We start from the raw sequence: 94,246 nt of genomic DNA on the forward strand, positions 1-94,246 counted from the left end.
GAATGGACGTCATCGGCAAAGCACCGGTTTCGAGCGAGGGCGAGTACTTCCGCAACTCGGTCTGGTGGTGGCATCCGCTCGCGGAGTACATCACTCACTCCCATTCCGATCTCGCCGCGGCCTGCACCCTGTGGCACACCAACGATGGGGACGGGCTCGACGCTGACGACGCGGCAGCTCTGGCCGACGCGCTGGCCGAGGATCTCGACAACGGCGCCGTGGCTCTCTATGAGGCGGAGCGCAGCGTCCAGATCGCCTCCTTGCCGCGCGAGACGTGCAGGCTGTGCGTCGGAACAGGAACCCGCTCCGACGCCATCGGCATCGAGATGGGCTTCACCGCTCGCGGATGGTGCAACGGGTGCGACGGCATCGGCGACCGCGAACCGTGGGAGGCGTCCTACGTCTTCGAGGTCGCGAACGTGGCCGAGTTCGCGAAGTTCGCTCGCGCCTCGGGCGGATTCGAGATCTGCTGATCCCCCGGGGGGACGCGGGCATCGCATCTCCTCTTCCCGATGTCGGCGACTGCGGCTATACTGTAACTGTCAGGGATACGAATAAGGAGTTGAGATGGCCACCACGATGCAGGACACGATGAGCCAGCACTACGCCGAGCAGTACGGCATCAGCTTCGAGTCGGACTCCCGCGATCCGCTCGCCGACCTCTTCGACGGCTCCTTCGGCCGCGACTGGGCAGACCTGCGCCGTTGACTCGCTGGATGCGGGGTGCCCACTCCCCCGCACCCAGCATCCAACCCACCACTCCCGAGAGGACATCCAGATGAGCACCCTCTTCATCGATACCGACCTCGAGTCCCGCGCCGCATGGTCCACCATCACGGAGCCCGCCGACGCGATCGCCATCGCTTTCACCGCCGCCCTGGGACACTCGGCAGCCCTCACTGAACTGGAGCACCCGAAGAACGCCATCCAGTCGCTGATCGACGTCGACGCCGCGGCCGACCACACCGAAGCGGCCGCGGCGATCCAACGCTGGACCCCGAGGCTCCAGTCCTCCGCAGTGAGTCACGCCCTTGCCGCCGCGGCCCGAGACGGCATCCAGCTGATCGACCCATCACAGGTCCCCGGTCTCACGGACCTCGGCACCCGGGCGCCGCACCTGATCTGGCTTCGGGGCGACGCCGAGGCACTTACCCGGCCGATCCGCAGCAACGTCGCCATGATCGGTGCCCGGGCGAGCTCCTCCTACGGCGACGGGGTCGCACGTGAGCTCAGCGAGCAGCTGGTTAGCAGCGGTGTGACGATCGTCAGTGGAGCCGCATATGGAATCGACGGGGCATCGCACCGTGCCGCCATGGAATCCGGCGGGACCACCGTCGCCTGGCTTGCGGGTGGCGTCGACCGCCCCTACCCAGCGGGCCACCGCGACCTCATAGACAGAATCGTCGAGCACGGGGGTGCGGTCGCGAGCGAGGTTCCTCCTGGGGCTACCCCGACCCGCTGGCGGTTCCTCGGTCGCAACCGCCTCATCGCGGCAGCGTCTGCCGCGACCATCGTGGTCGAGGCTGGATATCGTTCTGGCGCGCTGACCACCGCGACTACAGCGGTGATGCTGGGTAGGGCGCTCGGGGCCGTCCCGGGGCGCGTCGACAGCCCGACATCCGTGATGCATTCTCTCCACCGCTGTTGCCCGAGCTATCGGGTTTCTCAGGAGTTGAGGCGTGGAGTAGATGGCGGTCCGATCTCGCGATCCCAGTGGGCACGCCGTTCCTCATAGCGCCAGACCTGAGTTACGACGTGAAGTTGAACGCGTTCTTCTATTCGGCAGACATGCTGTCGTCGCGAATGTCAACGCGTTTGGGGTACGCGAGAGATCTCAAAGGATTCCTCGACTTTCTCGAACACGCCCGGGTAGGAACCAGCTGGTGGAACGCCGATCAAGAGGACCACCGCGCCTACTTGGTGTGGCGTCGTGAGGACCTGACCGGGCCGCGCGTGAGTCCAGCGACGTGGGATCGGGAAGTGAGCGCCGTGGATCGCTTCTACCGGTGGCAGCTACTGAACGGTCACGTAGCGGCGCATCCGATCCCGCAGCGAGCGAAACGTTCCGGCCGCAAGGGCACTCCGCCGGTGGCATCAGGACAGACCGCGGCAACGTACTCCCATTCGGCAAGACGCGGACTGATTGCCTGGCTCCCGGCTCGGTCCTACCGCATCTGGAGAGATGTCGGTCTCCGCGGGTACGGTTCGGACGGGCTACGCGATCCGCTCTTCCGGGGTCGGTGGGCTGACCGCAACGCCGTCTTCGCTGACATGATGGTCCGCACCGGCCTACGCCTTTCCGAGCAGTCAGCGTTGAGCGTGATAGAGCTGCCAGAGGTTCGAGCCAGCAGCGGGTACCACCGGTTCTGGTTGCCGCCCGCGATCGCGAAGGGAGGCTCCGCTCGGTGGGTGTACGTGCCGACGCGCATCCTTCGCATGCTTCACTCGTACGTCGACATCGACCGGCGGCTCAGCATCACTCAAGCGCAACGACGAGGAGCATACGATCGCCCCGACGCCGGGTTCTTGTACCTCGACGCTCACTTCCGCGCACACGCGACCGCGGAGGGCGCGTCCACGAGAGACAGCTCCGTTCGGTTATCGCAGTTGACTGCCGACGAGCGGCGCCGACTGCTGATGCAGGGGCCGGAGGGCTGGGAACCGGCGTCACTCTGGTTGACCGAGGAGGGGATGCCGGTCTCGACTTCCACATGGAAGGACATCTTCCGGCAGGCGAATCAACGGTGCGCCAACCATGAGATCGGCGTGGCGGCGCATGCACACATGCTGCGCCATACGTTCGCTGTTCTCACGCTGGAGCAGTTGCAGCGGGGGCATATCGCTTCGCTCGCCCACCTGAATCCGGCGCAGCGCACCCACTACACGCGCGTGTTCGGCGACCCGCTCGACTGGGTGCGGCAACGGCTCGGACACAAGAGCGTCACGACCACGCGGGTGTACCTGCATGCTCTGGAGGAACTGGAGATGGAGACGCGGATGAAGCTGGTGTCGGACCCATGGGAGGACTCGCGCGACACCGCGCTGGTCATCACTCACGAGCCCGGATCCGAGCTATGAGCCCACGCGGAACGACGCGCACTGGACGGGCTGCGGCAATGCCGAACCGCCCGTACGCCGCTCGTCCTCTCACGGTCGGGACACTGGTCGAGTTCCATGGCGAGGACGGCCGCACGTACACATTCGATGTCGGGACCTTGCCGCTGCCCGAGTGGCATGAGGCGCTGGCCGCAAGCTGGGCGGCGAGGATCGGACCAGCGGGCACGCTACGCACTCGCGCCTCGGCGCTGAGCGCGTGGGGCGGTCTGGGACGAATGATCCGCTGCTACGCCCAGATGCTGCAACCGCCCAGGACGCCTGATCAACTCACCATCGACCACGTCGATGCCTACCTGCGTCTCCGCACAGCCGCCGTCGGGGTCTCGCCGGCGGGCGAGGAGTCTCGCATCGCTGCGGCGACGTTCGAGACGCAGCCGCTGGCGAGTCTGGTCGCCCCCGAGGTGCGAGACCGGATGCGCCCGAGGTCTCGGCGCCGCAGGAACCCGCTCCCGGGCTACTCCGACGGCGAGCTCCGACGGATCGTTGCCGCTGCGCGCGCTGACGTGATCGCGCTCCGCGACCGGCTCACGGCGACGACACCTGCTGACCTGACCGGATCAGCCCGGGACCGCCTCGACGCCGCACGGGAAACAGGAAAGGTGTCCGTGGCCGGACTCCCTCTACGCGAGCAGCCTCAGACACGCGCCCGGATAGCACGGCAGCTGTTCGTCACGAACGAGGATCTGACGCCGATGCTCGTCCTGCTGGTGGCGACGACGGGCTGGAATGTGGAAGTCATCAAGGACCTGCCATCCCACCATCGGCGGATCGAGGATCTCGCCGTCGAGCTCGAGGTGACGAAGCGGCGCCGCGGAGCCGGCCGATGGCATCAGACAGTGACCTGGGAGATCGGCCCGTCGAACAAGGAGCTCATGACCCCGGGTGGCGTGTACCTCCTCTTGCACGCGCTGATGGCTCCCGCCCGTGACCTCCTCGCTGACGCCCCCTTCTGGGCGACCTGGCACCGGGCCGGCCAGAGGAAGCAAGGATGTCGGAATCCGTTCGGTCACGAACTGGGCGCGAACGTCTACATTCAGCGGTGGGTACGCGCGCACCAGCTCCTCGCCGACCCCGTGAGCACCGGCGATGACGCCGAACCGCTGGTGCTGAACTTCAACCGGCTCAAGACCAGCATCGATGTTCGCCGCACCCGGCAGATGGGCGGCCATCTGCCCTCCGCAGTGCGCAGCAACAGCACGACCGTCCTGTTCCGCAACTACCTTTCCGGTGATCCGTCCACGATCGACTGGGCTCGCGAGGTGGTCGCAGACGCGCTCACCGACGTGGAACGGACCGCATGGGAGACCCACCAAAAGGCGCTGGCCGGACACGGGCGCCGCGCCTTACGGATCCAGCCGCGCGCCGCGGACACGGACGAGCACATCCCGGGGACGGAGACCGCGTGGGCCAGTTGCGCCGATCACGATCATCACCCGGGAACGGGGCGACGATGCACGGCGAGTTTCCTCGACTGCTTCCATTGCGGGAACTGCGTGATCACCGACGATCATCTCCCTCGACTGCTCAGCCTTCTGGACGCCCTGGAACAGCGCCGTCAGCACATGACCGACGACGCCTGGTGGGAGCGCTATGGGGCAACCTGGGCGGCCATACGCCGCGAGGTGCTGCCTACGTTCAGCGAAGCGGAAGTCGATCAGGCAGCCCAGCACAAACCCGACGACAGCCTCCTCGACCTTGTCGAGCCGACGTGGGAGCAGCCATGACAGTCCAGCTCGCCCGCACCCCGACCGGTGGACCCCTTGCCGACGTGTACGTGCTGCACGGGCGCCCGCTGCGCCCGGGGGTCGAGCTCACTCAGACGGCGCGGTTCGGGGATGACGAATGGCCGATCGGTCCCGCGGCGCTGCAGACCCAACAGCGCAGCCTCACCCTCCGGTTCGACACCGCGACCAAGGAGTACCGGCATGTCCTGAAGCAGTTCACCTACGCGGCCCTGTCCGGCCCGCTCCCGCCCAACGAAGCGCGCCTCACCATCAGCAGCGTCTACTCCGTCTTCTACAACCTCGCCGTGTTCTTGCGTTGGCTCGATGTGAACCACGGCGGCCGCGCACTCTCGCTGATCACCGCCGACACGCTCCTGGGATATCATCACCACCTCGCCGTCACCTACCGCAGCGCGACGCGACGACACACCCTGCGAGCTGCGGTCGCGTTCCTGTGGCGATACCGCCACGCGCTTGGCCACGACGCACTACGCCTGGATCCCCGAACGATCCCAGAATGGCGAGAGCGGAACACCTCCCGGACGGAGAACACCACCGCCCGTATCCCAGAAGAAGTCCACAGCCGGCTACTGGTGTGGGCGATGCGGTTCGTGAACGACTTCGCCGAGGACATCCTGACCGCCGTTGTCAAATGGGAGAAGCTGCGACGCCCGCGTCTCCCACAACGCCGCACAAGGGAGTTCAACGACGCCAGCGTCTCCCAGTATCTGGCGGAAGCCCGAGCGGCCGGGCACCCTCTGCCAGGTTTCAACGGACAGGTCAACCACGCCGCGATCGCCCGCACCATCGGCTGCAACCGTCGGGCCGTCGACGACCACGCGGACGACTTCGCCGAAGCAGCCAAGATCCTCGGCGTGTCAGACTTCATCTACCTCGACATCGACGTCACCGGACACATCGACGGGGACAGCTGGATCGAAGGCGTCACGCTCGACCCCGCCCGCGACGACTCTCTCGCCGTTCTCACCCAGATGCTGCAAGCGGCCTGCTACATCATCATCGCGTTCCTGTCCGGGATGCGCGACAGCGAGGTCAAACACCTGCGGCGAGGGTGCTCCACCGCTCACCTTGACGGCAACGGCCAGCCCTACCGCTGGACAGTCTCGAGCCTCGCGTTCAAAGGGGAGGACGACCCCACCGGGGTTCCAGCGACATGGGTGATCGGCGCGCCCGCCGCGAGGGCCATCGCTGTCCTCGAACAGGCACAAGACCGGGCGCACAACCGCACGGACTGGCTCTTCGCGCCGATCAAGACCGGACCCGGGACCGGATCGGCCGGGCGACTCGGAAACAAGACGATGACCAACGCCGGCAGCAACCGGCAGCTGAACAGGTTCGTCACCTGGGTCAACGACTACTGCTGCACCCGTGGCCGCAACGACGGCATCCCTGACGTCGACGGCCGCCCCTGGCGGATCAGCACCAGCCAGTTCCGCCGCACCCTGGCCTGGTACATCGCCCGCCGGCCCGGTGGCTCCATCGCGGGGGCGATCGCCTACCGCCACCACAGCATCCAGATGTTCGAGGGGTACGCCGGCACTAGTGATTCGGGATTCCGCGCAGAGGTCGAAGCCGAACAAGCTCTCACGCGCGGCGAGGACCTCCTCGCCGTCATCGACCAGCACGATCACACGCGCCTCGCCGGTCCCGCCTCTGATGAAGCGCGGCGCCGGCTCGACCTCATGGGTCAGACCCCGGGATTCGCAGGCACCGTCACCACAGACCGTCGACGCTTCCTGCGCCTGATCAGCGCCCACGATCCCGCAGTGTATCCCGGCAGGTACGTCACGTGCGTGTACTCCCACGACAAGGCGCTCTGCCGCGCGGGCTCGTCAGAATCAGACAGCTCTCCAGACCAGTCGAACTGCAAACCGCTCACCTGCCGCAACGTCGCCCTCACCGAAGACAACATCCAGTCTTGGCGGGAGGAGCTCAACGGGCTCGACGCGCAGCTCGCTTCCCGACCGTCGCTCCCGCCCGCGCTCGAGACGCGGATAAGAGAACGTCGTGATCAGATCACCCAGTTTCTAATGAAGAGCCAGGATCCCCGATGACCCGAGCCGTCTCCCTACCGACCGTCGCGCAAATCGACGATGCCCTCACCGTCCTGCGAAGCGGCAGCGATCGTCCCGTCAGCACGAGCGGCCTCGCCGCGCACTTGGGGCTGTCCAACGCAACCTTCTGGAGACACTTCCCGGCAATCGCGCAACGCGTCTCCGACGAACGACGTGCCGCGCTCCGCGGCCCGAAGCGTTCTGCATCGGAGGCAGAACCGCGAGGCGACGCCGAGGCGAAGCTCCGGCGAGACATCGCCGCGCTGCGCGGGCAGCTCGATCTCGCCGTCGCTCACATCCAGCGGCTCACGCTAGAAAACGAAGCGCTCCGCAGCCGGGCGGAATCACACAGCAACATCATCCGCCTCGACGACGCGCGCTAGCCCGAAGCGATCGAATCGCAGCTACCTGACTTCGAAGGGATCCTCAGTGCCCGTTCACTCCACGGATGGCCTCGACGTGGGGTGCGAAGAGCCCGCGCGCTTGTGCGCCGGCACAGTTCTCGACCGGTTCCCCTTGGTCATAGACGTGGTGTGAGGAGGAAACCCAGGAGGACGAATGGCGCACCCCGGGGTGGCGAAGCTCGCCGGCTCAGCGTACGATCGCGTCTCGAACACAGTTACTATTTCGGGAGGTTGCGATGATCGTCACCGTCGAACAAAGAACGGCAACCCTTTCGTTCCAAGACGACCGGCCCGTGACGCTTCTCTGGGACCACAAACGGTGGCAGGTGCTAGACGCCCCTACCCGGATCGGCGCGCCCGGCAACCGTTCCTACTCGCCGTTGATCACGCATCCGCCGCGACCCTGGGCAGGATGGCGATTCACAGCCCGCGTCGACGACCGCACACAGACCTATGTCTTCGACCTCCGTGAGACGAACTGCAACAGCTACGAGGTGCTCGGTGTCTACGAATGAGGCCCCTGCTCAACTCCCGCACGGCATCCAATTGCAGCTGCTTCCGCCCAGGTCCGCACGGTTACGCAACCGCCCACCGGAGTGGGAGGTCCTGCTCAACGGCAAACGCATCGGCCGGATTGAACAGTGGAGCGTCAGCAGCTCCTCCTCGACCTTCTACCGCGCCACGGCCATCCACCCCCAGACCGGAGAGCCGATCCCCCTCGAATCCAACACCGACTTTCCCGAACGGGTCGAAAAGGTCGTCGCAGCATGGAACAATCCCGCGCGTTTCGTTCACCGGTCCTCGTGGGAGTGAGTAAACCGGCTGGTGCTCAAGTCCCCCGTGTGACGTGCGGTTCCTGCCCGCGCCGGCATCGCAAGCGGGAACGACGGATCCGGGCGTCAGGCCCTGCCAGGACCGAGCCTGGCTGATCCTGCGAAAGCTGAAGCTGAACGGCGCTCATGCATCCGTGGTGCCTGGGGACTCCCGGGTGAGCGAAAAGCGGACGCGTCTGTCTGGCGTGGTGAGCCAGTGGATCAAGCGACCTCGGACTTCGCGTCGTTCGAGGATCGTTGCATCCTCGATCCACATAAACGCAGTGCCAAAGTCGATGGTTTGCTGGCCGGTAGCTACCTGAAGAGGAACCTCGACCGCCACAGGACCAGGGATCGTATCGACTTCCGCTGCGAGCTCGAGTCCCAAGGCGTGACCCTCTGGGTAGGCGGCAATGACGGACTTCCCTTCGAGGAGTGTGGCCGCGCGTCGCCAACTCGCCACCTGCGCATTGGTTGTTGCCGTGAGGTCCGGAACACGGACTATCGTGCCGGTGTGCTCTTGCAGTCTCGCGAGGGCGTCGACGGGAACTGCGATCGCATCGAGAAGCTCGCGGATCTCCAGAGGGAACTCGACGCCCCAATTCGGATCGGTGCTCGCACTGCGTGCTGGAGCGCCTTTACGCCGCACCCTGACCGTGTTCGGGGATGCCGCTGATGAGATGAACGCCAGAGCATCGCGCACCCCCAGAGCTGGCTGGTTCGAGTAGTCCCCGAAGCGGAACTGTCGCTTGCCTCCTTCAGACGGTGCGTAGCGGTCCTCGACAGTGAACACGTTGTTCCTCTGCCGGAGCACCACACGGATCCCCTTCGAGCCCTCACTCCGCTCGATACGGGTCACCTCTGTCGATGCGATCACCTCACCCTCCGGGGTATAGCTCTCAAGGATGAGATCTGGATCAGCACCGACGTCGTCGCCGAGCGAGACAACCTGCATCGCCGCGTCCTTCAGCGGCCCGCCGAGCCCTCCAGGAGCGTCGATGCTGCCGGCGAAAGCGCCTCGCGGAGTCACGAATGGCGTACCGAAGTCAACAAAATCCTGAACAGCTGCAGCCAAGTCGGAGTCCCGCTCCGCGGTCACTGTTCCCGATACGATGATGGGTCGTTCCGTTGCCGACGCGGCGCACCTGGCGATCACGTCCACTGCCTGCCAACTCTTCCCTGGGCCGTCAGAGTGAATCCAAGTCATCATGAGGTTCGGACGGTCGACCGCCCCGGGTAGTTGCCCGTCCCCCATCCGGAGTTCGTACTTGTAGTGGGGATCCCCCTCCAAGACTGTGAGCGCCTTTGCCAACCGGGACGAAACGGTCGGGACATCCAGAGCCTCGTTCGCTTCGTTAGGAGCGAGCAGCGCAACGACCACTTGGTACGCCTCTTCGATGCGGCTCTTGCCGCCCTCCAAGTAGCAATCGATGACCTCGGGATACTTCGCGGCGAGGGCGTCAATGTATGTCAGGCCATGCCAGACGACAGTATGCGAGCCGCCGTCGTCCAGGCCACGAAGCCAAGACTCGGCTTCGGGTGTTGGGTCCCATGGCGTGACTAGGTGCCACTCCTCGACGTTGAGTGCTTCCCAGCGTGGGTCTGACTGAAGACGAGACCACGACTCCTCGACCCTGTCCTGCTGATTCGCCGAGAGCGGTTTCGTGTAGCGCTTGACCTGGTAGACGACGTCACCCCCGTCTGCCGCTGCCCCTCGGTCAAGGATGTCCACCCCGCCATCACCCCTCGATGGCGTTATGCGTACGGAGTTTGGGTGCTCCCGATTGATGAGCATCGCGACAACTGCCTCAATGTCGTTGCCCTCATACCGTTCCCACGCAATGCGCGTCATCGATTCCCGCTCTCATCGTCCACGGCGCTGGCGCCTACCCACACCATGAGGTCACGCTAGCGGGGCTCCGCAGGGCCCGGGCCGAACGGCACCCACGGCCACGAGGAGGGTGAATCGCCGACGGACTCCTCGCGGACTGTGTCCGTAGCCAGGGTGCAGTCGCCGATAAGCAGGACGTCTCAGCCGTCAACCGAGCAGTATTGGACGGGAGCGAAACAGCAAGGCGACAGTGGGATGAATACGCAAGCGGAAGGATCCTCCCACGTGCCCATCGACAATGATCAGTCGGTCGAACGGACTCCAATGTGGATCGGGGGTCGACCAGTCCATGGCGACCGCGAGCTCGTGGTGCAGGACCCTTTCACCGGCGGGGTTGCAGGCGTGACGACCCTTGCGACCGATGAGCAGGTGGAGAGGGCAATCAGACATGCCGACGCGGCCAGGAAGACCATGGCCGACCTTCCTTTGCATGCCCGCGCGAGTGCGCTGCGCGCGATCTCGGCGGGTCTTGTCGCGGCGCGCGAGGAGATCGTCGATCTGATGGTGGGCGAGTCGGGGAAGCCGCGCTCACTGGCTGTCGTGGAAGTCGAACGAGCGGCGTCGGTCTTTGCCTGGGCGGCAGAGAATGCTCGGCAGTGGTCGGGGGCGGTGACTCGCCTGGACGGCGACCCCAGCGGCGAGGGAAGGCTGGCGTTTGTCCGTCGATACCCCCGGGGGTCGGTGCTGGGTATCTCGCCGTTCAACTTCCCTCTCAATCTCGCCGCACACAAGGTCGCTCCCGCGATCGCGGTTGGTGCGCCGATTGTGCTGAAGCCGGCACCGAAGACACCGCTCTCGGGTCTAGTTCTTGGCCGACTGGCGGCCGAGACCGGGTTGCCTGCTGGAGCGGTGAGCGTCATCAACGTGGATGACCTTATCGCCACCAAGCTCGTATCGGATCCCCGGCTCCCGGTGATCAGCTTCACTGGATCAGCGAGAGTCGGGTACGGCATTCTTCGGGCGGTTCCCGAGAAGCACGTCACCCTCGAGCTGGGCGGTAACGCGGCTGTCATCATTGCGCAAGATATCGCGGAGGACGAAGACGGTCTCGCGTCTGCGATGGCGCGGATTGCCCTGTTCGGCAATGCTCAAGCTGGGCAGTCTTGCGTGAGTGTTCAACGGGTTCTAGTTCCCTCGGCGCTGTACGAGCGCGCCCGCGACGCGCTGGTGTCGGCGGTCCGCGATCTGCGGCAAGGGGATCCCCGAGACCCGACCACCCAGGTTGGACCGGTGATCAACGCGGATGCGGCTGATCGCATAGCGTCGTGGGTCGAAGAGGCTCGCGAGGGCGGCGCGCGTGTCGTCGTCGGGGCGCAAAGATCGGGTCTAACTCTGACCCCGACCGTGCTCGAGGATGTTCCTGCCGACGCGCGGATCGCCACCGATGAGGTCTTTGGGCCAGTCATGATTCTCGAACGGTTCGACGATATCGACGAAGCTTTCGCGATGGTCAACCGATCCCGGTTCGGACTGCAGGCTGGGGTCTTCACACGGGATATCGCCATCGCTTTCCGCGCCCACCGAGACCTTGACGTCGGCGGGGTGATCGTCGGCGACGTCCCTACGTACCGTTCAGATCAAATGCCATACGGCGGTGTGAAAGAGTCCGGCGTCGGCCGAGAGGGAGTGAAGTCCGCAATGACCGATCTGACCGAAGAGCGAGTTCTCGTCCTCTCCGGGCTCGACTTATGAGGAACGTTGTTGGTCCGATCCTCGTCACGGGGGCCTCACGCGGCATCGGTGCCGCATTGGTCGAACGGCTGCACGCCGACGGCGTCGAGGTCATAGGGCTATCCCGCAGTAGACCGAAGAATCTGCCCGGGCATCATGTGGAGTGCGATCTCCTCGACATAGAGGCTGTCGACTCGACGATGGCCGCGTTGACCGCCAAGTACGAGTTCGCCGGGCTTGTGAACAACGCCGGCATCGTCCTTCCCTCCCGACTTCAAGATCTCGCCTGGGACGACTACGCGATTGTCATGGACCTCAATGTGAGGGCCGCCATCCAGATGAGCCGTTGGGTGGTCCCAGGGATGATTCGAAATGGCTACGGGCGCATTGTGACACTCAGCAGCCGTGCGACTCGTGGAGCGATGGGCCGCACCGCGTACTCAGCAGCGAAGAGCGCACTCGAGGGGTGCGCCCGAACCTGGGCGATGGAGTTCGCCCGAGATGGAATCACGAGCAACGCGGTAGCTCCCGGCCCGATAGACACCGAGCTCTTCCGCCGTACCCGGCCATCTGGATCCGCTGCCGAGCGGCGCGTGCTCAGCACGATCCCCCAGGAGCGAGTCGGTGATGTTAGCGAGGTGGCCGCTGCGATCGAGTTCCTCTTGTCCCGCGACGCCGGCTACATCACCGGACAGGTGCTCAGGGTTGATGGAGGGGCAAGCCTCGGCGTTCCTACCGGCTGACCCCGCTACCCCGATCTCGCCAGTTCACTGAGCACCGCGGATGAGTTCCGGGACCGCTATCCGGAAGGCCATCAATCCCTCTCCTACGGGTCGCTCGCATCGACCGCCGAATCGATTCCCACGCGTATCACTATCGTGTTCGCCGCCTTCGCGATCAGCTGGCATTTGCGCGCGACCACGAGCGTGAGCGCCCGCGCGCATCATGACCTCTGCGAAGCTGATGTCGGCGTCGACGGCACCACTTCAATGCGACCACCCCACCTGGTAGCGCTGACGATGAACGCCGAGGTCCGCCTCACTCACAGTTGTGAAAGAACTCACAGCAGCCGACGGTTCATCTGGAGCAATGCGCAAGGCCATCCACCTCCTCGCAACTCATCGCAGAGCGGCTGCGCAGCAGATCGCAGGGTCTCATCTGACGATCGCGAGTGCCCTGATGGGGCTGGCGCTCGACCCCTCGAGTGGCAATGGCAGGCCGACGAACTCGAAGCGGTGCGCCGGTATCTTGTCGATGTTCGTCATGTTCTCGATAATCGCGATGAAGTCGTCGGGCGCGAGGCCAAGCGACTCGGGACGCAGATAGTTCATGTGCACCGGCGAGGTCAGGGCTCCGGTGGTGGTCTCCACGGTCGAGCAGTCGATGCCGACCGTGCGGGCTCCGCGGGCGCGAAGCCACTCGCCTGCCTCCCTAGTCAGCCCCATGTGGTGGTCGAGATACATTGCGGGGTCGCTGTCGTAGAACTGCGACCAGCCGGTGTGAAGGAGCACGATGTCGCCGCGCATCACCCGCTCCTTCGAAGCCGCCTCGGCAGCTTCGAGAATCTCGGGGGTGAGCTGACCGTCTGGCCCAAAGGCCGCCGAGCAGTCGAGCCACACGGCGGTGCCCAGACCGTATTCGATTGGCATCCGCTCCGACGAGTACTCGGATTCGGGGTTGCCGTGAAAGGGCGAGTCCATATGGGTGCCGGTGTTGCCGTTCATTACCCATTGCTCGTTCTGGAACGAAAGGCGACGGCCGTCGTATGGGTTGAACCGTTCCTGATGGGCGTATCCCCAGTGATTCAGCGAGCCCACCAGTTTGACCGGGGTTCGACCGTGCGTAGGGTGCCCTGCCATGCCCTCTCTGATCACGTGGGTGAGATCGATAACCGTCCTCGACACGCCGTCGCCTTTCGTCGCTTGCTGCTGGTCGTCAAGGCGACGGTTCAGCGAGCCTCGTTCCAGCCGGGTAGCGGAATGCTGCGCGGCTCGCCCAGGCCGAGGTCGAGCGGATACACAGGCACCATCTCGCCATCCTGCCACTGACCGACGAAGAAGAAGCTGCGCTCGTTCTGACCGTTCGCGTCGAACTTCACGCCGAGACCGTCGGGCATGCTGCGCTCGGGCAGGTCGAGCGCGTCGGCCGCCGCAGCAATGCCGTCGGGGGTCAGATCCTCCGCCTGCTTCATGGCCTCGAAGAGCGCCATAGCCCCGGCGAAGCCGTTCATATCGAAGGTGCCGGGCGCCTCACCATTGTTTGTCGCCTTGAACTTCTCGACGAACTTCTCGTAGGTGCTCTTCGCCTCGGGCGTGAGCCCTTCGGAATTCACCGCCGGGGTGAAGCCTACGTTGAAGAAGCCATTGCCGCTGTCACCCATGGCTTCCATCCAGGCTTCGTTCACATGCCCGCCGCCGGTGCCGATGATGGCGGGCGGCGTTACGTCGGCAGCGCGCAGCGCGCGGCCCAGGGCCGCAGCGTCGGCGTCGTAGCTGGTGAGCACCAGCACGTCGGGGGCGGAGTCCCGGATCTTGAGCGCAACGCTCGTCAGATCGGAGCTGTCGACCGGGTAGGCCTCCTCGAGCACGAACTCCATACCGTCGGCGTCGGCGACCGCCTTCATACCGGTCAGCACGTCCGAGCCGTAGGTGTTGTTGACACCCGCCCAAGCAATCTTCAGGTCGCCTGGGGCCTTGCCGAGCTTCTCGGCGATGACATCGGCGCTGAAGTTCACCGCGTCAGCACCGAGCTGCTGCGCTGTGCTCGCGTAGCGGTAGACGTTGTCGTAGGTGCCGTCGGTGATGGCAACGGCCGAAGCGCCGGTCTCCCAGTAGAGACCGCCCTCGCCGGTGATCACCGGGATCGCCGCCAACGCGATCGCCGAGCCGTAAGAGCCGAGCACGATGTCGACATCTTCGTTTAGCAGGCGCTCGGCGGCACGGCGGGCCGCCTCCTCATCGGGCGCATCCTGATCTTTGAACTCAATGGAGACGCCGTTGATGCCGCCCTCCTCGTTGATGATCTGGCGCGCGATCTCGGAGCCCGCGGCAACGCGGGTTCCGAGGCCGGCGAGTGGGCCGGTCAGGGGCAGGATGCGACCAACCGTGAGGGTCTCGCCCGAGCCGCCGCCTTCGCCCGATCCGTTCGGTGCTGAACAGCCGGCGAGACCAATGGCCGTAGCAGCGGTCAGCGCGAGCGCCAAACCTGTCAGAAGCGTCTTCTTCATTGGGGCTTCCCTTTCGTTGTACGGTTCTTCGTTGAATCTGGTCAGATGCCGAGGTAAGCCTTCTGCAGCTCCTCGTTCTCAAGCAGTGCACGCGCCTCGCCCGAGATTGCGATCTCCCCCTGTTCGAGCACGTAGCCGCGGTCGGCGGCGCCGAGTGCTTGTGCGACGTTTTGCTCGACGAGCAGTACGGTCATGCCGGTATGCCGCACCGATGCGAGCACCTCGAACACCTCAGTAACGACCTTCGGGGCCAGGCCGAGCGAGGGCTCGTCGAGAATGAGCAGACGGGGTGCCGCCATGAGAGAGCGCGCGATGGCGACCATCTGCTGCTGCCCACCCGAGAGCAGGCCGGCATGCTGCTTGCGGCGCTCGAGCAGGATGGGGAACAGCTCGAACATGCGCTCGAGGCTCCTACCCTGCTTGTTGCGTGCCTCGCGGGTGACCGCGCCGAGCGTCAAGTTGTCTTCGACGGTCATGCCGCCGAAGAGGCGGCGCCCCTCGGGGCAGTGGGCGATGCCCATTTGCGCGATGGTGTGCGGAGCGAGACCTTGTATCGGTTGCCCTTCGAAGAGGATCTTGCCGCTCCGCGGCCGTACGAGGCCCGAAACGGCCTTGAGTGTCGTGGTCTTGCCGACGCCGTTGCCGCCGAGCAGCGCGACGAGTTCGCCCTGCTCGACTTCGAGGCTAAGGTCGGTGAGCACTTTCGCCCGACCGTATGCGACAGCGAGATTCTCAATGCGCAACATGCTGGTAGCCCTCTCCCAGGTAGGCGGTGAGAACGCCAGGGTCGCTGGTCACCTGTGCGGGAGCGCCCTCGGCGAGATTGCGGCCGCGCTCGAGCACGACGACATGCTTCGAGAGGCCCATCACGGCCTTCATGTGGTGCTCGATGAGAATCACCGAGATGCCCTGCTCGGCGAGCCCGCGGATCAGCTGCATCATCTCCTGAATCTCAGAGGGAACGAGGCCGCCCATCACTTCGTCGAGCAGCACGAGTTTCGGCTCGGCCGCGAGCACGCGGGCGACCTCCAACCGCTTGCGTAGGCCGATGGGCAGCGCCTCGGCCACCGCGTCGGCATACGCGCCCAGGTTTAGGTCCTCGAGCAGCTGCTCGACGACCTCGTCGGTGTCTCGCACGCGACGCCGGTGGTTGAGGGCGCCGATCATCACGTTCTCGCGAACCGTCAGCTTGGGCAGGCCACGCACCTTCTGAAACGTGCGCACCAGCCCCATTTTCGCAATCTGCTCGGGCGGCTTGCCGATCAGCTCCTGGCCGTCGAACTCCACCGAGCCGCTGCTCGGCTTCATGAACCCCGAGACGATGTTGAAGAGGGTGGTCTTGCCTGCGCCGTTGGGGCCGATCACACCGGTGATCTCGCCCCGCTCCGCCGTGAGGTGCACCTCTTCGAGAATCTTGAGCCCGCCGAGCGCGATGCTCACGTTCTCGACTTCGAGAATGTTGTGGCTCATGCCTGCTCCTGTTTCCGGTGTGTGCCGACACCATCGGCGCCGGTCTCCTCGGCTGCGCTGTCGGGGTCGGCGATACCATCGGTCTCAGGCACCGAGATCGCGACGGTATCGATCCGAGCTGGCGCCTTCGCCTGGCGAGTGGCTTTGCGACGCACCCAGTCGCCGAACGAGCGCAAGATGCCCATGATGCCGTTCGGCAAGAGCAGGATGCATACGATCAGCAACGCACCGTAGAGGAAATTCGACAGCCCGGGTATCGCCGTGCCGACCGCCTCAACAACGTAGTGCTCGAGCAGGGTGATCAGTGTGGCGCCGAGCAGCGGGCCGAAGACGCCGATCATGCCGCCGATGATGGCCATCAGCGGAGCCTCCCAGGTCACTGCGATGGAGCCGACGTTGGCGGGTGTCACATACAGCGTGTACTGCGCGAACATCGCACCGGCCAGTGCCGAGAAGAAGCCTGAGAGACCGACCGCGAACATCTTCACCCGCACGGCGGGGATGCCTATCGAGCGGGCGCTCACCTCGTCCTCCTTCACTGCCAGCATCTGGTAGCCGCGCTTGGAGCGGCTGAGCAGAATTACGACGAGCGCGGTGATCGCGTAGAGGCCGAGGGTCACGTAGACGTATTCGGCTTTCGTCTGGAAGATCAGGTTGAGCGGCGATACTTCCTTCGGAATCACGATGCCCTCGTCGCCACCGGTGAAGTCCGAGAGATTCTGCAGCACGATGAACATGATCGCCGCTAGGCCGAGCGTCGCCAGCGCGAAGTAGTGACCGCGGAGGCGCAGACTGATCGCACCGATGAACAGCGCGACGAGCACTGCGACGATCGCCGAAATCAGGATCGCCAGAAGTGTGGGCACCCCGTAACTCAGGCGCAGAATGGTCGTGACGAAGGCGCCGATGGCGAAGAGCGCTCCATGGCCGAGCGAGAAGAGCCCTGTCATGCCACCGGCTATGTTCCACGCCGTCGCGAAGGTCGCGAAGATCAGGATCGTGTTGAGCAGATCGAGGCTCAAGCGATTCGGGTCGGTCAGGGTGTAGCCGATGACCAGCGCCACGATCACGATCAATGGGATGAATGCACGGATTGATTTCATGATCAGCCGCCCACCATCGCCGCGTCGAGCGACTTCTTGCCGAAGAAGCCCTGAGGTCGGAGCGCTAGAACGAGCACGAAGATCACAAAGACCGAGGCCTGCATCCACTGCGTGCCGAAGTAATAGCCAACGAATGTCTCGATGATGCCGATGAGCAGGCCGCCGAGGAACGCACCGCCGACGGAGCCGAAGCCGCCCAGCACCACGATGACGAAGCTGACGAGCACGTAGTTGAGGCCGGTCGTCGATGACACCGCGGTGAAGGGGGCCAGCAACACGCCCGCAGCCACGGCGAATACCGTTCCAAGCACGAACACGATCGCGTAGGCACGGCTGATGCGGAGTCCCACGACCTTCGCCGCGTAGTTGTCTTCCGCGACCGCGCGAATCGACTTGCCGAGGCGGGTGCGGTGGAGGAATACCCAGAGCGCTGCGACCAGAACGATTCCGCCGACGAAGGCGATGACGCGACCCGTCTCGACGGCGACGCCGAGCACGTACACGCGTTGCGAGGCGAAGGCATCGGAGAACGCGAAGGTACGCGAGCCGAGGAACATCAGCGCGACCGACGTCAGCACGATACTGAGCCCCAGCGTCGTGAAAATCTGCACGTTGAGCGACTTGCCCAGCGTCTGCCTGATGATGCCCACGTAGACCAAGTAGGCCAGCGGAACCGAGGCGAGCACCACGAGTAGGCCAGCGAGATACGGGCTCATGCCGGTGTTCAGCACGATCACGGTGGTCGCGAACATGCCGAGCATGACGAACTCTCCGTGAGCAAAGTTGACGACGTCCATGACGCCGAAGATCAGCGTCAAGCCGACCGCGACAAGGGCTAGCACCCCACCGGCCATCAGGCCGAGAACGAATAGATCCCACATACGATGGCTCCTTCCTGTCGACTGAGCTGTGATTTGGGCAGTGGAGGCACATGCGAGGCGCCACCGGGGAATTGCCGTAGCTTCACCGTCACGTCCCTTCCGTTTGCGGTTAGTGGCTGTTGTCTTCTAGCGATCGGGAAATCGGACTCCCGCTTCCTGAAACTTCCCCCGTCGATCTGCGCAGCTGGCCTGACCGCCGCGACGGATGTGAAGGTGGGATCCAGACACACCGAACCACCTTCGTCATCGTTGACCAGCCGCGCTCGATGGATGTGCGGGTTCTCGTGCGACGAGTCACTGCATGTGAGACCCGCCATTGACATCGATTACGGCACCGGTGATGAAGCCGGCATCTCGATCGCTGAGGAACGCGACCGTGCGGGCGATGTCCTCCGCCGTGCCGAGACGGCCGACCGGAATCTGCGCCGCATACTCGGCGTTGATCTCCTCGCTCACCATGCTGACCATTCCGCTGTTGATGCGGCCGGGGGCGACGGCGTTTACCGTGATACCGCTCGGGGCGAGCTCTCGAGCGAAGGATCGCGTCACCCCCAGCAAGCCTGTCTTCGTTGCGGTGTAGTGCAAGCCGGCGACGAGGCCCCCATGCCGGGCCGCGAGCGATGCCATATTGACGATGCGGCCGATGCCTGCCTCGGCCATGCCCGGTGCCATCGCCTGCACGCCGAGAAACGGCCCGGTCAGGTTCACCGCGAGCACTTCGTTCCACTCGTCGAGCGGAATGTCGAGGCCGTCGAGCTTGCGGCCGTTGTGCTTCGGTGAGATGCCCGCGTTGTTCACGAGCACGGTCGGACTTCCGAACGCAGCTACCGCCGCGTCGCGCACTCGCCCCCAATCGCTCGGAGAGGCGGCATCGGCCTCGAGCGTCAGCACTCTGCTGTCGATGTGGTCGAAGCTATCGCGCAGCCCTTCGACCAGCGAGGCGAGCGCCGCCGGCCTGGCATCGGTCGCGACGATCCGATCGCCGCGAGCGAGCAGCTCGCGCACGATGGCAGTGCCGAGCCCGCCTGCTGCACCCGTCACCACCGAGATCAAGGGGCTCTTCTGATTGGCACTCATGCGTGCACCTCTGTCCTGTTCGAATCCGTCTGGTTCGGTGCCGAGCAAGGCCGGCTCCCCCACGAGGTCGCCGATCTCCGCGACCGCATCCACGAACGAGTCAACAACCGACGCCACGAGAGCATGGGAACGGTCGTGCTGAAAACTCCGGATGTCACGAACTCGACGTGTGCGAAGTTGGTCAGCCGCATCCCGCCAAAGAGGCGTGTCGACCGGGTGGTGCCGAGCAAGCGAACTGCTCCCGAAACCGCGCCGAGTACGAGCACATCGACCATCGATCGGTACCTTCCTTCGGGCGACGACATTGGCAGCCATAGGGCCGGCCGGGCTGTCGTGTGACAGGTTGGGTCTCCTGCAGACAGGACCCGGCGGAACGGTCTCAGTCAATCGGCGCCGTAGGGACGCGTCCAATAGGTGTTGGCCCGCATCCGATAAGTCGCGATTATCGGATGCCTTCAGGCGAGCGGGATCGAGAGCGCTAGCATGAACGTCTTGAAGGTGGGTGAGCATGGAGCTGCGACAATTGCGCTACTTCGCGATGCTCGCAGAGGAGTTGCACTTCCGTCGGGCGGCCGAACGGCTGCACATCGCCCAGCCCGGGTTGAGCCAGCAGATTCGGGCTCTTGAGCGCGAGATGGGAGTCGATCTGTTCACGCGGGAGGGCGGCGTCGCTCTGACGCCCGCGGGCGTCGCGCTGGCGGCCGAGGCTGCCGGATTGATCAACCGATTCGACCTCCTGATCGAGCGGACCCGGTCGGTCGGCAAGGGGCGATCCGGGCAGCTGAACGTGAGCTTCACCCGCTCGATCCCAAGTCTGGTGAGCCAAGCAGTCTTCGCCCCATTCAGTGAGCGGTATCCCGACATCGAGCTGCGATTCCAGACCGGATGGACACAACGAAACATGGATCTGCTTCGTGAAGAGCAGATCGACATCGGCTTCCTGCAGTTTCCGTTGGACGACGACGCCGGCCTCCACACGCTACGGATGGGCAGGCTTCCCCTCGCGCTGGCCATCCCCGCTGCGCATCACAGCGAAGGCTTCCAGGAGAAGCGGATGCTCGCTGAGTTGCCTCTCGTGCTCTGGCCGCGTGATCTCGCGCCCGGCTACTACGACCACCTCATCCAGGTTCTATACGGGTCACGCGGCGGACCAGGAGAGGTCGTCGAGTTTCCTGACGCCGAGCACATTCTGGCGCAAGTCGCCGCGGGCCGTGGATTCACCGTCATCGAACGGAGCCGCGCGCTCCGCCTCAAGCCCGATGATGTCGTCATCGTCGACTTCGATCGCCCCGAGCAACCAGTCCTCACCTGGGGGCTCGGCTGCGCAGATGGGACGACGAACCCAAGTGCGATTCGCCTGATGCATTTCGCCAAGGAACGCTCGAATCTCGTCCAAGACTCCCCGGTCGTGAGCTTTCCCAACTGAGTCTGCGGTACGCCGCGAACCGCCGCGACGTACCGCAGAGCGTGCAGCGCGAGACCTACTCAGCGCCGGCCATCGACGCGGTCTTGGGCTGCTCCCAGGCGCGGATCGGCGGATGGGCGTTCGGGTCAGTGACGATCTCGATCAGCGTTAGAACCTCGCTGTCGAGGGAGTCTTCCAGCGCCTCCGCGATATCCGCTGGATCTTCGATGCGATAGGAGCGGGCCCCCACTGCGGTGGCGATCGCCGAGTGGTCGACCGGGGCGAAGTCGATCGCTGACGTGTGACGACCGAACTGGAAGAGCTCCGAATGCTTCTGGAATCCCAAAATGGAGTTGTTCAGCACGATCAGCGTGATGGGCAGGCGTTCTCTGATAGAGGTCTCCAGTTCGCCCCAGACGTGCCCGAACCCACCATCACCACTGATGCAGACCACTCGTGATGTGGGCGAAGCCGCCTTCGCACCCAGCGCCATTGGGAACCCCCATCCCAGACCGGCAAGGCCGCGCGGCGTGATGAAGCGTTGACCGGGACGACGGGAGGTGAGGTAGTTCTGCAACCAGATCGTCGAATAGCTCGCGTCGGCGACGATGATGTCGTCGGGACGGAGCAGGCGTTCCAACTCGCTGAGCACACGTTCAGGTCGGATCGGCACGGCTTCAGAGTGGGTCAGATCGTCCACCTCGGCGAAGTGGGCCGCCTTGCCCTGCGCGATCGCCGACACGACCGCGGCCTCTGCATTCTTCCGCTTGGCGAGGTCGCTGAGCTCAAGAGCGTCGAGGAGGTCTTGAAGGGCCTCTCGGGCATCTCCGACCAAACGCATCGATTCGTAGTTGCGGCTGATCTCGACGGGATCGATGTCGATATGGATGTAGGAGGCGTCGTCAGGGAACAGCGACCACGAATCGGTCCCGTTCTCGTTGGTCCTCGTTCCCACGAAGACGATGACGTCGGAATCTCGAACGAAATCCCGCTGGAACTTGGTGGCGCCATTCGTCCCCATCGCATTGCCGATGACGCCGACCGAGAGCGGATTGTGTTCATCCACACTGCCCTTCCCCATGTTGGTCGTAGCGACAGCGATCGATGCTGCTGCCTGCAGCCGGGCGAGCACGTCGGCAGCGTCTGACACGTGGACACCGCCCCCCGCCACGAGGAGCGGCTGCTCCGCCCCAGCGATCAGATGGGCCGCCTCGGCAATCGCCTCCGCGGAGGGACGAGGGCGGTCCGCGGGGAATGTGCCCAGACGCGCCACGCGATGACGAACGGTACCCGGCACATCAGCGCCGAGCACGTCTTTCGGAACAAGGAGGACAACTGGGCCAGGGCGTCCCGTCGTAGCTGCGCGCACTGCTGCATCGACGTACTCATCTACACGAGCAGGATCGACCAGTGTTCGCGTCCACTTCGAGCAGCTCTGGAAGAGCGCGACATGGTCGAGTTCCTGGAACGCATTCTTGTCCTTGGCAAAGGCAGGGACCTCTTGGACGACCGCGATGATGGGAATCGAGACCTTCATCGCTTCACTCAGGGGCGGAACGAGCAGGGTGGCGGCGGGACCATTCTGCGCACCCACGAGGGTGACCTGGTGTGAGATCCGTGCATACCCGTCTGCCATGGCGCCACCCGCATTCTCCGTGCGGTAGCTGATCTGCCGAATCCCGGCCTCCTGGGCGGCGAGGAAGAAGGCGGAAGGGAGGCTCTGCCCGAACGCTTCCTTGACCCCGTTTCGGAGGAACGCCTCCGCCAGTGCCTGCGCAACTGTTGTCATCGATCAGTTTCCTTTCACTTCTGTAGTGCCCGACCCGGGCACGATCGTTACCTTGCGGGCTTCCCTGCCAACAAGTGCCTGAAAAGCCCTTTCGGCCTCGCCGACACCGAACGTGTGCGACACGATCCCGCTGTCCTTCACCGCGCCAGAGTCGAGAAGCCGCACAGCTTCGACCCAGTCCGTCGAGGAGCTGCCATAGGCGCCCGACAGGCGGATCTCGCGACGCACGAGGCGATCGAAGTCAAGTCCGACGCCGCCGATTCCAAGACCACTGACCACAATCGAACCGCCACGACGAACGGCAGCCACTGCCACCTCCAACGCTGGCCTGGCCCCGGCGGCGACGTAGACGAGATCGAAGGAGTTCAGCGAGCTCTCGGGGAGCTCGCTGGAGAGGACGGAGGATGCCCCCAGCCTTTCCGCGATGCCCAGGCCCCCGCCGATGCGGTCGGCTTCTGTTCCGGCGAGAACGACGTCATCAACTCCCCATGCCCGCAATACCTGCACCGCAAGCAGCCCGATCGCCCCGGCGCCCAATACGAGCGCACGCCCCCCGGGCGTCACGCCGATCGTGCGGAGCGCGTGAACGGCGACTGCCAGCGGCTCGGTAAGGGATGCTGAGCGCTCATCGACATTGTCCGAGAGGCGGTAGAGATTGGCGACCGGAGCGACGACATAGTCGGAGAAGCCGCCTGGAAGCTCCCATCCGAGTCGATCACGTCGTTCGCATCTCTGCGTTTGACCATTCCTGCAGAATTCACAGGTGCCGCATGATGTCGCGGGTGCCACCGCGACGCGGTCACCCACGGTCAGATCATCCGGCAAGTTGCCGTCGGCAATCTCGATGTGACCGACGACCTCATGCCCGATAACGAACGGAATGAGGTGACCGAACTGGTGATACTCCTCGATCCACTCGTACACATGAATGTCGGAACCGCATATCCCATTCGTCGCAACGCGGATCAGCGCCTGACCGGGGTTGGGCACCGGCACGGGGATGGTCTTGACGCTGATGCCGGGGCCCGTCTCAGACTTGATCGCCGCGGTCATCACTCGCTCGACGAGGTCGGCTGGTGTGTGTATGACGTCCTGCATGTGCTGACTGCCCGTCTGTTGGGGGTGGCGCGCCGTTCGCTGTCGCGAGGCGCAATGTCGTTATCCCCAGAGAACCCGGGACGGTCGTCAGCTGTCCAATAGCCCTCTCATCTCGCGCGGTGCGTCCGGATTATCAACGTCGCAATGCAGCTACGGCTCGAGGAGAATCTTGCCGACGTGAGACGAGGACTCCATCAACCGATGCGCATCTGCCGCACCTGAGAAGGGGAAGCGGGCACCGATGACGGGCTTCACGGTGCCATCCGCTACCAACGGCCACACTTGTTTGGCCACGCTGGCGATGACTTCTGCCTTCTCGTCGGCACTTCTGGAGCGGAGCGTGGTGGCGAAAATCGTGGCTCGCTTTCGTGCGAACTGACGAAAGTCGAGCGTGCCCGTTTCGGCGCTCAGATTCGCGATGTTGGCGATCCGTCCGCCGGGCGCGAGCGACTCGATGTTTCGCGCGAGGTAGCCGCCACCCACAGGATCAAGAATCACATCGACCCCACCCCACGGCTCGAGCATCCGCACGAAGTCGTCCTCGCGATAGTTGATGAGGAGCTCGGCGCCGAGCTCCTCGCAGAACGCGAGCTTCTCCGCGGTCCCAGCGGTCGTCGCCACACGAGCGCCGAAAGCACGGCCCAGCTGAATCGCCATGGTGCCGACCCCGCTCGACCCACCGTGCACGAGCAGTCGCTCACCGCGCTTCAAGGCCGCGAGCAGAAAGACGTTCGCCCACACCGTCGCCACTACCTCGATGAGCCCTGCAGCATCCACCAGATCCACCGAAGAGGGAACAGGTAACACGTGTCGGGCATCGACCACGACACGCTCTGCGTAGCCGCCACCGGCCAGCAGGGCACAGACTCGGTCGCCCACGGCAACCGTGGTGACGGCGCTGCCAATGTCACTGATGACCCCCGAGACCTCCAGACCGGGCCAAGCCGGCGCTCCAGGGGGAGGTGGGTAGTTGCCAAGCCGTTGGCTGATATCAGCACGGTTCACACCAGCTGCGGTGACGTCGATGACGACGTCACCAGCATCCATCGCAGGCAGCTCAACATCGGACGACTCGAGCACGGACGGGTCACCGTACTCTCTGATCACAATTGCTTTCACGACGGGAACTCTATGGCAGTGCCCCGCCCCGTCGACGGCGAAGCCGATAGGCAGAAACAATCGAGTGTGAACAGGCGCGCATCGCTTCTCGCGCTGTCCGAGTCAAACCTCCGCACCCCTCACCCAGCAGGTTGAGCATCGCAGCGATACCCCTGTGACCAGGACGCGCGGCGGCACCGTCCAGGCGAACCGGACTTGCGAAGGCGACCACACGGGGCGGACTCGTCGACATTGTTCTCGCGGCACGACTACTACACGATGAATGGGTCTCGGCGTCCCGCTGGACTAGGCGGTCAGCTCCGCGACGATCGCGTCCCCGACCTCGTCTGTGGATGCAGTGCCCCCGAGATCCCGGGTGACGATTCCGCGGGCGAGGACGGCTTCGAACGCTGCCACAAGATCAGCGGCGGCTTCGTGTTGCCCGAGGTGGTCGAGCATCATGGCGCCGCTCCATACCTGTCCGATCGGGTTCGCTATCCCTTGGCCAGCGATGTCCGGCGCCGAACCGTGGACGGGTTCGAACAGCGACGGATACGTCCGTTCGGGATTCAGGTTCGCGCTCGGCGCGACACCAATGGACCCCGCTATCGCGCCGGCGAGATCGGACAGGATGTCACCGAACAGGTTCGATGCGACGATGACGTCGAAGTGTGATGGCTGAAGCACGAGCTTGGCGACAAGCGCGTCGATCAACACACTCTCCAGTTCGACACCGTTTGCCGCGCAGACCTGCGCGGTCACTTCGTCCCAGAAGGGCATCGAGTGGATGATCCCGTTGGATTTCGTGGCAGATGTGACCAGTCCGCGGCGGTGCGCCGCATAGCCTGCCGCGAACTCGGCGACTTTGGTGATGCCGGCGCGGGTGAAGACGTCAACCTGTATGGCCATCTCTTGTGCGCGGTCACGATACGCACGCCCGCCGATCTCCGAGTATTCGCCCTCGTTGTTCTCTCTGACAATGACCAGGTCAAGTGCATCGCCACCGGCTACGGGACTCGTGATACCAGGCAGAGACCTCACCGGTCTCAGATTCACGTACTGCTCGAACGCCCGACGGATCGGGATCAGCAGGCCCCACAACGTCTCCGTATCCGGAACACCGGGCATCCCTACTGCCCCCAGGAAGATTGCCTGATGGCTGCTGAGCAGATCCAGCCCATCGCGGGGCATCATGCTGCCTGTGCGGAGGTACAGATCTGACCCCCAGTCGAGGTGGGTCCACTCGATCGTGTGTCCGTGCCTGGCCAGTGCGGCGTCTACGCATGTGATCGCCGGTGGCATGACCTCCTGCCCCACACCATCGCCGGCAATGACAGCCACCGAGCCAAGAATTCTCATCCCTTGGCCCGTTCCGCCCTAGCGATTGGGCGCGGTGGCGCTGTGCCCTCGTCGTTGCCTGTCATGAGGCCCAAGTGTGGTCGACACTGCCGTGGTGCGGCCAATACGTCAATGCTCGCGCGCGATAAGGACGGACTATCGCGTACGGCGCCGACGGTCGCAGGTTGGGCAGGTGTCAGCGTCACGTTCCACGTAGGAGACGCTCGATCACCGCGGGTTCACGGAGCTATCAGACACTAGACCGCGATAGATTCCGCTAGACATTCCCAATCCCACCATGATCGGCGGAGGCGACCGTGAGCGAGTATCCGTGGTTCGACTTCGACCAGGTCGACTTCGTGACCGCAGACACCCATTTCGGTCATGCCCGCATCAGCGAGCTCGCCGGCCGCCCGTTCACCACCGTCGAGGAGATGAACGAAGAACTGATCCGCCGATGGAACCACACGGTGGCCGCGGAGGACATCGTCCTTCACCTCGGCGACGTCGCGCTCGGCCCGATCGAGGAGTCCCTCGCACTGACCTCACAGCTGAATGGGCGCCGGTTCCTCGTGCCCGGTAACCACGACCGGGTCTCGTCTGCGACGCAGAGCAAGCGGGCGATCGAACGATTCCGGCCACAGTACGAACAGGCCGGGTGGACCATCCTCCCGGACGTCATCGAGGGCACACGGCACGGATACCGACTGCTCGCATCCCACTACCCCTACCGTGGCGACACGCAAGACATAGACCGGCACACAACACATCGGCCGCGTTGGGACGATGGGATCCCGCTGCTGCACGGGCACACCCACGCCCGCAATCACGGACCGGACGGGCATCAGTTCCACGTCGGCATCGACGCGCACGGCTATGCCCCGATCCCGTTCACCATCATCGACGCCTGGATCCAAGGGCTGCCGGGCGTCGAGACCTGGCTCGAAACCGCCATCCGCGAGGCGCATCAGCTCGTCACCGACTTCGACAACGCGGAAAGACCGGGCATGGACGCGATGTTCTATGTGCACGGCTACAACGAACTACGCGTCGCGATCGAAGAACTCCTGGGCGCCTTGGGCACCCCCAACGATCCAGAGGGAGACGGCTAGGACTCAAGCCGCGGCACCAACGATGTGGCCATCTTGTCGTCGCGAAGCGGAGTCGCCTCCCTTCACCAATCTCCGTGACGGATCCACTCCGGAAGGGAACCGGCCCACGCACACCGGGGCAGCCGCACCATGAGGTCCCAATGCGCCCGCAGCCAAGTCCGAGCGTCGACCACGAATGCAAGCGCTACACGTGCGAATCACCAAGGAACTCCTTGCGCTCGGTGTGACCGCCGTCTACGAGTTGCCTGATCACACCGACCCGCGGATTGACCAGAGCGCAGCACGCAGGCGGCGCAAGTAGCCAACGAGCAGCATCCATACGAAGCACCAAGAGGCCACGGGTGGCGCGGGCAGAAGATGATCACCGATTTGATGGCGCCCCCGGACTCCGAGTCCTCGAATGCCTGCTGATGTCGTCGAACTCAAGAGCCCGCGCTGCGCGACCGGTCTGGCTGGCGACGCGACCGCGTAGGCTCGCAACATGGCCGTCCATCGTGATCGCGTCGCGCAGCACCCGCCGAGATCGTGATGCATTCGACGAGCGAAAGGCGGCTGTCGTGACGCTGGTCATGGGCATCGTCAACGTGACCCCGGACTCGTTCAGCGACGGCGGCCGGTACCTCAACGCGGACGCCGCGATCGCACACGGCCGCGCCCTTCGCGCAGCCGGAGCCGATCTAATCGATGTGGGCGGCGAGTCGACCCGGCCCGGTGCGCAGCGGGTGGCTCCTGCGCTCGAGCAGGACCGAGTGCTGCCTGTGGTGGCCGCCCTCACGGCCGACGGCGCGATCGTGAGCATCGATACCGTGAACGCCGCGACCGCTGCGGCGGCCGTCGCGGCGGGCGCGCGCATCGTCAATGACGTCTCGGCTGGCCTCGCCGACCCCGAGATGCTCCCGGCCGTAGCGGCAACCGGCGCCGACATCATCCTGCAGCACTGGCGCGGGCCGTCCTCCGACATGTACGCGCAGGCGACATACGGTGATCTGGCGCGCGAGCTGGTCGCCGAGCTCGACGGCCGCGTGCGCGCCGCGGCCGAGGTCGGTATCTCGCCCGATCGTGTGATCGTCGACCCCGGGATCGGCTTCGGAAAGCGCGGCGCGCAGAACTGGCAGGCGCTGCACGCTCTCGACCGGATCATGGCACTCGGACCGCGCGTGCTGGTCGGCACGAGCCGCAAGCGCTTCCTGGCGGACGCGCTCGGCGAGGACGCGTCCGAGCAACGCCGCGACCTCGCCACGGCGGTGACGAGCGTGCTCGCCGCGCAGGCCGGGGTCTGGGCCGTCCGCGTCCACGATGTGATCGCGACACGCGATGCGCTTTCGGTATGGCAGCGGTGGGAGAACGCGACATGACCGAGCGGATCCTGCTTACCGGCATCCGCGCCACCGGCCATCACGGCGCGCACGGCCGCAATCTTCCCTGCCGTCCTCCAGCGGGTGTGGGACTCGCGCTCTAGTAGATGATCACGGGTTTGATGGTGCCCCCGGACTCGGAGTCCTCGAATGCCTTGTTGATGTCGTCGAACTCGTAGGTACGGATGAGCTTGTCGAACGGGAAATCGCCCTTCTCGTACATTCGGATGAGCTTCGGGATGTACAGCTGCGGGACGGAGTCTCCCTCGACGACGAGACTGAGTTTGAGGCCGGTGAGAAGGAGAGTGCCGATGTTGAACGGTGCCTCCGTACCCAACGGTGCGGCGCCGACGAGCGCACCGTGCCCGCGAGTCGCCAGGGAGGCCAGCATCTGGGGGAAGACGTCTTTGACGCCCGTGGAGTCGAGAGCGAAGTTGACCCCTTCGCCGCCGGTGATGTCACGAATAGCCTCCACCGGGTTGGTGTCCCGGGAGTTCACGGCATGGGTTGCACCCAGCTCGCGGGCGAACTCCAGGCGTGACTCGACGATGTCGACCACGATGACTGTGGTCGCACCTGATGCGATGGCCGCGAGCATTCCTGCCATCCCGACAGCGCCGGTACCGAAGATGGCGATGGATGAGCCTGGTCCGGGCTGAAGAACGTTGAGGACGGCGCCGGATCCGGTCTGAATGCCGCAGCCGAGAGGACCGAGAATCTCTAGCGGGACGTTCTCGGGGACTTTGACGACGTTCCTGGCGATGACGTTCGTCACGGATGCGAACGAGGACTGACCGAAGAAGTTCGAGGAGATCTCGCCGTCGTGATCTGTGAACATCTTGGAGCCGTCGGGACGCGAGCCTCCGAAGTTCAGCGGGTAGAAGTCGACGCAGTACGCCGGGTGCCCGTCGACGCAGTGGGCACAAGCACCGCACGCGGCCGGCGCCAGGACGACGTGATCGCCCGGTGCGACGGTGGTGACGCCCGCTCCCACCCGCTCCACGATGCCGGCACCCTCGTGCCCGAGGACGGCGGGCAGCGGCGTCGGGTACCACTGGTCGCGCACGATCGCGTCCGTGTGACACACGCCGGATGCGACGAGTCGAACTTGAACCTCGTCTTCGCGAGGTTCATCCAGGTCGAGTTCTCGTATCTCGAGCGGGGTGTGGGGCGCCGTCGCGACAGCAGCACGAATCCTCATTGATTTCCTCTTCTGCAGGTGCGGTGCCGCGGTGCGGCGATCCTCGATCAGACTGCGGAAGTGGTCTGGTGTCCTCATGAGCGCGGGACGGATCACGCGATCTGGTCTACATCGACCACTCTCGCAACACGCTACGCAGAGCGCCTAGCTCGCTGAATGACCGGATTCGTCTGCGTTGATACGTTCCCGATCCGAATCGGGTGCGCTGCTGTCGCGGAGGTCTCCTTCACCGGCGATCGTGCCCGATTCTCGATACCGTGCGGCGAGCTCGCTGCGTGAGCGGATGCCGAGTTTCCCGTAGATGCGGGTGAGGTGGTACTGGACGGTCTTCGCCGAGATGTAGAGCTGCGGTCCAGCGCGACATCCATCCCCGAGCCGCGCACCAGCCACAACATCTCGAACGTGGAGATCATCGAGCAGAACGGCAGCCTCGTCGACGTGCGCTTCAACTGGCACACGATGTACTTCCGCTACAAGACCGTCGACCCGTACTACGGCACGTCCTTCTACACGATCGACTACTCCGGGCCGAGTCCGCTCATCCGCCGGAAGACAGTGATCCTCAAGAACGACTTCATCCACCACGTCGTCGACGTGTACCACTTCTGAGGTTCGTCATGGCACATCAGGTCGCGCTGACCTTTGAGGACGGCGTCACACGCTTCATCCGCTGCGAGAGCGATCAGACGGTCGCCGACGCATGTCGCCATGACGCCCGCCGAGAATCGGGATGGGTAGACCGGGTGAGCGGCCGTCCGCTGACGTGCGCACGCCGTACCAGTCGCCCTTCGGGTCGACCACGATAACCGGCACACCCGCCTGATGCATCTCCTCGAGGAGAACCACCGCTGCACTGGTCTTGCCGGCCCCCTTCTTGGCGAGGATGCCGTTGGAGCTCGTGATGATGTCGAGGGGCAGGTGCACATCCTCGGCGACGCGCAACCCGGTCATTGCTGCACGCAGGGGTCCAGCGATCGCTGAGAGCGGGTCGGTTCGGTCATGACGTCGTCTTCTCCTTCACCGCCCGCGGCTTCTTCAGCAGCTTCACTCCGAGGAGCTTCTCGAGGGCTTGGACTTCCTCGTCACGCCAGCGCACCTCCCCCAGCAGCCGAGCACGGAAGGGACCGGCGCCGACACCGACCGAACGCGCTGCCTCGAACGCGCTCATCGACTTCTTCGTGAGCTGCGTCTGCACCAGGCCGCTCACCTTCTTGCTGACATCCCAGTCGAGGCGTCCCACAGTGTTCCGCGCAGGCCTTCCCACTGTCTTGGGTTCCCGGTTCTGCTGCGCGGCGATGTATGCCTCGATCTCGGCCCGGTGGAACACCGCGGTGCCCCGGAACCCCTCGATGCGCATGGGCTTGGGGAACAGAGGAACGCCGGATGGGTTTCCCTTGGCCTCGAGGGCGCGCGAGCGTGTCTGGTAGACGCGGACCGTGTCGTGCCGGACACCGATCATCTTCGCTGCCTGCATGTAGGTCACGAACTCTGGGCGGACGACGTCCTCCAACGGGATCGTCAGCTCTGAAACCATTCCTGCTCTCCGCTCGGTCATTGGAAGGTTAGTAATGCACGAGGATACCAAATGAGCGCGACGCTGCCGGGTGCGATGATGGTCGGCATGTCGATCCCTCGATACGCGTCTGCCGCCCCCGATGGTGTGGTGGCCTATGCCAACCCCTTCGTGTTCCTCGCCGAAGACCCCCGTCGTGAAGCCGCCAACGGGGTGACCGGAGATCTCGGCGGTTGGGATGTCGCGGACGGCTTCCGGCTCGCAGAGGACATTGGAGAGTCTGAGTGGCGCATCTCCGTGCTGCACGACGAGGTATACGCGGTGCTGCGGAAGTTCCCCGGGCAGCGTGGGTACACGTTCGATGGCCCTGTGTGGATGCTCGCGGAGATACCCGTGTCGCTGCGTGACCCTGTGCAGCGATCGCTCGTTCCACACGAGGCCGTCCAAGAACTGATGTCCAAGGTTGAGCAGCTGCGGCGCACTCCGGACTCACTTCTCACCGCAGCCGCGACGATCCGTTCAGGTCTGCAGGTCTTGGCAACGGGTCCCTAGCTCTCGACCCGGTCGGAGGCCACCAGCTTCTTACGCTGGCTGAGGCTGGGACGGTACATCGCGATGCCGTATGGGAAAGCGGGGCCCACTTCCATCAGCCCTGGCAGCCGCTCGGCATACTCAGCAGCCAAGACGGGCGCGGATGCGGTGAGCCTGATCCCGACGTCGACGGAATCGGCGGCCGCTGCCGCCGACGTCAACAACAGCTTCTGAAGCCTCTCCCCCGCACCCTTGGCTCGGGGCGCTCGGTTGTGATCAGTGATAGTCCAGTACTCGCTGGTGGCGTGGATCGTCATTGTCGAGGTGCCGTCCTCGAGTACGTATGTGAGGCGGTGCGACTGACCACTACGGGCCCTAAGCAGCAGGGACAGCAGGATCAACACCGCGGCGATGCTTGCGGCGGCCGCGGCGAAGACGAGGGGACCGTACTTCACCCCGATCCAGACGAACGCGACTCCGAGGAGAAGAAGGAGGATGGAGAAGGCTCTCTGGCCGGCGGTCGTGTGGGCGGTGAAAACCCTCTGCCAGAGAAGAGACCGCAGCACCCATCTGGACTGACGGAACCGATCTCGAGGCGTAGCTCGCCGGACGCCTGCGGGCGGCTCGGGCAACGGGGAAGGCGTCATTCCTTGGATCTCCGCGCGGCGCTGCGCTGCGCTCGCATCAGCTCTACGTGATCGTTCGCGTCTGAGGTGGAGATGGAGAGCAGGTGCTCGATCGCGGCGAGCTCTTCGGGCTTCCACGCCGTGCGTCCTCGAAGCCGCTCGCCAAGGGTGACGGTGTTCAGCGACAGCTGAGCAGCTAGCCCTCGCAGGGTGGACACGTCGGGCTCGCCTGCGCCCGCTGCCACGGCCTGGCGCACACGTGCGGCGAATGGGGCATCGCCGCTGCCGTCGTTCTGTGCGGTGCGTGGTGGCCGGCCTGCCGTCCCAGTCCGTCGCGAACGGGCGTCGATGTAGGCGTCGATCTCCGCCTCATCGAATAACACTGTGCGCCCGTCGTAGCCGACGGGATCGGGGAACCTCGCCGGTCCGGGGAGCTTCGAGCGGTCGTTGCTCCGGTAGACGTAGACGGTGTTCAGAGAGACTCCCATCTTCTTGGCGATGTCGTCGCTGCTGATCCGCCGGGAGGATCCACCGCGTTGCTGACTCATCGCCGCACCGCTTTGCCGTCACCCATCGACTCTCCTGTGGTCTGGTTGCTTGGCCGAGCGATCGCCCGCCCCTTTCATGAATGTAACCACGTGCCGGAGACGCCTCTCGGCAGATTCATTTCGTCGACACGCCCGGGCGGTCACCTAGTTGCGCATCCTGGTTCCGTAACATGGTTCTATGTCGAACGAGAACGTTGAGATCATCCGCCGGCAGATCGCTGAGGTCGGAGAAGAGATCGCCCGCACGGACGAGCTGCTCGAGAAGCGTGGTCGTCTCGTAGAAGAGGCACGGGCCGCCGGTTTGACGTACCGAGAGGTTGCTCAGCTGCTCGGCATGACAGAGACGGGCCTGCGCAAGACCCAGAAAGCTTTCCGCGCCAGGGCTCTGATGCTCGAGGCGAAGGCATCCTGATCTCACCGAGACGAGCACCTCGCCAGGATCGTGAAATCTGCTTGCAAATTGCAATATTCTTTTACTAATATAAGGTCATGGAGGTGACGGGCATGGAGGAGTATGACTACCGCCCGAAGCCCTGGGTGCCGAAAGACGTTCCCACGATCTGGGTCGACCACACAACCGGCCAGGGAGTGACCCAGGACGGCGCCTCCGTGCGCCCGGTTATCGGCGACCGACGCAAGAACCCCAACCTGACCGACCTTCTCGATACAGCTGCCAGCTTCGGCGCCAATCGGATCATGCTGACCGGGAAGCGACCCGAGCCCGAGCCTGGTGTCCGCCACTGGCTGTACGTACAGACACCGAGGTGGAAGTCCGGCACGCACTGGATTAACAACGGGCCTCCCACTGGGCGCTTCGAGCACGAGACCACCGGCTTCAAGATTGAGGTACGCACGGCCGAGGAGTGGTTCGGGGATATCCCGCTCTCCCCCGCCCAGGCCCGCAGCGCCTGGGATACGACCGCCGCGATCCTCAAGGCCGCCGACGAGCGGGCGCGGATGTTCAACTCCCCCGCTGCCACTGGCACCAATCTGTGGGCGCTCTCGCTCCCCAAGAACGTCAACCCCGTGCCGGTCTCCTCCGACATCGCTGAGGAGATCCACGCGACCAGCGGCCAGCACCACATCGAGCATCTCGTCGCCGGTCCCGATGCCTCTGCTCACGAGGACTGTGTTCCGCTCGTCGACCCCGCCAAGCAGAAGAAGATCAATGAGTTCGCGTACGTCGACGGGCGCTTCATGTACGCGGCGTTGGGCCGCGAGCTCGGCATCGGACCGGCGCGACGGCTGAACCGCGCGGCCGCGTACCAGTTGATGGAAGAGGACCCGTACGCTCGTGCCCGGTTCTACGTCCGTTTCCAAGTGCCCCCGACATGGAACCATGTCGGGATCCTCGGGGTCCGGCACCAGCGGGTGGAGGACGGGTGGTACTACCCCAATCGGCCAGGAGCTCGCGGAGAGACCTGGGCTGATGCGGCAGAGATCCAGGTGGCCCGCACCGCGGGGTGGGTCGTGGATCCGCAGGAGGCGATCGTCTTCCGGAAGGCGCGACCGCTGGACACCTTCTTCGAGCGGATCATGCGTGCCCGAGACCGGGTCAACGAGCATCCCGACATGCACCCCATGCTCCGCCGCGCGGTGATGGCTGCTCTCCGCGCGATCGTCCTTCACAGCGTCGGGGCCTTTGCCTCATCCGGGCGGGATCAGACCCGGGTCGCCACGAGCGCACTCGAGGTGCCGGCGCAGTATCAGGCTCGGATGCAGCGCCAGGGCAAGCTGTTCGTCTATCACGTGCCCAGCGAACGCAGCGCACGAACCGAGTCGTTCTACCACCCGGAGCTCGCCGCGCAGGTGTGGGGTCGAGCCCGAGCTCGTGTGCTCGATGGGCCCAGCGCGCTCGGCTTGCACACGGCCGGCGCTCTCGCCGTTGACCCGACAACGCTGCTCGGCATCCAGGGTGACGCCATCTACACCAGTACCCTGCCGACCTGGTCGCTGCCCGTCGCCAACGGCGGTGGTGACGACGGTAAGACCGGGCGGCTTCGGCTCCAGGGCTACCTCGGCGGATCGTTCCTCACCCCGGAGAGGATCCAGCAGCGCCTGTCTCTCCGGGCACGTGCGGAGAAGGCCGGCATCGAGGCTGCGCTCGAGCTGGAGGCGGTGGTGGCACCATGACCGTCGTCGACGAGTTCAACACCGCGGCGTGCGCCAGATGCTCTCGCTCGAACGACCAGCACTTCCGCAGCATGGTCGCGGCCCTGCAGGCAGAGGACTTCACCGACCGCCACACACGCGCGGTCCTCCAGGAGCTCCCGGCGCACTCCGCGACGGTCGAAGCCTGGCTCGTCGACGTCGACGAGGAGACGCTCGCCATGGTCGGTATGAGGCACGATCAACTGCCGTCTTGGTATTGGGCGGACGCTCACGCTGCCGGGTTGTCGGCGCACGAGGCCGCGCACTTCGCCTTCGAGGACGCGCACCGAGACGCGATCATCGACGGGTGGTATCTGGCGCGCTACGCCGAGGCTGTGGCCGAGGGTGGTGAGGACGATGACTGACGAGCAGCGTTCGGCTCAGGATCTGGTGCGCTTCCTTCGCGGCCGCGGGGTGTCAACGTCGGAGATCGCGGCGGAACTGCACCGCTCCCCCAGGATGGTCCGGAAGATCCTCAACGGTGAGACCAGTGGCGCGCTGTACCGGTCGACGCTCGAGGAGCTCGCGACGACCGGTCGAGCGTCGAGCGTCCCTCCCCGCCGGCGACTGAAGTCTGGCGGTCTGGTGCCGGTGCGCGCGAAGGCCGGTGCGAAGGCGAAGACGATCGTTCCCGAGGATCCGGGCGGCACGTACACCGCTGCGCGCCAGGGTGGCGCGATGCAGGCCTCGACGACCTACATGGCTGAGGGAGGCCGTCAGGTGGAGCTGCGACTGCCGAAAGGGAAGGCCGCCAAGGGGCGATCTCTGGCGGATGCGGAGATCGTCAAGCAGATCCGCAACGCCGCGAAGGGTCAGGCGAAGGAAAACCAGAAGAAGATCCGGGCGACTTTGACCTTCGCGAACGGGCGGGTGATGGAGGTCAACACCTACAACGCCTCCACCATGCTGCAGCGTGTGAATGAAGCCGGAGGCAGCGCACTGGAGTGGATGAGGGGCGAGTCGAAGAACCGGTATCTGAACCTGGACGTCTCGAAGGAGCCGATCACCGGGGTGACGCTGACCGTGTTCTCGGATACCAAGACACCCGAATACGAGACGTTCAAGGCACAGGGGCGGCCTCGCAGAGGCCGGGCGCTGAGCCCGGCCGAGGAGGCGCGCGCTGCTCAGAAGGCCCGCCTCGAGCAAGGACGACGACGCGGCGGCCGCAGGTCGTGACGAGGAGTGACAGATGATGGCTGAGAAGAAGACGCCCCTGGAAAACCCGCTCCGGTTGACGGTGGGAAACCTCAAGGGCGGGGTCGCGCGGTCGACGACGTCGATCATGCTCGCGTTGGCGTTGGTGCAGCGCACGGGCCAGCGGGTTCTGCTCGTCGATGCGGACCGCGCGAACGGCACCAGCTTCGAGTGGTCGGAGTACGCCGGCGAGGTCTGGCCCGCCGAGGTGAACGTGGTCTACCTGCCCTCCCAACTGCTCGGCAAGCGGGTCCGGGAGATGTGGCCTGACGGTCACCTGATCATCGATACCGGCAACGACTCCACGACGCTGCGGCAGGCGCTGATGGTCACCGACCAGCTGCTCATGCCGATCGGGGCGACCCCGTCTGAGGCGACTCGGCTGACGCCAACCCTGCAGGCCGCGGCCGAGGTGGCGAGCATCAAGCCGATCGAGCTGTCGATCCTGTTCACCCGAACCAAGCCCAACACCATCAGCTTCCGGGAGGCATGGGAGCAGCTCAAGCAAATGGAGGGCGATGTCGAGGGGCTGCATGTTCTCGATGTCAACGTTCCCTTCCAGCTGCTCTACTCGCAGGCCTTCGGCACGGCGCCGACCAACCTCGGGGTCTACCCGGAAGTGCTCGACGAGATCCTGGCGGGAGGCTCGCGATGACACAGCCCAGGTCAAAGGCGAAGACGGACTGGAGCGCCGCGTTCAGTAAGCCCGAGACCGCACCCCGGTCATTGGAGGCCGTCCCCGTCGAGGAGACGGAGACCGCCCCGCCGGCAGCGAAGCCGTCCAGGCAGGGGAAGCCCCGGGGCCCGTACAACGTCAAGAAGGTGGACAAGAAGGCGGCCACGTTCCGCTTGCCGCCTGATGTGCTCGAGCTGATCGACAACGCCCGCGAAGAGGCGGCGCAGAGCGGGGTTCGTCTGACCAAGGACGACGCCGTCACCGCCGCGATCCGCCACTACTACGGCTCCAGTCGGCGTCGCCGCTGACCTCCACGACGAGACTGCGGCCCTCCCGGCAGCGCTCATCCAGCGACACTCGCGCATCATTTCGCGTCGAAATGTGCTTGCAATTTGCGTGTATTTTGCTTGCAGGTTTGGCCGCCCGTGTTAGGCTGAGCCGCAACGTCGATCCGCGCTTTGGCGCGGGAGAGATGCGGAGGCTCAGACCAACAGGCCCTCTCTCCCCGGTATACGTTCCGCGCACGGTAGGTGCACGATTCGGGGGTGGGGGCTGCTTGCATTTTTCAAGCAGGTTTCGCGTCACCCGCGGGGATCGGGTCGAGGATGCTCGGGTCGTGCTTGTCGACGGTGCGACTGTTGTTCAGCCGTCGGTCCACGAGGTGCGTTCGCATCGTTCGGGCGACGGCCTCTGAGCTGTGCTCGAGGAGTGCGAGCAGCTGGTCTCGGTTGTTGGCGGAGGCATGTGCGTCCCCGTCGACGGTGAGCGGGGTGGGGTCGAGCCAGGCCTCCCACAGGTCTGGTGTGACGAACGCCGGCATGCGGTCGTGGACTTCGCCGGAGGCGTCTCGCGCTTCCCGAGTGACGACGACGAACACGCGGGAGCGGGCGCCGGAGATCTCCGTCGTCCAGGTGAGGCCGGCTGCCGCCAGCAAGCCGTCACCGGTGATCAGATGCGGCTGCTTGTCGCCGGCGGCCCCCGTCCACTCGATGTAGCCGGGAGCCATCGGCACGAGGCATCGGCTGCGGGAGAACGCGCCTACCCAGAACCGGCTTGTGAGCTTCTCGATCCGCGCGTTGATGATCGGGCCGCCCGCTGGCCGCTTGGGCGGCTTGGGCCAGTCCCATCGCGCGAGCGTGAGCTCGCGCTCCTCCCCATCCTGCTCGTTCGCGGCGATGCGCACGATCGGCGCCGAGGTGGTCGGGGCGATCGAGTAGGTGGGCCGCCAGTCCTCCGCGCGGCCGCCGGCAGCGACGAAGGCGGTGATCAACTCGTTCGTTGTCGAGCTCAGGGCGAATCTGCCGCACATGCTGCCGAGGGTATCCCCCGCCGGTACACGCTCGCTGGTGCGTGTATTCAGCCGCGCACGGGTCGACCGCGCTGCAGCTGGCCGCTGGCGGCGAATGGCTCCCCGTCGTTGTGCAGCTGCTCACGGCGGATCGACTCGTTCAGCAGCGCGGTCTCGACGAACGCGCTGAAGGACTCGTCTCCTTCGAGGTGCGCGGTCGCCTTGTAGGCGGCGACGACACGGGAGCGCACGTCGGGGTCGATGTACGTGTTCACGCGCCCCTGTTCGTTCTTCGGTGCCGTTGCGGGCTTCCGAGCGGTCTTCGGGCGCCGTGGCGTTTCCGGAGCCGCAGCGGGGCTCTCAGAGGCTGCGGGCGCCGCTTCGGCAGGCACAGTGGCTTCGGCGGCAGGTGCGGGCCGGTTGCGGGCGATCATGTTCTTCGGGTCGACCTTCCGAGGTGCAAGCCCGGAGATCCCTCGTCGGGTGTCGTCGCTCATGCGTGTGCTCCTTCCAGTTCGATCGACTCGGCGTCCACGAGCCGGTCGTTGATCTCCTGGGCGATCGCCTGGAGGTCGTCGGCGACGGATCCGGCTGTCGAACTTGTGAGCTGCTTGTTCTTCAGTTCGCCGCTGCGGATCTTCCACCAGGCGATGCCGGCTTTCGTCTCTTCCTTGGCACGGTCGTCGAGCTCGTAGGCGAGCAGGCCTGCGTTGCGGGCCTGGCTTGCGACGGCTTCGCTGTGTCGAACGGTCCGATGGAAGACGATGTCTCGGCCGATGCCGTCGTCATCTCCGACGCCGAACATCTTGTCGAGCGCGTGCCGCGCGTCCTTCTCGGCGTTCCGGACGATGACGGTCCCGTCTTTGCGTGCTGTGGCGGTTCCGACGTCGGTGAGGACGACGCCTAGGAGGTCGATGACACGGTTGACGTCAAGGACCTGGTCGATGCGCTCGGCGACCTTGGCGACGCCCTTGATGCTGGACATGTCGGTCTTGCTCGGCACAAGCACCCACCTTGCGGCGGATAGCGCTGCCAGCTGCAGCACACCGTCACCGGGAGGACAGTCGAGGAAGATGTAGTCGTATTTGCCGGCCACTGGCGCAAGGATCCGCGCGAGGGCGAGTTTGGCGGCCGCGGGGTTGCGTCCCATCTCGGAGCTCAGAGCTGCGGTCACGTTGTGCAGCGCTCCCCCACCTGCCCATACATCCAGGTTCGGTCGTACCCCGGTGATCGCTTGGACGGTCCCGCCGAACATGAGGGCTTTGGCGAGTGATTCACCTTCGTCGTTGCGCTCGTCGCCGGAGTAGCCGAGGTCGTCCTCGAGGTTGCCTTGGGGATCCAGGTCGACAAGGAGAACCCGCCTGTCGTTGAGGGCGAAGTAGCCGCCGACATTCGCGACGATCGTGGTCTTCCCGACCCCGCCCTTCAAGCTCTCCACGGCGATGACCCTGCTGAGCGTTTCGTGGTCGATCACTTGTCCTTGCGCTGCCACTCTCATCCTCCAGCGTTAATAACGGGATTCCCGTCGATACCGGCAATACACGCGTTCACGTGTTTAACGAATATAACGTGTATCCCGCTGTCACCGCAATAAACTTTCTTAACGTGTATCCCGTGATTGTCGCTATTCCCGTTATTCCTGTGATTGGAGCGAGCGGAGGCGCGCCGCGATGGGTTGGGGGAGCTCGAGGGGCGGCGTCACGACGTGTGCGTGGTCGTTCTGGAGTTCGATCGTGAGCTTGTGTTCACCCTGCGTCCAGCACGCACGGTGTTCGGCCTGTTCGTGTGCCGGCGTCCACCCGGCATCGATGAGGTCGCGTTCGAGGAGGGTGATGTCGCCGACGATCTGTTGGAGCTCTCTCGTGTGTTGGTGAAGGGCGCCGGATCCGATGAGGGTGGTCACGAGGATCTTGACGGCAATGGTCCGAGACGTCGGTGGTGAGGTTCTGGGGCGGAGGGGGGAGCGGTGGTCTGCGAAGAATGCTTCGCGCGCCGTTGCGGCGTCGTTGAGCGCCGCGGTTTCCTGCGCGGCTCTGTGCTGCGCTTGTTCTGCAGCGAGGATGCGGGCCTTGACGCGAGCTTCCTGTTCGCGGAGCTGGCGTTCGCGGCGGGTCTCTCCCTTGGTGAAGGTATCGAGCTTTCTGAGCATCCAGGCGAAGTGTGCGAGCCGATCCCGCTTGTCCGCGTTGTCGAGGGGTCGGATTCGCGCGGCAGCCAAGGCCTCGTCGAGCTCAGCGCGCAGCGTTTCGAGTGTGTAGCGGTCAGGTGTGACCTGGTAGCGCTCCAGGATGTTGCACAGCTGTCCGATGTGGCGGCCGCCGTAGAGCGCTCCTGGTGCCGTTGCGGCGCCGGGGGAGTGCAGCCCGTAGTTGCGGGCGATTCTCCAGGCGAACTCCTGCAGTGCGATTGGGCGGGGCGATCTGGGGGACTGGGTGCGAGATCGACTCTTTCGTCTCAGCTTCGGCCGCGGAGCGGCCGTCTCGCGCGCTCTGGCGCGCGTTGGTAACCATCTTTGATCGTGAGGTTCTTCAAGAACTGAACCGCTGCGCGGTAGGTGGAAACTCTCCACAGATCGCGCGGATTCGGGGATGGTCATGGCACGCACGGAGGCTGCCGCTTCCTGGTAACCGCCGTGGGAACGCTTCGCCTGCCGACGCTCGGCGGGGGAGAGGTGCCTGCCCATCACGACGGTGATGGCGAGCCCGAGCTTCTCGAGCAGCCTGCGAGCTGTTCCGACGGTGCGGTCCGACATGCCTAGCTGGCGGGCGACAGACGCGTGCGAGGTGGTGACGCCTCTGCCAGTGAGTCGGTCGGCGCACTGCGCGTCCATCTGCGCGACGCGGAGGACTGTGTCGGCCGAGATCTTCACTTGCCCCCGAAGCTGCTCTCCACGCGTTGATGAGAGTATCCGGCGGACCAGCGCCAGCCACGACGTGGCCGAATGCCAAGCCACGATTCGGCTGTAGGCGCCGTCAGCGACGGGCAAAGACCAAGACCTGGACGAGGGAGCATCCGACGAACCCGACCCACGCCCTGTGGCCGGCGTGGTCGAGGCCAGAGGACGCCGCCACCTGTGCACACCAGCGACGCACGGCGACGGCAGGGGAGCTGCGCTAGAGCGATTCCGTGAGGGCCTGCTCAGGCAGGTGCAGAGCCCATCAGGCGCGCTAGAAGAAACCGGCTGAGGGGCCACCCCAGTAAGTGACGAGCTCTCAGGCGAAATCTGCTTGCATTTTTCTTGCAAACTGCTTGCAGATTTCGGCCGCGGATGCTGGAAAACGGTAGCGGTAGCAGTTACGATGGGGTCACCTCCTCCTGCTGGTTGAGGGCGCAACAAAGGCCCGGGTTGCCTCCCGGCGCATACGACAAGAGATGCGACCTGCAAGTCGCGGATCTTGAAGGAACTAGTTCGAACTGCGCGTCGCCAAACACTTCAGTTCGAAACCACTGACACCAGGTCCCCTCGCTTCGGCGGGGGGACCTTCCTTTTAGGCCATCTCGATAGGCAGCTCTCCGTCTCTGGGAAGGTCCGGCAACCAGGTCGGGATGCCTTGGTCTGTGAGCTCGAGGTGAGCTGCGATTTCGTCGATGAGCTCTGACGTCGAGATACCTGCTCGCTCGGCAATACCGTCGAGACGGTCCTTCGTCTCTGTTTCGATGCGCCACGCAGTCACAACGGGGTTCACAATCGAACCTTTGCGACGGCGAGGACGAGCCATGTACCCCAGATAAGCACATACATGACATATGAGGGAAGAGCCGGTCTGGCGTGTCAGGCCAGATGTCGTCGCTGCGCATCTTGTCTCACGCGGCTTCTGGTGCACGGACGGTAATGGTGCCGTCGGTGGGGAGAGAGAGAGTGCCGGGTTCTCCGGTCTCGTAGTCGCGGTAGGTGAAGGCGATGTATCCCTCGTCGAGTTCGTCGTACTCGGCGGATTCGACGAGGCCCCAGCTGTTGGTGTCGGGGTCGACGAGGGCGAGGAGGCCTTGGCGGCCGAGGGTGCCTTCGTCGTCGAGTACTTCTTCCACGACGAGCTCGTCGGGCTGGGTGTAGCCCTGGAAGAGTTCCTCGGTGTCGTCGAGCTCAGGCTCGGCCTCTTCTCGCTGGATGCGCTCGAGCTCGGCGATGCGCTTGGCGACGGTGTCGTCGTCGAGGCCGGTGAAGACGCCGGCAGCCTTCCGCTGGAGCTCGGCCGCGCGGCCGGCTTCGACGATCCGGGTCGCCATGTAGTCGTTGTAGTCCGGGATGCCCTCGACGCCGGTTCCGTCCAGATCTGCCTGGTCTTCGGGGTCGACGACGGCCATCAGCTGGTGGATAGTGTGCTTGGGGGTGATCTGCTCGACGAGTTTCAGGTCGTCGGGGAACACCCAGTTTTCGGGGTGCTCGGCTTCGGTCTGGTAGGGGTCGGGAGTCCAGTACGCCTGGATCTCGACGGGAGCGCCGTGGTCGTCGTAGGCGATGCCGCGGCCTTTGGCGTTGACGGGCACGGTGACGCCGATGGAGTACGAGTTCCACATCATCTGAGCGCCGTCGGGGGAGAGGCGTCCGAACGATGCGCGGAAACCGAAGTTGTCACGCATGTCGCCGGTCAGGAACTCCGCGTCAGGGCGCTGCAGGCCAAGGAGGGCGTGCATGCGCACCTTGCGGGCGAGGGACATGAAATCGCTGATCTCCTCGAGCACGGGAGGCTGTGTGCCGGGGCCCTTGGGCTTGACGGTGCGATACCAGCGGGTGGCGGCGTTCTTGAAGGTCTTGAACTCGTCGATGGGGAACAGCACGGGGGTGAAGTCCTCGAGGCGGACGCGACCGCTCTCGTAGTCCTCGAAGCGCTGCTGCATGGTGCGGAACACCTCGTGGGCAACACGGGCTTGGTGGTCGATGCGGCCGGCGATCAGGCGCACGTTGGGCCAGGAGCGCAGGCCGAGCAGCTCGATGCGCTTGCCGTCGATCCCCCAGATCTCCCACCCCTGTGCGGCGAGGTACTGGATGATGCCGAGCATTGCGACGGTCTTGCCGGCACCGGTCTTGCCGGTGATCAGGCCGTGCGGGTCGCGCTTGGGTCGCCAGTAGATGGTGTTGCCGTCTTCGTCGACCGCGAACGGCACCTTGAGGTCGTCGTACGTCGCGAGCGGGTCGACCGTGGCCGGTGCCACGTTGGGGTTGAAGATGACTCCGGAAAGGTCCGGGCGTACCTCGAAGCGGACGGTGTCGTGCTGCAGGTCCCAGAACGCCCTCCACCGGCCGTCGAGTACCGCGGAGATCTGCGACTCGATGCGCGCGCGCAGGGCGCTCGAGGACAGCCGGGGGGTCACTTCGTAGCGGACGGTGATCTCGCGCAGCTTCTCGTCTACGAACTTGGCGTTCGCCTTCGCGTCTCCACCGAACGTCTTCGCGATCACCGTGTTCACGCGCTCGATCTGGGCGTCTTTGCTGGTGTCCTCGACTACGAGGTTCACCGTCAGCTGGAACCACCCTTTGCGTGGCTTGTGCTTGCCGAGCTTGTACCGGGTGTCGAACGTCCGCTCCACGACCCGTTTGGTCTCCCCAAGGATCTCGGGGAACGATTCGTCGGAGACGGGGTTGTAACGCACCAGGACGCGCGTAGGACGCCCGAACCACCCTCCGCGCCACCGAGACGCCACCAGATGCTCCCTGACGGGCGCAGGCCACCCCAGAGCGCCGTAGATCCGCAGCAGGCACAGATCGACCGCCTCCTGGCGCCGCGTGGACCTCACATGTGTGGTAATGACGGCCGTGGCGATCAGCACCGCGGCCGTGCCCGCGAGCACGAGAAGGCCTGTGGGCACCTCGAGGATCACGCCGACACCGACGAGCACGAGCGCGGCGGCCAGGAGCGACCCGACCGTCAGGATGGGCGGGTTGGTGCGGGGGAGTGCGGGGATCGCGGTCCGGGAGGACATCAGCGGCCCCCGGACTTCTCTTCGCGGGCGGCGTGGTGTCGCTTGATCGCCCATGCGCCGAGAGTGAGCAGCCCCACCAGCAGCCCGGCCAGGATCACGACCCGCGCGAGATCCAGACCGATGCCATCGGCGATCGGGATCAGCACGTTCTCGTCGACGAGCAGGTGAGCCTGCAGGAGCGCCCCGCGCACGTCGGGGAGAAAGGAGGCGAGGATCCCCGGACCCAGCAAGAACAACAGGATGGGGAGGGTGAGGATCAGCATCGTGCGGTCGTCGTCGGTGTTCATGTGGTGCTCCCTGCTGCGCATATGCGCGTTCACTCCATAAGGGGTCTGGTCTGGGTCGAGGAGTCGACAAACCCGTTGGCGCTCATAGCCGTTTGCACCAGTCGTCCGGGCATACTTCGACTCCCCACAGGCGCATGAATTGTTCGGGGTCGACGAAGTTCTGATGCTCGGGTCGGGTCGCCGGCGCCATTCGTGTCTCGTTTTGCGAGAGGGTGAGCTGCGCGACCTGCGGGTTGGTGTTGTCGGCGACGTTGATGCGCAGGTCGAGGTGACAACCGCCGCTGGGAGGGACGTTCCCGACCTTTCCGATCTGCTGTCCGGCGACCACCTGGTCGCCGACGTCGACGAGCCGATCCGACTTGTACATGTGGAGGTAGGACACGACGAACCCGTCGGCGTGTTTGATCGAGAGCCACAGGGCACTGCTGAGCGTGACCGTGCCGGGAAGGATCGCGTAGACGGGTGCGCCGCAGTTTCCCGGCCAGTTCTGCAGGTCGATCGCGGCGTGCCAGGTCGATGCCCCCTCGACGTCGATGTCGCGGGGCCCGTACCCGCTGGTCATCTGGTATGGCTGGTCGAGGGGGAGAGCCACCTCGCCGCTGATCGTCCCCGTGCCGCATCCGGAGGCAATCCCGCCGCCGAGGGCGCTGATCAGCTGCTCTGCTCCGGCTTCCCACTTGTCATACGCGTCGGGGAAGGCGCTGACCTGAACGGTTTGCGCGGCAACCCCCGGTGCCATGCTCTCCCACCCGTCGATGTCGAGCAGGCCGCGCGGTGATCCTCTGTTCGGGCCGTCGGCGCCGCCGAAGAATGCGCGTATTGAGTAGTCGAGGTTCATCCTCTCCTCGACGGATCCCCATCCGGGGCGCTGCTGGAAAGGATTGAGGCTGTCATAGTCGCTGCCCACAGCGTCGTGGTCGTAGTTGAGCGACTCGGGGACGCTGCTGTTGGCGTACATCCGCAGCACCGACTCCTGCAGCGCCGTCATCAACGCGATCTTCACGCCCTTGTCGGAGACACCCAGTTCACGGCCTACGGTGATGATCTCGGTGGCGATCGCCAGTTGCTTGCTGTTCAGCGTCACGGTGCCGCTGTCCCGAGGGATCTCCAGGGAGTCCGGGGTGGTCGTAGAGGATGCCGAGACCGCCTTGCCCGTCCTTGCTGGCGCTGGTGCGGGGGAGCCCGTCGCGAAGACCGTCGGTCGGGTGGAGGCGATCTCTGCGGGGACGCACCCGCTCGACCCGCTGCCGGCGGCCGCGGCTGAGGAAGACAGCGCGCCCATCGCGACGACGACGAACCCGCCGAGCCCTAGAACGAGGGCTACGACGAGCGCGCCGGCGATGAGAGCGAGCTTCTTCATCGTGACGCGAGCTCCTTCGGCCGGAACGCCTCGAGCTCGCGACGCCGCGCTTCCGCTCGCGGAGACACAGCAGCAGGCCGCGGAGGCAACGACGACACGTCGTGCACCGGCGCGGCGGGGCGTCGACGGGCGGTCGCGACGCCGTTGTCGTCCACCTCGATCCGGCTCTGCGACTCCTGGACCTTCACCACCTTCAGTTCGCCGAGATCCGCGCCACCTCGCGTGGCGCGGTCGGCTCCTGCTCGTGCTGCCTTCCCGGCAACCCCCTTGGCCACCTCGACCCCTGCTGCCGTGGCCGCACCGGCGACACCGCCGCTGGCGGCACCCTTGGCGACGTTGACGGTGACTCGTCCCGCCGAGATCGCCTTCTTGGCTGCAGAGCCTCCGTGAGGACGCCCTCCCGGGCTGCCGGTAGGGGCGGATCCTGACCCGGTCGAGGAGCCGCTGCCACTTGTGAGCGCGGGGCGGGAAGGTGCCGTGCGCTGCGGGTCAGGAACCTGTCGCAACACCATCGGGTCTGGCTCGGGGAGGGCGGTTGCCGGCTTCTCCACGGCGGGGAGCTTTTTCCCGTCCTTGTGGAACAGGTCGTATGCGTTCTTGGCCATGCTGGTGACCGCGCCCATCTTCAGGAGGGCGTTGGCATCCTTCGGGCCGCTCTTCATGCCCAGGCCGAGACGGCTTAGTGGGCCGGCGGCCATCCGGCCGGCTTTGAGTGTCGCGCGGCGCGCGCGCCAGATCAGCACCACCATGATGATCAGCAGGATCGACAGCAGGAACATGCGGAAGTTGTGGGGGATCCCGCCGCTGGCCATCATGATCCAGGTGGTCAGCTTGAGGTACAGCGACAGCAGGCAGGTCATCACGATCAGGCTGATCAGTCCCATGACCGAGTCGCTGATCGACCGCCACAGGGGCTCCCGGTTGACCGGGAGGATCGCGAGGTAGACGAGAAACATCGACTTCACCGCGGCGACCAGGAAGAAGAACACCGACACCATCAGCAGGGCGGTGATCACCAGAGCGAATGCCAGCAGCGTGGCCACGCCTCCCCCGTTGACGAACGCGAACATGATGTTCAGGCCGCCGGGGTTCTCAGACACGGACTTCCCAAACTCCGGCAGGCAGCTGGAGAACTCTGCGTATGTGCCGGAGAGGATGCCGGTGATGGGATCGGAGGCGCTCATCGCCTGCGTGTAGGGCTCCTGGCAGTTGTCGGGGAGCACCATGCCGTAGGAGATCACCTGGTGCGGGATGCGGATGAACACGTCCACGAGCTGCGAGGTCACGGCCGCTGACATCGTGTCGACGTCGGTGGAGGTCTGTGTGTCGTCTACGACGATCGCTCCGGCCAGCGATCCGCCCCACTCCTGCGCCTTGTCGAGCATCCCTCCGGTGGCAGTCAGTGTCGCGACGGGGTTGGCGAGAATGCCCACGGCGAGGACGGACATCACCAGCGCGACGACGATCTCCCAGATGCCCGCCGACGTCTTCCCGAACAGGATCGCCGCGCCTCCCACCAGCGCGGCGATGGTCAGTGCGAACGGGATCCAGCCGACGCCGGACATCTGACCCTGCAGCCAGGAAGCGAGCGCGTTGAACGGTGTCGCCAGCCAGGAGACCCACTCGAAGGACAGCATGAAGCTAAACAGCCAGATGATCGCCGTGGAGACGTAGTACTGGATCATCCAGAGCAGCTGCACGATGAAGTTGGCGATCACCTTCCCTGGTGACCAGATGTCGCCACCGTCAACGTTGATCGTCGCGAACCGTTCGATCGGCACGCCGTGACTGTCGGTGAACTCTGTGCCCTCCGGAAGCAGCCAGGAGGCATGCGCTGCCTGCGCTGCGACGACGGTGAGGTAGGTCACCAGCAGCACCGTGACCAACACCCTGGTCTTCCACGGATGCAGGTGTGCCCACACGCGTGTGCGTAGCGACCACGATGCGAGCGTATGGAACGAGGAGACGTAGAAGGAGATCACCGGGACTCCACCGGGGACGAGGGGGTGGACATGACCGCCTGACGGCGCTCCGGCCGTGCGGGCAGGGTCTTGCGGAACCTGCCGTACCGGCCGCGAATATCGCGCATGATTCCCTCGCCGCGGCGGCCGGGCGCGACCTGCCGATCTGCGCCCATCGGGCTGAGGTTCTGCGTCACCTCGCGGACCGTGTCGACTGTGACCGGGAGGCCGAGCCATTCCAGGGCCCGCCGAGCGAGCTTCTCGTCGGTCTGGCGCATCACGAACCGGATCTTGATCAGACCGCGCGTCACCTCGTCCCCGAAGTCGGACGGGTCGTGGGATCCCACCGCGGCGGCCGCGCCGTGCTTGCGACCGTCGCGGAAGAACGTCTGCAGCTCGGCCTCGCCATCCCGGCTCGCGGTGATGTGGTGGGCTTCGTCGAAGACTGCCAGGGCGAGCCGGTAGATGTCCATGAAGCACGCCTCCCGGGTCAGCTGGGTGAGCACCGCGTACATCGCACGCCCAAACTTCTTCTCCAACGGCAACTGCTTGAACAGGTGCTCCTTCTCCACCTCGGCCCGGTCTGGAAGCGGCAACCCACGTGTCGTGAAAACGATGGCGTCCGCACTCAGATCCAGCGGGGGGATGGTCTCGTCAAACAGGACCGCGCCGAAGTCCTTGGTCGACACCACGCGGATCAGATGAAGCAACTCAGTGGCGATCGCGTTGTCGGTGAGCTCGGCGAGATGTGTCATCAGCGAGCCGAGGCTGTTGATCCCGTTCTGGGCCATGTACTTGGCCTCGAGCAAGCGGGACAACTCGACACCCCGGGGTTCGACCGGGTCGACGTTCAGCATCAACGCGAACAGGGATTGCACCATGCGCGCGCCCTTCTCAGGGCCGAGGACGCGGATAGGGTCTAGCGACCACTCTGGCTCGAGGATGTCAACGACCCGTGACTGCGCGTCCGTCAGCGACTGGGCGAACGTCGCGTACTCGCGCGAGCTCGTGCGGTCGATCGCGACGATGCGGCCGCCACGGTCGAGGACGTCGCCGGCGATCGTCTTCAACAGGACGCTCTTGCCCCCGCCGAGCTCCGAGACAACGCCGAAAGATCCCGACGAGTCCGCCCGGATATTGCCGTGCAGGTCGATCAGGATCGGCGTGTGACGGCCGGTGGTGATGTTGTCCCCGAGCCGGATACCCCGGTCATCGCCGAGGAAGCAACTGACGATCGGGAGCCCGGAGGCGAACTCACGGCCGGTCGTGATCTGCGCAAGATCCCGCACGATCCTCGAGGTGGCAGTCCCTGGCTGCATCGCCCACCACAACTCCTCTTGGCCTCCGAGGGGCGCCTCGAGGAGGAAGTCGCTGGCCTTGTAGTCCGCTGCCACGTAGCGAGCTCGCGCCTGGGCTATGTCCGCGGTCTTCCCCCCGACGGCGAAGATCACGGTTGCCTCGACTTCGACCTCCTTGTCGGAGGCGTTCAACGAGGCGTGGTACGCCGCCAGCGTCTCTCCGATCTCGATGAGATCGGAGCCGCTGCCGGTGATCGCGTTGGTGCCCGACTGCTGCTGCACCTGGTCGATGAGCTGCTCCTCGGCGCGCTTGTTGCGGCGCTTGACCGCCTCGGCCGGGGTCACCGTCAGACGAATCGCCCAGTCGACATCGACCTCGTACTGCTCGACTCTGCTGATCCATTCCACGCCGGGCATGAGCCATCCGCCCTTGGGGCCGGCCACGACGGCCTGCATGACCTGGTAGCTGGGTTCCTCCGAGTAGGGGCTCTGCACCTTGAGGTAGCGCCGGTTGAACGGCAGGAATCTCTTGAGCTCGCTGGGGGAGAGGTCGGACTGGCCGCCCTCGTCAAGCCACGGCCGAGGCATCGCGGTCGGCAGCTGCGTGGCGGGCACCTCGTCGATTCCCGCCGACTCGTCGGGGGCCGCACCGTCGGCGACCAGGCCGCGGTGCTGCGAGCGCAGCGCGATCCAGACCTGCTCGGCGACGGTTGCCGGGCGGGCGTGGAAGCCGGCAGGGATGCGGTGCTCGAGCTGCGCGGCCGCGGCCATCGCCGCCGCGACCTCGCTCTTCGTGGGGACGCTGCGGGGCAGTGCCAGCTGCTCGCGGAACTGGTCAAAGCCGGCGCGCCATGCCGCCCGGGAGCGGGTGCGCCAGTTCCCTGCGGCAAGAGGGATCGACAGCCAGTAAACCCGCTCCCCGAGGGAGATCTCCTCAAGCGAGTCCAGCGTGAGGGCGCACTCCTCAGCCCACGCGGGCGCGTCACGGATGTCGACTCCGGCGAGCATCTTGTCGACGACGTCTACGGGATCCGTGGCGGCGCAGTACCCCAGAAGGAGAGCCTCGCCGCGCAGCGACTGGAACAGGGCCTGATGCTGCGAGAGGACCAGCTGCAGCATCTCATCGGTGCCGAGGCCGTGCGGGAGGCCCTGGAGTCGCCAGGTCGCCCAGATCGTCCCGGTGCGAGTCCAGGTGAGGTTGCCGGCGAACGCGGCGGCGGGGATCTGCATCACGGTCTCCTAGTTGGTGGTCGAGTTGATTTGAGCGAGCAGCCGCTCCACCCCGGTCTCGGGGCGGTGCTGCGCGGCCGCGGCCGCGGCCGCGGCGGTGGGAGCCATGTCGCGGCGCTGACGGCGGGGCTGCGGGGTGGATGCCGGGCTTGCCTTCGTCGCCGGTGGTGGGGCGAGCGGGGAGGGGGCGGGTCGCGCCAGTCGGGGGGAGAGCACCTGGGCGTCGCCACCTGCGGCGTGCGGTTGGGCGAGCCGGATGGTCTGCCCCTGGTACTTCCCCCCGAACGGCTTGAACATGGCTGCCGCGCCGTCGAGGAACGCGAACAGCAGGTTGCGTCGCGTCATCGGTATCCGCCCCACCAGCCAGGTGGCGGCGAAAGCGACCCCTGCGGTCACGAGGAGGTCAAGAAGGATTTCGCCAGTGCTCCACAGCAACCCGCGGGTGACCAGCATCACCAGCAGCACGGCCCCGCCTACCCCGACCTGGGTGAGGGTGTACGGTCCCCCGGGAATGCGGCTGCCGTCGTTCATCCGGCCGATCATCTTGGGGAATCGGCGGGACCGCGTGTAGAAGCGGGCGATCTCCTCCTGCGGCACGGTCACACCGCCGGTGCGGTCAGCTCCGGAGTCACCCAGACGCCGGCGGCGTCAGCGGTGAGCTGCACCGCCGGCGAAGCCGGAGCCGAGTTGACCTCGGTGTTGAGCCGGTCAGCGAAGAGCCCGATGCCGCCGTTGACGAGCATCACGACCACCGCGGCCGCCAGGCCGGTGACGATGATCTTGCCCCACTTGAGGTTGGTCATGATGGCAACGCCGATCACGACGATGATCGCGAGGAAGACGACCGCGACCTGCGCGACCGTCGTCCACGTGCCGAAGAGGCTGATGAGCCAGTCGGAGAGAGATTCCATGAGTGCTGTTTCCTTTCGAGGTGCCCGCTCAGTGCGAGGGGGTCGGGGTGGGTGTGGCGGGTTTGGAGGTCGCTCCCGTTGAGCGCTCCTGTGGGGCGAGATCGACCGAGGTCGTCTCCCAGCGCCCATCCCTCGCGGTGAGGGTGAGGGCGTAGGTCGTGGTCAACCGCTGACCGGTCGCGCTGGACACGTCCGCCGTGGCGAAGACGTGGACCACGTCACCGTTGGCGGGGCTGTCCGAGGGGGTGCGGTCGCTGCGCACATCGGTGACCTTGAGCTCCTGATACGGCGCCGGGTCAATCGCGGTGATGGTCGATCCCGGCGAGATCACCCGGGTGATGTCACCGGAACCGGCGAGATACGCGCCTAGGAACGACTCCACGGTCGTGCGTGCCGACGTATTCGGAGACACCGTCTTCGTGTACGACAGCTGCACGGCCGATGCGTCATGCGCAGGCGCCGCCACCGGAGTGGGCAGAGCAAGGACCGCCATGCCGGCATCGCTGACTCGAACCGGGACCGAGAAGTACCTGCGCGGCCAGAACGTCGTGCCCTGGTCGGAGGACATGTCGTACTCTTCGACGTTCGCAGCGACCACGATGGAGACGGTTCCGGTGTCCTCGATCGGTTCGATCGACACGACACTGAGATCCCGGTACGCCCACGCCTGCTCGCTGAGCAGCGATGTCGCCGAGTCGTCGATGTAGTCCAACAGGGCACCCGACTGCTGTCGGGTAGCCCCCAGCCACGCACCCACGAAGGACGTCGCGTATGCGCCGGCCTCCTGTTGCTGCACCGTCAGACCGGTCTGAGCGGCGACCACGGCCGCAGCAGGCTTGGAAGGAGGCAGCAGAAGCTGCATCCCCAGCGCCAGCACCCCACACGCGAGCCCTAGGTAGAGCAGCCCCGTCACGGCCTTCTGCGACAGCGAGCGCCCGTGCGACCAGCTGCTTCCCTGTGCAGCCGGCTGCGCGACCGGCGCGGCGGCGTCCGGGCCGGCGGACGCCGCCGCAGTCTTGCGGAACTTCATGATGCCTCCTCGGCGACGCCGCCATTGAGGCGGAGGAACTTGGATGCCGCGTCCTGGTAGCGGTCGGAGTTCAGAAACGACAGGGCCCGCTGACGGGTGGTGGGGGAGAACAGCTCCTCATGCAGGTCCAGGGCGATGTCCTGCCCCTCGTCGAACACGCCCAGCACGGTCGCGTTGTCCTGGAGCTGCGCCAACAGATCGGCGCCGATGACCGCGTCGTCCTGGCCCTCACGTGAGCTCATCTCGCTCTCCTCGTTCCTGTGGTCTGCGAGGGGCGGTTCAGCCCCCTCACCTACAAGGGGTGGGCGCAGAGAGGCGAAGTGGACAAACTCGCCAGATTTCTTTCACGGCTCCCCGATACACGCCCTCGTGCCGCGCAATTCCGGGGAATCACGTGCTCACCGAGATTCGGAAGATCTCGTCGGCACCGACTCCGATACACGCTCGGGTACACATCGCGTGAGGACCGTCGGGTGGGAACACAACCCTCAACCCGGGAGTCCCCATGTCGCTCACCAGCACGCGGCCGGCGCCGCTGATGACCCGCTTGAACACCGAATGGACCACGCTGATCGCTGAGAAGGAGCACCAGTTCGGTTCTCTCGGAACTGCCACCTCGGCAGCCATCCTCAAGAGGATCCGCGCCAGCAAGAACACCGCTCAGGACGCTGTCCTCTACGAACTCGTCACCCTCGCGCACGGCGGCGACCGCAACGCCGAGCGTGTCCTCTTGCAGGCGTTGATCCCCGCAGCGCAGCGCATGGCACACCGGGTGCGCTCCCTCGACGACTTCGACCGTCACGATCGCGTCGGGTACGCGATCGGAGCCGCGTGGGAATCCATCCAGCGCTACAAGCTCCACCTGCGTGGCCGCGTCATGGCGAACCTCACCATGAACATGCTCGGCATCCTCGCCCCTGAGAAGAGCGCCAACGATCGAATCATCGCCGACCGCACCACACCCGTCGCAACCGACGTACTCGAGGCGGAGGCCGGAGCCTGGGTGACGCCTGAGCTGACTCCCGAAGAGCGCCTCGCCGAGCTGTTCACCTGGGCGCTGGACACCAACCTCGTCACCACCGAGGAAGTCGCCCTGCTTTCACGCACGGCCCTCAGTGACGAGAAGCACGCCACGATCGCCGAGGACCTCGGCGTCAGCGTCGCATGCCTCCGCAAGCGCGCCGACCGTATCCGCGCCCGCATCGCCGGCGCCGTCCGGGACGGACTGTGAGATGAGCTCGGAGTACCGTCGCCACGCATGGGATCGGGCGCACGACTTCGCCGCCCAGCACCCGCTCTGCGTGACACCTGAGCAGTTCGCTGACGAGTACGAGGCTCTGATCGAGGACCTCAGCTGCGAGATCCGATATCCCGACCTGCCGGACCCGACCCCCGCGGAGTTTGCCGACTCATCCATGTACTGGTGACACACACCTCCTGGGGGACGGCTATCGGGCCTGGCACAATGGCGTGCATGCCCGAGCATGCCCCCGAGATCGTCGACGACCTGGTCAAGACGATTGGACTATCACCATCCCGCGCCGGCATCATCCGGATCACGTACCAACATGGTCGCGTCACCGCCGGCCAGCTCATGGAGCAGCTCGGCATCGCCCGCAGCACTTTGACTCATCACATCCAGCCACTCGTCGAAGCCGGCATCCTGATCGCCGAGACCGATCCTTCCCGCGCGGGGACCGCCTCCGGTTACAACCGGATTCTCTGGAGGGTCGACCATGACGTCCTGCGGCAGCTGCTCCGAGGGGTCTCGCTGGCGCTCACCGGAGAGTGATCGGACTTCTTCCCCGACAGGATCAGGCTGTCCCCCATTCGGGGGACAGCCTGATCCGATCAGCCGGATTGTTACTCACATCGCCCACCTATAAGCCTTCGATGATCGTCGCAAGCTGTTATTGTGTCCCCCACAGAAGCAGGGGCGGGAGGCTCGAGCAATCGGGCCGATGAATCTGTCGACTCAGCTGGAAGGCTCCCACCCCTTGTAGGTAGACACCTGCGAAAGGACGACGGTGAGCACAGCAACCAGCACCGCCCCGGCCGAGCCCAAATCGGACAAGACCCGCGCCCGCGGACAAGACGCCAGCGGCCAGGCCGCGATCACCCCTGTGCGCACCCGCCGGTCGGGTATCTGGCTCGCCGCGGCGATCGTGCTCATCCTGATCGGCGCGATTGGCGGCGCATTCCTCTATACGACCGCCAGCAACACGCAGCAGATCTTCGTCTCCGCGCACGCCATCGAGCGAGGAGACACCATCGAGCGCGATGACCTGACGACGATCGCTCTGGCCGCCGGGCAGACCACCGCCGCCATTCCCGTCGCTCGCGCCGACGATGTTCTCGGCAAGATCGCCGCCAACGACATCGCCGCCGGCGGCATGATCACCGACAGCGACCTCACCACCAGCCTCCCCGTCCCCTCCGGCCAGGCGCTCGTCGGCCTCGAGCTCAAGAGCAGCCAACTGCCCGCACAGACTCTCGTCGCCGGGGACGAGGTGGTGATCGTCCCGGTGGCCACGCAGGCAGCCACCGGAGGAATCACCACTGTCGACCCCTCCACCACCGTCCAAGGCACAGTGTCACAGGTGCGGGCTTCCACCAGCACCACCGGCACCGTCATCGTTGACGTCTACGTCGAGGCCAGGTCCGCCGCCAACGTCGCCAGCCAGGCCGCCGCCGGCGCCGTCGCCATCTACCTCGCTCCCGGAGACTGACCCGTGGCCGTCATCACGCTCACAAGCGTCAGCGGATCCCCAGGGGTCAGCACCGCCGCCCTCGCCCTCGGCGTCCACTGGCCGCGTCCCGTCGTTGTCATCGAAGCCGACACGAACGCCGTCACCAGCGCCATGCCCGGATTCTTCCGATCCAATCTGCTCCCTGAGCTCGGCGGCATCGACAAGCTACAGCTCGCTTACAGCCGCGGCGTCCTGACCCGGGAGGACCTCCTCGACCCCGAACGGTTCCTCGCGATCGCCGTGCACGAGCTCCCCCCGATCAAGGCTGCCCCCATCCCCACCATCGCCGCCGGTCACAAGCTCTGGATCGTCCCCGGGTTCTTCCACCTCGGGATCGCCGACGGGGTCAGCGGACTCTGGGTCCGGCTTCCTGAGCTGCTCCGCTCCCTCTCCGAAGCCGGCATCGACGTCATCATCGACCTCGGTCGCCTCGGCCGAGACGACGTTCGCCTTCCCCTGATCGATACCTCAGATCGCGTCCTGATCTGTGCGAACTCCACGATGGTCGACCTGAACCGTCTGTACCGCCGCCTCGAAGGAACAGACCTGACCCAACGCGTCGGTGTGAGCGTCGGGAACGCGGAGAAGTTCCTCCTCCTCCTCAACGAAGCGCCGGCAGAGCAGATCCCGGCATCCGACTTCGCCGCCAACACTCTTCCCGTCCTCGCGACACTCCCGTTCGACCCTCAAGGGGCCGCGACCTTCTCGGTGGGGCGCCCAGACCCCAAGCCCAACCGCAACGCGTACAGGCAGAAGATCCGCAGCGTCATCGCCGGGCTGAGCACCATCATCGGATACAGCGACCTCGATCGGAGCGCCAGCTGACATGAGCGACGAATCCGTCCCCGAGGTGCAGATCAGCACCCGCCCCTTCCTGGGCGACATGCTGACCGCGCCCTCGCCGCAGACCATCCCGCGCGGCAACGCTGCGGCAGAGAACCCGCACCTGTTGGCGGCGGCCACCGGCCGCACCCACCTGCACCGCGTCACCGAAGATGAACACCCTCTACCATCTGAGCCCACCGCGGCAGTACTTCCCGACAACTACCAGATGACCACCCCACCTACCCCGACGACCAGACGCGCGGCGAGCGTCGCGCCGGTCACCGTCGTGGAGAACTTCCTCGAGGACGTCGACTGGACCGTGGTCGACACCCTCACCAAGCAGCTCACCCTGAACGAAGACGGAGCCGGACGCACCCGCGCCGAGTTCGACGTCGCGACCGCACCCGCAGGTCCAGAAACCCCGTTCGAAGAGCAGTCGCTGGGAGAGATGACCCGGATGGTCGGTCGCCACGCGGAATGGCGGGTGGTCAACCTCGGAAGCGATAACGAGTGGAGCCCCCGCAAACGCGCCCAACACGTCCAGGCCGTCTTCGACAACGTCTTCCGGTACGGGCGGCTGCAGCAGTACTTGCGCGAACCCGAAGTGGAGGACGTCAGCGTCGTCGGCCACGACAACGTCATGGTCACCAAGACCACGGGCCGCCGCGAACAGCGGCCCGCCCTGGCAGAACACGGCGCCGACCTCGAGCAGATGGTGTCCGATATCGCCTCCTGGCGTGGACGCAACTTCTCCCGTCCCGGCGGACACCTCGACCTCGACATCGGAGGCGCCCGGCTCTCCGCCACCGGCGTCCCCAACACCAGCGTCCCCAACCTCACCATCCGCAAGCACAACCTCGTCGACGTGGACCTCGACGACCTGGTCGGCAAGAACACGCTCACCGCGAAGATGAGGACCCTCCTCACCCTCGCTGCCCGAGCCAACTGCTCCGCGCTCATCGCCGGATACCCCGGAACCGGAAAGACCACCTTCCTCCGTGCATGGATGGCGACCGTCCCCTGGGAAGAGAAGATCGTCACCATCGAAACCGAGCGCGAGCTCTACCTGAACAAGGGTCCCCGCCACTCGCAGGTGCAGGATCTCCAGTACAGCCCCGCAATGTTCGCCGGCAGCGACGTGACCGCCTCCTACAGCCTCGCCGACGCGTTCTACGAATCCCTGCGCTCCTCCGCCCAGCGCATCCTGTTCGGCGAGATGCGCGGTCCCGAATCTGGGTGGGCGATGAAAGCCATGCAGGCCGGACGCGGATCCGTGTCCACCATCCACGCCCGCAGCGCCGACGACGCCATCCACCGCTTCGCCGACATGCTCATGAGCGAGTACGGGCTCGCGACCGACACCGTCCCGCTCCGCCAGATCCTGCGCAGCATCGACATCATCATCTACCTCGACTTCATCGAAAACCCCGACGGCAGCCGCACCCGCATCGTGTCCGAAGTCGCCGAGGTCGTGCCCAACGACCGAGGCGAACCCATGGCATCGAAGCTGTTCCAGTGGGACTGGGACCACGACACCTACTTCGAACCCGAGAAGCCCAGCAACCTCAAGCTGCTGCCCATGCTTTCCCGCGCCAGCCGCGTCAACGGAATCCCCTGGGAGTTCTGATGATCCTTCCCGCAGCAATCGCCGGGGCCATCCTGTTCGCCGGCATCGTGATGGTCGTCGCCTACTTCCGCCCCGCACCGGAGAAAGCCCCCAAGCGCGCCAAGACGCAGGCCACCCTTGCTCAGCGGTGGCGTCACGTCAGCCGTCCCACCCGGACGCGACTACTCATCGGCGCCGCCGTCGGACTCGTGGCTGCCCTGTTCACTGCAATCCCGCTGCTCCTGGTCGTCATCCCCGCCGCGATCGTCGGTCTCCCGCTGCTTCTCGGCAAGCAGGACACCCGCGAACAGCAGCTCATCCTGGCGCTGGAAGCCTGGGCCCGCTCGCTGGCCTCCACCGCCGAGACCGGCAAGTACACCCTCCGCGAGGTCATCGGCATCACCCGAGGCGCAACCCCGCCCCTGCTCCGCTCCGCCGTCGACCGTCTGCACGCCCGCATGTCCACCTCATGGTCGGCAGCCGAAGCCTTCAAAGCGTTCGCCGACGAGCTCGACAGCGCCTATGTCGACGAGGTCACGATCTACCTGATCCAAGCCGCCCAGTTCAACAGCGGTGGTCTCGCCCGCGCGCTCTCCGGCGTCGCCGACACCCTCGCCGTCCAGGCCAAGCAGCGCATGGAGATCTTCAACGAGCGTGAGAAGCCGCGCCGGACCATGCAGATCATGACCGGCATCGTCGGGATCGTCCTCGCTGGGCTGGTCGTGTTCTCCCAGACCCCCACGATCGCCTTCTACCGCACCCCGATCGGGCAGATCGCGCTCCTGGTGATCATCGGCATCTTCGTGCTCATCCTCGTCTGGGCGAAATCTCAAACCAGGGTCCGCCCCGAGCCGCGGATCGTTCTCAGCTCCACCGCCGCGGAGGTCGAACAATGAACCCGGTTCTCCTCGCCACCATCCCCGGCCTGATCGCCGGCGCCGGCCTGGCACTGCTTCTCCTGCACTATGCCCCCCGCACCATCCGCGCCGGGGACGCGCTCACCCGGCTCGGGGAAGTATCCATCCCCAACGCGACACCCTCCAAAGCCCTCGCCGGCTGGGACAAGGCCGGCGCCTGGGTGTCCCGACGCGCCCCCGCCATCCCCTTCTTCACCGCGCCGACCGCAGAGCTCGACCTCCTCGAGATCCCCGTCGCGCAGTTCTACGCCGACAAACTGAAGATGGCGGCAATCGGATTCTGCATCCCGCTCGGCTTCGCAGCCCTCCTTCAAATCGCCGGCCTCAGCTTTCCGCTGCCGTTGCTGTTCTGCCCCATTCTCGCGTTCGTGTTCTGGATCATCCCCGACTCGAGCGTGCGCACCAAGGCAAAGGAAGCCCGCCGCGAGTTCACCCGGTTCGTGACCGTCTACCTGCAGCTGGTCGCCGTCGCGCTCCTCGGCAACACCACCGCCGACGCCGCGCTGATGTCCGCAGCGTCCGTCTCCGACTCCTGGGTCTTCCGACGCATCCGCCGCGAGTACCAAGCCGCTGAGCTCACTCGCACCAGCAAATGGGATGCCCTCGAGCGGCTCGGAGTCAGCGTCGGAGTACCCGCGCTGATCGACATGGCCAGAACGATGCGTCTCTCCGAAGCACGCGTCGGCCTCCGCGAGCAACTGCTCCCCGCCTGCGACATGCTCCGAGCGCAAGTCGCAGCCAGCGACAAAGATGCTGCCGAGAGGGTCACCAGCAAGATGGACATCCCCGTCTTCTGCACTCTCATCCCGATCATGGCCCTCATGATCGTTCCCTCCGTCCTCCAACTGACCACCCTCTGAGCACCACCCACACCGAAAGGAACACCAATGAGTACCATCAGCGACAAGGTCACCAAGGCCGTCATCGTCACCCAAGCCCGGGTCCGTGATGGCATCGACCGTCTCACCGACGAGCCCGAATCGGGACTCGACGACGCAGCCTGGAAGGCGATCTGGATCACGGTCGGCGGAGCCGCGGCGATCGCGATCGCGACCATGCTGTTCACCTGGGGTCAGAGCTACATCCAGGACCGCCTCAACGGATTCTGATCGCACGATGCGCAACTGGCTCCGACGCACCAGCAGGACGCTGGCCAAAGAAGACGGGATGGCATCCACGCCCATCCTCGCCTTCTTCAGCGTCCTGCTGGTGCTGCTGGGCCTACAACTGGGCACCTGGTATCTCGGCAACGACGCGGCCAACGTCGCCACGCAAGCGGCCTACACCGTCGCCCGCGCCTATGAATCCGACTCCGCCGCTGGCATCGCCAGTGCCAACCAGCTCCTCGACGGAACCGGCTTCCTCACCGGAACGAACGTCACCATCAACCGCACCGTCGACACAGTGACAGTCACCGTCACCGGCCAGCCCGTCTCCCTCATCCCCGGGCTCACCCTCCCGGCCATCGAGCGCACCCTCACCGGACCGATCGAACGATGGGTGCCGGCACCATGAAGACGATCCGCCACATCATCCACGATGAGTCCGGAGATCTCGACGACCTCCCCGGGTGGACCATTCTCGCCCTCGCCGCAGTGACGCTCTTCGGACTGATCATCTGCGTTGGCCGCGGCGGTGCCGCAGCCAACACCATCCAAGCCGCTGCATACGCAGCCGCCCGAGACGCCTCGATCTCCCGAACCGTCGAAGAAGCGGTGCCCCACGCGCAAGCCGCCGCCGCCACAGCGCTCGGCGGCAACGTCACTTGCATCGACCTGGACGTCGAGATCGGCGGCAACGGCCTCAGCACAGGCATCGGCCAAACCGGCACCGTCACCGCCACCGTGACCTGCACGATTGCAACCTCCGACATCTCCTTCCCAGGAGTACCCGGCTCGGTCACAATCACCAAAACCGCCAGCAGCCCCGTCGACCCCTACCGAGAGAGGTGACCCAATGAAGTACGTTCCCATGTGGCTCGGCTTCTTCGTCGCCCTCATCTTCATCGCCGGAATCGTCGTCGACGGACAGGGCAAGACACAGACCTTCCAGCAAGCCCTCACCGTCGCCCAATCAGCAGCTCGAGCAGGAACCAACGCAGCGACCGGCACCTCCGTCAACGGCGACGCCTTCGACCTTTCCATCCCCGCGGCCGTCGCGGCCGCAGAGAACTACATCACCGCAGCCGGCGCCACCGGCACCGTCACCGTCAACGGCAACGAGGTCTTCGTCACCGTCGACATGGCATACGCCCCACGTATCCTCTGGATGATCGGACCCCTACCCGTCCAGGCCACCGGATCCGCTGCACTCATCGACGACTAGGAACCACGCATGAAGACCTCCAAGACGACCGCCACGATCACCCTCCTGGTCGCGGCCGCCATCGCGATGGCGGCCTGCACCCCGACCGCGCCCACCGACCCCACGGGCAGCGCCACAGTCTCACCGACCACCTCGGAGTCCCCGAGCCCAACCGCAACTGCAGGTGCGGCTCCCGTCCAGGATCCGGTCCCAGCACCGACGACTCAGCAAGAAGCGATCACCTCGGCGACGAAGGCAATCGAGAACTACCTAGTGGCGTCGTTCGCTGTTGATGAGAATCCCGACTTGGGCGTGGAGTATCTAGGGGGATTCCTCGTTCAGGGCGGTGCGGAGCAGAAGGTCATCAGTGACACGGTGGCTTACAACCTCGAGAACGGCTGGCACAAGACCGGAAGCCCCACCACCTGGACGACCAACGACGCCATGTCCTATGCCTCGCAGACGACCAACGCAGCGACGGGGGAAAAGTTCGAGTTTGGAGCCGCAATCATCTACGGCTGCGGAGACAACTCGGGCTGGAACATGGAGGTCCCTGCGGGCCAGACCCCTCCTGCGATCCAGAAGGGTTCGTTCCCGCGCCAATGGACGATGGTCTACGAGCAGAACGAGCACATCTGGCTGGTCCAGGAGTCGGCGTCACTGACGGGGAAGGATGGTGCACCGACATGTTGATCGGGCGGCAACAGCTCAGATACGTCGCATCGGCCGTCGCGATCGCGCTTCTGGTCTGCGTAGCTCTGCTGATCCATCCCTTGCCGGCCTCGGCGGACTCTTGCTGGATCGACGAAGAGGGCCACCAGCAGTGCGACATCGAGATCGAGCAACCGGGAAACCCGGGCTCTGGCGATGGATCGACCGGCCCAGTTGGCTTCACGCCTGGACCGTCAACATGTGTGTGGAACGGCGGGACTTTCGGCGGCGACCGGTTCGGAAATGGGGGGACCGTCTACGAGGCGCAGGAGGTCCCGTGCTCGACCGGCTCCAACTGGTGGTCCAACTCGCAACAGTGTTACTGGACCCTCGACGATCCGCAGCGGCCGGCGCCGAACGGCAAGAGCCCGAACGTGGGCGCGTACTACTACTGCGCTCCCTATGTCCCTCCAGGCGAGACGTCCAACGTCTTTCTCGTTTCTGCCTGGCAGGACGCTCCACCTCCCGGAATCAGCAGGTACACGCCGGCCCAGGCAGCGGGAATGCTGGTGCGTACCTTCACGCTGCAGCCGATTACGATCGGCATGGCGCCTGAGAGCAAGGTCCACTCCGACGATCCGATAGGCGCCGCGGCGTATCGGCGCACGTGGGTCGGGATCCCCGTGTGGCTGTGGGTTGATGGCACTTCGGAGAGCAGCTGGGGGCCCCTGTCTCGCACCGCGACGTACGGGGGAGTGACCGTCACTGCGACAGCGGGTGTTCGCTCGCTGACGTGGTCTTCCGGTGACGGCCAGACCATCAACTGCGGTGTGGGTACGCCATTCAACGCTGCAGCCATGGCCGATCAGCTGGCTGTCGATTCACCGACCTGCGGATTCCGTTACCAGCGGACGTCCGGCTCTGGCACGTTCACCGTGTCCGCGTCGACCTCGTGGGTCGTCGAATGGACCGGCGGAGGGGAGAGCGGGAACATCGCGATGCCCATGACCACCTCGACAGCCCAGGTGCGTGTGGGCGAGCTCCAGTCTGTCAACACCGCCAACTACGGTGACTGAACAGTCTGGCTGACGGAAAGGCGACGACGTGGCGAAACTGTTGCGAGGCCTGGGTGCCCTGATCGTGATCGGCGCGATCCTCGTCGGCGTGCCGGTCCTCCTCGTCCTCATCGCGGGGAATCCGCTTCCTACCTCGGCGCAGTGGCAGGCGATCTTCTCCCTCACGCCCGACTACGGATACGTGATCCTGACGACGAAGGTGCTGCCGCTTTTGTGCTGGCTCGCGTGGCTGGCTTTCGCGGGCCCGCTGCTCTTGGAGATCGGCGCAGGGCTGTCGGGGCGTCAGACCCGGAAGAGAGTTGGTGCGTTCCGAGGGCAACAGCGCATGGCTGCATCCCTCGTCGCAGCGGTCGCGGTGATGCTCACCGGATTCGGTGCGCTGGGCGGTGCGGCTACGCCCGCGGTCGCCGCCGAGCCGACCCACGCGACGGCCACGACCTGGTCGCAGGCCGAACCTGTACCCCTCGAGCAGGCCGCGGAGGTATCGGCGCCTGTCGCGCCCGCGGTCACGGCGACGCAGGACGCCGTGCCCATCATCAAAAACGTCACTGTCGACCACAACGTCGTTCGCGGAGACACCCTCTGGGATCTGGCGGAGAAGTACTACGGGGATGGGCAGCGTTACCCGGAGATCTTCGAAGCGAATCGCGGGGTCACGCAGGCGGACGGGCGCGCGCTGAGTGACCCGGACCTGATCATCACCGGGTGGACACTGGCTGTCCCGAATGTCCAGGTGGAGGAAGCCCCGCCGTCGCCGGCACCCGATCCGCCGGCTCCGGCAGCTCCGGGCGACTCTGTCACTGGATCTACCGGGGCCGGGGATGTCGGCGTCGATGGGTCAGGCGGCGCCGGATCCGGCGGTGCAGGAGGATCGGGTGGGGCTGTTGGCGGCGCGACAGGAGATCAAGGCCTCCAGCAGGAGACAGACTCGGCCGATCTGCCCGCCGCGCAGGACGAGTCGACTACCAGCGATGCCCTGCAGGATGACGCCTCCGATGCAGATTACTCGGTGCCTCTCGCGACGGTCGGGGGAGCAGTGGGGCTGCTCGTCGCGGGTCTACTCGCCGCGCTTGGGGCGAGGCGACTACGGCAGCGACGGAAGCGTCTCGCGGGCGAACGAATCGCGATGCCCAGCCAGGCTGCGGCTGACCTGGAACTCGAGCTGCGTCTGGTCGAGAACCCCATCGGCGTCGAAGACATCGACAATGCGCTGCGAGGACTGCAGGCCTGGGCTGAGGACACGGGCGCAGCGCTCCCCGAACTTCTCGCCGTTCGCCTGGCCGACGATGAGATCGCCATCTACCTGACCGAGCCCGCAGACTTGCCGGAGCCTTTCGAGGCGGCCCACCCCGACCGCACGGCTTGGGTCGTACGACCTGGTCGGGCGCAGCCGCCGATGCGACCGACCGTGTCGCCATACCCCGCGCTCACCACGATCGGCACGGATGATGCCGGCGGCGTTCTCCTCCTCGACCTCGAGCAGATCGGTTCGCTGAACGTCGTCGGCGACGAAGAGACCGCTCGAGGTGTTCTCACCGCCATCGCCGTCGAGCTGGCCGTGAACCCCTGGTCTGATCAGATCCAGGTGACCCTCGTCGGGATGCCTCACGGACTCGCCCGCGATCTCGGACGGTTCCGGGTGCAGCACGTCGACGATGTTCCGGCTCTGATCCGCAACCTTCGGGCCGACATGGAGGACCGTCGCACTGCTCTGAACTCGTACGACGTCGACGACGTCCACCAGGCGCGGGTCAAGGCCACAGACCTGGAGTCGTGGGCGCCGCACATCGTCATCCTCGGCAAGGAGCCGCCTGAGGCGCAACGGAGTGAGCTCGCCGAGCTCGTCGCGCATATGCCACGGCTGGGCATCGCCACGGTCGCAAGCGGCGACTCGATCGAGGCGGGTTCCACGGTCGTCATCACCGACCGCACCACCGCCGAATACCGCTCTGGCGGAAAACTCCCACCGCTCCCATTCCATCCCCAGCTGCTCGCTGGCGATGAGCTCGAGCTGATCCAGAACCTCTTCGACACCACAGCTCAGGAACCGCACGCCGCCGATCTGGCAGCGGAGAACGTCGTCGACGAGCGGGCTCTCCTCGACGACGACGCCGAGATCGCACCTGAGCTCCCGGTCGACGAAGCGGAGGCCGAAGCCGCGGAGGCGCCCGACGTCGAGCTGCCGGCAGCTGAGGAAGCCCTCACAGCGCTCGTCGAGGACGAGGGGGCGAGCACATCTCAGCCCGCCGCCTCGGTAGAGATCTCCGACGTGGACATCGAACCGGCGACCGCAGCCGCCGAGACAGAGGTCGCGCCTTCCCTCGTGGTCAGCGCGCCCGACTGGCCTGCGCCTTACGTGCGCATGCTCGGACCCGTTGACGTCCTGAATGTTCCGGAGAAGCTGCCCGGCCGCGGTGCGGAGATGATGGCCTACCTGCTTCTGCACGGCGGGCAGGTGCCCGGGGCGCAGCTGCACAAGGCGTTCTGGCCAGACAAGGTCGATCCGGATGCCAACAACGCTCGCCAGCTCGCGAAGCACCTTCGGAACGTCATGGGCGCAGACCCCGGCGGCCACAAGCTCCTCCCCGAGGGGCGCAAGGAAGTTGGCTTCCTTATCCACCCCGCGATTCGAAGCGATTGGGACGACTTCCGCTCCCTGATCGGCCCTGATCTGAAGACCACTCCCAACGAGGACCTGATCGCGGCGATCCGGCTTGTCCGCGGCCAGCCCTTGACCCCGCCCACGAATCGACGGGGATGGTGGGTCTGGCGTGCACCGGCCGAGGAGGCGATGATCGCTGCGATCCTGGATGCCGCCGACGAGCTCGCGCACCGTGCGCTCCGGCGAGGTGAGTTCGACCAGGCTCGCTTCGCCGCGCGCATCGCCCAGTCGGCCGACCCACTCAACGAGGCCGGTTGGCGCCTCGAACTGGAGGCTGCCATGCGCGCCGGCAGCGCCGCCGAGTTCTCCCGCGTCATCGACGAGCTCTACGCCCGTCCCGGGGGAGGAGACCCCGACTATGAGCTCGATGAGGCCACCCAGCAGCTGATCGACTCTGCGCCGGCCAAGCTCGTCGAATCCCGATGACCGTGACCGAAGAGGCCACGGTCGCACACTCGCGCAGCCCGTTCCGCGAGTATGTCGGAGCCACCATCGGTGGCACGCTTCTCGCTGTTCTCGCCCTCGCCAGCGTCCCGGGATACCCGTGGATCGCCCTGGCCGGCTTCACCGCTGCCGGCGCTGCGATCGCGGTCGTCGATGTTCGTACGAGACGGTTGCCCAATCGGCACACAGGCCCGTACGCCCTTGCAGGCGCCCTGCAGGCGGCCGCAGTCAGCATCGCGACCGCGGACCTCTGGATCCTCGTCGTTGCTGTCGCCACGGCCGCCACGGTCTTCCTCGCCTATGCCTTGATGGGCATGGCGGGATGGTTTGGGTTCGGAGACGCGAAGTTCGCAGGCGCGGTCGCTCTATTCGCCAGCGTCTTCGCCGGCTGGTTCGCCATCTACCTCGTCCCACTCGCCGTATTGCTCAGCGCCGGCGAGCGGCTCGCGCGCATCGCCGCAGGACGAGGGCGCACCGCACACGCGCATGGCCCTGCGATCGCGGCCGCGGCGCTGATCGTCACCGCGGTGGGGATCCTGACCTGACTTTGTCGACCTGCCGCAATCCCTTCCACCCCTTGTAGGTGGAAGGGATTGCGATGACCCGCACAGCGAACCTTTACGAATATAACCACCCCTGGCGTATGCTGGGGGCATGGAGATGACGGTTGAGAAGGAGGTGATCAGGATGACCACCACTCCGCTCGAGCTCACGCGGCAGTACAGCGATGGCGAGATCTCGCGCGCCGACCTCGTTGCCGCGCTGCGGGCCTTCCCCTTCGTTGCACGAGAGCGCATCGCCCCACCCTTCGACGACCCCGCAGTGACCACGCGCGGTTCGTTTGAGGAGATCGGCACGGCGCTTGCCTGCGATTTCATCGACGACGACCTCTACGAGGAGATCGCCGACGCCGTGACGGAGGCCAACGGTGGACGCATCCCCTGATCGCCAGGTCGATTTCGACGCCCGGAAGAGGCTGCTCGAGCAGCTGGGAGCGCCCGGCGGCCCGCTTGCCGCAGATACCTCCAGTTCCACCGTTCACAACGCCGGCTGGTTCAGCGACGGTATCCGACCATCGCCGGAGCGCCGCGCAGCTCACCGTGAGATCCGGACTGCTTTTCGCGCTCAGCGGCCCAATGTCAAGCGCGACCGGCGCGCGATCGTCCTCGCCGGTCCTCCCGGAGCAGGGAAGTCGTCGGCGCGCGCGAAACTGATCGCCGACCTAGGTTCATCCGAACAAGACTGGCGGGATCTGAACGCCGACGACTTCAAGGATCATCTGCTCCTGCGCGCCCAGCGAGATGGAACGCTCGAGCACGAGCTCGCCCCTCCGGGGACAGAGGTGCTCTCGCCGCGGGAGCGGGCATCCCTGGTGCACGAAGAGTCCTCGCTTCTCATGAAGCAGGAGCGGGACCGCGCTGTCCTCCGTGGCGAGAACGTGATCCTCGACGGCACCCTCGCGAACGAGAGGAAGGCCTTCGAGACGCTGCGGATGTTGCAGCAGAACGGCTACGCAGTCGATCTCGTCGTCGTCGACGGGCCGAAAGCTGTGACGCAGGCGCGCGCCGAGCATCGATGGCGGACCGAGTACCTGGCAAGCCTGAAGCCTGACGCCACCGATGTGGAACGGCTCGGCGGCCGCGCCGTGCCGCCAGGGTTCAGCGACGGCCTCTACGAACAGGACGACCAATCCATCTGCGCCGGCATCGCGAAGCGGGTGGCCGACGCCAACGCCAACGTCGTCAGTTTCCAGCGGTACACCGTTCAGCGACCAGAGGCTGCCCCCGAGCTCGTCGAGAAGTACGCAGGGAAGCGCGACGACGGCCGGTGGTCACGCAAGTGGACCCTCCGTCGAACGCCGGCGGTGGCCGCGGCACCGACGCCTCACCGCGTTACGCCACCTGCTCTTTCTTCGAGTTCGGCTGACGAGCAGCCCGGATCTGCGCAAAGCGGATCAGACGAGGTCTGGGTTGCACCGCATCAGCGCAACGGCCGCGATGTCGACGGGTTCTACCGGCGCCGCCCACAGCCCCGCAGCTGAGCTCGTCGCACCCTCACGCCGGCAACTTGTCGACTTTCCTCCTGTGCACCCACCCCTTGTAGGTAGGAGGGAGCGTCCCTCCGGTTGCATCGGCATCATGTAGGGCTTACATTCATAAATGTAAGCAACTTGAGGGGTGAAGGATGGATAGGACGAAGCTCTGCCCGCCCGATCACAAGCACGGCATCACGCCGACCTGCTACCGGGTGCACAAGTGCGGCTGCGCGGAATGCCGCGCCGCGAATACGACTCGCTGCTATGAGCGGAAGAAGCTCATCGCCTACGGCAGGTACGACTGCGGCATGTCGTCGGCGGCGCCTGTCAAGGTCCACATCGGGGTCCTTCTCCGAAACGGCATGACGGTGAAGGCGATCGCCGCAGCTGCCGGCGTGAGCGCAGACACCGTCCGCGCGATCTGGTTCGGTAGCAAGAACACGGGCGGCCGCGGCCGCGGCGCATCTCCCGCGCGCATCCATCGCTCCACTGCGGAGAAGCTCCTCGCCGTCGTCCCAGACTTGGCCTCCCTTCCTCCGGCGGCGAAGGTCTCGTCGAGAGGTATGCGCCGCCGCGTCGAGGCCCTCGGGACGCTCGGGTGGGCGCAGACCCGGTTGGCGAGGATGCTCGGCATCAGCCAATCGAGGATGGCGAGGATCCTCACCAACAAGACCGATATCCCTGCCGAACTCCACAACGCCGCAGCGTCGCTGTACGAGCAGCTGTGGCGCGTCCATGCCCCTCACGACAGTCGGTACGACAGGGCGGTCTACACCGGCGCGCTCGATTACGCGCGAGCGCATCGGTGGCTGCCGCCCATGGCCTGGGACGACATCGACACCGACGACGAACCTGCCATGGTCGAAGAGGAGCCCGTCGTCGACGACGTCGCGATCGACCTCGCCCTGCGCGGTGAACGCGTACGGCTGACCCGAGAGGAGCGGCACCTCGCCATTCATCTTGCGCGCGAACGTGGGTACAGCCTCGAAGAGACGGCTCAGCTGCTCGACATCACATCGAGAACCGTGCTGCGCGTGCTCCACGTGCCCGAGCTCTCCACGACTCCTGACATGCAACTGGCCGCCTGATGAGCAAGATCCTCGACATGCTCGAGCGTGTCCAGCACGGCACGCCGGCGGGGTTCCTAGACGGGTGCAAGAGCCGCGGAGGATGTCCCAACCACGGTTCGCGCAACCTCGCGACGTGCGCGGAAGCAGCCCGGGCGCGCCAACGCCACTACGTGCTCTCCAAGCTCGACCCGAGCGTCGAAATCACCCGGCCCATGATCCGACTCGCTCGCCGCGCCGACCTCGAAGGTGTTCTCGCTATCGTCGCCGCTGCCCACCAGCTGGAAGGGCAAGCAAAGTGATCAACAGCACTCTGCGCAGAGCTCGCACCGAGTACACCGTGTACCTCACCCGGCCAACGGACGCGCTCGTTGAACCTCCGCCGCTCATGGTCGGCGCCGACCACATTGTCAGCTCCGGGATGCCCCGGCACATGCTGCCGAAGCTGCTCGGGTTCGCTGATCCCGCCAGCGGCATTATCGCGTGAGGGGCATGGAAGGACAGTTCGCCATCGGCGGACAAGTCTTCTCAGTGGTCTCCGGATCAGTCGGTGCAGGCGTGGCATCAGTCACTCTCCGCGGCGCAGACGACGAGGCAGTCGCCACCATCACCAACGGCAAATATGCAGCGTGGGTTCCTGGGCCCATGTTCGAGCGCCTCGACGCACCGAGCGGCGAAGGCGGACCGGAAGCGATCCTGTTCTACGACCTCACCCTGGACGACGGAACCGTCCTTCGTGACGCGCTTCCCGAGTATCGAGCGACTGAATGATCGGCAGCAGATCTATGCGCGCCCACTCCATAACGCCCGCGGCGCTTCTACTGCCGCCCACCATCAGCATTTCCGTGCCTATCGCCGACTCCGCCACACACTCGACAACAGACGCTGAACCTTCAACACGCTAAGGGACCGTGACGTCCTGAAATTGAGGGATATCGCAGCCCGCAATATCGCGTCGACTAGAGGGAGTCGGCTGTGTTGCGCTAGAGGCCGCGGCGTTGCGCGAACCTGAGGTCCAGGTACTGAAGATGCTCGCGCGAGATCACGACCGTCAGTGTTCCGCCGCCCGGGAGCTCTGCGCCGATGGCGTATACGAAAGGATCCGTGTCGATCTCCGCACCTGTCACCGTGGTGCCGTCGACGACAACCCCCGCTCCATGCCGGACCGCGCGCTCCGTAGTCAGCGCGGGCGACTCCCAATCGTGCAGGCTGAGTCCGAGCTGTTCTCGAAAGTGGTTCATCAGGATGTGGTTCGCGTGATGAACGAGAAGGTAGGCGAGCGTTGTGCGCTCGGACGCGTCCCGATGCCAGGTGGTCTGCACCGCCTCCCACAGGGAGGGGTACCGCATGCGCTCTACTGACTCGATCAGCCAGGCAGGGCGCGGCCACGGCGGGACCTGCTCGATTGATCGACGTGTCTGCTCGTCGAGGTCGGCGAGGTTGATCGGGTCTGATTTATCGTCCGGGTTTCGCCACAGTGTGGCCGAGACGCTCGCGGTCATCATGTTCATGCCGCGCCCATCGGTGCCGGAGCTCACGCCGATGTCGGTGTCGCCAACAGCGCGCTGCGCTGCGAATTCGTAGATAGGGATCGGCATGGCCTTGAGATGCTGTTCCCGTTCGAAGCGGGGATCGGGTGCGTCCTCGGGGAGAACTCCAGCGAACTGCATCGTTTCTATCCTTGCGTTGTGCGGAAAGCGGTGGGCATGGCGGCCTCTACGCGACGCAGTTGGGTGTCTGGTCGTTTTCGTCGCCCAACCACGAGGGCGAGGGTGATCGCGGCGAGGGGGACGGTGAAAGCGAGTATGGGGACGACGGTCATGCCGAACAGTGCCGCATAGGCGAGGCCGAGTGCTGCGCTGACGGCGACCCGGATGGCAGGGGTGCCGCGCAGCCGCGGGATGCTCCACCAGGTGACAGCTCCGCCGCCCAGCGCAGCCGATACCCCCAACCAGAGTGTCATCTGTGACCCGGCAGGCGCGGAGACGTAGGCGACCGCGACCGCGATCAGGGCGAGGGTGACCAGGCCGAGGGGTCCCCAGACTGCTGCTCGCCCGTAGCGGGTCGGGACGATCAGCGCGACGGCCGTCAGGAGGGGGATTGCTGCGGCGAGGAGGATCGTGATGCCCTGGCTCATCGCGATCGTCGTATCGACGGCACCCGCCGACCAGCCGGCGCCGGTAAGTGCGTACGCGACCCCTACCGCCCCGAAAACGCCGCTGACTGCGCTCAGCCAGAGGACCGTGCTGCGGGTGTCAGCAGGCCGGGATCTCTTCGCGGCGTTGCGTACCGGGAGTGTTCGGGCGCGTCGGCCACTGAGCGCGCGGAGCGCCGCGACGGCCAGGACGGCGGCGATGACCGTCGACACCGTGGGAGTGGTGAGGGTCAGACCCAGCGCGGGCGCTGCCACGACGCCGGTGAATGCGGCCAGAGGAAGTCGGGCGAACCATCGCCAGCGAGTTCGGTAGAGGAGCCCGTCGACGCCCAATCCGATCCCTGCCGCGCCGACGACCCACGCCGACACGAACAGCAGACCCCACCATCCGGCAAGACCGGTCAGCGGCTGGTTGGCGTCCGCGAGCCGAAACCCCCACGCCCACGACAACTGCGTCAACCCGGCTAGCAACAGGGCTAGCAAGAGGATGGGGAGGATGAGGAGGGCACGCGGTGGGATGAGCCACCGTCGCTGTCTGGCGACCGCGATCAAACCGATCGCCGTCAGCATCGGGGCGACACTCGTTGTCGCAAGCCCCACCCCCCAACCGGGCTGGGGTCCACCGTTCACGCCCACCAGAAGCCCGATCCACGACAACGCACCCAACGCGATCGCGAGCAACGACGCCCACAACGCGACCCGCGCGTCCAGGCGAAGGCCGACACCGTTCACGAACGCGGAGAACCGGTCGCCCGGTGACGGAGCCGCGCGCTGCTCATGATCCGCGTGATCACGCAGACTGTCCACGAACACGGCGCCATTCGCCCGCCGCCACCATGCCGGGTACCAGCGCAACAACCGCTCGAACGGATCCCGTCTCCGGCGGCCCATCACGCGATCAACCCGGCAGGCGCGTAAGCGAACCCGTGCACGGCAAGCTGGGTCCGGGCCGCACGCGCAGACCGCTCCATTAGATCGGCCTCCGCCGACAACCGCGCCGCGCCCTGCTCCGTGATCACGAAGTACCGTCGGGCACGGCCCGCGACGATCTCCTCACCATCGGGTGTGATGGCGCCCTCCGCTTCGAGCCGATCCAGAGCCGCATACAAGGAGGCAACCTTCAACGACACCCGCCCGCCCGACGCGTCACTGGTCTCCCGGAGAATCTCGTAGCCATGTCGCCGCCCCGACGCGAGAGCGGTCAGGATCCAGAACGATGGCTGAGACAGGAACGCGGTCATAACGTCAAGCATATTCCAGAATCGGGAGTATTGCACTCATCGCTCCCCGCCCCCATTGGCCGACCCCATTAGCGTCAACACATACCCTGCTTCTATTCAGTTGTGAGCGTGAGGTCCCGGGCAGCCGGTTCGTAGACTGGCGTTATGTACACGTACACCTCGCTCGCTGGGGCGTCACGGCGCGGGCGTGTATGGCGGTGGCTGAAGTACGGCGGCGGCATGATGCGTGGTGGGGCCGCCTACCTGGAGGTGACCACACCGCGCCCGTGGGCCGTGCCGTGGCGAGCTTGGCGTGCACTGGCCCGCCACCGGCTGATCATCCCGTCGCCGCTGCTGTATCTTGTGGCCGCTGGCATCGGCCTCGTGGTCGGTGTCGTAGTGCAGCTCACGGTCGGCGTGTGGTGGTGGCTTCCGCCCATCGTGCTGCTGGTCGTCGCGTGGCTGGTCGCGTTCACCTCGATCTGGTGGCGTCCACGAACGCGAGCCGAGAGCCTGCGCGTGGCGATCCTGTCCGCAACCGACCCGCAGCGAGGTTTCGAGGAGCGGCGCCGTGAACAGCGCGACCGGCTGCTGGCCTCGCAGCTGCCGCTGTTCGAGCTCGAGTCCTGGCCGGGCACCGTGCGACTGGCCGGTTGGGGTGGTCCCCCCGAGAGGATCACGCACATCAGCGTCGGCTTCTACGACGAGCCCGACACCCCAGCGGTCGTCTCGATCACGACCGTCGCCGATGAGGCCGGGCACGAGGACCGTGTGCAGGCGCGGCTGCTGGGCGAGCTCAGCGGCCGCGATCTGGAGAGCCGCACAGGCCCGCTCCCATCGCCCGAGGCAATCCCCGACGGCCTCGATCAAGCACGAGACGAGCTGAGGAGGCTGAGGTGGGCGCCCGCCATCATCCACATCAACGGCCGCGACCATGAAGGCGCCGCATTCCGGGCGCCGCAGGGCTCAGCCGCATACTGCGCGGTGGGCGACCTGTGGGTGACGATCGAAGGGTCCTCCGACGTCGACTACCGGCTGCGCACGCTCGCTGACCGCGACCGGCTGATACACCAGAGCTGAGAACTGACGAGTAACCATCGCTTGAATAGGTACTTGCACCATTGAAGAGACGGTCCGATGATCACCTCCGCCAGCGTGTTCGTCACGGCCGCGCATGCCAGCGAACCGTCGCTGGTGATGGTCACGAACAGTGTGGCGCAACCTCCTGAGGTGGCGTGATCGTGATCGATTTGGCCACCGCTCGCTCAACCAGAGAATGGGGCACCCCTGACGCACCAGCCCGGCGGGTTAGCGTGAGGGCATGACGATCGAGACGTACATCGCACTGCTGCACGAAGACGTCACGCCGACCAAAGAAGGTCGACCCGTCCTGTGTCCCCTTCAACCGGACGGCACAGCCAAGCCCGTGATCGATCACGACGGGGTCCTGTACCACCTGATCGGATCGAACTCTGGCGCCGACGTGTTCGATTACACGCGCGCCCCGCGCAACGCATGAAGGGCCGTCCACGAACTGCGAGCGGGGAGGCGTAACGAGCGCGGAAACTGATTCCACGCCGAATAGTGCAACCTTCGATATTGCCTCTCCGCCAGTCGCCCGACTCGTCTGAACACCGAAGCAGTGGGGGCGTCCGCGTGCGGGCGCCCTCACTGCCGTCCCTGAGCCGTCTCGGCCGCCCAGGACTGCAACAGCGCGGCCCTCAGGTGCTCATTGGTCCGGAGCATCCGTGATACCTCACCGCTGCCAGCGGAGCGTGACATCTCGCCGTCGATGGTGCGCACGTGGTCGACGGTCGCCGCCCAGCGTGTCAGCTCTCCCTCGTTGACGTCGACAGTAACGGTGACCTGCACGCCCTGCATCCAGCTGATCGTCTGCTTGGCCATCTCGACATCACCTACTCACGGCGAAAGAAATCGACGAGCGAAACCGTCAGCGCGTAGGACACGACCACCAGCAGCGCCACCAACACGATCCGATCGAGAATCGGCATCAGGAGCACACCAAGCCATCCCGCGAAGCCTGCAGCTCCCACGAAGACGAGCATGGTCAGCTGACGCCGTAAGCGACGCTGCAGCGTCGCGGGAAGAGAGTCGCCCGGCCGCGAAGCGGTGCTCATGCGTCAGCCCTCGACTGCAGCGCCGGGAACCCGTCATCCCGCGTCCACCCTGGAACGCAGGTAGCGATGCCGCGGAAGTCACCGTGACTCTCCCGCGGCCAACGCTGCAGCGGGCCCCGCCTCAAGCTCTCCCCAAGGCGAGCCACGATCTGTCTCGCCTGCGACTGCTCCCACCCTGGGTGCGCCGCGCAGTTGCGGACCAAGTAACGACGCGCCGCCTCCACCTGAACAGCCGCCGCAGGCGGCAGGGCGTACCTCAGAGCGACCTCCAGGACCGGCCGCCATCGATACGCCGCCTCCGGCGGGTTCGTCACCTCGATAAGGCTGACGGCATCGAGGTTCGCCTCGCTCAGTTCGCGGCCGACGCCATCGGCGATGTGCGTGACGCACTGCTCACCGGTCGGTAGCGGCTTCGCCGGGTCGGGGCTCAAGCCCAGGACCATCAGCGCCGAGACGAGCAGATCAATTGTGTCGCTGGGGACAACCTGTGTGCTCACGATCACTCCAACCATTCTGTATCCCTGACAGTTACTAACTATAGCTTCGAATCCGAGACGCGACAAGGTCATCCACTCCTCGCCGGACCGTCGTCGGTGTGTTCTGAGAGGATCGGGCCCATGAGCGACCTCATCCCGGACGACTACGCCGCCACGCTCGAGGAGCTGAAACGGCAGGTGCACGAGGCGCGACTGCGTGTGCAGCGGAAGGCGAACAACGAACTGCTGCAGCTGTGGTGGCAGATCGGCCGCACCATCCTCGACAGGCAAGCTGAGCAGGGATGGGGCTCGAAGGTCCTAGATCGCCTCGCAGCAGATCTGCGCGCGGAGTTCCCGTCGATGAAGGGCTTTTCCCGCCGGAACCTGCTCTACATGCGGGCCTTCGCTGAGGCCTGGCCGGACGCCGCCGAGATTGTGCAACGACCCATTGCACAATTGCCGTGGGGCCACGTGATCGAGCTCCTCGACAAGCTCGACGACCAGGAGCTGCGGAATTGGTACGCCGCGAAGGACGCACACCACCAATGGAGCCGACCGGTGCTCGCTCACCAGATCACCACCCGACTGCACGAGCGGGAGGCCTCCGCGCCGAGCAACTTCGCCGGCGCGCTCGAGCGGCTGGACTCCGACCAGGCACAGGAGCTCACGAAGGACCCCTATGCGCTCGAGTTTCTGGCCGTCGACGGCGATGCGTCCGAGCGTGAGCTCGAGCAGCGCATGGTCGACCGGATCCTTGACACCATGCGCGAGCTCGGCCCCGGGTTCGCGTTCGTCGGCCGCCAGGTGCACTTCGACATCGCGGGTGACGACTTCTACGTCGACCTGCTGTTCTTCCATGTCGAGCAGCTGCGCTACGTGGTCATCGAGCTCAAGACCACCAAGTTCGATCCGCGCGATGCCGGGCAGCTCGGCTTCTACGTCGCCGTCGTCGACGACCGGCTTCGGATTCGCGACAAGCACCAGCCGACCGTCGGGATCCTGCTCGTCGCCGGCAAGAATGACACGGTCGTCCGCTACGCACTTGCCTCAACAACCCAGCCGGTCGCAGTCAGCCGCTATGAACTCGGCGAAGAGGCACAACGGGCTCTCCCTGATGAGGAAGCGATCACACGAGCTTTTGCCGATGAGCTTGCTCGCGACCAGTAGCTGATGGTGCGTGTGATTAGGAGACCTCGAACGGTAGCGTGCGCAGGGTGGTCGCCGACATGCCCGTGCTCTTGAACATGCGGGCGTGCGCATACTGAACCTCTGGCAGCAGATCCATCCGGCCGATGGAGGTCAGAATGATCTCGTCAGCCTCGTCCGTGATGTGGCGCAGCTCAGGGACGGCGTAGCCGCCGACGTACTTGCCGGAGTTGAGATCCCATGACCGGACATCGGGCAGCGCCTTCTCGATCCGCTTCCCCAAGTCGATCAGTGCGTCGCGGGTGGTCTGGTCGCAGCTGCGCAACGAGAACGGGATCGCCGACATGGTCCCCTTGGTGACATTGAAGCAGTCGCCGGTGAAGGTCCACCACAGGAAGGCCAGCCGTGACGCGGCGACGGCGCTGACTGCCAGCTGGTCGTTGCGATGCTGGGTGAACAATTTCCCCTCGTTCAGCGGCACGGAGGCATGGGTGGACTTCTCATACGTCGCCGGCGACACCGTGTACGTGCTGAGGAAGTAGGTCGCGGTCTTCTTGAACCCGACCGAGAAGTCGCTCACGCGAACCAGGGATGCCTGCAGTGATCCCTTCGCCAGCAGCGTGTCCATGAGTTCGAACATGGCGTCGCCACTCGATCGCATCCAGTTGGGCGTCTTCGTGGTGTTCGGACGCAATGCGTAGCGGAGCGTCGCCATCAGGTGGGGTCGGAACGACTCAATCCAGCTGTGGGTGATCGTGGTGTGGATCTCTGATGCTTTCCCTTGCCCGGCGGCGGTGATGATCGTGCTGCGGACCTTGACCTGGAACAGTGCCGCAGGCCGCTCTTGGAAGGTGCTTACCCAGATCGCGCCGAATCGCTCGGTGTAGTACTTCCGTAGCGACTCGTCACGATCGCCGAACTGGCTGCGGATCGGGACGATGAGGCTCAGACGTCCATCGGGGCGGGTGATCTGCCCGGATCTCTCACAGCACGATGCGTAGATGTCGTCCACGTCGTCGGTATTGAAGCCGGTGATGCGGTAGCTGAGCTCGCGACGGTTCACGTACGGCGGGTTCCCGATAACGACGTCGAATCCGCCCTGCTCGAAGACCTCGGGGAACTCGACGAACCAGTGGAAGGGGTGGTGCGTCTCGACCCACGCCGTCAGCGGCTGGGGCACCATCGTCGCCGAGTGGTAGAGATCATCGACGTCGTGGCGGACCTCGTCGAGCAGGGCAACGAGCTCGCGGCGCAGGCTCACTGATGATTCGTTGGTCTCCTGATGCTCCCGGAACGCGGCGTAGCGCTCGGAGATCCGCGCAGCGGACTTCTTGACCTCGGTGATCCGGTCGTTGGTGAACAGGGTGCCGCTGTCCTGCTCGAGGGAGTCCACGGTGAGGGCGCCGACGAGGGTGTTCCCCGGCTTGATGTTGAAATCGAGGTCGGGGAGCGGTTCGAGATCCTTGCGATCGTCGATGGATGCCACGAGCTTCAGGAAGAGCCGGAGGCGGGCGACCTCGACCGCCTCGTGCATGATGTCGACGCCGTAGAGATTGCTGAGGGTCGCGTGCTTGAGTACGAAGTACTCGGTGTTGGCATGGTTGGAAACGGTCTCGAGCAGCGCCTCTCCTTCGGGGAATACTGTCGATCGGACGTGACGGTCCAGAGCGTCGAGCGTGGCGTCATAGAGCGGCTGCAGCACCCGCAATCCGGCGAATAGGAATGCACCCGATCCACATGTTGGGTCGATGACGCGCAGGGCTGTAAGGATCTGCCACGCGGCCAGCGCTTGCTCCGGGGCGTTCAGCTGGTCGATCGTGTCGACCGCCAGCTGCTCGAGGTCGATGTTTTCGGTGACGGCTCGGTCGACGGAGTCGATGTGTCCAGCTCTGGCTGCGCCGAGCAGCTTGGCATACTCGCTCCGCCGCCGGTCGGTTTCCCACCAGGTCTCTCCCGGGAGGCCGAGATCTTCGCTCGAGGGCCCATCCCACAGGGGCCGGCGGCGAGACGTGCGCTGCGCCTCGATCTCGGCCGGCAGGGGCTGATCGATACCCCAGGCCAAGCTGGACCAGATGTACCGTTCGGGAGCCTCCCGGAGATAGCGCCAAGGGTTGACGCCGGTGCGGGCGATCAGCCGTTCGAGGAACACGGGCACGATGGCGTTGCTGGCCATGAAGTGCGTGACGTCTTCCTTGGTGTAGTACGCGCCCTTATCGGAGCCGCGGTTGTCGAGGCTGTCCTTCTCGTTGACGAACTGCTCGAAGATGTAGCCGAGCACGTCGGGGTTGATCTCGTTCTGGGACGCGGTCGGGCGATCGTCGAGATGCCACTGGAAGCGGTCGAACAGGTCGAAGACCGAGGTGAAGATCTCGTCGGGGATCTCGATGGTGTTGTCGTGTTCGAGCTTGTGCTCGGCGAAGATTCCGCCGTTGATGTAGGGCACGTCACCGACCAAGTCGGCGACGACGTCGTTGGGATACTTGCGCGACTCCGCCTTCTGGCCCAGGCCCTCGTGGAACATCGGCAGCAGGAAGTCGCGATAGAACCCGTAGAACTGGCCCGCGCCGACCAGATCACGCAGCTGGTTGAGTCGATTCCGCAGATAGTCGGTGTCCTGGTCCATGAACGACTTCTTCTGCATGAAGTAGATGAACATCAGCCGGTTCATCATCAGCGAGGAGTACCACTCCCGCTCGCTGTCCTCGGGGATACCTTGGATGGCAACGGTGAGCGCACGTTGCCTGCGGACGAACTGGTCGTAGAACCGTTTGGTGACGATGTCGGCGTCGAAGGCTGCGCGCATCTTGCGCAGGACCTCGATGAGAGTGGGGCTCTCGTTGATCTTGATCTCGATGGTGCCGAGTCGCTGGTTGAGGGCCTCGTTGGTTGTGCCAACGGTGTGTCGATGCAGCGCCAGACGTGGCTGGCCGACACCGGCGGCATCCGCCGATTGCAGCCATCGCCACTCCTGGCGGGCGTGGTCGGCGAAGATCAGCAGTCGCGCATCGGAGACCTTGCGCACCTGCTGATCGATCAGCCGTTGTGTGCGCGCATCGGGCAGGTCATTGCAGAGCCAGACCCGCAGGCCCGAGTAGCCAGCGACCTGCTGCAACGTGTACGTCTGCTCGTCGACGGTGACGCGCAGCGGTGCGAGGTCTGGTTTATCCCAGCCAAGCTCCTCGAGAAACAGCGTCTGGAAATCGCCCGAATTGACGAGCTGCATCCGCGTTGATGCGCTCATGATGCCACCCCCATGGAGCACACGATGTGGATCGGATCGGCTGCGGCGATGTCGATCACGAGCCGCTTGTCGCGATGGAGCAGCACGAGCAGGTCTGCCAGGTCGTCAACATCGCTGCGCGCGGCCAGCGCGGTCGTGAATCGCTTCTCGGCTTCCTTGGTAAGGGGGCGCGTGAAGACGGCTTCGAGTGCGTCGGCGACGTCGCCCTTCCCGGCCACCAGGGCGCCGTTGAGACGGTTCCACACCCGTTTGCGGACGCCGCTGAGGCGGCCTTCGATGTTTCCGCTCTGGATGAGGTTTCCCTGCGCCATCTGGACAAGGAGAGGGAAGTGGTCAGCGCGGGCGGGCAGCGCCGTCGTGTCGAGCTCGCAGCGGAATCGGCTGAGGGCCTCCTGTCCGGTGAGCAGGCGGACACCCTCGACGGACCCGAAGCCAAACCCGTCGTTGTCGTTTTCGGTGCGGACGTAGCAGACCACGCCGTCGACATCCCGGTCGGACAGCGACGGCCTGGTCGCGTAGACGAGATCGGGCAGTGATTTGACGCGGTCGGCGAGCTCGGGGTGCTCCTGCTCGGCGGAGCTCCACACCTCGTAGGCGAGGCTGGATGCGTCGACCTCGTTGTCGATCTCGTTGTCGTCGAGCTTGCCCTTATAGAGATCCTCGATGATCTTGACTTCATCCTCGGAGCCGAAGAACTGTTCGTCGGATCCGAATACTTCGGCGTTGGCGTGGAGTCGGTCTGCGATGCGCTGGCGGAGGTTCAGTACCTGCTCCACACCGTCGTGCCACAGCGAGTAGATGATCACCTCGTCGGACTTCTGGCCGACGCGGTCGACGCGGCCGGCTCGCTGGATCAGACGGATGATCGCCCACGGCAGGTCGTAGTTGACGACTATGTGCGCGTCCTGGAGGTTCTGTCCTTCGGAGAGCACGTCGGTCGCGACGAGCACCCTGTACTCGGCTGCCGGGTCGATGATCTTGGTGAGCTCGATGTCGGTGAGCGTCGCGGAGCCGAGCATATTGGACAGGGGCGCGAATCGGCGGGCAACGTCGGTCGGGTTGTTGGTGTCGCCGCTGGCGATCCCCACCCGGTCGATGCCCGCGGCCTTGAGCGCGCCGGCGATGTAGTTCGCGGTGTCTTTGTACTCGGTGAAGATCAGCACCTTCTCGTCGGGGTGCGTCTCGGTCAGCAGCTTGAGGATCTCGGCCAGCTTGGAATCCGCACCCGTCGTCCAAGCGCCGAACTCATTCAGCAGACCGGTGAGCGTCGCCGTGTCGGCCTTGAGGTCGTCGAGCAGTTCCGGGGTGAAGACGGACGGGCGGATCCACCGCACCGACTTTGGCGTCGATGCGCGCAGCGCCTCATATTCGCCCTGGCCGTCGCCGGAGGTTGGAGGTTCGACGCCCTCGTAATCCTCTTCGGCGTCGTCGTCGCTCTCGGACGAGGTGAGCATGACATCCAGCAGTGTGCCCAGCGGGAGGTCGAGGTCGTTCTCGACGGCGTAGATGTACAGCTGGTTGCGGGCGATGTGGCGCTGCAGCGACAGCATGAACGAGTACCCGCAGCTGGACAGCCGCTTGTAGAGCCCGCTGCGCACGAACCCGATTAGGTGCCCGCTGCCTCGCTCGAAGCGCTCGACGATCACCTTCTCCTCGGGTGTGAGCTCGAGTGCCTTCCGGAGATATGCGGAAAGGTTGTAGCGCGGCAGGTTCAGATTGTCGATTGCGTCGAGGGTGTCGACGGACTCCATCTTGGCGGCGGGGTCGTCCTCACCGAACGAGTGCACGAGCGGTTTGGGTACTCGGGCCGGGAAGGTGAACCTCGTGCCGTTCGCGAAGGTGAGGTAATCCTTGCCCTGCTCGTCGACGAGTGCGTAGTTCTTGCGGACGAACGAGCGGGTGCGGCGGATGAGGTGCTCGCTCATCAGTCGCTTCCAGTCATCGGGCTCTTCGCTGCGCTTGAACGCCTCGAGCGTGCTCGTCTTGCCGTCGAGCCTCTCGGCGAAGCGATCATCCAGCGACATCGCGACCACGGGCTGCAGTCCGAGATCGTCGTCGGGATCGATGTACAGCCCCAGCTGGTTCCCGACGTCCTTGAAGCGGATGTTGTATGGCGTCGCGGTGAGCAGCAGCACCCGGCAGTCGTAGTTGCGGATGTAGTCGTACAGCGCCCGATAGTCCTGGCGGGTGTCGTTGCGCATCGTGTGCGATTCATCGACGATCACGAACTGGTAGCGACCCAGGTTGGGCAGGCGCTTGGCCGCCATGCTGTACGGAACGACGGTGGCATTCAGCGCGTAGCGATCTTTGTACTCTTCCCACATCTTCACGAGGTTGACGGGGCACACGATGAGCGTGCGGTAGCCCTCGGCCTCATTGAGCATCATCGCGGTAGCCGTGGCGGTGATCGTCTTGCCGAGACCGACGACGTCGCCGAGCATGGCGCCACCCTTCGTCATGATGCGCCGAGACAGCGTCTTCACGGCGCTCTCCTGATACTCGAGCAACTGGTCGCGCATCGACGGCGGCAGCGTGTATTCGATGAGACCCTCGCGCACATCGCGGGAGAGGTGCCAGCAGACCTTGAGGTAGACCTCGTAGGGGGTTAGCGGCGTCTCGCTTGCCCAGGACTCGTCGATGATCTCGATGAGGTCGGCAGTGACGTCGATGGAGAACTTGTCGTCCCACCGATCCTCGAACCAGTCGTCGAGTTTCGCGGCTCCGTCCGAGTCGACCACATCGACGTTGAGCTCGTAGTTGTTCGCGAGGCCGGCGATCGTGAGATTGGATGAGCCGACGTAGGCGACGATCGGGGTGATCTTGTCGTCCCTGTGGCAGATGTACGTCTTGCCGTGGAGAGGGCGGCGCGTGAATAGCTTGATCGCTACCCGACCGTCCGCCAGCTGCGCGCGAAGTTCCCGAATGGTGGCCTCGTCCTGCGCGGTGGGGGCTCCGCGCATCAGCTGCTGCCGGAACTTGAGCTTGGCCTGCTGCTGGCGTGCCTGCGCGGTCCTCCGATCGATCACGTCTTCGAGTGGGCCACCCTCGAGGGTGCGCTGCAGGTGGTCGAGCACCTGTTCCTCCGGTTCGCCATGAACCATGCCGACCAGAACTCGAGCGATCGGCGCGCCGCCGGCGGAACGTCCGTGGATGACGTCACCGAACAGCTTCCAGCCGCGGATGTTGAAGTACCCGACAGCGGCGTCGATGCGGTTGGACTCGGACAGCGTTTCGACGAGGTGGCCACCGAGGTTCAACTCGATGTTGTCGAAGATTCGGGTCATTTTGCTCCTAGCTCATTGAAGGGAGCCAGAACGCGAGATCCTCATCCTCCTCATCGTCCTCAGGCTATAGGCCCGCAGTCGACTGCCTGGAAGCGGTGGCGGCGTCGCGCAGGATCGGTCCTGACGGTAGGCATGACGGCGCCCGGCGGGAATGGCGGGAGTTAGGAGGAGCATCTTGTCAGGGATCACTTCTCAACCGCCACACCCAGCCGGGCGTCTTCCAAAGACAGTACCGCGGGTCCCCGACATCTCACCTGTAGGCCAATACGTGAGCCGCCAATGAGTGGCCCTCGCCGCGCAGGGTCGTTGAACCGGATGGGTAGTCGATACCGCCCGGATGCTGCGGGGTGAGCGCCTAGCCGCAGTCGGTGAGTGCCGTGCGGAGGGCCGATCGGTCGGCCACCGTCAGTTCGATCTCGTAGGTGGCGGCCACGAGAACGAGCCGGGCGGCGTAGGTGCAGCGGTAGCTCTGGTTCGGGGGAAACCACTCCGGACCCCTGTCGCTCTTGGACTGATTCGTGGGGCCGTCGACGGGTGTGAGGTTGAGAGGGTCGTTCGCGAACTCGAGTCGCTTCTGCTCGCTCCATCTGTCGGCACCGCGCTGCCAGGCGGCGGCCAGTGGCCAGAGGTGATCGATCTGTACTGCCTCACTGGTCCCCTGACCTCGGGTGAAGGAGATCGTCCGACCGGTGTAGGGGTCATCGAGGGTGCCGTGAAGAACGACGCAGCTGTTGGTCTGAGGCTTGAAAGTGATGGCGCTCATCCACGCTGCGAGCTCGTCGTTGCGCGTATCACAGCCATTGCGATCGACGTCAGCCCACCGCTGGCCGAAGAAGTCCCGATCGTACGGTCCGGTGGTCATCTCGGTCGTGTCGTCGGGGAGTTGTTCGAGAGCAGCTGTGATCGCCTCGGTCTCATAGGAAGCGCCATTCTCCACGATCGTCACGTAGCCGGCGGCAACCAGTGCCTGGAGATCGGGGGCGGGCGCCATCTGGTCGACCTTCGGGGTCAACTGCGTGACGGCGAAGACGACCGCGACCGCCGCGGCAGCCGCTCCGGACACGACTGTGAGTGCGCGTCGTCGGGTTTGCATCATGCTGCGAGCTGCCGACCGTTGGGGATGTCGTCGATGAGTTCCTGGAAACCCGCGGCCGCATCGAGCATGATCTGAGCGTCATCGGTCAACTGCTGGACGAGGGCACCGTCTGCTCCAGCCGCCGCACGATTCAACTGCACGACCAGTGCGGCCGCGTTGTTCAGCGCCAGCAGGCGAGACTTCTCCAGACGCCGCGCCTCGATCTCGGGATCACCGCGCTTGGTGGCGGCGGGGTTGGCCTGCTTATGCAGTATTTTCATCGCCTGCATCGCTGTCTGGTTTGCCATCTCATCGCCTCCTAGTAACTATCCCTGTCAGTTACATTCTAGCGCAAATCGACGAAGGATGCAGGGGCGTGCCACCGCCGTCAGCTGTCGCCTTGCATGGGGGAGTTGTCTCGCGTCTCAGGAGGCGCATCGGCGCTGAGGCGAGCGTCGAGATCGGGTCGATGCTCCGCGATCCAAAGGCAAACTTCAGCCCATTCGACTGACGGGTAGGAGCCGCGATCATGCATGCCGGTGAGCATAGGGGTCGGCCCCGACGGGCTGTGCCTGTCGTGGGACAGGCAGAAGATGCGAGCGGGCGACGAAGGGCTTGCAGACGACCTTGGCCGTCGCCTAGAATGTAACTGACACAGATACAAACAAGGGGGATAGGACAGTGAACGGTCAAGCAACTTCAGTAGACCTTGAACTCGCCAGCTCCTATGTCGACCCGTATCCGGGAAGGAAGGGCCGCGAACGCATCGTCGAGACGTGCGGGGGATGCGGGGGGACGGGCGTGTACAACGCCCCCAGCAGCGTCACCTTCTACACCTCAGCCGTCAACGACATCACGACCGGATGCTTCTCCTGCGCCGGCACCGGCGTCCGGTCCTTCCTCGTCTCCTCCGCCCGTCAGACCGCCCGACGCCGCGCCAAGGAGACCGACCGCGCTCGTGCGACCGCCGCACGGATCGCCCACGCGCGAGAAGCGTTCATGGCCAGCCACGGTGCCGTCTATGAAGCGCTCACAGAGCAGCACACCCAACTTCGACACACCGACCCGATCCGCAACCGCATCGGCCTGCTCCTGGATTCCGCCGACGCGTCCCATGCGGGCACAGTCGACGTCGACGAGTGGCGAGTAGCAGCTGAAGTGATCCTCGAGGAGATCGCCATCCGCGAGGACGCGAAGCGCCCGGTTCCGACTGGCCGCATCGAGATCGAGGCAGAGGTTCTTTCGACGAAGTGGGTCGAGAACGACTACCGCGGGTCGCTGAAAATGCTCCTTGCCGGGGAGGGATGGAAGGTCTGGGGCACCGTCCCGAGATCTCTGGATTTCAACGACCGCTCCCCGCGCGGCCACCGGATCGCCCTCACCGCCACTATCGAAGCCAGCGCCGACGACGAGGCGTTTGGATTCTTCTCCCGCCCCACGAAAGCACGCATCCTCACCGCCCCGCCCGTCCCCGAGGAGGACTGACATGGCACACACATTCACGTTCACCGTCACCGTCGAGCTCGAACGCGAGCAGGGGAAGTTCGCAACCCGTGACGAAATGGCCGAGGCGATCATCGAGTGGCTGGAAGACGCCGACGAAGGCGCCATCTACGGCGTCGGCGCCGATGGAGACAGCACCTACAACACCACCATGTGGGAGGTCGAGCAGGCATGACCGGCAACGAGCTCACACCGCACCTTGGCGCCGACGAGGTCTCTACCTGGGAATCCTTCGTCGCCGCACGAACCGAGCTCGCCCGCCAACGCGCGACGTGGGGGCCACAGCAGCAACGCCAACGCACAGACCCCGAGTGGCAGCTCAAGGAACTGACCTACCCCCTGACCGTCACCAAGCAGATCCCTGACGCCCAACTCGTAGACCTTTGCGACCTCCTAGATGGCCACGTTTCGCCATGGCTGCTCGCCACCGAAACCGACCTCGAGAAAGAACGGGTCACCGTGACGCACAATCCTCGCCCAGCGAACGGGACCGAAGACACCGTCACCACCGTGATCACATTCTCCAAGATCCTCGTCGCGCTCGCCGCGCTGCGCGACGAGGGGGAGCTCTGCTGCGCGGCCGCGATGGTCGGCGACGAGCTCGGCGCTGGATGCGCCGTCGATGCCGACCTCGTATTCCGTCGCGCCCTCTTGGGCGCGTCCGTCTATCGATAACCAGGAGGAGAAATGAACACCACCAAGACCGCGCCCGTCGCGGATGCGCAAGAGTCCACCGCTGTGACCGTGACGGGGACCGTTCGCTCCCCGCTCACACTGCTGCACCGGATTTCCGATCGCACCGCACGGGTCAGCTTCCGCATCGACGGTGAGGACGGGCCCTACAACGTGCACGCCACCGGCCCTCGTGCCGAACTGATCCGGATCGCCGTGCACAAGGGGGACACCGTCACCGTGACCGCGGAGCGTGCAACCTTCAGCCACCCCGCACAGACGATTCCCGACCTTGAGATCGAGTCGATCGTCCTCGACCTCGAGGTCGCCTGAACGGATCATGGTGAGATCGGCTCCGTGTAGGCACCGATGTCATCGAGCAGGCACAAGTAACTGAACGCGTCGGTGGGGGCGTCGCCCCAAGACAGTCCGCCGCTCGCGACGAACACACGCCCTTCGACGGTGATTGTCGTCACATCGCGGCCGAACAGTCCTCCATCGCGGATCCAACCATCAAGAGCCGCAGCGATCTCCGCCACTGTGGGCTCATCCGTATCGATCAGGTCCCAATAGCCCTCCGGGTCAACCTGCCCAGCAGCTGCGGCGCTCTGAAAGGCGGTCGACGCGCGTCGCGCGAGCACTCCCACATCGACGACCGGCATTCCGTCGGCGCGCACAGGCGCCGCGGCGACCGCGATCACCATATCCGCACCCATCTCACATCACCTCCCGCAGAACGACCGCGAGCCGCTCGATCTGTCGGGCACGCTCCTCAGACAGCCCCTGAGTCTCACCCGCACTGTCGACGCCTCCGGTGAAAATCACAGGCCCGAGGATGGGATTGGCGGCACCCAGATGGGCGAACTGCGCCATCTCCGCGAGCGCATTGCGCTCGGCGGGGGAGAACTCCGCCCAGCCGTTCTCATTGGCGAAGAAGTCGAGATCGCTGGCCAGCGTCACGACCTCGATGTCTCCCTCGACGGCGTCCGAGAGCACGCGGTACGAGTCATCGCCGAGGTCAACTCGCTGCGTGACAAGATCGCGCGACACCTTCATGGCCAACCGTTTCACTTCACTGTTCATCTGAAGCTCCATCTAGCATCCCTGACAGTTACAAATTAGCAGCAACGTCGGACATTGACTCGTCGTGGGCGCGGGTGATGGGTGAATGAGTGGTGATCGACCGGGCGTCGGTAGCCTGAGCCATAGGTCTCGATCGGATGAGGTGGGCAGGGCGACATGGCTGGATTTGCGGATTCTGCGAGAGAGTTCGGGCGGGAGGCTTTGGGGCGCGCACGGGAGGCAGCTGGTGAGCGCGTCGACCAGGCGTTCGTGGATGGCTTCAACCAGGCAGGGAACCTCTGCGTGCAGGCGGTTGCGGAGGCTGCGGCCCCGCTTACAGCCAAGATGGCGACCGAGAACCTCACTGAGCGGGAACAGGCTCAGCTCGCCAGGCTTACCACCCTGAAGGACGAGATTGAGCGGGCGCTCTACGGTTTCTGGGACCAGCCGGCATCACCATAGCGGGCTGAAACTCTCAGGCGGCGGTCGGACGGTCCTGCTCGGACAACTCGACGCCAGGTAGCGCAAGGTGGGCGCGATCGCGCTCTACGGTCTTGATCGCGCAGCCCAGTTTGTCGGCGATGCGCCGGTCGCCCCATCGCTGCGTGTGGAGTCGGCGGACGCACTCGTGTCGGTCAATGTCGCGGAGCTTCACATGTACGCCGGATAGGGCGAGCTCGACGGCGGCCGGGTCGAAGGACTCGGCGACTTCTTCGCCCTCTCCATCGATGTTGGGCTGTTCGTCGGGGTCGTCGATGTCGTCCCAGGCCAGTGGCCCTACCCAGCCGTTCCCTCGCGCCACGGCTCTGGCCTGATCTGCACGGGTGCCGGAGGGAGGCTGTGACCACAACTGCCGGAACAGCTCGAGCGCCGCGACATATGTCGCCGCGGTCACGCGCTCCCGCTGGCCGTGGATCAGGTGGGAGAGATTCGTGACCTGCATACCGAGTCGCTCAGATAGCTGGGTCTGTGTGTACCCGATCGCCACAAGCGCCTGCAGTCGCCGGACGGTGTCGGTTGCGGGGACAAGTGGTGCGGAGATCTGATCCGCGGTCACCGCCAGCAATCTTCGTGCGGCCACTTCACGGACGCGGCGAGGCTTGCCCTGACGGGTCTCCTTCTCTTTGCCTCTGGGCCCGTAGTAGACGTCCAGGACGAGGGTGCGGGAGACCTGTGCAGCGTCGGCGATCCGCTCGAGCCCGAAACTGCCGCATTCGCGCAGCTGAACGATGTGCGCACGGACGTCTTCACTCGGAACGGTGGCGGGGGAGATCTCGTCAGCACGTCCGTAGGCGATCATGCGGTTTCGTCGACGTTGCCGCTCCATCTTTCGCAGATGACGGCATTGGTCGCAGCGGCATCCGTGTTCTCGCCAACAGGTGTCCAGGTCGTGGGGATGGTCTGCGGGGCAGGCGTACCGACTCCGGTCACGCAGCGGCGCGTCAGTCACGCTCCCGCTGCGCCATTCGCGGAGGTAGTGCATCCGGCACATGCCGCGGGCTGTGACCGGGCGACCGCATTCCTCCACGCGGCAGCTGCGGCATGGTGTGTTCATGAGGACGAACTCTTCGAGGCGGCTGCGAACGGAACTGGGAGTCGGTGCGTATCAGCTTTCGGGTTGGGGGTAGAGGGGATCGCGATCGTGGATCGGCGCCGTTCCCGCCGGGTGCCGATGGGCCAGGCGTATCTGAAGTTGCCTGGGTGGCGCAGCCGGATCGCGCCGATGTCGTCTAGCTGTGATGTCCAGGCAGGTTGTTGAGTCTGCTGATGGGCGGGGCTCCGATTGCGGAGTGGCGCCTGTGGTGATTGTAGAAGTGGATCCAGCCTGGGAGCGCTTCGCGACGCTCAGAGTCGGATCGGTAAAACCGGGCGTATGCCCAGCCCTCGGCGAGGGTGCGGTGGAACCGCTCGATCTTGCCGTTCGTCTGCGGTCGGTAGGGCCGAGTCCGTTTGTGCGTGATGCCCAGCCCAGCGCAGGCGTCTCGCCAGGCGAACGACTTGTAGGCCGACCCGTTGTCCGAGAGCACCCGTTCGACGGTCACGCCGCGGTCGGCGAACCACGCGATGGCGCGCTCGAGCACTCCGATCGCGGTGACGGCCTTCTCGTCGGTGCAGATCTCGACGTAGGCAACGCGCGAGTGGTCATCTACGACGGTGTGGACGAATGCGGTTCCCACGTTGGGCTCGTAGCCCCTCCGTTTCCCGGTGCGCTTCGCCGTGGTTTCACGGTTGCGGTCGCCCTGCTGCTTGCCGACGTATCGCCATCCGCCGCCGTCCGGAATGTTGCCGAACTTCGTGACGTCGACGTGCAGCAGTGAACCGGGATGATCGTGCTCGTAGCGGCGGATCGGCTCGCCCGTGACCCGGTCGATGTGGCTGAGCCGATTGATTCGGCACCGCACCAGCACCGCGTGGACCGTCGAAGCCGGGATCCCGAGCTCCTCCGAGATCTGCGCTGGACCGAGGCGGCGACGCCATCGCATCCGCACGATCTGCTTGACCGTGCGTGCCGGCGTCCTGCCGGGCACCGATCGGGGTCGGCTGGACCGATCTGTCATCCCGGCGGCGCCCTCGGCACGAAACCGGGCGGCCCACTTGCGAGCGGTGATCGGCGACACCATGAACATCTTCGCGGCGACCGTCGCCGGCCACCGATCCTCGACGATCAGTCGCGCGAGCCGGAGCCGTGCGCGGGGCGTGAGAGCAGCATTAGCGTGGGACACGAGGGCCTCCTGTTGCGTGAAGCGGTTCCTAGACAGCTCCACTTCACAACGGGAGGCCCTCGCCCGTCAGCAAATCACACGCGATTCACGTAGCAACGTCCCTGGACATCACATCTAGCGCGGACCGCAGCCACGTTCGAGGGTCTTGGCTGATCTGTCTTGGTGTCGCGCCGAGGGTGGTCAGGTGCCTCTCGGCTGCGGCGCTGCCGCTTGCTTGGAGTCGGATCTTCGACAGAGTGCGCTCCGACAGCACAGTGCCATGGCGGGGAAGGTAGATGAGGGTGCGTGCGGTTGACCGGCCGCAGGCGATCGCGCCGGCGCCCTGGTAGCACGCTCCCACATGACCGGGGCTGAGGGTCTCGACGATCTCGGCCGCGGTCCCGTCCGGCAGCGTGCGGGCGATTACTCGCTGGCGGGGGAGAGGATCGGCGAACGAGACGATCCCCCGGAGGCCGACCGCGGCTGCTTGCCGCCATACTCGGGTCAGGAACCAGCTCTCGGCGTTCGCGGGGACGGGATCGGTGAGGACGAGCCGGCCCAGTTCCAGAGACTCGGTGAAGGGCTCCAACTGGGGGAAGACATTGGAGAGGACGGTCGCGGTCATAGGCACGCTCAGGCAGGCGACGCCGACCAGGCCGAGGCCGTCTGACAGCGGTGTGGAGGCATCGACTAGGCGGTCGTCGCGAGTGAGCAGCCCCCAGGAGAACCTCGTCGCCGGCAGTGTGCCGGCGTAGTGATGTCTAGCAACGACCGAGCGGGCAAGGGCCTCGGGGATGAGACGCACGTCGAACTGTGAGGCGTCGAACCCTCCTTCGCTAACGTGCCGCCAACTGTGCCGGCCCTCTTCCCATCGTTGGCAGTAGGGGCTCGACGGGTTTCTCAAGACTGTCGGCCGCTCAGCTGCGACGCCGTCCATGTCGGTGCTCACTGCTCAGTCCTCAGTGATGCGCTGCAGAGTGTCGACGATGGTCGCGCGGTCGTCGGCGGTGATCGAGATGGTGCTGAGCAGCGTGTACCCGGACGCGGCATAGTCGTCGAGGTCCTCCTTGCGGCGGGCGAGGGCGCGGTTGCTCTCGTACTCGGTGTCTGCAGCAGTGCTGACCGTGGTGCGGACGTATCCGAAGCTGACTCGAATCATGTTTGCTCCTGTTCGTATCTCTGACAGTTACAAACTACCATTGACCTCTGACATAGAAGTAGGGAACTGTAGGTTCCACGCCGACATGGCATATTCCACAGTTAGTTGGCAGGCGGTTGGCATCTCTGCCAATTGGGGTGGGCTGAGCATCGCCCAGTGTGATCAGTTAGTAGAGGCTCGGGAGAGGATGAGGAACATTCGCCGCCGTTGAGCGGCGTCAGGGGTAGACAGCCGGGGCGCCGTGTCGGAACCAGCCATTTCGTGTTGGATCGCGGATCCAAAACCACTGCCACCTGCCGTGAAATCCCGGCATCCTCCGCCATTTGAAGCGGGAACCTACACGAACGTCTCGCGAGAGCGATCGCGGGTTCGGAGAGCCGGACGTTTCGCTGCCACCGCCGGCGTCAGAGATATCTAGGGGGGATTGACATTGAGTATCTAGCCCCCCTAAACTAGTCTCATGGTCAAGCCGATGAGATACCGATCGCTCGTCGCATTGCTGCGGGAGGCCGGGTTTTCTTCGAGGCAGGGCAAGGGCGATCACGAGGTGTGGTCGAAGGGAGCCCAGCAGGTCGTGATCACCCAGACGCGCGACGTATCGCCGGGTCTGGTTCGCAACGTGCTGAAAGCGATCGAGGCATCCAAGAAGGAGGATCAGGACTCATGAACATCACCGCATCGGCGCACAAGTGGGAGCGCGGCTGGGAACTGCACATCGACGGTAATGCCGCCACTCAGGTCGCAACGCTCGATAAGGCCGAACAGCAGGTACGCGACTACCTCGACAGCATCGACCCCCGCATCGATCACAGCGACTGGACGATCACGGTCGTTCCCGACATCGGGGCGCTCTATGACGAGGTTTCAGCGGCCAGACAGGCAACGGAGGAAGCCACCGCGGCGAGCGTACAGGCGGCCGCTCAGGCGCGCGCCGCGGCTCGCCACCTCCGGGAAGCCGGCTTTTCCGTGACCGATTCTGCGGCCATTCTTCGCGTCTCCCGCGGGCGCGTTTCCCAGCTCATCGCGGGCTAAGGATCCAGGGGAACCATGGTTGATGCAATGACCGTCGACGCCAACGATGCGCCACAGGGGCGGCGGCCGGTCTTCCTCGGCGCGGACTACGTTTCTACCCCGCACAATGGCCGCTACTACACGGAAGCCTGGTCGTTGACGGACGGAGAGCTGGTCGTGATCGTCCGCGAGAACGGCGGCACGAGTCTGATGAACGCATCGGAGCGGATCGCCGAAGCGATCGACAAGCGCTGGTACACGAGCGGCATCCCGATCCGGATCATCGAGGACTGGGGCACTGATCGGACGGCGCTCGGTCACCGGTTCGTGGAAAGCTCGCGTGAGGGCGGCCACTGGGCGTTGGACTTCGACGAGTGGGATAGCCGCGGACTCGTGCTGCCCCGTTGAGGGCTGCACTCACGTCGATCCAGTGAGCTCGAGCTTCCGAGCCCAGCCGCCGAGAACGTGCGCGGGAGTGGGCCATGTGTCGAAGTGTTCCAGCGTCAGTGAGTTGCGTCGGTTAACCACTGCCGGCACTCCCAACAGTGACAGCTGCACGTAAGCCATGTGCACGGCGATCGAGCTGATGTCGTCGGCGGTCACGTGCACCTTCGTCTGATACTCGATGCCCTGCGCTGCGAGCGCCTGGACCATCGCGATCACCATGGCGCCGGCCCCGCAGGCGGGGTCGTAGACGGTCAGGAAGGGGCGGGTGAGCAACTGCGCGGATGCGTCGGCGACCTGCATACTGGCGATCAGCTGCGCGACGCTGTAGGGGGTAAAGAACTGCCCCTGGTCGCGATTGGCGATGCCCAGCTGCATGTACGTCTCACCGAGCACGTCGCGAGGCTGCGCGTCGAGCTCGAGCGTGACGAATGCGAGTGCTTCGGCGAAGCGATCCACCTGCGCGCCGGTGTAGTGCGATCGCGTGCGTTCGTACTCGTCCTCGCGGGCCTGGTGTCCGTGTCGGTCGACCCGGTTGCGGATCGCCGCGGCCGCCATGGAGCAGAAGTCCTCGAACACGGTGCGCAGGTCGAGTGCGCCGGTGTTCGCGCGGAGCACCTTCACGATGCGGGAGGTAGCCATCGTCACCGCCCCGCCTTCTCGTAGAGGCGGGCGCGCCACCGCGGGATGCGGACCCGGATGCCGTGGTCGACTACGCGCAGAACGTCGCGCTCGATCACCTCGAACTCGGTGTCGGATGTTGTCTGCAGGCCTCCGGCGAACGCGAACGGTTCGCCAAAGCGGATGCGGTCGCCGCGGCGACCGCGCGGCTTCGACTCTGTGAGCTCGAGGTTCGCCCAGCAGCGTGCACGCCATTCTTGGGCGTACTCGTGCGTGGTCGGAGTGAGAGCCTCCAACACAGCGCGAGGGGCGTGGGAGGCGCCCGGGCCCATGGTCTCGTCGAGGTCCTTGTAGGTGAAGTTGAAGTAGCTCGACGGCGCGATGGCGTAGAGCACCACGAACGCGAACACCTCGCCCGCGTGCGGGTGGCCTTCGTCGTAACGAACGGCGGCGTAGAACTCGTATGGCCAATCGATCGTTCCGGTCATGTAGTCCGGGTTGCGGCGGGTGCCGCTGGCGATGATCGTGGCGCCGGTGAAGTAGTGCTCGAAGAAGGTGCGGACGGGGACGCCCGCCTCCTTGTGAGTTGATGTGCTGCCCATGATCGTGTCTCCTCTCGCCGGTCAGTTCTCGAAAGCCCAGGAGGGCAAATGCGACGCCTGGATGAAGCTCGCCACGATCTCGGCGAGGCCGTGGCTGGGGTCGATGGCGAGCGCCTGGCGCGCATAGTCGGCGGCGTGGGTGGAGCGTCCGAGTGCCCAGGAGAGCCATGCGGCTGAGGCCAGGAGGCCCGCACGCACCGGCTGAGGTGTCAGGGCGGTGAGGTGGCGGACGGTCGTCAGAGCCGCGCTGAGGCGGGCCGCGTCGGGCCGGGGTGCGTCGCCCCACATGATCGCGGCGAGGTCGGCGGGGTACTCCTCGCCGCGTTCCCATCCGGCCTGCGCCTCGGCGGCGCGCTCGCCGCCTGCCTGGTCGCTGGCCCACTGGACGAGAGCGACGTCGCGGAGAGCGGGTCGGCTGAGCGCGAAGATGAGGCAGGCGGCCTCGAAGGGGTCGATCTCCTCGGCGGGAGTGGTCACGGCGACCTCGCCGAGGGTGATCCAGTCCGTCTCAGCGACGTCGCCCAGGCCGAAGCCCTCGAAGGCGGTGTTCACCTCGCAGAGGCGGGTGTCGTCAGCGGCGGGGATCTCGGTGCCGGCGTGCTGTGAGGCCGCAACCGGGTGGCCGACGGCGAGCGCGGTGTTGATCTCCGCGAGCGGTCGCGGGTGGTCATCTGAGAGATAGCTGCCCCAGCCGTCACGGGCGACGTAGAGGGCATCCGTGACGGACAAGCCGCACTCGTCCGCGCGGGCCAGCAGGGCGTTCACGAGGCCACGCGAGGCCTCGCTGTCGTCGTCGGTGTAGATCACCACCGCCATGCGGTCAGCGGTCGGTACTCGGCAGATGACGCCGACGATCGAACTGGCAAGTGAGCCCGGGCCGAGCGTCGGGTTCAGGTCGAACCGAGCGGCGCCGACGGTTCGGCTGCCAGCGAAGGGGATCGCGACGATCGAGCGGGTGGGGGTGTAGCCGATGAGAGCGGGCACGAGGCCCAGGAAGTCGGATGCGTTGCTGGCCTTGATCACGT

Annotated in this window: 103 protein-coding genes; 53 read left to right on the plus strand and 50 right to left on the minus strand. The window is 65.4% G+C overall.

Annotated features, from left to right (window positions below; genetic code table 11):
• From L0965_RS15925 to L0965_RS15955, 7 genes are all read left to right on the plus strand, one after another.
• Window positions 1-473: hypothetical protein (locus L0965_RS15925; RefSeq protein ID WP_234058002.1), on the plus strand; the 473-nt coding region annotated here is incomplete at its 5' end.
• A 94-nt stretch (window positions 474-567) separates the two neighbouring features.
• Entirely contained in the window at window positions 568-708 is a 141-nt protein-coding gene (locus L0965_RS15930; protein ID WP_234058003.1) for a hypothetical protein, read from the plus strand.
• Between the two features lie 70 nt (window positions 709-778).
• The gene (locus L0965_RS15935; RefSeq protein ID WP_234058004.1) at window positions 779-1,735 is read left to right on the plus strand and encodes a DNA-processing protein DprA; all 957 of its coding nucleotides are present in this window, start codon (window positions 779-781) and stop codon (window positions 1,733-1,735) included.
• A gap of 20 nt (window positions 1,736-1,755) precedes the next feature.
• Window positions 1,756-3,078, plus strand: a complete 1,323-nt coding sequence (locus tag L0965_RS15940; RefSeq protein ID WP_234058005.1) for a site-specific integrase — start codon at window positions 1,756-1,758, stop codon at window positions 3,076-3,078.
• A 1,618-nt stretch (window positions 3,079-4,696) separates the two neighbouring features.
• Window positions 4,697-6,916 (plus strand): hypothetical protein, encoded by a 2,220-nt coding sequence (locus L0965_RS15945; protein ID WP_234058006.1) that lies wholly within the window; start codon window positions 4,697-4,699, stop codon window positions 6,914-6,916.
• Window positions 6,913-7,299: a hypothetical protein gene (locus L0965_RS15950; protein ID WP_234058007.1), complete on the plus strand. Its 387-nt coding sequence runs from the start codon at window positions 6,913-6,915 to the stop codon at window positions 7,297-7,299. The genes L0965_RS15945 and L0965_RS15950 overlap by 4 nt, the downstream gene beginning before the upstream one ends.
• A 257-nt stretch (window positions 7,300-7,556) precedes the next feature.
• A complete protein-coding gene (locus L0965_RS15955; RefSeq protein WP_179872328.1) occupies window positions 7,557-7,835 on the plus strand; it encodes a hypothetical protein in 279 nt (92 codons plus the stop codon).
• A 442-nt stretch (window positions 7,836-8,277) separates the two neighbouring features.
• On the opposite strand, the gene L0965_RS15960 is transcribed toward L0965_RS15955, so the two are convergent.
• Entirely contained in the window at window positions 8,278-9,984 is a 1,707-nt protein-coding gene (locus tag L0965_RS15960) for a restriction endonuclease (RefSeq protein ID WP_234058008.1), read from the minus strand.
• 264 nt (window positions 9,985-10,248) lie between these two features.
• Here L0965_RS15960 and L0965_RS15965 point away from each other — a divergent pair, with 264 nt between their 5' ends.
• Entirely contained in the window at window positions 10,249-11,715 is a 1,467-nt protein-coding gene (locus tag L0965_RS15965) for an aldehyde dehydrogenase family protein (RefSeq protein WP_234058009.1), read from the plus strand.
• Complete coding sequence (locus L0965_RS15970; protein ID WP_234058010.1) at window positions 11,712-12,437, plus strand: SDR family oxidoreductase; 726 nt, start codon at window positions 11,712-11,714, stop codon at window positions 12,435-12,437. Before L0965_RS15965 ends, L0965_RS15970 begins: the two co-directional genes overlap by 4 nt.
• Before the next feature lie 411 nt (window positions 12,438-12,848).
• Here L0965_RS15970 and L0965_RS15975 read toward each other — a convergent pair whose 3' ends face one another.
• The 7 genes from L0965_RS15975 to L0965_RS16005 all read right to left on the minus strand — a co-directional run bounded on the left by L0965_RS15975 (window position 12,849) and on the right by L0965_RS16005 (window position 19,568).
• The gene (locus L0965_RS15975; RefSeq protein ID WP_234058011.1) at window positions 12,849-13,598 is read right to left on the minus strand and encodes a cyclase family protein; all 750 of its coding nucleotides are present in this window, start codon (window positions 13,596-13,598) and stop codon (window positions 12,849-12,851) included.
• A gap of 44 nt (window positions 13,599-13,642) precedes the next feature.
• Window positions 13,643-14,920, minus strand: a complete 1,278-nt coding sequence (locus L0965_RS15980; RefSeq protein ID WP_234058012.1) for an ABC transporter substrate-binding protein — start codon at window positions 14,918-14,920, stop codon at window positions 13,643-13,645.
• A 41-nt stretch (window positions 14,921-14,961) separates the two neighbouring features.
• Window positions 14,962-15,666 (minus strand): ABC transporter ATP-binding protein, encoded by a 705-nt coding sequence (locus L0965_RS15985; protein ID WP_234058013.1) that lies wholly within the window; start codon window positions 15,664-15,666, stop codon window positions 14,962-14,964.
• Entirely contained in the window at window positions 15,653-16,390 is a 738-nt protein-coding gene (locus tag L0965_RS15990) for an ABC transporter ATP-binding protein (RefSeq protein WP_234058014.1), read from the minus strand. The genes L0965_RS15985 and L0965_RS15990 overlap by 14 nt, the downstream gene beginning before the upstream one ends.
• On the minus strand, window positions 16,387-17,493 hold the full coding sequence (locus L0965_RS15995; RefSeq protein ID WP_234058015.1) for a branched-chain amino acid ABC transporter permease: 1,107 nt from the start codon (window positions 17,491-17,493) through the stop codon (window positions 16,387-16,389). The genes L0965_RS15990 and L0965_RS15995 overlap by 4 nt, the downstream gene beginning before the upstream one ends.
• A gap of 2 nt (window positions 17,494-17,495) precedes the next feature.
• Window positions 17,496-18,374, minus strand: coding sequence for a branched-chain amino acid ABC transporter permease (locus L0965_RS16000; RefSeq protein WP_234058016.1), 879 nt, complete (start codon window positions 18,372-18,374; stop codon window positions 17,496-17,498).
• A 294-nt stretch (window positions 18,375-18,668) separates the two neighbouring features.
• A complete protein-coding gene (locus tag L0965_RS16005; protein ID WP_234058017.1) occupies window positions 18,669-19,568 on the minus strand; it encodes an SDR family NAD(P)-dependent oxidoreductase in 900 nt (299 codons plus the stop codon).
• A gap of 391 nt (window positions 19,569-19,959) precedes the next feature.
• On the opposite strand from L0965_RS16005, the gene L0965_RS16010 reads away from it, so the two are divergent.
• Window positions 19,960-20,877, plus strand: a complete 918-nt coding sequence (locus L0965_RS16010) for a LysR family transcriptional regulator (RefSeq protein ID WP_234058018.1) — start codon at window positions 19,960-19,962, stop codon at window positions 20,875-20,877.
• 55 nt (window positions 20,878-20,932) lie between these two features.
• Here the strand turns inward: L0965_RS16010 and L0965_RS16015 are convergent, their stop codons facing one another.
• The 4 genes from L0965_RS16015 to L0965_RS16030 form a co-directional block, all read right to left on the minus strand.
• The gene (locus tag L0965_RS16015; RefSeq protein WP_234058019.1) at window positions 20,933-22,645 is read right to left on the minus strand and encodes an acetolactate synthase catalytic subunit; all 1,713 of its coding nucleotides are present in this window, start codon (window positions 22,643-22,645) and stop codon (window positions 20,933-20,935) included.
• A 3-nt stretch (window positions 22,646-22,648) separates the two neighbouring features.
• Window positions 22,649-23,743: a zinc-binding dehydrogenase gene (locus L0965_RS16020; RefSeq protein WP_234058020.1), complete on the minus strand. Its 1,095-nt coding sequence runs from the start codon at window positions 23,741-23,743 to the stop codon at window positions 22,649-22,651.
• A gap of 150 nt (window positions 23,744-23,893) precedes the next feature.
• Window positions 23,894-24,862, minus strand: coding sequence for an NAD(P)H-quinone oxidoreductase (locus L0965_RS16025; protein WP_234058021.1), 969 nt, complete (start codon window positions 24,860-24,862; stop codon window positions 23,894-23,896).
• A gap of 285 nt (window positions 24,863-25,147) precedes the next feature.
• The gene (locus L0965_RS16030; protein ID WP_308192945.1) at window positions 25,148-26,182 is read right to left on the minus strand and encodes a tartrate dehydrogenase; all 1,035 of its coding nucleotides are present in this window, start codon (window positions 26,180-26,182) and stop codon (window positions 25,148-25,150) included.
• A gap of 314 nt (window positions 26,183-26,496) precedes the next feature.
• Here L0965_RS16030 and L0965_RS16035 point away from each other — a divergent pair, with 314 nt between their 5' ends.
• Together L0965_RS16035 and folP are read left to right on the plus strand one after the other, a co-directional pair.
• On the plus strand, window positions 26,497-27,291 hold the full coding sequence (locus L0965_RS16035; protein ID WP_234058023.1) for a metallophosphoesterase family protein: 795 nt from the start codon (window positions 26,497-26,499) through the stop codon (window positions 27,289-27,291).
• Between the two features lie 557 nt (window positions 27,292-27,848).
• Complete coding sequence (gene folP, locus L0965_RS16040) at window positions 27,849-28,646, plus strand: dihydropteroate synthase (RefSeq protein WP_071044888.1); 798 nt, start codon at window positions 27,849-27,851, stop codon at window positions 28,644-28,646.
• 100 nt (window positions 28,647-28,746) lie between these two features.
• On the opposite strand, the gene L0965_RS16045 is transcribed toward folP, so the two are convergent.
• Together L0965_RS16045 and L0965_RS16050 are read right to left on the minus strand one after the other, a co-directional pair.
• The gene (locus tag L0965_RS16045) at window positions 28,747-29,943 is read right to left on the minus strand and encodes an NAD(P)-dependent alcohol dehydrogenase (RefSeq protein ID WP_234058024.1); all 1,197 of its coding nucleotides are present in this window, start codon (window positions 29,941-29,943) and stop codon (window positions 28,747-28,749) included.
• A 48-nt stretch (window positions 29,944-29,991) separates the two neighbouring features.
• On the minus strand, window positions 29,992-30,303 hold the full coding sequence (locus tag L0965_RS16050; RefSeq protein WP_374198344.1) for a helix-turn-helix transcriptional regulator: 312 nt from the start codon (window positions 30,301-30,303) through the stop codon (window positions 29,992-29,994).
• Between L0965_RS16050 and L0965_RS16055 the strand changes: the two genes are divergently transcribed.
• Complete coding sequence (locus L0965_RS16055) at window positions 30,250-30,456, plus strand: aromatic-ring-hydroxylating dioxygenase subunit beta (protein ID WP_234058026.1); 207 nt, start codon at window positions 30,250-30,252, stop codon at window positions 30,454-30,456. The genes L0965_RS16050 and L0965_RS16055 overlap by 54 nt on opposite strands.
• Before the next feature lie 54 nt (window positions 30,457-30,510).
• On the opposite strand, the gene L0965_RS16060 is transcribed toward L0965_RS16055, so the two are convergent.
• Window positions 30,511-30,798, minus strand: a complete 288-nt coding sequence (locus tag L0965_RS16060) for a helicase HerA-like domain-containing protein (RefSeq protein ID WP_234058027.1) — start codon at window positions 30,796-30,798, stop codon at window positions 30,511-30,513.
• 46 nt (window positions 30,799-30,844) lie between these two features.
• Window positions 30,845-31,357, minus strand: coding sequence for a hypothetical protein (locus L0965_RS16065; protein WP_234058028.1), 513 nt, complete (start codon window positions 31,355-31,357; stop codon window positions 30,845-30,847).
• A gap of 75 nt (window positions 31,358-31,432) precedes the next feature.
• Between L0965_RS16065 and L0965_RS16070 the strand changes: the two genes are divergently transcribed.
• Window positions 31,433-31,912, plus strand: a complete 480-nt coding sequence (locus L0965_RS16070; protein WP_234058029.1) for a hypothetical protein — start codon at window positions 31,433-31,435, stop codon at window positions 31,910-31,912.
• Here the strand turns inward: L0965_RS16070 and L0965_RS16075 are convergent.
• On the minus strand, window positions 31,909-32,457 hold the full coding sequence (locus L0965_RS16075; protein ID WP_234058030.1) for a hypothetical protein: 549 nt from the start codon (window positions 32,455-32,457) through the stop codon (window positions 31,909-31,911). The genes L0965_RS16070 and L0965_RS16075 overlap by 4 nt on opposite strands.
• A 77-nt stretch (window positions 32,458-32,534) precedes the next feature.
• On the minus strand, window positions 32,535-33,065 hold the full coding sequence (locus L0965_RS16080) for an AlpA family transcriptional regulator (protein WP_234058031.1): 531 nt from the start codon (window positions 33,063-33,065) through the stop codon (window positions 32,535-32,537).
• Window positions 33,066-33,243: 178 nt separating this feature from the next.
• Between L0965_RS16080 and L0965_RS16085 the strand changes: the two genes are divergently transcribed.
• The 6 genes from L0965_RS16085 (at window position 33,244) to L0965_RS16110 (ending at window position 37,394) form a co-directional block, all read left to right on the plus strand.
• On the plus strand, window positions 33,244-33,477 hold the full coding sequence (locus tag L0965_RS16085; protein WP_234058032.1) for a hypothetical protein: 234 nt from the start codon (window positions 33,244-33,246) through the stop codon (window positions 33,475-33,477).
• Between the two features lie 77 nt (window positions 33,478-33,554).
• Window positions 33,555-35,198, plus strand: a complete 1,644-nt coding sequence (locus L0965_RS16090; protein ID WP_234058033.1) for a hypothetical protein — start codon at window positions 33,555-33,557, stop codon at window positions 35,196-35,198.
• Window positions 35,195-35,581 carry a hypothetical protein gene (locus L0965_RS16095; RefSeq protein WP_234058034.1) on the plus strand — a complete coding sequence of 129 codons (387 nt, stop codon included), beginning with the start codon at window positions 35,195-35,197 and terminating at the stop codon, window positions 35,579-35,581. The genes L0965_RS16090 and L0965_RS16095 overlap by 4 nt, the downstream gene beginning before the upstream one ends.
• Window positions 35,574-36,392 (plus strand): hypothetical protein, encoded by an 819-nt coding sequence (locus L0965_RS16100; RefSeq protein WP_234058035.1) that lies wholly within the window; start codon window positions 35,574-35,576, stop codon window positions 36,390-36,392. The genes L0965_RS16095 and L0965_RS16100 overlap by 8 nt, the downstream gene beginning before the upstream one ends.
• 13 nt (window positions 36,393-36,405) lie before the next feature.
• Window positions 36,406-37,065, plus strand: a complete 660-nt coding sequence (locus L0965_RS16105) for a ParA family protein (protein ID WP_234058036.1) — start codon at window positions 36,406-36,408, stop codon at window positions 37,063-37,065.
• Window positions 37,062-37,394, plus strand: a complete 333-nt coding sequence (locus L0965_RS16110; protein ID WP_234058037.1) for a hypothetical protein — start codon at window positions 37,062-37,064, stop codon at window positions 37,392-37,394. Before L0965_RS16105 ends, L0965_RS16110 begins: the two co-directional genes overlap by 4 nt.
• 257 nt (window positions 37,395-37,651) lie before the next feature.
• Here L0965_RS16110 and L0965_RS16115 read toward each other — a convergent pair whose 3' ends face one another.
• The 13 genes from L0965_RS16115 to L0965_RS16175 all read right to left on the minus strand — a co-directional run bounded on the left by L0965_RS16115 (window position 37,652) and on the right by L0965_RS16175 (window position 52,615).
• Complete coding sequence (locus tag L0965_RS16115) at window positions 37,652-38,395, minus strand: SOS response-associated peptidase (protein ID WP_234058038.1); 744 nt, start codon at window positions 38,393-38,395, stop codon at window positions 37,652-37,654.
• A 47-nt stretch (window positions 38,396-38,442) separates the two neighbouring features.
• On the minus strand, window positions 38,443-38,871 hold the full coding sequence (locus L0965_RS16120) for a hypothetical protein (RefSeq protein WP_234058039.1): 429 nt from the start codon (window positions 38,869-38,871) through the stop codon (window positions 38,443-38,445).
• On the minus strand, window positions 38,868-39,848 hold the full coding sequence (locus L0965_RS16125) for a ParA family protein (RefSeq protein WP_234058040.1): 981 nt from the start codon (window positions 39,846-39,848) through the stop codon (window positions 38,868-38,870). Before L0965_RS16125 ends, L0965_RS16120 begins: the two co-directional genes overlap by 4 nt.
• A gap of 159 nt (window positions 39,849-40,007) precedes the next feature.
• On the minus strand, window positions 40,008-41,243 hold the full coding sequence (locus L0965_RS16130) for a hypothetical protein (RefSeq protein WP_234058041.1): 1,236 nt from the start codon (window positions 41,241-41,243) through the stop codon (window positions 40,008-40,010).
• A 935-nt stretch (window positions 41,244-42,178) separates the two neighbouring features.
• A complete protein-coding gene (locus L0965_RS16135) occupies window positions 42,179-44,296 on the minus strand; it encodes an FtsK/SpoIIIE domain-containing protein (protein WP_234058042.1) in 2,118 nt (705 codons plus the stop codon).
• Window positions 44,296-44,583, minus strand: coding sequence for a hypothetical protein (locus L0965_RS16140; protein WP_234058043.1), 288 nt, complete (start codon window positions 44,581-44,583; stop codon window positions 44,296-44,298). Before L0965_RS16140 ends, L0965_RS16135 begins: the two co-directional genes overlap by 1 nt.
• An 82-nt stretch (window positions 44,584-44,665) precedes the next feature.
• Window positions 44,666-45,667 (minus strand): M23 family metallopeptidase, encoded by a 1,002-nt coding sequence (locus tag L0965_RS16145; RefSeq protein ID WP_234058044.1) that lies wholly within the window; start codon window positions 45,665-45,667, stop codon window positions 44,666-44,668.
• Window positions 45,668-45,939: 272 nt separating this feature from the next.
• Complete coding sequence (locus tag L0965_RS16150; protein WP_234058045.1) at window positions 45,940-47,832, minus strand: hypothetical protein; 1,893 nt, start codon at window positions 47,830-47,832, stop codon at window positions 45,940-45,942.
• Between the two features lie 89 nt (window positions 47,833-47,921).
• The gene (locus tag L0965_RS16155; RefSeq protein ID WP_234058046.1) at window positions 47,922-50,432 is read right to left on the minus strand and encodes an ATP-binding protein; all 2,511 of its coding nucleotides are present in this window, start codon (window positions 50,430-50,432) and stop codon (window positions 47,922-47,924) included.
• Window positions 50,433-50,441: 9 nt separating this feature from the next.
• The gene (locus tag L0965_RS16160; protein WP_234058047.1) at window positions 50,442-51,035 is read right to left on the minus strand and encodes a hypothetical protein; all 594 of its coding nucleotides are present in this window, start codon (window positions 51,033-51,035) and stop codon (window positions 50,442-50,444) included.
• Window positions 51,032-51,343 (minus strand): hypothetical protein, encoded by a 312-nt coding sequence (locus L0965_RS16165; RefSeq protein ID WP_234058048.1) that lies wholly within the window; start codon window positions 51,341-51,343, stop codon window positions 51,032-51,034. Before L0965_RS16165 ends, L0965_RS16160 begins: the two co-directional genes overlap by 4 nt.
• A gap of 28 nt (window positions 51,344-51,371) precedes the next feature.
• Entirely contained in the window at window positions 51,372-52,373 is a 1,002-nt protein-coding gene (locus L0965_RS16170) for a conjugal transfer protein (RefSeq protein WP_234058049.1), read from the minus strand.
• Entirely contained in the window at window positions 52,370-52,615 is a 246-nt protein-coding gene (locus L0965_RS16175; protein ID WP_234058050.1) for a hypothetical protein, read from the minus strand. The genes L0965_RS16170 and L0965_RS16175 overlap by 4 nt, the downstream gene beginning before the upstream one ends.
• 263 nt (window positions 52,616-52,878) lie before the next feature.
• On the opposite strand from L0965_RS16175, the gene L0965_RS16180 reads away from it, so the two are divergent.
• The 22 genes from L0965_RS16180 to L0965_RS16285 all read left to right on the plus strand — a co-directional run bounded on the left by L0965_RS16180 (window position 52,879) and on the right by L0965_RS16285 (window position 69,481).
• Window positions 52,879-53,604: a hypothetical protein gene (locus tag L0965_RS16180; protein WP_234058051.1), complete on the plus strand. Its 726-nt coding sequence runs from the start codon at window positions 52,879-52,881 to the stop codon at window positions 53,602-53,604.
• 1 nt (window position 53,605) lies between these two features.
• Window positions 53,606-53,800: a hypothetical protein gene (locus tag L0965_RS16185; RefSeq protein WP_234058052.1), complete on the plus strand. Its 195-nt coding sequence runs from the start codon at window positions 53,606-53,608 to the stop codon at window positions 53,798-53,800.
• A gap of 47 nt (window positions 53,801-53,847) precedes the next feature.
• On the plus strand, window positions 53,848-54,165 hold the full coding sequence (locus tag L0965_RS16190; protein WP_234058053.1) for a helix-turn-helix domain-containing protein: 318 nt from the start codon (window positions 53,848-53,850) through the stop codon (window positions 54,163-54,165).
• A 235-nt stretch (window positions 54,166-54,400) separates the two neighbouring features.
• Window positions 54,401-55,102 (plus strand): SAF domain-containing protein, encoded by a 702-nt coding sequence (locus tag L0965_RS16195; protein ID WP_234058054.1) that lies wholly within the window; start codon window positions 54,401-54,403, stop codon window positions 55,100-55,102.
• A gap of 3 nt (window positions 55,103-55,105) precedes the next feature.
• Window positions 55,106-55,948: a hypothetical protein gene (locus tag L0965_RS16200; protein WP_234058055.1), complete on the plus strand. Its 843-nt coding sequence runs from the start codon at window positions 55,106-55,108 to the stop codon at window positions 55,946-55,948.
• 1 nt (window position 55,949) lies between these two features.
• Complete coding sequence (locus tag L0965_RS16205; protein WP_234058056.1) at window positions 55,950-57,575, plus strand: ATPase, T2SS/T4P/T4SS family; 1,626 nt, start codon at window positions 55,950-55,952, stop codon at window positions 57,573-57,575.
• Window positions 57,575-58,450 (plus strand): type II secretion system F family protein, encoded by an 876-nt coding sequence (locus L0965_RS16210; protein WP_234058057.1) that lies wholly within the window; start codon window positions 57,575-57,577, stop codon window positions 58,448-58,450. The genes L0965_RS16205 and L0965_RS16210 overlap by 1 nt, the downstream gene beginning before the upstream one ends.
• Complete coding sequence (locus L0965_RS16215) at window positions 58,447-59,331, plus strand: hypothetical protein (protein ID WP_234058058.1); 885 nt, start codon at window positions 58,447-58,449, stop codon at window positions 59,329-59,331. Before L0965_RS16210 ends, L0965_RS16215 begins: the two co-directional genes overlap by 4 nt.
• Window positions 59,332-59,358: 27 nt before the next feature.
• Window positions 59,359-59,580, plus strand: coding sequence for a hypothetical protein (locus L0965_RS16220; RefSeq protein WP_234058059.1), 222 nt, complete (start codon window positions 59,359-59,361; stop codon window positions 59,578-59,580).
• 58 nt (window positions 59,581-59,638) lie between these two features.
• Complete coding sequence (locus L0965_RS16225) at window positions 59,639-59,986, plus strand: hypothetical protein (RefSeq protein WP_234058060.1); 348 nt, start codon at window positions 59,639-59,641, stop codon at window positions 59,984-59,986.
• Window positions 59,968-60,423 carry a hypothetical protein gene (locus L0965_RS16230; RefSeq protein WP_234058061.1) on the plus strand — a complete coding sequence of 152 codons (456 nt, stop codon included), beginning with the start codon at window positions 59,968-59,970 and terminating at the stop codon, window positions 60,421-60,423. The genes L0965_RS16225 and L0965_RS16230 overlap by 19 nt, the downstream gene beginning before the upstream one ends.
• A gap of 4 nt (window positions 60,424-60,427) precedes the next feature.
• Entirely contained in the window at window positions 60,428-60,796 is a 369-nt protein-coding gene (locus tag L0965_RS16235; RefSeq protein WP_234058062.1) for a DUF3060 domain-containing protein, read from the plus strand.
• Between the two features lie 9 nt (window positions 60,797-60,805).
• Window positions 60,806-61,468, plus strand: a complete 663-nt coding sequence (locus L0965_RS16240; RefSeq protein WP_234058063.1) for a hypothetical protein — start codon at window positions 60,806-60,808, stop codon at window positions 61,466-61,468.
• Entirely contained in the window at window positions 61,462-62,502 is a 1,041-nt protein-coding gene (locus L0965_RS16245; protein WP_234058064.1) for a hypothetical protein, read from the plus strand. The genes L0965_RS16240 and L0965_RS16245 overlap by 7 nt, the downstream gene beginning before the upstream one ends.
• Before the next feature lie 28 nt (window positions 62,503-62,530).
• The gene (locus tag L0965_RS16250; protein WP_234058065.1) at window positions 62,531-65,590 is read left to right on the plus strand and encodes a LysM peptidoglycan-binding domain-containing protein; all 3,060 of its coding nucleotides are present in this window, start codon (window positions 62,531-62,533) and stop codon (window positions 65,588-65,590) included.
• Window positions 65,587-66,153 (plus strand): prepilin peptidase, encoded by a 567-nt coding sequence (locus L0965_RS16255; protein WP_234058066.1) that lies wholly within the window; start codon window positions 65,587-65,589, stop codon window positions 66,151-66,153. The genes L0965_RS16250 and L0965_RS16255 overlap by 4 nt, the downstream gene beginning before the upstream one ends.
• A gap of 109 nt (window positions 66,154-66,262) precedes the next feature.
• The gene (locus L0965_RS16260; RefSeq protein ID WP_234058067.1) at window positions 66,263-66,553 is read left to right on the plus strand and encodes a hypothetical protein; all 291 of its coding nucleotides are present in this window, start codon (window positions 66,263-66,265) and stop codon (window positions 66,551-66,553) included.
• A complete protein-coding gene (locus L0965_RS16265; protein ID WP_234058068.1) occupies window positions 66,537-67,649 on the plus strand; it encodes a zeta toxin family protein in 1,113 nt (370 codons plus the stop codon). Before L0965_RS16260 ends, L0965_RS16265 begins: the two co-directional genes overlap by 17 nt.
• A gap of 143 nt (window positions 67,650-67,792) precedes the next feature.
• On the plus strand, window positions 67,793-68,731 hold the full coding sequence (locus L0965_RS16270) for a helix-turn-helix domain-containing protein (protein WP_234058069.1): 939 nt from the start codon (window positions 67,793-67,795) through the stop codon (window positions 68,729-68,731).
• On the plus strand, window positions 68,731-69,012 hold the full coding sequence (locus L0965_RS16275; protein ID WP_234058070.1) for a hypothetical protein: 282 nt from the start codon (window positions 68,731-68,733) through the stop codon (window positions 69,010-69,012). The genes L0965_RS16270 and L0965_RS16275 overlap by 1 nt, the downstream gene beginning before the upstream one ends.
• The gene (locus L0965_RS16280; RefSeq protein WP_234058071.1) at window positions 69,009-69,197 is read left to right on the plus strand and encodes a hypothetical protein; all 189 of its coding nucleotides are present in this window, start codon (window positions 69,009-69,011) and stop codon (window positions 69,195-69,197) included. Before L0965_RS16275 ends, L0965_RS16280 begins: the two co-directional genes overlap by 4 nt.
• A gap of 5 nt (window positions 69,198-69,202) precedes the next feature.
• On the plus strand, window positions 69,203-69,481 hold the full coding sequence (locus tag L0965_RS16285) for a hypothetical protein (RefSeq protein ID WP_234058072.1): 279 nt from the start codon (window positions 69,203-69,205) through the stop codon (window positions 69,479-69,481).
• 212 nt (window positions 69,482-69,693) lie between these two features.
• Here the strand turns inward: L0965_RS16285 and L0965_RS16290 are convergent, their stop codons facing one another.
• The 3 genes from L0965_RS16290 to L0965_RS16300 form a co-directional block, all read right to left on the minus strand.
• Window positions 69,694-70,380, minus strand: coding sequence for a hypothetical protein (locus L0965_RS16290; protein ID WP_234058073.1), 687 nt, complete (start codon window positions 70,378-70,380; stop codon window positions 69,694-69,696).
• Between the two features lie 5 nt (window positions 70,381-70,385).
• Window positions 70,386-71,435 (minus strand): hypothetical protein, encoded by a 1,050-nt coding sequence (locus L0965_RS16295; protein ID WP_234058074.1) that lies wholly within the window; start codon window positions 71,433-71,435, stop codon window positions 70,386-70,388.
• Between the two features lie 320 nt (window positions 71,436-71,755).
• Window positions 71,756-72,106 carry a PadR family transcriptional regulator gene (locus L0965_RS16300; RefSeq protein ID WP_234058075.1) on the minus strand — a complete coding sequence of 117 codons (351 nt, stop codon included), beginning with the start codon at window positions 72,104-72,106 and terminating at the stop codon, window positions 71,756-71,758.
• A gap of 144 nt (window positions 72,107-72,250) precedes the next feature.
• On the opposite strand from L0965_RS16300, the gene L0965_RS16305 reads away from it, so the two are divergent.
• On the plus strand, window positions 72,251-73,165 hold the full coding sequence (locus tag L0965_RS16305) for a hypothetical protein (protein ID WP_234058076.1): 915 nt from the start codon (window positions 72,251-72,253) through the stop codon (window positions 73,163-73,165).
• Between the two features lie 241 nt (window positions 73,166-73,406).
• Entirely contained in the window at window positions 73,407-73,604 is a 198-nt protein-coding gene (locus L0965_RS16310) for a hypothetical protein (protein WP_234058077.1), read from the plus strand.
• Between the two features lie 149 nt (window positions 73,605-73,753).
• Here the strand turns inward: L0965_RS16310 and L0965_RS16315 are convergent, their stop codons facing one another.
• From L0965_RS16315 to L0965_RS16325, 3 genes are read right to left on the minus strand one after another with little or no spacing between them, the layout of a single operon-like run.
• Complete coding sequence (locus L0965_RS16315) at window positions 73,754-73,990, minus strand: hypothetical protein (protein WP_234058078.1); 237 nt, start codon at window positions 73,988-73,990, stop codon at window positions 73,754-73,756.
• An 11-nt stretch (window positions 73,991-74,001) separates the two neighbouring features.
• Window positions 74,002-74,223, minus strand: a complete 222-nt coding sequence (locus L0965_RS16320; protein ID WP_234058079.1) for a hypothetical protein — start codon at window positions 74,221-74,223, stop codon at window positions 74,002-74,004.
• A complete protein-coding gene (locus L0965_RS16325; RefSeq protein ID WP_234058080.1) occupies window positions 74,220-74,726 on the minus strand; it encodes a hypothetical protein in 507 nt (168 codons plus the stop codon). The genes L0965_RS16320 and L0965_RS16325 overlap by 4 nt, the downstream gene beginning before the upstream one ends.
• A gap of 114 nt (window positions 74,727-74,840) precedes the next feature.
• On the opposite strand from L0965_RS16325, the gene L0965_RS16330 reads away from it, so the two are divergent.
• The gene (locus L0965_RS16330) at window positions 74,841-75,866 is read left to right on the plus strand and encodes a YhcG family protein (RefSeq protein WP_234058081.1); all 1,026 of its coding nucleotides are present in this window, start codon (window positions 74,841-74,843) and stop codon (window positions 75,864-75,866) included.
• 16 nt (window positions 75,867-75,882) lie between these two features.
• Here the strand turns inward: L0965_RS16330 and L0965_RS16335 are convergent, their stop codons facing one another.
• The 4 genes from L0965_RS16335 to L0965_RS16350 all read right to left on the minus strand — a co-directional run bounded on the left by L0965_RS16335 (window position 75,883) and on the right by L0965_RS16350 (window position 83,753).
• Window positions 75,883-79,086, minus strand: a complete 3,204-nt coding sequence (locus L0965_RS16335) for an Eco57I restriction-modification methylase domain-containing protein (protein ID WP_234058082.1) — start codon at window positions 79,084-79,086, stop codon at window positions 75,883-75,885.
• Window positions 79,083-82,370 (minus strand): helicase-related protein, encoded by a 3,288-nt coding sequence (locus L0965_RS16340; protein ID WP_234058083.1) that lies wholly within the window; start codon window positions 82,368-82,370, stop codon window positions 79,083-79,085. Before L0965_RS16340 ends, L0965_RS16335 begins: the two co-directional genes overlap by 4 nt.
• A 355-nt stretch (window positions 82,371-82,725) precedes the next feature.
• A complete protein-coding gene (locus L0965_RS16345) occupies window positions 82,726-83,433 on the minus strand; it encodes an HNH endonuclease family protein (RefSeq protein ID WP_234058084.1) in 708 nt (235 codons plus the stop codon).
• 29 nt (window positions 83,434-83,462) lie between these two features.
• Window positions 83,463-83,753, minus strand: coding sequence for a hypothetical protein (locus L0965_RS16350; RefSeq protein WP_234058085.1), 291 nt, complete (start codon window positions 83,751-83,753; stop codon window positions 83,463-83,465).
• Between the two features lie 373 nt (window positions 83,754-84,126).
• Between L0965_RS16350 and L0965_RS16355 the strand changes: the two genes are divergently transcribed.
• From L0965_RS16355 to L0965_RS16370, 4 genes are read left to right on the plus strand one after another with little or no spacing between them, the layout of a single operon-like run.
• Complete coding sequence (locus L0965_RS16355) at window positions 84,127-84,930, plus strand: hypothetical protein (protein WP_234058086.1); 804 nt, start codon at window positions 84,127-84,129, stop codon at window positions 84,928-84,930.
• Window position 84,931: 1 nt separating this feature from the next.
• A complete protein-coding gene (locus L0965_RS16360) occupies window positions 84,932-85,123 on the plus strand; it encodes a hypothetical protein (RefSeq protein WP_234058087.1) in 192 nt (63 codons plus the stop codon).
• A complete protein-coding gene (locus L0965_RS16365; protein ID WP_234058088.1) occupies window positions 85,120-85,623 on the plus strand; it encodes a hypothetical protein in 504 nt (167 codons plus the stop codon). The genes L0965_RS16360 and L0965_RS16365 overlap by 4 nt, the downstream gene beginning before the upstream one ends.
• 12 nt (window positions 85,624-85,635) lie before the next feature.
• On the plus strand, window positions 85,636-85,953 hold the full coding sequence (locus L0965_RS16370; RefSeq protein WP_234058089.1) for a hypothetical protein: 318 nt from the start codon (window positions 85,636-85,638) through the stop codon (window positions 85,951-85,953).
• 5 nt (window positions 85,954-85,958) lie between these two features.
• On the opposite strand, the gene L0965_RS16375 is transcribed toward L0965_RS16370, so the two are convergent.
• Together L0965_RS16375 and L0965_RS16380 are read right to left on the minus strand one after the other, a co-directional pair.
• Window positions 85,959-86,324 (minus strand): hypothetical protein, encoded by a 366-nt coding sequence (locus tag L0965_RS16375; RefSeq protein WP_234058090.1) that lies wholly within the window; start codon window positions 86,322-86,324, stop codon window positions 85,959-85,961.
• Window positions 86,325-86,337: 13 nt separating this feature from the next.
• Window positions 86,338-86,715 (minus strand): DUF3846 domain-containing protein, encoded by a 378-nt coding sequence (locus L0965_RS16380; RefSeq protein WP_234058091.1) that lies wholly within the window; start codon window positions 86,713-86,715, stop codon window positions 86,338-86,340.
• Between the two features lie 144 nt (window positions 86,716-86,859).
• On the opposite strand from L0965_RS16380, the gene L0965_RS16385 reads away from it, so the two are divergent.
• The gene (locus tag L0965_RS16385; RefSeq protein ID WP_234058092.1) at window positions 86,860-87,144 is read left to right on the plus strand and encodes a hypothetical protein; all 285 of its coding nucleotides are present in this window, start codon (window positions 86,860-86,862) and stop codon (window positions 87,142-87,144) included.
• A gap of 13 nt (window positions 87,145-87,157) precedes the next feature.
• On the opposite strand, the gene L0965_RS16390 is transcribed toward L0965_RS16385, so the two are convergent.
• The 4 genes from L0965_RS16390 to L0965_RS16405 form a co-directional block, all read right to left on the minus strand.
• Window positions 87,158-87,982, minus strand: coding sequence for a hypothetical protein (locus L0965_RS16390; protein WP_234058093.1), 825 nt, complete (start codon window positions 87,980-87,982; stop codon window positions 87,158-87,160).
• A gap of 430 nt (window positions 87,983-88,412) precedes the next feature.
• A complete protein-coding gene (locus tag L0965_RS16395) occupies window positions 88,413-89,405 on the minus strand; it encodes an IS481 family transposase (RefSeq protein WP_234058094.1) in 993 nt (330 codons plus the stop codon).
• Between the two features lie 85 nt (window positions 89,406-89,490).
• Complete coding sequence (locus L0965_RS16400; protein WP_234058095.1) at window positions 89,491-90,333, minus strand: hypothetical protein; 843 nt, start codon at window positions 90,331-90,333, stop codon at window positions 89,491-89,493.
• Window positions 90,334-90,336: 3 nt separating this feature from the next.
• The gene (locus tag L0965_RS16405) at window positions 90,337-90,543 is read right to left on the minus strand and encodes a hypothetical protein (RefSeq protein WP_234058096.1); all 207 of its coding nucleotides are present in this window, start codon (window positions 90,541-90,543) and stop codon (window positions 90,337-90,339) included.
• A 460-nt stretch (window positions 90,544-91,003) separates the two neighbouring features.
• Here L0965_RS16405 and L0965_RS16410 point away from each other — a divergent pair, with 460 nt between their 5' ends.
• Genes L0965_RS16410 through L0965_RS16420 form a run of 3 tightly spaced genes read left to right on the plus strand, consistent with a single transcriptional unit; the run spans window position 91,004 to window position 91,962 of the window.
• The gene (locus L0965_RS16410; RefSeq protein WP_234058097.1) at window positions 91,004-91,210 is read left to right on the plus strand and encodes a type II toxin-antitoxin system HicA family toxin; all 207 of its coding nucleotides are present in this window, start codon (window positions 91,004-91,006) and stop codon (window positions 91,208-91,210) included.
• Entirely contained in the window at window positions 91,207-91,575 is a 369-nt protein-coding gene (locus L0965_RS16415) for an antitoxin HicB (RefSeq protein WP_234058098.1), read from the plus strand. Before L0965_RS16410 ends, L0965_RS16415 begins: the two co-directional genes overlap by 4 nt.
• A 27-nt stretch (window positions 91,576-91,602) precedes the next feature.
• Window positions 91,603-91,962, plus strand: a complete 360-nt coding sequence (locus tag L0965_RS16420) for a hypothetical protein (RefSeq protein WP_234058099.1) — start codon at window positions 91,603-91,605, stop codon at window positions 91,960-91,962.
• 9 nt (window positions 91,963-91,971) lie between these two features.
• Here L0965_RS16420 and L0965_RS16425 read toward each other — a convergent pair whose 3' ends face one another.
• From L0965_RS16425 to L0965_RS16435, 3 genes are all read right to left on the minus strand, one after another.
• The gene (locus tag L0965_RS16425; protein WP_234058100.1) at window positions 91,972-92,622 is read right to left on the minus strand and encodes an N-6 DNA methylase; all 651 of its coding nucleotides are present in this window, start codon (window positions 92,620-92,622) and stop codon (window positions 91,972-91,974) included.
• Window positions 92,623-92,642: 20 nt separating this feature from the next.
• A complete protein-coding gene (locus L0965_RS16430; protein ID WP_234058101.1) occupies window positions 92,643-93,221 on the minus strand; it encodes a hypothetical protein in 579 nt (192 codons plus the stop codon).
• 21 nt (window positions 93,222-93,242) lie between these two features.
• A partial coding sequence (locus tag L0965_RS16435; RefSeq protein ID WP_267957184.1) for a DUF4192 family protein occupies window positions 93,243-94,246 on the minus strand: 1,004 nt, incomplete at its 5' end.

This window comes from Microbacterium sp. NFH-22A-Y (assembly GCF_021401375.1).
In the GTDB taxonomy this organism is placed as follows: domain Bacteria; phylum Actinomycetota; class Actinomycetes; order Actinomycetales; family Microbacteriaceae; genus Microbacterium; species Microbacterium hominis.

What these genes read in the sequence shown, in the direction of transcription:
- L0965_RS15930 (WP_234058003.1), top strand. Translation starts at nt 568, where the DNA reads ATGGCCACCACGATGCAGGACACGATGAGCCAGCACTACGCCGAGCAG.
- L0965_RS15935 (WP_234058004.1), top strand. Translation starts at nt 779, where the DNA reads ATGAGCACCCTCTTCATCGATACCGACCTCGAGTCCCGCGCCGCATGG.
- L0965_RS15950 (WP_234058007.1), top strand. Translation starts at nt 6,913, where the DNA reads ATGACCCGAGCCGTCTCCCTACCGACCGTCGCGCAAATCGACGATGCC.
- L0965_RS15955 (WP_179872328.1), top strand. Translation starts at nt 7,557, where the DNA reads ATGATCGTCACCGTCGAACAAAGAACGGCAACCCTTTCGTTCCAAGAC.
- L0965_RS15960 (WP_234058008.1), bottom strand. Translation starts at nt 9,984, where the DNA reads ATGACGCGCATTGCGTGGGAACGGTATGAGGGCAACGACATTGAGGCA.
- L0965_RS15970 (WP_234058010.1), top strand. Translation starts at nt 11,712, where the DNA reads ATGAGGAACGTTGTTGGTCCGATCCTCGTCACGGGGGCCTCACGCGGC.
- L0965_RS15980 (WP_234058012.1), bottom strand. Translation starts at nt 14,920, where the DNA reads ATGAAGAAGACGCTTCTGACAGGTTTGGCGCTCGCGCTGACCGCTGCT.
- L0965_RS15985 (WP_234058013.1), bottom strand. Translation starts at nt 15,666, where the DNA reads ATGTTGCGCATTGAGAATCTCGCTGTCGCATACGGTCGGGCGAAAGTG.
- L0965_RS15990 (WP_234058014.1), bottom strand. Translation starts at nt 16,390, where the DNA reads ATGAGCCACAACATTCTCGAAGTCGAGAACGTGAGCATCGCGCTCGGC.
- L0965_RS15995 (WP_234058015.1), bottom strand. Translation starts at nt 17,493, where the DNA reads ATGAAATCAATCCGTGCATTCATCCCATTGATCGTGATCGTGGCGCTG.
- L0965_RS16000 (WP_234058016.1), bottom strand. Translation starts at nt 18,374, where the DNA reads ATGTGGGATCTATTCGTTCTCGGCCTGATGGCCGGTGGGGTGCTAGCC.
- L0965_RS16010 (WP_234058018.1), top strand. Translation starts at nt 19,960, where the DNA reads ATGGAGCTGCGACAATTGCGCTACTTCGCGATGCTCGCAGAGGAGTTG.
- L0965_RS16015 (WP_234058019.1), bottom strand. Translation starts at nt 22,645, where the DNA reads ATGACAACAGTTGCGCAGGCACTGGCGGAGGCGTTCCTCCGAAACGGG.
- L0965_RS16020 (WP_234058020.1), bottom strand. Translation starts at nt 23,743, where the DNA reads ATGCAGGACGTCATACACACACCAGCCGACCTCGTCGAGCGAGTGATG.
- L0965_RS16060 (WP_234058027.1), bottom strand. Translation starts at nt 30,798, where the DNA reads ATGACCGGGTTGCGCGTCGCCGAGGATGTGCACCTGCCCCTCGACATC.
- L0965_RS16070 (WP_234058029.1), top strand. Translation starts at nt 31,433, where the DNA reads ATGAGCGCGACGCTGCCGGGTGCGATGATGGTCGGCATGTCGATCCCT.
- L0965_RS16080 (WP_234058031.1), bottom strand. Translation starts at nt 33,065, where the DNA reads ATGAGTCAGCAACGCGGTGGATCCTCCCGGCGGATCAGCAGCGACGAC.
- L0965_RS16085 (WP_234058032.1), top strand. Translation starts at nt 33,244, where the DNA reads ATGTCGAACGAGAACGTTGAGATCATCCGCCGGCAGATCGCTGAGGTC.
- L0965_RS16090 (WP_234058033.1), top strand. Translation starts at nt 33,555, where the DNA reads ATGGAGGTGACGGGCATGGAGGAGTATGACTACCGCCCGAAGCCCTGG.
- L0965_RS16095 (WP_234058034.1), top strand. Translation starts at nt 35,195, where the DNA reads ATGACCGTCGTCGACGAGTTCAACACCGCGGCGTGCGCCAGATGCTCT.
- L0965_RS16100 (WP_234058035.1), top strand. Translation starts at nt 35,574, where the DNA reads ATGACTGACGAGCAGCGTTCGGCTCAGGATCTGGTGCGCTTCCTTCGC.
- L0965_RS16105 (WP_234058036.1), top strand. Translation starts at nt 36,406, where the DNA reads ATGATGGCTGAGAAGAAGACGCCCCTGGAAAACCCGCTCCGGTTGACG.
- L0965_RS16110 (WP_234058037.1), top strand. Translation starts at nt 37,062, where the DNA reads ATGACACAGCCCAGGTCAAAGGCGAAGACGGACTGGAGCGCCGCGTTC.
- L0965_RS16115 (WP_234058038.1), bottom strand. Translation starts at nt 38,395, where the DNA reads ATGTGCGGCAGATTCGCCCTGAGCTCGACAACGAACGAGTTGATCACC.
- L0965_RS16120 (WP_234058039.1), bottom strand. Translation starts at nt 38,871, where the DNA reads ATGAGCGACGACACCCGACGAGGGATCTCCGGGCTTGCACCTCGGAAG.
- L0965_RS16135 (WP_234058042.1), bottom strand. Translation starts at nt 44,296, where the DNA reads ATGTCCTCCCGGACCGCGATCCCCGCACTCCCCCGCACCAACCCGCCC.
- L0965_RS16140 (WP_234058043.1), bottom strand. Translation starts at nt 44,583, where the DNA reads ATGAACACCGACGACGACCGCACGATGCTGATCCTCACCCTCCCCATC.
- L0965_RS16155 (WP_234058046.1), bottom strand. Translation starts at nt 50,432, where the DNA reads ATGCAGATCCCCGCCGCCGCGTTCGCCGGCAACCTCACCTGGACTCGC.
- L0965_RS16165 (WP_234058048.1), bottom strand. Translation starts at nt 51,343, where the DNA reads ATGGAATCTCTCTCCGACTGGCTCATCAGCCTCTTCGGCACGTGGACG.
- L0965_RS16170 (WP_234058049.1), bottom strand. Translation starts at nt 52,373, where the DNA reads ATGAAGTTCCGCAAGACTGCGGCGGCGTCCGCCGGCCCGGACGCCGCC.
- L0965_RS16175 (WP_234058050.1), bottom strand. Translation starts at nt 52,615, where the DNA reads ATGAGCTCACGTGAGGGCCAGGACGACGCGGTCATCGGCGCCGATCTG.
- L0965_RS16180 (WP_234058051.1), top strand. Translation starts at nt 52,879, where the DNA reads ATGTCGCTCACCAGCACGCGGCCGGCGCCGCTGATGACCCGCTTGAAC.
- L0965_RS16185 (WP_234058052.1), top strand. Translation starts at nt 53,606, where the DNA reads ATGAGCTCGGAGTACCGTCGCCACGCATGGGATCGGGCGCACGACTTC.
- L0965_RS16190 (WP_234058053.1), top strand. Translation starts at nt 53,848, where the DNA reads ATGCCCGAGCATGCCCCCGAGATCGTCGACGACCTGGTCAAGACGATT.
- L0965_RS16205 (WP_234058056.1), top strand. Translation starts at nt 55,950, where the DNA reads ATGAGCGACGAATCCGTCCCCGAGGTGCAGATCAGCACCCGCCCCTTC.
- L0965_RS16210 (WP_234058057.1), top strand. Translation starts at nt 57,575, where the DNA reads ATGATCCTTCCCGCAGCAATCGCCGGGGCCATCCTGTTCGCCGGCATC.
- L0965_RS16215 (WP_234058058.1), top strand. Translation starts at nt 58,447, where the DNA reads ATGAACCCGGTTCTCCTCGCCACCATCCCCGGCCTGATCGCCGGCGCC.
- L0965_RS16220 (WP_234058059.1), top strand. Translation starts at nt 59,359, where the DNA reads ATGAGTACCATCAGCGACAAGGTCACCAAGGCCGTCATCGTCACCCAA.
- L0965_RS16225 (WP_234058060.1), top strand. Translation starts at nt 59,639, where the DNA reads ATGGCATCCACGCCCATCCTCGCCTTCTTCAGCGTCCTGCTGGTGCTG.
- L0965_RS16230 (WP_234058061.1), top strand. Translation starts at nt 59,968, where the DNA reads ATGGGTGCCGGCACCATGAAGACGATCCGCCACATCATCCACGATGAG.
- L0965_RS16235 (WP_234058062.1), top strand. Translation starts at nt 60,428, where the DNA reads ATGAAGTACGTTCCCATGTGGCTCGGCTTCTTCGTCGCCCTCATCTTC.
- L0965_RS16240 (WP_234058063.1), top strand. Translation starts at nt 60,806, where the DNA reads ATGAAGACCTCCAAGACGACCGCCACGATCACCCTCCTGGTCGCGGCC.
- L0965_RS16245 (WP_234058064.1), top strand. Translation starts at nt 61,462, where the DNA reads ATGTTGATCGGGCGGCAACAGCTCAGATACGTCGCATCGGCCGTCGCG.
- L0965_RS16255 (WP_234058066.1), top strand. Translation starts at nt 65,587, where the DNA reads ATGACCGTGACCGAAGAGGCCACGGTCGCACACTCGCGCAGCCCGTTC.
- L0965_RS16260 (WP_234058067.1), top strand. Translation starts at nt 66,263, where the DNA reads ATGGAGATGACGGTTGAGAAGGAGGTGATCAGGATGACCACCACTCCG.
- L0965_RS16270 (WP_234058069.1), top strand. Translation starts at nt 67,793, where the DNA reads ATGGATAGGACGAAGCTCTGCCCGCCCGATCACAAGCACGGCATCACG.
- L0965_RS16275 (WP_234058070.1), top strand. Translation starts at nt 68,731, where the DNA reads ATGAGCAAGATCCTCGACATGCTCGAGCGTGTCCAGCACGGCACGCCG.
- L0965_RS16285 (WP_234058072.1), top strand. Translation starts at nt 69,203, where the DNA reads ATGGAAGGACAGTTCGCCATCGGCGGACAAGTCTTCTCAGTGGTCTCC.
- L0965_RS16290 (WP_234058073.1), bottom strand. Translation starts at nt 70,380, where the DNA reads ATGCAGTTCGCTGGAGTTCTCCCCGAGGACGCACCCGATCCCCGCTTC.
- L0965_RS16295 (WP_234058074.1), bottom strand. Translation starts at nt 71,435, where the DNA reads ATGCTGACGGCGATCGGTTTGATCGCGGTCGCCAGACAGCGACGGTGG.
- L0965_RS16300 (WP_234058075.1), bottom strand. Translation starts at nt 72,106, where the DNA reads ATGACCGCGTTCCTGTCTCAGCCATCGTTCTGGATCCTGACCGCTCTC.
- L0965_RS16305 (WP_234058076.1), top strand. Translation starts at nt 72,251, where the DNA reads ATGTACACGTACACCTCGCTCGCTGGGGCGTCACGGCGCGGGCGTGTA.
- L0965_RS16310 (WP_234058077.1), top strand. Translation starts at nt 73,407, where the DNA reads ATGACGATCGAGACGTACATCGCACTGCTGCACGAAGACGTCACGCCG.
- L0965_RS16315 (WP_234058078.1), bottom strand. Translation starts at nt 73,990, where the DNA reads ATGGCCAAGCAGACGATCAGCTGGATGCAGGGCGTGCAGGTCACCGTT.
- L0965_RS16320 (WP_234058079.1), bottom strand. Translation starts at nt 74,223, where the DNA reads ATGAGCACCGCTTCGCGGCCGGGCGACTCTCTTCCCGCGACGCTGCAG.
- L0965_RS16330 (WP_234058081.1), top strand. Translation starts at nt 74,841, where the DNA reads ATGAGCGACCTCATCCCGGACGACTACGCCGCCACGCTCGAGGAGCTG.
- L0965_RS16335 (WP_234058082.1), bottom strand. Translation starts at nt 79,086, where the DNA reads ATGAGCGCATCAACGCGGATGCAGCTCGTCAATTCGGGCGATTTCCAG.
- L0965_RS16340 (WP_234058083.1), bottom strand. Translation starts at nt 82,370, where the DNA reads ATGACCCGAATCTTCGACAACATCGAGTTGAACCTCGGTGGCCACCTC.
- L0965_RS16350 (WP_234058085.1), bottom strand. Translation starts at nt 83,753, where the DNA reads ATGGCAAACCAGACAGCGATGCAGGCGATGAAAATACTGCATAAGCAG.
- L0965_RS16360 (WP_234058087.1), top strand. Translation starts at nt 84,932, where the DNA reads ATGGCACACACATTCACGTTCACCGTCACCGTCGAGCTCGAACGCGAG.
- L0965_RS16365 (WP_234058088.1), top strand. Translation starts at nt 85,120, where the DNA reads ATGACCGGCAACGAGCTCACACCGCACCTTGGCGCCGACGAGGTCTCT.
- L0965_RS16370 (WP_234058089.1), top strand. Translation starts at nt 85,636, where the DNA reads ATGAACACCACCAAGACCGCGCCCGTCGCGGATGCGCAAGAGTCCACC.
- L0965_RS16375 (WP_234058090.1), bottom strand. Translation starts at nt 86,324, where the DNA reads ATGGTGATCGCGGTCGCCGCGGCGCCTGTGCGCGCCGACGGAATGCCG.
- L0965_RS16380 (WP_234058091.1), bottom strand. Translation starts at nt 86,715, where the DNA reads ATGGAGCTTCAGATGAACAGTGAAGTGAAACGGTTGGCCATGAAGGTG.
- L0965_RS16385 (WP_234058092.1), top strand. Translation starts at nt 86,860, where the DNA reads ATGGCTGGATTTGCGGATTCTGCGAGAGAGTTCGGGCGGGAGGCTTTG.
- L0965_RS16390 (WP_234058093.1), bottom strand. Translation starts at nt 87,982, where the DNA reads ATGATCGCCTACGGACGTGCTGACGAGATCTCCCCCGCCACCGTTCCG.
- L0965_RS16405 (WP_234058096.1), bottom strand. Translation starts at nt 90,543, where the DNA reads ATGATTCGAGTCAGCTTCGGATACGTCCGCACCACGGTCAGCACTGCT.
- L0965_RS16410 (WP_234058097.1), top strand. Translation starts at nt 91,004, where the DNA reads ATGGTCAAGCCGATGAGATACCGATCGCTCGTCGCATTGCTGCGGGAG.
- L0965_RS16415 (WP_234058098.1), top strand. Translation starts at nt 91,207, where the DNA reads ATGAACATCACCGCATCGGCGCACAAGTGGGAGCGCGGCTGGGAACTG.
- L0965_RS16420 (WP_234058099.1), top strand. Translation starts at nt 91,603, where the DNA reads ATGACCGTCGACGCCAACGATGCGCCACAGGGGCGGCGGCCGGTCTTC.
- L0965_RS16430 (WP_234058101.1), bottom strand. Translation starts at nt 93,221, where the DNA reads ATGGGCAGCACATCAACTCACAAGGAGGCGGGCGTCCCCGTCCGCACC.